104 protein-coding genes, 1 tRNA gene, 1 pseudogene and 1 riboswitch (2 of these 107 only partly in view) are annotated in these 112,429 nt (G+C 69.8%); of the genes and pseudogenes, 66 read left to right on the top strand and 40 right to left on the bottom strand.

All coding sequences use genetic code 11. The annotated features are described in order from the left end of the window. On the top strand, positions 1–1,402 hold the 3' portion of the coding sequence (locus SSMG_RS36165; RefSeq protein WP_037716010.1) for a GAF domain-containing protein. The gene continues 419 nt to the left of window position 1, outside the view; only the last 1,402 of its 1,821 coding nucleotides appear in the window; its start codon lies beyond the left edge, outside the window; the stop codon is at positions 1,400–1,402. Here the strand turns inward: SSMG_RS36165 and SSMG_RS36160 are convergent. After that, positions 1,387–1,956, bottom strand: a complete 570-nt coding sequence (locus tag SSMG_RS36160; protein WP_009084403.1) for a TetR/AcrR family transcriptional regulator — start codon at positions 1,954–1,956, stop codon at positions 1,387–1,389. The genes SSMG_RS36165 and SSMG_RS36160 overlap by 16 nt on opposite strands. Before the next feature lie 88 nt (positions 1,957–2,044). Here SSMG_RS36160 and SSMG_RS36155 point away from each other — a divergent pair, with 88 nt between their 5' ends. Beyond that, complete coding sequence (locus SSMG_RS36155; RefSeq protein ID WP_037716008.1) at positions 2,045–2,920, top strand: aldo/keto reductase; 876 nt, start codon at positions 2,045–2,047, stop codon at positions 2,918–2,920. 2 nt (positions 2,921–2,922) lie between these two features. On the opposite strand, the gene SSMG_RS36150 is transcribed toward SSMG_RS36155, so the two are convergent. Continuing rightward, entirely contained in the window at positions 2,923–3,801 is an 879-nt protein-coding gene (locus SSMG_RS36150; RefSeq protein ID WP_009084399.1) for a sigma-70 family RNA polymerase sigma factor, read from the bottom strand. Between the two features lie 71 nt (positions 3,802–3,872). Here SSMG_RS36150 and SSMG_RS36145 point away from each other — a divergent pair, with 71 nt between their 5' ends. Further along, the gene (locus SSMG_RS36145) at positions 3,873–4,325 is read left to right on the top strand and encodes a carboxymuconolactone decarboxylase family protein (RefSeq protein ID WP_009084398.1); all 453 of its coding nucleotides are present in this window, start codon (positions 3,873–3,875) and stop codon (positions 4,323–4,325) included. 220 nt (positions 4,326–4,545) lie between these two features. Here SSMG_RS36145 and SSMG_RS36140 read toward each other — a convergent pair whose 3' ends face one another. From SSMG_RS36140 to SSMG_RS36110, 7 genes are all read right to left on the bottom strand, one after another. Beyond that, a complete protein-coding gene (locus SSMG_RS36140) occupies positions 4,546–5,622 on the bottom strand; it encodes a HoxN/HupN/NixA family nickel/cobalt transporter (RefSeq protein WP_050788359.1) in 1,077 nt (358 codons plus the stop codon). A gap of 91 nt (positions 5,623–5,713) precedes the next feature. After that, on the bottom strand, positions 5,714–6,640 hold the full coding sequence (locus tag SSMG_RS36135) for an N-acetylmuramic acid 6-phosphate etherase (RefSeq protein WP_009084394.1): 927 nt from the start codon (positions 6,638–6,640) through the stop codon (positions 5,714–5,716). Positions 6,641–6,659: 19 nt separating this feature from the next. Then, a complete protein-coding gene (locus SSMG_RS36130; protein ID WP_009084392.1) occupies positions 6,660–7,661 on the bottom strand; it encodes a MurR/RpiR family transcriptional regulator in 1,002 nt (333 codons plus the stop codon). 211 nt (positions 7,662–7,872) lie between these two features. Beyond that, the gene (locus tag SSMG_RS36125; protein ID WP_037716005.1) at positions 7,873–9,627 is read right to left on the bottom strand and encodes a serine hydrolase domain-containing protein; all 1,755 of its coding nucleotides are present in this window, start codon (positions 9,625–9,627) and stop codon (positions 7,873–7,875) included. Positions 9,628–9,638: 11 nt separating this feature from the next. After that, the gene (locus tag SSMG_RS36120; RefSeq protein WP_286157000.1) at positions 9,639–10,802 is read right to left on the bottom strand and encodes a DUF1343 domain-containing protein; all 1,164 of its coding nucleotides are present in this window, start codon (positions 10,800–10,802) and stop codon (positions 9,639–9,641) included. A 113-nt stretch (positions 10,803–10,915) separates the two neighbouring features. Continuing rightward, positions 10,916–12,748, bottom strand: coding sequence for a glycoside hydrolase family 3 protein (locus SSMG_RS36115; protein ID WP_286156999.1), 1,833 nt, complete (start codon positions 12,746–12,748; stop codon positions 10,916–10,918). Positions 12,749–13,349: 601 nt separating this feature from the next. Then, positions 13,350–14,171: an HAD family phosphatase gene (locus SSMG_RS36110; protein ID WP_009084385.1), complete on the bottom strand. Its 822-nt coding sequence runs from the start codon at positions 14,169–14,171 to the stop codon at positions 13,350–13,352. Positions 14,172–14,864: 693 nt separating this feature from the next. On the opposite strand from SSMG_RS36110, the gene ssd reads away from it, so the two are divergent. The 8 genes from ssd to SSMG_RS36070 all read left to right on the top strand — a co-directional run bounded on the left by ssd (position 14,865) and on the right by SSMG_RS36070 (position 21,308). Continuing rightward, entirely contained in the window at positions 14,865–15,923 is a 1,059-nt protein-coding gene (ssd, locus tag SSMG_RS36105) for a septum site-determining protein Ssd (protein ID WP_009084383.1), read from the top strand. After that, positions 15,924–17,063, top strand: coding sequence for a TadA family conjugal transfer-associated ATPase (locus SSMG_RS44060; RefSeq protein WP_009084381.1), 1,140 nt, complete (start codon positions 15,924–15,926; stop codon positions 17,061–17,063). It abuts the gene before it with no gap. A 74-nt stretch (positions 17,064–17,137) separates the two neighbouring features. Beyond that, positions 17,138–17,884: a type II secretion system F family protein gene (locus SSMG_RS36090; protein ID WP_037715994.1), complete on the top strand. Its 747-nt coding sequence runs from the start codon at positions 17,138–17,140 to the stop codon at positions 17,882–17,884. After that, complete coding sequence (locus SSMG_RS47420) at positions 17,881–18,576, top strand: type II secretion system F family protein (protein ID WP_009084376.1); 696 nt, start codon at positions 17,881–17,883, stop codon at positions 18,574–18,576. Before SSMG_RS36090 ends, SSMG_RS47420 begins: the two co-directional genes overlap by 4 nt. A 30-nt stretch (positions 18,577–18,606) precedes the next feature. Further along, positions 18,607–18,771 carry a DUF4244 domain-containing protein gene (locus SSMG_RS44055; protein ID WP_078561018.1) on the top strand — a complete coding sequence of 55 codons (165 nt, stop codon included), beginning with the start codon at positions 18,607–18,609 and terminating at the stop codon, positions 18,769–18,771. After that, positions 18,771–19,109: a TadE family type IV pilus minor pilin gene (locus SSMG_RS36080; RefSeq protein ID WP_037715991.1), complete on the top strand. Its 339-nt coding sequence runs from the start codon at positions 18,771–18,773 to the stop codon at positions 19,107–19,109. Before SSMG_RS44055 ends, SSMG_RS36080 begins: the two co-directional genes overlap by 1 nt. Further along, positions 19,106–19,468: an Rv3654c family TadE-like protein gene (locus SSMG_RS36075; protein WP_009084372.1), complete on the top strand. Its 363-nt coding sequence runs from the start codon at positions 19,106–19,108 to the stop codon at positions 19,466–19,468. The genes SSMG_RS36080 and SSMG_RS36075 overlap by 4 nt, the downstream gene beginning before the upstream one ends. 1,219 nt (positions 19,469–20,687) lie before the next feature. Next, positions 20,688–21,308, top strand: coding sequence for a bifunctional DNA primase/polymerase (locus SSMG_RS36070; protein WP_009084369.1), 621 nt, complete (start codon positions 20,688–20,690; stop codon positions 21,306–21,308). Positions 21,309–21,354: 46 nt separating this feature from the next. Here SSMG_RS36070 and SSMG_RS47415 read toward each other — a convergent pair whose 3' ends face one another. Continuing rightward, complete coding sequence (locus tag SSMG_RS47415) at positions 21,355–24,459, bottom strand: DEAD/DEAH box helicase (protein ID WP_050788358.1); 3,105 nt, start codon at positions 24,457–24,459, stop codon at positions 21,355–21,357. 276 nt (positions 24,460–24,735) lie between these two features. Between SSMG_RS47415 and SSMG_RS36060 the strand changes: the two genes are divergently transcribed. Together SSMG_RS36060 and SSMG_RS36055 are read left to right on the top strand one after the other, a co-directional pair. Beyond that, on the top strand, positions 24,736–27,021 hold the full coding sequence (locus SSMG_RS36060; protein ID WP_037715989.1) for a sodium-translocating pyrophosphatase: 2,286 nt from the start codon (positions 24,736–24,738) through the stop codon (positions 27,019–27,021). Between the two features lie 136 nt (positions 27,022–27,157). Next, positions 27,158–27,745, top strand: a complete 588-nt coding sequence (locus tag SSMG_RS36055; RefSeq protein WP_037718570.1) for a hypothetical protein — start codon at positions 27,158–27,160, stop codon at positions 27,743–27,745. On the opposite strand, the gene SSMG_RS36050 is transcribed toward SSMG_RS36055, so the two are convergent. Then, the gene (locus SSMG_RS36050) at positions 27,712–28,500 is read right to left on the bottom strand and encodes a nucleotidyltransferase domain-containing protein (protein ID WP_009084362.1); all 789 of its coding nucleotides are present in this window, start codon (positions 28,498–28,500) and stop codon (positions 27,712–27,714) included. The two genes, SSMG_RS36055 and SSMG_RS36050, sit on opposite strands and share 34 nt — an antisense overlap. Before the next feature lie 94 nt (positions 28,501–28,594). On the opposite strand from SSMG_RS36050, the gene SSMG_RS36045 reads away from it, so the two are divergent. Further along, positions 28,595–29,296: a hypothetical protein gene (locus SSMG_RS36045; protein ID WP_009084360.1), complete on the top strand. Its 702-nt coding sequence runs from the start codon at positions 28,595–28,597 to the stop codon at positions 29,294–29,296. Between the two features lie 64 nt (positions 29,297–29,360). On the opposite strand, the gene SSMG_RS36040 is transcribed toward SSMG_RS36045, so the two are convergent. Then, positions 29,361–30,176 carry a serine protease gene (locus SSMG_RS36040; RefSeq protein WP_037715987.1) on the bottom strand — a complete coding sequence of 272 codons (816 nt, stop codon included), beginning with the start codon at positions 30,174–30,176 and terminating at the stop codon, positions 29,361–29,363. 327 nt (positions 30,177–30,503) lie between these two features. Between SSMG_RS36040 and topA the strand changes: the two genes are divergently transcribed. From topA to SSMG_RS36010, 6 genes are all read left to right on the top strand, one after another. After that, positions 30,504–33,377 (top strand): type I DNA topoisomerase, encoded by a 2,874-nt coding sequence (gene topA, locus SSMG_RS36035; protein ID WP_009084356.1) that lies wholly within the window; start codon positions 30,504–30,506, stop codon positions 33,375–33,377. 61 nt (positions 33,378–33,438) lie between these two features. Then, entirely contained in the window at positions 33,439–34,587 is a 1,149-nt protein-coding gene (locus SSMG_RS36030; RefSeq protein WP_050788357.1) for an MFS transporter, read from the top strand. 78 nt (positions 34,588–34,665) lie between these two features. Beyond that, positions 34,666–35,502, top strand: a complete 837-nt coding sequence (locus SSMG_RS36025) for an ESX secretion-associated protein EspG (protein WP_199786081.1) — start codon at positions 34,666–34,668, stop codon at positions 35,500–35,502. An 827-nt stretch (positions 35,503–36,329) separates the two neighbouring features. After that, the gene (locus SSMG_RS36020; protein ID WP_199786080.1) at positions 36,330–36,911 is read left to right on the top strand and encodes a hypothetical protein; all 582 of its coding nucleotides are present in this window, start codon (positions 36,330–36,332) and stop codon (positions 36,909–36,911) included. Positions 36,912–37,059: 148 nt separating this feature from the next. Then, complete coding sequence (locus SSMG_RS36015; RefSeq protein ID WP_009084349.1) at positions 37,060–39,210, top strand: dTMP kinase; 2,151 nt, start codon at positions 37,060–37,062, stop codon at positions 39,208–39,210. Beyond that, complete coding sequence (locus SSMG_RS36010; RefSeq protein WP_009084348.1) at positions 39,207–40,406, top strand: DNA polymerase III subunit delta'; 1,200 nt, start codon at positions 39,207–39,209, stop codon at positions 40,404–40,406. Before SSMG_RS36015 ends, SSMG_RS36010 begins: the two co-directional genes overlap by 4 nt. Positions 40,407–40,480: 74 nt before the next feature. On the opposite strand, the gene SSMG_RS36005 is transcribed toward SSMG_RS36010, so the two are convergent. Then, a complete protein-coding gene (locus SSMG_RS36005) occupies positions 40,481–42,169 on the bottom strand; it encodes a hypothetical protein (RefSeq protein ID WP_009084346.1) in 1,689 nt (562 codons plus the stop codon). A gap of 127 nt (positions 42,170–42,296) precedes the next feature. Here SSMG_RS36005 and SSMG_RS36000 point away from each other — a divergent pair. Beyond that, positions 42,297–42,370 (top strand) — tRNA-Thr (locus SSMG_RS36000). A 100-nt stretch (positions 42,371–42,470) separates the two neighbouring features. On the opposite strand, the gene SSMG_RS35995 is transcribed toward SSMG_RS36000, so the two are convergent. Together SSMG_RS35995 and SSMG_RS35990 are read right to left on the bottom strand one after the other, a co-directional pair. Beyond that, complete coding sequence (locus SSMG_RS35995; protein ID WP_009084344.1) at positions 42,471–43,337, bottom strand: hypothetical protein; 867 nt, start codon at positions 43,335–43,337, stop codon at positions 42,471–42,473. 92 nt (positions 43,338–43,429) lie between these two features. Then, positions 43,430–43,897 carry an SRPBCC domain-containing protein gene (locus SSMG_RS35990; RefSeq protein WP_009084342.1) on the bottom strand — a complete coding sequence of 156 codons (468 nt, stop codon included), beginning with the start codon at positions 43,895–43,897 and terminating at the stop codon, positions 43,430–43,432. A gap of 110 nt (positions 43,898–44,007) precedes the next feature. Between SSMG_RS35990 and SSMG_RS35985 the strand changes: the two genes are divergently transcribed. The 3 genes from SSMG_RS35985 (at position 44,008) to SSMG_RS35975 (ending at position 45,317) form a co-directional block, all read left to right on the top strand. After that, entirely contained in the window at positions 44,008–44,439 is a 432-nt protein-coding gene (locus SSMG_RS35985; protein ID WP_037715980.1) for an SRPBCC domain-containing protein, read from the top strand. Further along, positions 44,429–44,764: a helix-turn-helix transcriptional regulator gene (locus SSMG_RS35980; protein WP_009084337.1), complete on the top strand. Its 336-nt coding sequence runs from the start codon at positions 44,429–44,431 to the stop codon at positions 44,762–44,764. Before SSMG_RS35985 ends, SSMG_RS35980 begins: the two co-directional genes overlap by 11 nt. Before the next feature lie 103 nt (positions 44,765–44,867). Then, complete coding sequence (locus SSMG_RS35975) at positions 44,868–45,317, top strand: hypothetical protein (RefSeq protein ID WP_009084335.1); 450 nt, start codon at positions 44,868–44,870, stop codon at positions 45,315–45,317. Positions 45,318–45,365: 48 nt separating this feature from the next. On the opposite strand, the gene SSMG_RS35970 is transcribed toward SSMG_RS35975, so the two are convergent. Next, on the bottom strand, positions 45,366–45,824 hold the full coding sequence (locus tag SSMG_RS35970) for a GreA/GreB family elongation factor (RefSeq protein ID WP_037715978.1): 459 nt from the start codon (positions 45,822–45,824) through the stop codon (positions 45,366–45,368). A 122-nt stretch (positions 45,825–45,946) separates the two neighbouring features. Here SSMG_RS35970 and SSMG_RS35965 point away from each other — a divergent pair, with 122 nt between their 5' ends. From SSMG_RS35965 to glyA, 3 genes are all read left to right on the top strand, one after another. Beyond that, a complete protein-coding gene (locus SSMG_RS35965; protein ID WP_037715976.1) occupies positions 45,947–46,534 on the top strand; it encodes a TetR/AcrR family transcriptional regulator in 588 nt (195 codons plus the stop codon). A gap of 19 nt (positions 46,535–46,553) precedes the next feature. Beyond that, on the top strand, positions 46,554–47,072 hold the full coding sequence (locus SSMG_RS35960) for a gamma carbonic anhydrase family protein (RefSeq protein WP_009084329.1): 519 nt from the start codon (positions 46,554–46,556) through the stop codon (positions 47,070–47,072). Between the two features lie 157 nt (positions 47,073–47,229). Beyond that, positions 47,230–48,489: a serine hydroxymethyltransferase gene (gene glyA, locus SSMG_RS35955; RefSeq protein WP_009084327.1), complete on the top strand. Its 1,260-nt coding sequence runs from the start codon at positions 47,230–47,232 to the stop codon at positions 48,487–48,489. Positions 48,490–48,510: 21 nt separating this feature from the next. Here glyA and SSMG_RS35950 read toward each other — a convergent pair whose 3' ends face one another. Both SSMG_RS35950 and SSMG_RS35945 read right to left on the bottom strand, forming a co-directional pair. After that, complete coding sequence (locus SSMG_RS35950) at positions 48,511–49,677, bottom strand: RNA polymerase sigma factor (RefSeq protein ID WP_009084322.1); 1,167 nt, start codon at positions 49,675–49,677, stop codon at positions 48,511–48,513. Then, complete coding sequence (locus SSMG_RS35945; RefSeq protein WP_009084320.1) at positions 49,674–50,081, bottom strand: YciI family protein; 408 nt, start codon at positions 50,079–50,081, stop codon at positions 49,674–49,676. The genes SSMG_RS35950 and SSMG_RS35945 overlap by 4 nt, the downstream gene beginning before the upstream one ends. A gap of 218 nt (positions 50,082–50,299) precedes the next feature. Between SSMG_RS35945 and SSMG_RS35940 the strand changes: the two genes are divergently transcribed. Next, positions 50,300–51,949, top strand: a complete 1,650-nt coding sequence (locus SSMG_RS35940) for an MDR family MFS transporter (RefSeq protein WP_009084319.1) — start codon at positions 50,300–50,302, stop codon at positions 51,947–51,949. 56 nt (positions 51,950–52,005) lie between these two features. Here the strand turns inward: SSMG_RS35940 and SSMG_RS35935 are convergent, their stop codons facing one another. Continuing rightward, complete coding sequence (locus SSMG_RS35935; RefSeq protein ID WP_009084318.1) at positions 52,006–52,524, bottom strand: inorganic diphosphatase; 519 nt, start codon at positions 52,522–52,524, stop codon at positions 52,006–52,008. A 172-nt stretch (positions 52,525–52,696) separates the two neighbouring features. Here SSMG_RS35935 and dacB point away from each other — a divergent pair, with 172 nt between their 5' ends. From dacB to folK, 11 genes and pseudogenes are all read left to right on the top strand, one after another. Beyond that, positions 52,697–55,453, top strand: coding sequence for a D-alanyl-D-alanine carboxypeptidase/D-alanyl-D-alanine-endopeptidase (gene dacB / locus SSMG_RS42750; protein WP_037715973.1), 2,757 nt, complete (start codon positions 52,697–52,699; stop codon positions 55,451–55,453). A gap of 77 nt (positions 55,454–55,530) precedes the next feature. Continuing rightward, positions 55,531–56,580: a zinc-dependent metalloprotease gene (locus SSMG_RS35925; RefSeq protein ID WP_009084314.1), complete on the top strand. Its 1,050-nt coding sequence runs from the start codon at positions 55,531–55,533 to the stop codon at positions 56,578–56,580. After that, a complete protein-coding gene (gene tilS / locus SSMG_RS44050; protein ID WP_009084312.1) occupies positions 56,502–57,548 on the top strand; it encodes a tRNA lysidine(34) synthetase TilS in 1,047 nt (348 codons plus the stop codon). The genes SSMG_RS35925 and tilS overlap by 79 nt, the downstream gene beginning before the upstream one ends. Positions 57,549–57,551: 3 nt before the next feature. Further along, on the top strand, positions 57,552–58,106 hold the full coding sequence (gene hpt, locus SSMG_RS35910) for a hypoxanthine phosphoribosyltransferase (RefSeq protein ID WP_037369179.1): 555 nt from the start codon (positions 57,552–57,554) through the stop codon (positions 58,104–58,106). A 171-nt stretch (positions 58,107–58,277) separates the two neighbouring features. After that, on the top strand, positions 58,278–58,646 hold the full coding sequence (locus tag SSMG_RS35905) for a hypothetical protein (protein ID WP_009084311.1): 369 nt from the start codon (positions 58,278–58,280) through the stop codon (positions 58,644–58,646). Between the two features lie 23 nt (positions 58,647–58,669). Then, positions 58,670–60,124, top strand: coding sequence for a hypothetical protein (locus tag SSMG_RS35900; protein ID WP_009084310.1), 1,455 nt, complete (start codon positions 58,670–58,672; stop codon positions 60,122–60,124). After that, positions 60,106–61,698 (top strand): annotated as a pseudogene (ftsH, locus tag SSMG_RS35895) (ATP-dependent zinc metalloprotease FtsH); the annotation flags it as partial. The gene SSMG_RS35900 and the pseudogene ftsH, both read left to right, overlap by 19 nt. Positions 61,699–62,134: 436 nt before the next feature. Beyond that, the gene (gene folE / locus SSMG_RS35890; RefSeq protein WP_009084306.1) at positions 62,135–62,749 is read left to right on the top strand and encodes a GTP cyclohydrolase I FolE; all 615 of its coding nucleotides are present in this window, start codon (positions 62,135–62,137) and stop codon (positions 62,747–62,749) included. Positions 62,750–62,775: 26 nt separating this feature from the next. Further along, a complete protein-coding gene (folP, locus tag SSMG_RS35885; RefSeq protein ID WP_050788356.1) occupies positions 62,776–63,582 on the top strand; it encodes a dihydropteroate synthase in 807 nt (268 codons plus the stop codon). Next, positions 63,575–63,934: a dihydroneopterin aldolase gene (gene folB, locus SSMG_RS35880; protein ID WP_009084302.1), complete on the top strand. Its 360-nt coding sequence runs from the start codon at positions 63,575–63,577 to the stop codon at positions 63,932–63,934. Before folP ends, folB begins: the two co-directional genes overlap by 8 nt. Next, positions 63,931–64,425 carry a 2-amino-4-hydroxy-6-hydroxymethyldihydropteridine diphosphokinase gene (folK, locus tag SSMG_RS35875; protein ID WP_009084300.1) on the top strand — a complete coding sequence of 165 codons (495 nt, stop codon included), beginning with the start codon at positions 63,931–63,933 and terminating at the stop codon, positions 64,423–64,425. The genes folB and folK overlap by 4 nt, the downstream gene beginning before the upstream one ends. Positions 64,426–64,457: 32 nt before the next feature. Here folK and SSMG_RS35870 read toward each other — a convergent pair whose 3' ends face one another. Then, a complete protein-coding gene (locus tag SSMG_RS35870; RefSeq protein WP_037715963.1) occupies positions 64,458–65,396 on the bottom strand; it encodes a MerR family transcriptional regulator in 939 nt (312 codons plus the stop codon). A gap of 70 nt (positions 65,397–65,466) precedes the next feature. On the opposite strand from SSMG_RS35870, the gene SSMG_RS35865 reads away from it, so the two are divergent. The 7 genes from SSMG_RS35865 to SSMG_RS35830 all read left to right on the top strand — a co-directional run bounded on the left by SSMG_RS35865 (position 65,467) and on the right by SSMG_RS35830 (position 73,006). Continuing rightward, the gene (locus tag SSMG_RS35865; protein ID WP_009084297.1) at positions 65,467–65,919 is read left to right on the top strand and encodes a DUF3180 domain-containing protein; all 453 of its coding nucleotides are present in this window, start codon (positions 65,467–65,469) and stop codon (positions 65,917–65,919) included. Between the two features lie 69 nt (positions 65,920–65,988). After that, the gene (locus SSMG_RS47845) at positions 65,989–67,869 is read left to right on the top strand and encodes a DUF6779 domain-containing protein (protein ID WP_009084295.1); all 1,881 of its coding nucleotides are present in this window, start codon (positions 65,989–65,991) and stop codon (positions 67,867–67,869) included. Positions 67,870–68,437: 568 nt separating this feature from the next. Further along, a complete protein-coding gene (locus SSMG_RS35850) occupies positions 68,438–69,613 on the top strand; it encodes a PrsW family intramembrane metalloprotease (RefSeq protein ID WP_009084293.1) in 1,176 nt (391 codons plus the stop codon). A gap of 258 nt (positions 69,614–69,871) precedes the next feature. Continuing rightward, a complete protein-coding gene (locus SSMG_RS35845) occupies positions 69,872–70,774 on the top strand; it encodes a Rossmann-like and DUF2520 domain-containing protein (protein WP_009084289.1) in 903 nt (300 codons plus the stop codon). Further along, positions 70,771–71,679 (top strand): pantoate--beta-alanine ligase, encoded by a 909-nt coding sequence (gene panC / locus SSMG_RS35840; RefSeq protein ID WP_009084288.1) that lies wholly within the window; start codon positions 70,771–70,773, stop codon positions 71,677–71,679. Before SSMG_RS35845 ends, panC begins: the two co-directional genes overlap by 4 nt. Positions 71,680–71,691: 12 nt before the next feature. Next, positions 71,692–72,186, top strand: a complete 495-nt coding sequence (gene panD / locus SSMG_RS35835; protein ID WP_009084286.1) for an aspartate 1-decarboxylase — start codon at positions 71,692–71,694, stop codon at positions 72,184–72,186. A 46-nt stretch (positions 72,187–72,232) separates the two neighbouring features. Further along, positions 72,233–73,006 (top strand): type III pantothenate kinase, encoded by a 774-nt coding sequence (locus SSMG_RS35830; RefSeq protein WP_037715956.1) that lies wholly within the window; start codon positions 72,233–72,235, stop codon positions 73,004–73,006. Here the strand turns inward: SSMG_RS35830 and SSMG_RS35825 are convergent. Then, the gene (locus SSMG_RS35825) at positions 73,003–73,734 is read right to left on the bottom strand and encodes an SDR family oxidoreductase (protein ID WP_037715954.1); all 732 of its coding nucleotides are present in this window, start codon (positions 73,732–73,734) and stop codon (positions 73,003–73,005) included. The genes SSMG_RS35830 and SSMG_RS35825 overlap by 4 nt on opposite strands. A 139-nt stretch (positions 73,735–73,873) precedes the next feature. Here SSMG_RS35825 and SSMG_RS35820 point away from each other — a divergent pair, with 139 nt between their 5' ends. Beyond that, a complete protein-coding gene (locus tag SSMG_RS35820; RefSeq protein WP_009084279.1) occupies positions 73,874–74,728 on the top strand; it encodes a sigma-70 family RNA polymerase sigma factor in 855 nt (284 codons plus the stop codon). Between the two features lie 3 nt (positions 74,729–74,731). Here SSMG_RS35820 and SSMG_RS35815 read toward each other — a convergent pair whose 3' ends face one another. Further along, positions 74,732–75,046, bottom strand: coding sequence for a multidrug efflux SMR transporter (locus tag SSMG_RS35815; protein WP_009084277.1), 315 nt, complete (start codon positions 75,044–75,046; stop codon positions 74,732–74,734). Between the two features lie 33 nt (positions 75,047–75,079). Beyond that, positions 75,080–75,142: riboswitch (guanidine-III (ykkC-III) riboswitch) on the bottom strand. A gap of 49 nt (positions 75,143–75,191) precedes the next feature. After that, a complete protein-coding gene (locus SSMG_RS35810) occupies positions 75,192–75,956 on the bottom strand; it encodes a class I SAM-dependent methyltransferase (protein ID WP_037715952.1) in 765 nt (254 codons plus the stop codon). An 82-nt stretch (positions 75,957–76,038) separates the two neighbouring features. On the opposite strand from SSMG_RS35810, the gene lysS reads away from it, so the two are divergent. Together lysS and SSMG_RS35800 are read left to right on the top strand one after the other, a co-directional pair. Then, the gene (gene lysS / locus SSMG_RS35805; protein WP_037718562.1) at positions 76,039–77,547 is read left to right on the top strand and encodes a lysine--tRNA ligase; all 1,509 of its coding nucleotides are present in this window, start codon (positions 76,039–76,041) and stop codon (positions 77,545–77,547) included. Positions 77,548–77,710: 163 nt separating this feature from the next. Then, positions 77,711–78,064 carry an Lsr2 family protein gene (locus SSMG_RS35800; protein WP_009084272.1) on the top strand — a complete coding sequence of 118 codons (354 nt, stop codon included), beginning with the start codon at positions 77,711–77,713 and terminating at the stop codon, positions 78,062–78,064. A gap of 123 nt (positions 78,065–78,187) precedes the next feature. On the opposite strand, the gene SSMG_RS35795 is transcribed toward SSMG_RS35800, so the two are convergent. After that, positions 78,188–79,084: a helix-turn-helix domain-containing protein gene (locus SSMG_RS35795; protein WP_009084267.1), complete on the bottom strand. Its 897-nt coding sequence runs from the start codon at positions 79,082–79,084 to the stop codon at positions 78,188–78,190. Here SSMG_RS35795 and SSMG_RS35790 point away from each other — a divergent pair. After that, the gene (locus SSMG_RS35790) at positions 79,083–79,652 is read left to right on the top strand and encodes a TIGR03086 family metal-binding protein (protein ID WP_009084270.1); all 570 of its coding nucleotides are present in this window, start codon (positions 79,083–79,085) and stop codon (positions 79,650–79,652) included. The genes SSMG_RS35795 and SSMG_RS35790 overlap by 2 nt on opposite strands. Before the next feature lie 19 nt (positions 79,653–79,671). Here the strand turns inward: SSMG_RS35790 and SSMG_RS35785 are convergent, their stop codons facing one another. Beyond that, positions 79,672–80,487: a (2Fe-2S)-binding protein gene (locus SSMG_RS35785; protein ID WP_037718558.1), complete on the bottom strand. Its 816-nt coding sequence runs from the start codon at positions 80,485–80,487 to the stop codon at positions 79,672–79,674. Positions 80,488–80,853: 366 nt separating this feature from the next. Here SSMG_RS35785 and SSMG_RS35780 point away from each other — a divergent pair, with 366 nt between their 5' ends. The 3 genes from SSMG_RS35780 to SSMG_RS35770 all read left to right on the top strand — a co-directional run bounded on the left by SSMG_RS35780 (position 80,854) and on the right by SSMG_RS35770 (position 86,307). After that, positions 80,854–83,403 carry an ATP-dependent Clp protease ATP-binding subunit gene (locus tag SSMG_RS35780; protein ID WP_009084262.1) on the top strand — a complete coding sequence of 850 codons (2,550 nt, stop codon included), beginning with the start codon at positions 80,854–80,856 and terminating at the stop codon, positions 83,401–83,403. A 64-nt stretch (positions 83,404–83,467) separates the two neighbouring features. Continuing rightward, positions 83,468–84,457 (top strand): hypothetical protein, encoded by a 990-nt coding sequence (locus tag SSMG_RS35775; protein ID WP_009084261.1) that lies wholly within the window; start codon positions 83,468–83,470, stop codon positions 84,455–84,457. Between the two features lie 86 nt (positions 84,458–84,543). Further along, complete coding sequence (locus SSMG_RS35770; protein ID WP_037715947.1) at positions 84,544–86,307, top strand: Hsp70 family protein; 1,764 nt, start codon at positions 84,544–84,546, stop codon at positions 86,305–86,307. Between the two features lies 1 nt (position 86,308). Here SSMG_RS35770 and pcp read toward each other — a convergent pair whose 3' ends face one another. After that, on the bottom strand, positions 86,309–86,914 hold the full coding sequence (gene pcp, locus SSMG_RS35765; RefSeq protein WP_037715945.1) for a pyroglutamyl-peptidase I: 606 nt from the start codon (positions 86,912–86,914) through the stop codon (positions 86,309–86,311). Continuing rightward, positions 86,911–88,356 carry a M1 family metallopeptidase gene (locus SSMG_RS35760; RefSeq protein ID WP_009084255.1) on the bottom strand — a complete coding sequence of 482 codons (1,446 nt, stop codon included), beginning with the start codon at positions 88,354–88,356 and terminating at the stop codon, positions 86,911–86,913. The genes pcp and SSMG_RS35760 overlap by 4 nt, the downstream gene beginning before the upstream one ends. Before the next feature lie 124 nt (positions 88,357–88,480). Between SSMG_RS35760 and SSMG_RS35755 the strand changes: the two genes are divergently transcribed. The 3 genes from SSMG_RS35755 to SSMG_RS35745 all read left to right on the top strand — a co-directional run bounded on the left by SSMG_RS35755 (position 88,481) and on the right by SSMG_RS35745 (position 93,146). Further along, positions 88,481–91,684, top strand: coding sequence for a BTAD domain-containing putative transcriptional regulator (locus tag SSMG_RS35755; RefSeq protein ID WP_009084254.1), 3,204 nt, complete (start codon positions 88,481–88,483; stop codon positions 91,682–91,684). Positions 91,685–91,753: 69 nt separating this feature from the next. Continuing rightward, positions 91,754–92,776, top strand: a complete 1,023-nt coding sequence (locus SSMG_RS35750; protein ID WP_037715943.1) for an amidohydrolase family protein — start codon at positions 91,754–91,756, stop codon at positions 92,774–92,776. A 49-nt stretch (positions 92,777–92,825) separates the two neighbouring features. After that, positions 92,826–93,146 (top strand): ankyrin repeat domain-containing protein, encoded by a 321-nt coding sequence (locus SSMG_RS35745; protein ID WP_009084251.1) that lies wholly within the window; start codon positions 92,826–92,828, stop codon positions 93,144–93,146. A 90-nt stretch (positions 93,147–93,236) separates the two neighbouring features. Here SSMG_RS35745 and SSMG_RS35740 read toward each other — a convergent pair whose 3' ends face one another. After that, positions 93,237–94,037 (bottom strand): ABC transporter permease, encoded by an 801-nt coding sequence (locus SSMG_RS35740; protein WP_009084250.1) that lies wholly within the window; start codon positions 94,035–94,037, stop codon positions 93,237–93,239. Further along, on the bottom strand, positions 94,034–95,011 hold the full coding sequence (locus SSMG_RS35735; RefSeq protein WP_037715941.1) for a daunorubicin resistance protein DrrA family ABC transporter ATP-binding protein: 978 nt from the start codon (positions 95,009–95,011) through the stop codon (positions 94,034–94,036). Before SSMG_RS35735 ends, SSMG_RS35740 begins: the two co-directional genes overlap by 4 nt. A 109-nt stretch (positions 95,012–95,120) precedes the next feature. On the opposite strand from SSMG_RS35735, the gene SSMG_RS46490 reads away from it, so the two are divergent. Continuing rightward, positions 95,121–96,074, top strand: a complete 954-nt coding sequence (locus tag SSMG_RS46490) for an endonuclease/exonuclease/phosphatase family protein (protein ID WP_009084246.1) — start codon at positions 95,121–95,123, stop codon at positions 96,072–96,074. After that, on the top strand, positions 96,071–96,505 hold the full coding sequence (locus SSMG_RS46485) for an acetyltransferase (RefSeq protein WP_009084244.1): 435 nt from the start codon (positions 96,071–96,073) through the stop codon (positions 96,503–96,505). The genes SSMG_RS46490 and SSMG_RS46485 overlap by 4 nt, the downstream gene beginning before the upstream one ends. Here the strand turns inward: SSMG_RS46485 and SSMG_RS35720 are convergent. Continuing rightward, complete coding sequence (locus tag SSMG_RS35720) at positions 96,492–97,295, bottom strand: Sir2 family NAD-dependent protein deacetylase (protein WP_009084242.1); 804 nt, start codon at positions 97,293–97,295, stop codon at positions 96,492–96,494. The two genes, SSMG_RS46485 and SSMG_RS35720, sit on opposite strands and share 14 nt — an antisense overlap. Next, positions 97,288–97,596: an antibiotic biosynthesis monooxygenase gene (locus tag SSMG_RS35715; RefSeq protein WP_009084240.1), complete on the bottom strand. Its 309-nt coding sequence runs from the start codon at positions 97,594–97,596 to the stop codon at positions 97,288–97,290. Before SSMG_RS35715 ends, SSMG_RS35720 begins: the two co-directional genes overlap by 8 nt. A gap of 230 nt (positions 97,597–97,826) precedes the next feature. Between SSMG_RS35715 and SSMG_RS46480 the strand changes: the two genes are divergently transcribed. Together SSMG_RS46480 and SSMG_RS35705 are read left to right on the top strand one after the other, a co-directional pair. Further along, positions 97,827–98,114, top strand: a complete 288-nt coding sequence (locus SSMG_RS46480) for a hypothetical protein (RefSeq protein ID WP_286156998.1) — start codon at positions 97,827–97,829, stop codon at positions 98,112–98,114. 24 nt (positions 98,115–98,138) lie between these two features. After that, entirely contained in the window at positions 98,139–98,798 is a 660-nt protein-coding gene (locus SSMG_RS35705) for an ATP-binding protein (protein ID WP_009084238.1), read from the top strand. On the opposite strand, the gene SSMG_RS35700 is transcribed toward SSMG_RS35705, so the two are convergent. Next, on the bottom strand, positions 98,774–100,198 hold the full coding sequence (locus tag SSMG_RS35700) for a M1 family metallopeptidase (RefSeq protein WP_009084237.1): 1,425 nt from the start codon (positions 100,196–100,198) through the stop codon (positions 98,774–98,776). The genes SSMG_RS35705 and SSMG_RS35700 overlap by 25 nt on opposite strands. A gap of 57 nt (positions 100,199–100,255) precedes the next feature. On the opposite strand from SSMG_RS35700, the gene SSMG_RS35695 reads away from it, so the two are divergent. Continuing rightward, positions 100,256–101,008 carry an alpha/beta fold hydrolase gene (locus SSMG_RS35695; protein WP_009084236.1) on the top strand — a complete coding sequence of 251 codons (753 nt, stop codon included), beginning with the start codon at positions 100,256–100,258 and terminating at the stop codon, positions 101,006–101,008. A 46-nt stretch (positions 101,009–101,054) separates the two neighbouring features. On the opposite strand, the gene SSMG_RS35690 is transcribed toward SSMG_RS35695, so the two are convergent. The 4 genes from SSMG_RS35690 to SSMG_RS35675 form a co-directional block, all read right to left on the bottom strand. Next, positions 101,055–102,008, bottom strand: a complete 954-nt coding sequence (locus tag SSMG_RS35690; protein ID WP_037715938.1) for a peptidoglycan recognition family protein — start codon at positions 102,006–102,008, stop codon at positions 101,055–101,057. A gap of 90 nt (positions 102,009–102,098) precedes the next feature. Continuing rightward, positions 102,099–102,974, bottom strand: a complete 876-nt coding sequence (locus SSMG_RS35685) for an A/G-specific adenine glycosylase (protein WP_009084234.1) — start codon at positions 102,972–102,974, stop codon at positions 102,099–102,101. Positions 102,975–102,997: 23 nt separating this feature from the next. Next, a complete protein-coding gene (locus tag SSMG_RS35680; RefSeq protein WP_009084233.1) occupies positions 102,998–103,489 on the bottom strand; it encodes a carbonic anhydrase in 492 nt (163 codons plus the stop codon). 163 nt (positions 103,490–103,652) lie between these two features. Beyond that, the gene (locus SSMG_RS35675; protein WP_199786412.1) at positions 103,653–104,690 is read right to left on the bottom strand and encodes a LacI family DNA-binding transcriptional regulator; all 1,038 of its coding nucleotides are present in this window, start codon (positions 104,688–104,690) and stop codon (positions 103,653–103,655) included. Between the two features lie 241 nt (positions 104,691–104,931). On the opposite strand from SSMG_RS35675, the gene SSMG_RS35670 reads away from it, so the two are divergent. Genes SSMG_RS35670 through SSMG_RS35660 form a run of 3 tightly spaced genes read left to right on the top strand, consistent with a single transcriptional unit; the run spans position 104,932 to position 107,570 of the window. Next, positions 104,932–105,846, top strand: a complete 915-nt coding sequence (locus SSMG_RS35670) for a metal ABC transporter solute-binding protein, Zn/Mn family (protein ID WP_037715936.1) — start codon at positions 104,932–104,934, stop codon at positions 105,844–105,846. Further along, the gene (locus SSMG_RS35665; protein WP_037715933.1) at positions 105,846–106,682 is read left to right on the top strand and encodes a metal ABC transporter ATP-binding protein; all 837 of its coding nucleotides are present in this window, start codon (positions 105,846–105,848) and stop codon (positions 106,680–106,682) included. Before SSMG_RS35670 ends, SSMG_RS35665 begins: the two co-directional genes overlap by 1 nt. A 12-nt stretch (positions 106,683–106,694) precedes the next feature. Further along, the gene (locus SSMG_RS35660) at positions 106,695–107,570 is read left to right on the top strand and encodes a metal ABC transporter permease (RefSeq protein WP_009084229.1); all 876 of its coding nucleotides are present in this window, start codon (positions 106,695–106,697) and stop codon (positions 107,568–107,570) included. A 30-nt stretch (positions 107,571–107,600) separates the two neighbouring features. On the opposite strand, the gene SSMG_RS35655 is transcribed toward SSMG_RS35660, so the two are convergent. Beyond that, positions 107,601–108,356, bottom strand: coding sequence for a DeoR/GlpR family DNA-binding transcription regulator (locus tag SSMG_RS35655; protein ID WP_009084228.1), 756 nt, complete (start codon positions 108,354–108,356; stop codon positions 107,601–107,603). Between the two features lie 46 nt (positions 108,357–108,402). Between SSMG_RS35655 and SSMG_RS35650 the strand changes: the two genes are divergently transcribed. Together SSMG_RS35650 and SSMG_RS45735 are read left to right on the top strand one after the other, a co-directional pair. Continuing rightward, complete coding sequence (locus SSMG_RS35650; protein ID WP_234392781.1) at positions 108,403–108,783, top strand: DUF4406 domain-containing protein; 381 nt, start codon at positions 108,403–108,405, stop codon at positions 108,781–108,783. Positions 108,784–108,787: 4 nt separating this feature from the next. Then, positions 108,788–108,928 (top strand): leucine zipper domain-containing protein, encoded by a 141-nt coding sequence (locus SSMG_RS45735; RefSeq protein WP_107487938.1) that lies wholly within the window; start codon positions 108,788–108,790, stop codon positions 108,926–108,928. A 253-nt stretch (positions 108,929–109,181) separates the two neighbouring features. On the opposite strand, the gene SSMG_RS35645 is transcribed toward SSMG_RS45735, so the two are convergent. The 3 genes in view from SSMG_RS35645 to SSMG_RS35635 are tightly spaced (at most 53 nt apart) and all read right to left on the bottom strand, a layout consistent with a single transcriptional unit that may run on beyond the window. Next, positions 109,182–110,498, bottom strand: a complete 1,317-nt coding sequence (locus SSMG_RS35645) for a hypothetical protein (RefSeq protein ID WP_009084226.1) — start codon at positions 110,496–110,498, stop codon at positions 109,182–109,184. 53 nt (positions 110,499–110,551) lie between these two features. Continuing rightward, entirely contained in the window at positions 110,552–111,775 is a 1,224-nt protein-coding gene (locus SSMG_RS35640) for a DUF445 domain-containing protein (protein ID WP_009084225.1), read from the bottom strand. A gap of 47 nt (positions 111,776–111,822) precedes the next feature. Then, positions 111,823–112,429 carry the end of a DUF445 domain-containing protein gene (locus SSMG_RS35635; protein WP_037715929.1) on the bottom strand. Its footprint extends 608 nt past the window's final position, so 607 of the gene's 1,215 nt are visible here — the last part of the coding sequence; its start codon lies beyond the right edge, outside the window; its stop codon occupies positions 111,823–111,825.

The raw sequence follows: 112,429 nt of genomic DNA, 5'->3' as shown, positions 1-112,429 counted from the left end.
CGGGCTCGTGGCACAGACCGCGCGTCCGTACGCGACCGCGGACTATTTCGCGGACGAGCGGTTCCGGCACACGAACCCGATCGACGCGGGCGTCCGCGAGGAGGGCCTGAAGGCGATCCTCGGCGTGCCGTTGGCGATCGGCGGCAAGGTGCTCGGCGTGCTTTACGCGTCCGACCGTTCGTCGCGGGCGTTCTCGACGGCGGAGGTCGCGCTGCTTTCGTCGCTGGCCGCGCACGCCGCGATCGCGTTGGACACTGCGCATCTGCTGGAGGAAACACGTACGGCCGCCGCGGAACTGAATGCGGCCAACGCGACGATGCGGCGGGCCGACGACGCCCACGACCGGCTGATGGACCTCGTGCTCGGCGGTGCGGATTTGCCCGCGGTGGCGGCGGAAGTAGCCGGAGTTCTGCGCGGCTCGATCGCCGTGCACGACGAGGAAGGCGGGCTGCTGGCTGGTACCGCGGTGCCGTTCGACGCGTCTGCGGTCGCTTCTTCTCATGCCAATGGCCGTGCGGTGTCCACAAAGGACGTTTGGGTCTGCGCGGTGCGGGCGGGGCGCGAATTGCTCGGCAGCCTGACGCTCTCCGGACGGCCGGAGCTGGCCGGGGACGACCGACGGCTGTTCGAGCGGGCCGCGGTTGTCACGGCGTTGTTGTTGCTGCTGCGTCGTTCCGTCGCGCAAGCCGAGGATCAAGTGCGCGGGGAATTGCTGACCGACCTGCTCACCGCGCCGACCCGAAATCCGGGTTCGTTGGTGGCTCGCGCGCGACGGCTGGGCGTCGATTTGTCCTCGCCGCACACGGTTCTGGTCGCGCACGCTTCCGGCATTTCTCGCCGCGGGCTCGCTGCCGCCTGCGCGCGATACGGCGATTTGGTCGGGGTCCACGCGGAGCAAGTCGTCGCGCTCGCCCCGGATCAGCCTGCCGCGGCCCGGATCGCGGCCGAGCTGAAGTCCGTTGTGGACTGTCCGGTGACGGTCGGCGCGGCTGGTCCGGCGAGCGGTCCGGAAGCGTTGGCGCAGGCGTACACCGAAGCTGTTCGATGCGTGAACACTCTGCTCGCTCTGGGCCGCGAGGGCGACGGCGCGGCGATGGCCGACCTCGGCTTCCTCGGCGTGCTGCTCGGTCGGCATTCCGACCTGTCCGGCTACGTCCGGGCGACGCTCGGCCCGGTCCTCGACTACGACGCCCGCCGCGGCACCGACCTCGTCGGCACGCTGCGCGCGTACTACGCGGCTGGCGGGAATTTGGCGCGGGCAAAGGAAACCCTGCACGTCCACGTCAACACGGTGGCGCAGCGGATGGAGCGCCTCGCCGTGCTGCTGGGCGAGGATTGGCGCGAACCGGAACGCTCGTTGGAGATCCAGCTCGCGCTGCGGGTGCATCAGCTCGGCGGCTGACAGACCCCGGCGTGGATCAGGTCGAGCATCCGGTCCAGCTGCTCCGGCCCGTCCGGCAGGGTCGGCATGCTGCACGCACCGACCACTGTCACCACCACGTCCTGCGCGCGAACGTCCGCCCGAAGCGTGCCGTCTGCTGCGCCCGCGTCCAAGATCAGCTGAACGGCCTCGGTCAGTTCGGCGCGGACCTGCGTCATATCGACGGTGCCCGCTTCGATGATCGCGCGCAGCGTGTCGGCCATGTCGTGCTTCGTGCTCGCGTACTCGGCGAAGCGAGCCATCCACCGACGCAGCGCGCGAAGCGGCTTCTCGGTCTCGAGCAGCTTCGGCGCACTCGCGACCACCTGTGCCAGTTCGTCGCGGTACAACGCCTCGACCAGTGCTTCGCGGGTAGGGAAGTGGCGGTAGAGCGTGCCGATGCCGACACCCGCTTCGCGCGCGACGTGCTCCAGGGTGACGGGCTCGTCGCCTTCGCCGAACGCTTTGCGGGCAGCAGCGAGCAGGCGCAGACGGTTGCGTTCAGCGTCCGCGCGCGGTTTCTTGGCGCTCGACAAAGCGGAGGACCCTCCGGTTCTGCTACGGTGGTGATACGGAGGCGCCTCCGCATCAACCTTCACTATGCCACGGCAGGAGTCTTTCCTCATGACGGCAACCACAGCTCCAGGCGGCACCGCGAAGCTCGGCGGCCACGAGGTCGCGCGGATCGGCTACGGCGTGATGCAACTCGGCCGCCCCGGAACCGACCGCGCTGACCAGGTGAAACTGCTGCGCAGCGCCGCGGAAGCGGGCGTGAACCACCTGGACACCGCGCAGTTCTACAGCGATGGCCGGTGCAACGACCTGATCCGCGAAGCGTTCTCGCCTTATCCGGACGACCTGGTCGTGGTGACCAAGGTCGGCGCCGAGGAAGGACCGCAAGGGCTCCGGCTCGCGCAGCACCCGGCGCAGCTCCGGGCGCAGGTCGAGGCCAACCTCGCCTCCCTCGGCGTCGAACGGCTCGACGTGGTCAACCTGCGGCGCGCGGACGCCGGACCCGGCCTGATCGCGGAAGGTGACCAGCTCGTCGACATCGACGACCAGCTCGCCGAACTGATTTCCCTGCGCGACGCGGGAAAGATCGGCGCACTCGGGCTCAGCAACGTGTCCGCCGACCAGCTCCGGCACGCGCTCGAAATCGGGATCGTCTGCGTGCAGAACTCCTACAACGTGCTCGCGCGCGCCACCGAACCGGTGCTGGAGCTGTGCCGGGAACGCGGGATCGCGTGGGTGCCGTACTTCCCGCTGGGCTCCGCGTTCGAGCTGGGCCAGGACGTGACCGGCAACGCGGTCGTCACCGGCGTCGCGGCCGAACTCGGCTGCACCCCGGCGCAGGTCGCGCTGGCCTGGCTGCTGCAACGCTACGCGGGCACGTTGCTGATCGCGGGCACGGCGACCCCGGCGCATCTCGCCGAAAACCTCGCCGCCGGCCAGGTGCGGCTGCCCGCCGAAGCGGCAGCCGCCCTGGACCGGCTCGGCTGAGGTCAGAAGTTCAGCGCCGCGATCCGCTCGACGTCGGCGAGGATGTTGATCTCCGTGATCAACCCGTCGGCCACGGTGAACGACAGCACCGAAACGGCCTTCCCGTCGCGCCGGGCGATGATGCCCGGGCCGCCGTTGACGGTCGCGTACTGCGAAACCAGGCCGGCCGGGCGGAACTGCGACGCGCTGCCCGCGACCTCGGCCGCGCCGCGCACGACCTTCGAACCGAGTCCGCCGGTGTCGACGCGCAGCAGCGCGTCCGGGTGCAGGAGCGCGACCAGCCCCTCGAAGTTGCCGCCGCGGGCGGCGGTGAGCCAGGCGTCCGCGATCTTGCGCTGCTGGGTTCGATCCGCCGGACCGGCCGGGGTCACGCCCTGCACGCGCCGGCGCGCCCGGCTCGCCAGCTGCCGGACCGCGGCGGTGTTCTTGTCGAGCATGGTCGCGATCTCGTCGAAAGGCACGGCGAACATGTCGTGCAGGACGAAGGCGAGCCGTTCCGCCGGGTCGAGCGCCTCCAGCACCACCAGCAGCGCGAGCCCCACCGAGTCCGCGAGGACCTCTTGCTCCGCCGGGTCGACGCCGTCCCCGGTCTCCACGATCGGGTCCGGCACCCGGATGTCCAGCGGATCCTCGCGCCGGGTCGCGCGCGAACGCAGCATGTTGAGGCATTGCCGCGACACGATCGTCGTCAGCCAGCTGCCGGTGTTGCGGATGTCCTCGCCCGAGGACCGCGTCACCCGCAGCCAGGTCTCCTGAACGGCGTCGTCGGCCTCGGCGAACGAACCGAGCATCCGGTACGCCACCGCCCGCAACCTGGGCCGATGCTCCTCGAACTGAGCCGCCCAAAAATTCTCGTCCTGTTTTTCGTCCCGCACTGTCACATCTTCTCCCTCGGCCGGGTCCTACTGACGAGACCCGCCGAACGAGGCGGACGTGACAGGAGGAGATCACCATGCAGGCTCGGATGACCCACCCGATCAAGGTGCAGCCGGACGCGATGAAGGCGCTGATGGCGCTGAGCAAGGCCACGAACGACAGCACCGTGCCCGCGACCACGCACCACCTGATCCACCTGCGGGTCAGCCAGATCAACGGCTGCAGCGTGTGCGTCGACATGCACGCGCGGGAGATGAAGGAGGCGGGCGAGAAGGACGAGCGGATCTGGGCCGTCGGCGCGTGGCGCGAATCGCCGTACTTCACCGACGCCGAGCGCGCCGCGCTGGACCTGGCCGAACACGTGACCCGCCTGGCCGACCGCACGGACCCGGTCCCGGACGAGGTCTGGGACGCCGCCGCGGACGTCTACGACGAGAAGGAGCTTTCGTCGCTCCTGCTGTCGATCGCGGGCATCAACGTGTGGAACCGGCTCAACGCCGCGATCCGCCAGCCGGTCGGTTCGTTCTGACGCTGGGGTACTGGGGGTACTGCCGGGGTGGCGGCGAGGGGATCCGCCGCCGCTTCCGGCAGCCTCACATCCTCGCGGGCAACTGGTCCCGGCGGACGGAGCGTGGGTTTTTGTAGAGGGTCGCGACGAGCACCGCGAACATGAGCGCGCCCAGTGATTCCGGCAACGCGATCCGCACCACCTCTGCGAGGGCGACTTCGACGGGATGCTCCCTCCAGCGTCAATCGGCGGTTCCCAGCCGCGCGGCCCACTTCTCCTCTATTCTCCCGAATTTCCAGATCGCGAACGCGGCCAACCAGGTGACGACGAACAGTCCGACGATCGCGAAGCCCACGTAGTCCAGGTCCACCGAGGCGATCGCGGCGAGCGGGCCGGACGTGATGCCCAGCTTCTCGGCGAGCAGCGTGACCAGCTCGATGGTCCCGATCCCGAGCGCGACCGCCACGGAAAGCGCGGTGACCGTGAGGTTGTAATAAATCTTCCGGATCGGCCGCGAAAACGCCCAGCCGTATGCGTAGTTCATCAGCACCCCGTCCGCGGCGTCGAACAGGCTCATCCCGGCCGCGAACAGGGTTGGCAGCACGAGAATCGCGTACCAGGGCAAGGAAAACGCGGCGGCACCCGCGGCGAGCACGAGCAGTCCGATTTCCGTCGCGGTGTCGAAGCCGAGTCCGAAAAGGACACCCACCGGGTAGATGTGCCACGGCTTCCGCACCGCTTTGGTGGCTCCGCGCAACAGCCGGTTCATCAGGCCGCGGTTGTCGAGATGGCGTTCCAGCTCGGCCTCGTCCAGTTCGCCGCGGCGCATCCGGGCGAACACGCGCGCGATCCCGACGAGCACGACCAGATTCATGATCGCGATCAGGTACAGGAAAATTCCGGAGACCGACGTGCCGATCAGGCCGGTCGTCTCGTGCAGTGCGGAACCGTCGTCCTCCAGTTGCCCGGCGATCGCGCGGACGCCCATCGACAGCAGCAGGCACAGCGCGAAGACGATCGTCGAATGCCCGAGCGAGAACCAGAACCCGACTGACAGCGGACGCTGCCCGTCGGCCATCAGCTTGCGCGTGGTGTTGTCGATGGCGGCGATGTGGTCGGCGTCGAACGCGTGCCGCATGCCGAGCGTGAACGCGGTGACGCCGAGGCCGATGCCGAACGTGCCGCCCGCGCCGAGCGCGTAGTGCCGCGGCGCGACGACCAGCACCAGCAAACCCCAGCCGACGAGGTTCAGCAGCAGGATCACGGCCGCCATGCCGCCGATCGACCATCGGTCGCCGCGAGTCAGCCGCTGCGTCATCGCCGTCCTCTCGCTCACCGAAAAGCCGTGAAGGGCTCCTTCAGGGAATCAGATTCCCTCAAGGAGCCCTTCACGGACAATCCAGTAAGCCTCAGCCAGCGCGCAGGTGCAGCGAGTCGAGCGCCTTGCGCACGTGCCCGCCTGCCGCGGACAGCGCCTCGGCGGAACGCGTGACGTCGCTGCCGGACAACAGGTGTACGAGCGCGACCTTGAGGTCGCCGCCCGCTTCGGTGAGCGCGTCCGAGCAGTCGGCCATCGTCATGCCGGTGGCTTCCTGCAGGATCCGGATGGTGCGGCCGCGCAGCTTCGCGTTCGTCGCGCGCATGCTCACCATCAGGTTCGAATACGTCTTGCCCAGCTTGATCATCGTCGCGCTGGAGAACGCGGTGAGGATCAGCTTCTGGGCCGTGCCCGCCTTCATCCGGGTCGAACCCGCGATGGCCTCGGGACCGGTGGCGACGGCGATCAGGACGTCGACGCCTGCCGGTTGCGCGGCGCGCGGGTTCGCCGAAACGAGCCCGGTGTGCGCGCCGATCCGGTTGGCCTCGGCGAGCGCGCCGAGCACGTACGGAGTGCGCCCGGAGGCGGCGAGACCGAGCACGAAGTCGCCCGGCTGCACCGACCGGGCGATCTCCGCCGCGCCGGCGTCCGCGTCATCCTCAGCGTTCTCGACGGCCTGCCGCAACGCCTTCTCGCCGCCCGCGTGGTGGGCGATGAACCAGTCGCCGGGCACGTTGAACGTCGGCACGAGCTCGGCCGCGTCCAGCGTCGCGAGGCGGCCCGAGGTGCCCGCGCCGACGTAATGCACGCGCCCCCCGCCGCGCAGCGCCTCGACCGCGTAGTCGACCGCGCGGGCCAGCTGCGGCAGCACCGCGGCCACCGCGTCCGGCACCCGGCGGTCCTCGGCGTTGATCGCGCCGAGGATCCCCATGGTGGACATCAGGTCGATGTCCACCGTGCGCGGGTTTCGTTGTTCGGTGGGCGAATCGACGTGCACCGTCTGGCAGGGGACGGACATCAGATCCTCGCTTCTTGGTTCACTTGCCGGTTTCCCGCGGACGACGACGACCGTCGGGTCTGACCCCGAGCCGGTGCGAGCCGACCGCGTCCCGCGTGGCGTCCAGCGCGCTGACCGACGCCTCCATGTGGCGCTGCGCGACCCCGATGAAGAGGCAGTCGATCACGGTCAGCTGGGCGATCCGGCTCGCGGTCGCGCCGGACCGGAAGGTCGTTTCGCGGGCCGCGGTGGTGAGGACGTGGTCGGCGACCTCGGTGATCGGCGAACGCGGGAAGTTCGTGACCGCGACGGTCACCGCCCCGTGCTCGCGCGCGACCCGCAGCGCCTCGACGGTGTCCGTGGTCGCGCCGGTGTGCGAGACGCCGATCGCGACGTCGCCCGGCTTCAGCACGGCGGCCGAGGTCAGCATGATGTGCGTGTCCGACCAGGAGAAGCTGACGCGGCCGATCCGGTGCAGCTTCTGCTGCAGGTCAGCGGCGACGAAAGCGCTTGCGCCCACGCCGTACACGTCGACCCGGCCGGCTTCGGCGACGAGGTCGATCACGCTCTGCAGCTGGGCGACGTCGAGCTGGTCCGCGGTCTCTTCGACGGCGCGCGCGTCGGCGAAACTGACCTTGCCGATGACGGACGCCAGGTCGTCGCCGGGGCCGATCTCGCCGCCGAGGTTGCGCGAGGTGCGCGCCTCGGTGCGGGCGGTGTCCGCGGCGAGCGCGATGCGCAGCTGCGGGTAGCCGCCGACGCCGACCGCCTTGCAGAAACGCGTGACGGTGGTCTCGGAGGTGTTCGCGGCGAGCGCGACCTCGGTGATGCTGCGGCGCGCGACCGCGGCCGGGTCTTCCAGGACAACCTTCGCTACCCGCTGCTCGGCCCGGGCGAGTCCGGGCAGCAGCGAGCGAATGCGGACCAGGGGGCTCGCATCCGCGTCGCGCGCCGTCGCCTGACCTGCGAGGTGCTCGGAGGGTGCGCTGCTGATTACGGATCCCGCATCATCCGCCGTCGGAAAGTTACTAACCGTTGGCATTTGCGACAAGGCTACCCACATCCTTCGGCAGAACCACAACCCGTCCGTGTCTGCGGACTTCGGTTTGCGATTAATCGTTGTCAAGAAAGTCGCCAACCGAGTCCACGGCGTTAACGACCTCAAGCTAACGACTTGGCAACTAAGTGTGTCTAGCGAAGGAGTCTTGTTCCACTGAGTGGGGCCACGAAGGTGGCAATGCGCGGCGGGGTGCTTACCGAGCGCTCAATTTCCACCCCGAAGAGGCCAGCTCTCCCGGGTTTCGCTCACCATCGAGAACGACGTGGCCGCGTTGGGTGACTTTCACACTATCGAGGGAAACTCCCCGTCCCGTGTAGTTCGGATCGGTGCTGTAACGCCACCGGAGCGACGTCGCCGCGGCCGCGGGCACCTCCGCGGACACCCACCACCAGGAACGGTGCCCGTGTCCGCCCAGCGCGAGCGTCTTGTCGCCGGGTGCACCCGGGCCACGGGCCTGAAGCGGAACAGGTTGCCAATTAACCCCGTCGGTGCTCGATTCGAGCTGCAACGGGTCGCTCGGGCCTTCTGTATCGACGAAAGCGGCGAAAGACACGCGCAGTGGCGCACCGGCTGGAAGCGGTTGTGTGCTGAGAGTAGCCACACTGTTGTTTCCGAGGCCCGCGTACCAGGCGTCGGGACCTTCGACCGGCCGGACCGCCATCGCCTTCGCGAGCGAAGTCGCCCAGACCTGGCGCGCGGGGTTGATGGAACCCCAGGTGCGCGTGGGGTGCACGCGGTTGGTGAGCAGCAACGCGAACGACCGCGATTCGGGATCGATGACCAGCGTGGTGCCGGTGAAGCCGGTGTGGCCCGCGCTGATCGGCGACGCGAGCGCGCCCATGTACCAGGGCTGGTCCAGCTCGAAGCCGAGCCCGTGCTCGTCGCCGGGGAAACGCTGGTTGTAGTTCGTCAGCATCTTCGTGACGGTGTCCGGGCGAAGGATCCGATGCCCGCGGTAGCTGCCGCCGTTGAGGATCGTCTGGGCGAGCACCGCCATGTCGCCGGCCGTGGAGAACACCCCGGCGTGCCCGGCGACGCCGCCGAGCGACCAGGCGTTCTCGTCATGCACCTGTCCGCGCACGAGCCCGCGCGGCGGGGTCGTCTCGTACTCGGTCGCGGCGACCCGGTTCAGCTTCGACGCGGGCGGGTTGTAGCCGGTGTCGACCATGCCGAGCGGCGCGGTGATGCGGTCGTGCACCACCTGGTCCAGCGGCTTGCCGGACAGCTTCTCGATCAGGAAGCCGAGGGTGAGCATGTTGAGGTCGGAGTACAGATACGTGCTGCCCGGCGCGTTCTTGAGCGGGCTGTCGAGCACTGCTTTGCGCCGCGACGGGATGTCCGGGTAGCCCTGCCAGAGCGACGGTGACGGGTCGGCGTCGAAGCCGGACGTGTGCGTGAGCAGCTGCAGCACAGTGACGTCCTGCTTGCCGTTGACGCCGAACTCCGGCAGGTAGCGCACGACCGGCGCGTTGACGTCCAGCTTGCCCTGCTCGGTCAGCTGCAGCGCGGCGATCGAGGTGAAGAGCTTCGAGATCGACGCCATGTCGAAGATGGTGTCGTTGCGCATCGGGACCTGCTGGTCCGGCGGCAGTTCGGTGCCCTTGGCGTCGGCGTACCGCAGCGCGCCGCCGACGGCGTACCGGTCCACGACCACGCCGTCGTGCGCGAGCAGGCCGACCGCGCCGGAGAAGTGCGGATGCCCGCTGGCGTCCGGCTGGGTCCAGCTCTTCAGGAACTGTTCGGCGTCGCGGATCGGCTGCGGATCGAGGTTGACCTCGCGCGGGCTGCTGTCGCGCAGCGTCGTGCTCGCCGGTGCGAACCCGTGCTGCGGACGGTCGAAACGCCCGGCGAAGCCGCCGTGTCGGTTGTCGATCGTGGCTGCTCCCGCGGTCGTCGTGGCCGCGACCAGGACGGCCAACGTCGCGACGAGCACTTTCCTAGCACGCATGGCGGCTCTCCTCAGCGATAGATCAGGTGGGGACGCCGTCTGCGGGCGAAGTCGGCGAGTTCGGCGCGCCACGCGCCGGTGATCTCGTCGACCCCGGCGCCGGCGTCGACCATGGTGCGCAGCCGCGCGGATCCGGACAGCTTGTCGATCATGAGGTCCGGCCGCCAGCCGAATTTGCCCGGCGCGACGCGCTTGGCCGTCACGAACATCGAGACGGTGGTGCTGATGGCGTCGAAGGCCCGCGGGTCGGTCACGGTGACCTGTACGCCGCCGCAAGGCTCGTTGACGAACTTGCCGAAGGTGGGCACGAAGTAGATCTCGCGGAACGCCGCGCCCGGCAGGTGGAGCTTCTCGAGTTCCTCGCGCCAACGCCAGTCGAGGCCGGGCGCGCCGATGATTTCGAACGGCCGTGTGGTGCCGCGTCCTTCGGAGAACACGGTGCCCTCGAACATGCCTGTGCCCGGGTACACGAGCGCTGTGTCCGGCGTCGGCATGTTCGGGCTTGGCAGGACCCAGCGGAGACCGGTGTCGGCGAAGAAGCTGTCGCGTCGCCAGCCGCGTACCTGGACGACGTCGAGCTTCTCCAGCTTCACGCCTTCGCCGGGGAGGAACTCGGCGGCGAAGAACCGCGCCAGTTCGCCGACAGTCATGCCGTGCTGCTGCGCGATCGGCTTCAGCCCGACGCCGGACGAGAACTTCGGGTCGAGCACTGGGCCGGACAGTCGCTCGCCGATGGGGTTTGGCCGGTCTAGGACGACGAAGGCCGCGTTGACCTTCGCTGCGGCGACCATCGCCGTGTACAGCGACCAGATGTAGGTGTAAAAGCGCGCGCCGACGTCTGCGATGTCGAAGACGACAGTGTCCAATCCGGCCTTCTGGAACAGCGAAGCGAGCTTCGTCGCGTTAGCGCCGTACGCGTCGTACACCGGGATGCCGGTGCGTGGGTCGGTGTAATCGCCTTCGGAGCCACCGGCTTGCGCGCTGCCGCGAAAGCCGTGCTCGGGCCCGAAGGCCGCGACGGGACGTACGCCCGCCGCGACCATCGAGTCGACAATGTGGTCCCCGTTGGCGAGCACGCCCGTCGGGTTGGACAGCACTCCGAGCTTGCGTCCGGCGAGCGGACGCCAGCCCTGCGCGGCGAGTTGTTCGGCACCGGTGAGTACTCGGTGTGCCAACTCGGGTTGTGCTGCTTCGGGCGCTGCCTGTGCTGCTTGTGCCGCAGCTGAGCCGCTCGCCACTACCGGGACTGCGAGCGCCGGAACGGCCAGAAACTTCCTGCGATTGAGAGTCACCAGGTCAGCCCGTGTCCGAAGGGGTACTTGACGGTGTGCACGTCCGCCCCGGCCGGGACGTCGACCGGCAGCTTCCCGCTGGGCTTCGTCTCGCCGAGCACGACCCTCGCCAGCGCTTCGAGCGACGGCGTGATGTAGCCGTAGGTGGCGAGCCAGGTCGGCACCGGGTTCGCGTACCCGGCGTCGTACGGGATCTGCGCGGCGACCGCGACCACCGGTTTGCCGCTGTCCATCAAGGCCTGAAGAAGCTTGCCCTGCAAGGGGAAACCGCCCAGGTTGTTGGTCAGGACCACGACGACGTCGTTCTGCTTCGCGGCAGCCGCGGCCTGGGCGATCTGCGCGTCGGTCGGCGTCTGCCCGGTGGCCAGCGCGGTCGCCTTGGTGCCGTGCGCGGTGAAGCGGTCGGCAAGCGTTTGCGTCGTGGTCACGCCCCAGCCGGTGACCAGCACGTTCGACGGCTTCTGCTTGAGCGGCAGCACGCCGGCGTCGTTGGCGATCGCGGTGATCGACCGGTCGGCGATGCCCTGTGCGGTGGCCAGGTGGTCCGGCGTGCCGACCTTCTTCATGACCTGCGAGGGATTGGTGAACGGCGAGTACAGGATTCCGCGCTTCAGCTTGAGCTTCAGCACCCGCAGCACGCTCTGGTCGATCCGCTGCATCGGCAGGTCGCCGGACTTCACCGCGGCGAGCACGGAGTTGATCGCGACGTCCAGGTGCACCGGCATGAGCAGCTGGTCCACGCCCGCTTTCAAGGCGAGGACCGGGATTTCGGCGTCGCTGTGCAGCTCCCGCACACCCTGCATCTCGAGCGAATCGGTGATCACGACGCCGTTGTAGCCGAGTTCGCCGCGCAGCTTGCCGGTGATGATCGGCTTCGACAGGGTCGCCGGCTCGCCGGACGGGTCGAGGCTCGGGAACTGGATGTGCGCGCTCATGATCGAGTCGATGCCGGCGGCGATCGCGGCCTTGAACGGCGGCACGTCGATCGCCCGCCACTGTTCTTCGGTGCGGTTGATCTTCGGCAGCCCGGTGTGGCTGTCGGTGGCGGCGTCGCCGTGGCCGGGGAAATGCTTCGCGGTGGACGAGACGGTCTGGTTCGCCGGGCCGGAGTCCTGGTAGCCCTTGACCTCCGCGGTCACGAAACTGCTGGCCAGGTCAGGTCGTCCAGAGAACGAACGGACGCCGATGACCGGGTTGGCCGGGTTGGAGTTGACGTCCGCGTCCGGCGCGTAGTCCTGGTTGATGCCGACCGCGCGCAGTTCGTGGCCCAGGATCGTCGCGGCCTTGGTCGCGCTGCCGGTGTCGCGGCCGGCGGCGATGGCCATCGAGTTCGGGAATTCGGTGGCCGGCGCGCCCATCCGCGTGACCGTGCCGCCCTCCTGGTCGGTGCCGATCTGCAGCGGGATGTGCGCGCCGCTGGAGATCGCCGCGCGCTGCAAGCCGTTGGACAGCTTCGCGACCTGCACCGGGTCGTCGAAGTTGTCGCGGCTGGCGTTGTTGAAGTAGATGACCCCGCCGAGGTGGTACTTCTGCACGGCCTGTGCCGCGGTGTCGACGCCGAAATCGGTCTGGTTCTTCGGGTTGACCTCGTCCGCGGACTTGCCGTTCACCCACGTGACGAACAGCTGCCCCACTTTTTCTTCCAGGCTCATGCCGCGCAGCGCCCGCGCGGCCGCGGCGTCGAGCTGCGCGGCCGTCGGCTGAGGCGTCTGCTGCGGGTGTTTCGGCGCGGCGAACGCCGAGGAACTCAACCCCCCGACGGCGAGCACCCCCGCGAGGGGAACGGCGAACACCTGCATCCTCCGCGTGCGCGCGAGTCGGTTCGTCACGAATTGCCTCCCAGTGTCGCGTGCCGCCGCGGGTACGGACGCGAATCGTGAAGCGTCCACCGGGCAGCACCGGTATCGGGAAGCTACTCACCGCGACACGGGGTTGTCCATCGGCCGAGCGCAGGAACGAGAGGGTTCACCTGGGAGGACGGCAGGCGCGGAGGCGTTCGAGACCGGCTCGGCGCGGCGTGCCGGTGCCGCTGGCCGGACATAACACTGGCGGCGCCCGTCAGCCGAGGCCAACGGGCGCCGCCAGTCGGCGCGGACATCTCGGGCGACCAAGCGTGCAACTCTGGTCGTACCTTCATGGACTCGGCGTCCGGCGTCCCGGTACGCAGTCCCTAGACGACGAGCCTCCCGCGGCGTGCTGCGCGTGGGTACCCGGAGTCCGCGCACGGAGGTTGCTCGGGGTGACAGAGGCTTCTCTTCTACCTCTGTCCTGGCCGAATCAACGTCCGCACCTACTTTCTACGCCGTGAGCGCGGTCACTTCAAGTGCGCGTACGGGTGCACCGGTACAGAGGCTCGATCCGGTGACAGCACCACCCTCAGCAACGGACCTAGCTGCGGAAACCGGAGTTTTGGTACCGCCGTGCGGGTGCTCAGTCGCCGTCGCCCCGAGACCGGCGGCGCCGGCTCAGGCTGTACCAGGTCGCGCCCGCCGCCACGGCTCCCACGCCGAGCGCGACCATGCCCGCGGACTTCGCCGGGATCCGCGTGCGCAGCGACATCGGCCGCTCGAACGCGAGGACCGGCCAGCCGTGCTCCTCCGCGGTACGGCGCAGCAGCTTGTCCGGGTTCACCGCGTGCGGGTGACCCACCACCTCCAGCAGGGGGATGTCGGTGCTGGAATCGGTGTAGGCGAAGCAGTCTGCGAGGTCGTAGCCGTGCTCGGCGGCCTGCTGCTTCGCGGCGACGGCCTTGTTCTCGCCGTAGCAATAGAAATCGACCTCGCCGGAGTAGCGGCCGTCGACGATCTCCATGCGAGTGGCGACGCAGCGGGTCGCGCCGAGCATCTCCGCGACCGGAGCGGCCACCTCTTCGCCGGTCGCGGACAGCACGATCACGTCGTGTCCGTCGGCGAGGTGCTGTGCGATGAGGTCGGTTGCTTCCACGTAAACGAGCGGATCGACTACGTCGTGCAAGGTTTCGCGCACGATCGCGGAAACCTGCGCGACATCCCAGCCCGCGCACAACGCGGAAACCTCGGCCCGCATCCGCTCGGTCTTGTCCGCGTCCGCGCCGGCGAGCGAGAAAACCAGTTGCGCGTAAGCACTTCGCAGCGCCGCGCGGCGGTTGATCAGCCCTTCGCGCAGCAACGGCTTGCTGAACGCGAGCGCGCTGGACGAGGCGATGATCGTCTTGTCGAGGTCGAAGAAGGCGGCTACGCGCCGGGGTGCTTCTTCGCTGCGGGGTTCGGCCACGTGATCAGGATAGGCGCACCGCGCGGTGTTGTTGGCAGCACACCGGGCGCGGCGACGGCCGGAAAATCGATGACATCGGCTCGCTTACGGCCTCGAGTGCCGTTATCGAATCGTATGTGTCACCCACACAGCCAACTCATAGCTAACGGAGTTACAGTGAACGGACCCGGTCGTGAACCGGGCTGGTTCAGTCCGACCCCCCGGGGCTGAACCCCTGGCGGCCCTCGTCCCTCCCCCCTGGCGAGGGCCGCCTTCTATTCTCCCGGTTTCCGGCTTCGGCGAACAATTTTCAGGTCTCCCCCGAAAATCCTCGCGCTGGCGGCGTTCCTCGCTCTGACCTGGGCAGTCTCGGTCGTTCAGCGCGCGTCTTACGAGCAAGATCAATTAACCGCGCGCTTACCTTTGCGGTGTTTTCTCCGGTCGCGGCACCTGTTACTCGGCTCAGTGCGGCAAATTCACTTCTTTCCACTTGATTTTCCGGAGTTTCTCCGCAGCAATCGTTTTCTCGGTCGAATACGCGGGGCCGTGCATTGTCCGGTGCGGACCGACACTCCGCGGTTGCTGTATCGATTTCGCACCCCGAGTTGTCCACAACCCCCGAGTTATCCACATGACGGAAAAACGGGCATTGCCGCGGGCCCTGGCGGCGGGCGACGGTGGAAGTCCGGCCCACGAGACCCAGGGGAGGGGCACATGGCCACCGCACAACCGCTCGTCGTCTCCGGCGAAGGCACCGTGTTCGAAGAGATCCGCCGCGTCGCCGCGGTAGTCGGCTGCGAGTTCGACCACGCACCAGACCTCGCCGCCGCACGCGGACGATGGACCCGAGCCCCGCTCGTGGTGCTGGACGAGGACATCGCTGTCGACAGTCCGCCAATGCCAGCCCGCGACAGCGTCGTGCTCGTCTGCAAAGGCGCGCCAGACTTGGACACCTGGCGCCGCGCGGCCGCTCTCGGCGCTCGCCGAGTCTTCAGCCTGCCCGACGACGAGGCGGGTCTGACCGGCGCGTTCGCCGATGTCACCGACGCCCCAGCCGAATCACCCGGTCCAGTAATCGCTTTCGTAGGCGGCCGAGGCGGCTCCGGCGCCTCCGTGCTGGCCGCCGCAGTCGCTGTCGAAGCCGCTCGCACCGGTTCCGCGCTATTAGTCGATTGCGACCCGCTAGGCGGCGGATTGGACCTCCCGCTGGGCCTAGAGCACACGAAAGGCCTGCGCTGGCCGGAAGTTCGGGTGTCCGGCCGCGTCTCCGTCCCGTCCCTGATCGCCTCCCTTCCCAGCCGCGGCAACCTCCCGGTGCTGTCCTGCGGCCGTTCCGGGGACGGCCCGACCCCTCGCGCGTTGTCCGCCGTAGTCGCCGCGGGCAGCCGCGCCGGCCGCACCGTCGTCTGCGATTTGCCCCGCCATTTCAGCGAGGGCACGCTTGCCGTCGCTTCGGCCGCCGACCTGGTCGTGCTCGTCGTTCCCGTCGAATTCCGGGCTTGCATGGCAGCGAAACAGGTCCTGAACCACCTCCGCCCGCACACCGAGCGTTTCGCAGTCGTCGCAAGTGGACACCGCGCCGACGGCATCTCGGCCTCGCAAACCGCAGGCATGCTGGGCCCGCCCTTGATCGCTGACGTGTCCCCGGAACGCCGGGTAGCCATCACCCTGGAATCCGGCGAGTTCGACCTGCCCCCGAAAGGCGCACTGGCCACCGCTGCTCGCGCGGTACTGGCGAACCTGCGTCCCCTCCCGACCGCGCAGGCGGCGTAGATGACCGCCGACCTCGTAGAACGAGTCCGCCACCGCCTGGCCGGCGAAAGCCGCGGCACCGACCCGATCGCCTTAGCCGAAGCCGTCCGCGCCGAAGCAGGCGGAGCCCTGAGCCACGACGCGGTACTAGCCGCGGTCCGCCAAGCCCGAGACGAATTCGTAGGCGCGGGCCCGCTAGCCCCATTGCTGGAGGACGACACGATCACCGACGTCCTGGTCACCGCCCCCGACCAGATATGGACTGATGGTCCCACCGGCCTTACCCGTACGCCGATCCGTTTCCCAAGTGAGGACGCCGTCCGCCGCCTAGCGCAACGCCTGGCTCTAGCCGCAGGCCGCCGCCTGGACGACGCCCAGCCTTACGTAGACGGCTGGCTTCCCGTGCGCCAAGGCCGAATCCGCGTCCACGCCGTGCTGCCGCCCATCGCAGCCAACGGCACCTGCCTGTCCCTGCGCGTCCTGCGCCCGGTGACACACGACCTGTCCGCGCTCCACGCCCACGGCTCCATCGACCCGACCGCCCTGAGCATTCTCGAAGCAATCCTCAAGCACCGCTTGGCCTTCCTCATCACCGGCGGCACCGGAGCCGGAAAGACGACGCTGCTCAGCGCCTTGCTGAGCGAGGTAGCACCAACCGAACGCATCGTCTGTGTCGAAGACGCAGGCGAACTACGGCCGACCCACCCACAGTTCGTCAGCCTCGTCGCCCGCCCTGCCAACGTCGAAGGCGCCGGTGCCGTAGAACTCCCGGAACTGGTCCGTCAGGCCTTGCGGATGCGCCCAGACCGCCTCGTCGTAGGCGAAGTCCGCGGCGCAGAAGTGTGCTCCCTGCTGAACGCCATGAACACCGGCCATGACGGCGGTGCCTGCACCCTGCACGCGAACTCGCCCGCAGAAGCCCCCGCGCGCCTAGAAGCCCTAGCCGCCCTAGGCGGTCTGCCACGGGACGCGCTGCACAGTCAGTTGGCCGCGGCCGTCCGCGTAATCCTCCACATGCGCCGAACCACCACCGGTCGCCGCCTCGCAGAGGTCGCAGTACTCCAGCGATACCACGGAGAAGTAAAGACCCACCCGGTCTGGCGTGACGGGCACTGGACGAGCCGCCGTTCCCTCTTCACCGCCCTGACCACACCTGACTAGCCGTCCACGCTCCAGTTCTTACGCAGGAAGCGCGTCCAATCCCGCCTAACCGCGCCCAGCATCGAGGTGACCCGTTGATCTCCGCATGGCCGTTCCTCTGCGCAGGCACCGGAATCCTGTGCTGGCCAACCACCCCCAGCCGCCTCCTTCCGGCCCCGCGCCTCCGCTTCCGCGTCCCGCCCCGCCAGTCCCTCTGGCTGGCCCCCGCCGTCCTCGCTCTGCCGCTGGGCGGAATCGGCGCCGCGATAGCCACCGCCCTGCTCACCGTCGCCGTCCGTCAGGAATGGCGCAGCAGAAGGGAAACCACTGAAACGCTGATCCGTGCCGAACGCACCGCGACCGTCCTCCGCACGATGGTCTCGGAACTCCGCGCCGGTGCTCACCCGGTAACCGCCGCCGAGGCGGCCGCAGACGCCGTCCCCGAACTGGCCGGAGAACTCCACAACCTGGCCACCGCCGCCCGCCTGGACGGAACCCTGGAATCATCCGCACTTCCCGCGGTCGCCCAATCCTGGAACCTCGCCCGCCGACACGGCCTGCCCATCGCCGACGCCCTCGAAGCCGCCCGCCGAGACGTCGACGCCGAAGTCGCCTTCATCCGCCGTCTGCACGCCAAAATGGCCGGCCCGCGCATGAGCGCGATAGTCCTGACCGTGCTGCCCGTCGGCTGCCTGGCCATGGGCCAGCTCATCGGAGCCAACCCGCTCGCCGTGCTCACCGAAACCCTGATCGGACAAGCATTCCTGGTCGCCGGCGCGGCCCTGCTCTGGGCGGGCACCGCGTGGTCCAGAGCCCTGACCAACCGCAGAGCCGCCCCATGACCGCCTTGAGCTTCGCCCTCATGGCCACCGCACTACTGCTCTGGCCGACCACCGCTCCGCCCCGACAGCTGGCCCGCCCCAAACGCCCACGCCGCACCCCACGGCCAGAGATCTGGCACCCCGCCGCCGCGGTCGTCGTGGGCCTGTCCACCACCGTCCTCACTGGAATACCAGTAGGACTAGCCGCGGGCGCAGGATCCTGGTGGCTCCTACGTCGATCCCGCCACCCCAAAAACCCAGACGACGTCTCGGAACGCCTCCGCTCCGCGTCCACCCTGGACCTGCTCGCCGCCTGCCTACGCGCCGGAATGCCAGTCCCGACCGCCTTGGCAGCCGTAGCCCCCGGCGCCCCACCGGACACCGAAAACGCCCTGCACGCAACAGCAAACCTGCTAGCCCTGGGTTCCGACGCCGCTCCGGCGTGGGCCCCGCTCCGCGCCCGGCCAGGCTTCGCCGAACTGGCAGTGGCAGCCACCCGAACCGCGCGGTCCGGGGCAGCCCTCGCCTCGACCGCGGACGACCTGGCCCGCCGCGTCCGCGACGGACTGGGCGTCGAAGCCGAAGAACGCGCCGAACGTGCCGGAGTAGCCCTGGCCATGCCGGTCGGGCTGTGCTTCCTGCCCGCGTTCTTCGCCCTCGGCGTGCTGCCGGTAGTGCTCGGCCTGGCCGGGCGAATCGGCGGCCTGCTGTGAACCCGTACCCGACAGAAAGGGAAACCGACCATGTGGTTCTTGCCCGGAGACGAGGGCACCACCACCGCCGAATACGCCATCGGCACGGTAGCCGCGGCAGCCTTCGCCGTGGCGCTCTACGTGCTGCTCAGCGGAGACTCAGTCTCCGCGACGCTGGCCGGCCTGGTGCACAAAGCCCTGACGGTGGCCACCTGATGGCCAGCCGTCGCCGGGACGGCGGATTCGTCACGGTAGAAGCCGCGCTGTCTCTGGGCGCGCTGACCGCCGTGCTGGCGATGCTGCTCGCGGGCACCAGCGCGATCGCCGGACATCTCCGGTGCCTGGACGCCGCCCGCGAAGCCGCCCGTCTCACCGCAGCCGGGCAATCGGGCGCCGCCGACGCAGTGGTCCAAACCATTGCCCCGCGCGGCGCACACCTCACGATCCACCGCACCGGCGACGGCCTCACCGCCGAAGTAACCACCGACGTCCTGTCCGCCCTCCACCTCAGCGCGACCGCCTACGCCATCCTCGAACCAGGCCTGACCCCATGACCCAAGAACAACCAGCCGACGCCGGCGTAGCCACCATCTGGACGGCCCTAGCCGCGACCGCCCTGATCGCCGTAACAGTCCTGGTGTGGTGGCTAGCCGCGGCGATCACCGCCCGCCACCGCACCGAAGCCGCCGCCGACCTGGGCGCACTGGCCGCAGCAGCCCACGCCGCCGCCGGACCGACCACCGCCTGCGCCCGAGCCAAGGAGGTAGCCGACCACGAACGCACAGAGCTGACCAGCTGCCGCTGGCACAACCGCGACGCTTTCATCGAAGTCCGCGCCACGACCACCCCGGTCCCCGGCCTGCCCGCCCCCACCGCAAAATCCCGCGCCGGTCCGGTCGACCTGCCTCCCTGACAAGCCCGGCCCTTGCGCTGCCGGTGCTAGCCCCAATGTCCGCGCCCAGCGGCGGCAGTTGCCCGCCCGGTCGGGCAGCGGTGCCGGGGACCGGCAGCCGGGTGCAGCCCACGGGTACTGGCCCCAATGTCCACGCCCGGCGGCGACAGTTGCCCGCCCGGTCGGGCAGCGGTGCCGGGGACCGGCAGCCGGGTGCAGCCCACGGGTACTGGCCCCAATGTCCGCGCCCGGCGGTGGCAGCTGGCCGACCGGTCGGGCAGCGGTGCCGGGGACCGGCAGCCGGGTGCAGCCCACGGGTACTGGCCCCGAGGTCTGCGCTCGGCGGCGATGCGCGGGCCAGTGGGGAAGTCGCGCTCTGCGGCTGTCGCTGGTTCCCGCACGCGGCCCTCGGTGCCGCCAGGTGGCTGTGTTCGGCGGCGGTGACGCCCGGCCTGGTCGGGCCGCCGTTGGTCAGCGACTGGCCTCTGGCTCGCTGCGGTACTGGTGTCTGTGCTCGGCAGCGATGCGACCCGGTCGGCCGTGCTCCGCGGCTGCCCGCTGGCTCCTCCGCGGATGCTTGCGTCCGTCACAGTGGCGTTCCTCCGCGGCCGGTCCCTGGCCGCTTGGGTACGTGACCGCTCCAACTGGCCGGATTTGCCCCACCCGGCCCGTCGGTGCCGAGGACGCCCCTCGGTCGGATCTGCCCCAATGCCCGCCCCGATCGAAGGGAGTTGCAACCTGCCAACCGCCCCCACCCATCCCTCCCGCCCCGTCTCCGCACGTCGCCGCAAGCGGCATTCCGGACCCCCGTCGGAACCGCTCATCGGCGACGAGCCGGACAGGTGACCAGTCGCCGGAACCCCCGGCTCGTCCGGACCTTTCCGGTACCGGCGATGAGTGGCGAAGGACACGAGCAGCGGTCGCTGGCGCACGCTGAACGGTCGAATCCCCAGGTCAACGACCGGTCCAAGGGTATGCCTCAGTACCCGTGCGATAGGGCGGGAAAGTGTCGAATCCCGTGGTCGGCCCGTTCTCGCGGGCCGGACGGCGGGGTCAGCGGCCGGTGATCGGCACCTCGTTATCGGCCGGACAGTGGGCTACTGGGCGTTCATCGCTCGGTAACGGCCGGTTGTCGCGCGGAGTCTTCCCGGCAATGTGCAACTTGCCGTTTAGTGAGACATGCGCCACCACGGCCCCGACCCGGACGGCGCGAACACCGGACCTCGAAGGCAGGAAAGCAATGTTGGACGCGAATTGGCCGGACAGCTGGCGGAACGCCTTCCGCATCGAACTGCGTGCGGAGGCGATCGGCCTCGCTTGGCGCGGCTGGCCGGTGCTTCCGGGGGCGACCCCGGAGCCGATCACCGCGGAGGGGGACGACCTGACCTGGCGCCGGCCGGTGCCGGTGCGCGACGACTGGCGTGAGCTGGTCGGTTCGCACGCCCACGAGGTCGCCAGCTGGTTCAGCGACCGCACGCACAGCCTGCTCGTCGCGACCGGCACCGTGCTCGACGCGGTCGAGGTGGACCAGGAACTGGGCAAGCGCGCCGCGCGGCTGCTGCGTTCCATCGGGCACCCGGCCCCGATCGTCGCGATGCCGAACGGCCGGTGGCTGTTCCTCACCTCGCCCTCCGAGCACCTTCCCGCCGAACTCGCCGAGCAGATTTCCGTGCAGTGGCACGGCAAGGACAGCTACATCCCGCTGCCCCCGTCGCCGTTCCAGCACGGTGTCGTGCACTGGCGCGTGAAGCCGGAGGTGTGCGGCTGGCAGCTGCCGCCCGCCGCCGAGGTGCAGGACGTGCTGGTCCGCGCCCTCGCCGACGAGCACGCCCCGATGCTGGTCGAGAGCACCGCCGCCTGATTCCGGTTCCACCCCGGCAGGCAGCGCGCGACAACCGAAGAAAGTTTCACGCTCCACCGTGGCCGCACTGTTCCCCGTGCTGACGCAACGCCCCGAGCACGGCTCCCAGTACGGCCACCGCCCCTGCCTTGTCCAGCGGATCGTTGCCGTTCCCGCACTTCGGCGACTGGACGCAGGACGGGCAGCCCGTCGGGCACTCGCAGGAGACGATCGCCTCCCGCGTAGCGGCCAGCCACGGGACAATCGCGGCATAACCGCGGTCGGCAAATCCCGCACCCCCGGGATGCCCATCGTGCACGAACACCGTCGCCTCCCCGGTGTCCTCGTGCCACGCGGTAGACACCCCGCCGATGTCCCACCGGTCGCACGTAGCGAACAGCGGTAGCAGGCCGATCGCCGCGTGCTCGGCGGCATGCAGGGCACCGGGGACGCGCGCCGGAATCAACCCGGCGCCCCCCGGTGCCCTGCCAGCACCCCCGGTCCCCACCGGCCCCACCGCACCACCGACCTCGACCCCGGCGCCGCGCCCCCGCCCCGCCGCCGGATCGCCCGAAGCCTCGCCGGTCACCCCGACAACCGACGAGGCGCCCCCGGTCCCCACCGGTTCTCCAGCCGCACCACTGTCCGCCGGCCCCGCAACGGCCCCGCCAGTTCCCCCGCTGGCTGGGGCCACACTCCCGGTCCCCACCGGTTCACCACGCGACTGGCCGCGCGCCGACGCCGCTCCCGCTCGACCACGAACCCCGGCGGCCGGTGCCGTGTCGGCGGGTTCGGCGAGTTCGCCATCTGATTGGCTGCCCACCGATTCCGCACCCGCTCGACTACGAACTCCGGCGGCCGGCGGCGTGTCGGCGGACCCTCCGAGTTCGCCACCTGATCGGCTGCCCACCGAATTCGCGTTCGCTTGGCCGGGGTTCGTGGCAGCTGGTGGCGTGTCGGCGGGCCCGGCGAGTTCGCCACCTGTTTGGCTGCGCGTCGAATTCGCGTCCGCTCGACCACGAACCCCGGCGGCCGGTGGCGCGTCGGCGGGTTCGGCGAGTTCGCCACCTGCTTGGCTGCTCACCGATTCCGCGCCCGCTCGGCCCGGCTCCCCGGCGGCCGGAGACGCGATTTCGACTCCGACCGATCCGACAACGGTTGACTCAGCACTGGTTTCACCGGTGCCGCCAGCGGTCAGTGACGTGGTTCCGGCGACCGCGCCTGCCGAGCCCCCAACCGGAGACTCCAGCAGTTCATCCGAAACCGTGTACCAGACAGCCCTCGTGTGGAGGCTCTGTTCTGGCAGGTCAAGCGGCGTATGGTCCAGCACCTCGCCCGACGGGCGCCGTCGCAGATACCCCACCACCTGCGACGTCACCGCCACCTCGCCCAGGCATACCGTCACCCCGCCGTGGCGGCATTGTTCTTCCGTTGACAGCACCGAAATGTCGACGATCTCGCGCGGCGAAGTCGTCCAGTCCGGGTCCTCCGCGTGCACCAGCGCCAGGCCCGTCTCCAAGTCCAGCTCATCGACCACATACGACGACCCCTGATGCAAATACACCGCACCGGGATGCACGGAGTAGCAAGCCGAACCGGGATCGACGGTGCCCAGCATCCGGCCCGAGTCCGCTTCCACCACCGCGATCTGGTCGCCGCCTGAGCCGCGGATGCCGACGTCCGCGTGCGGGCGGTCGCGCGACGTCCAGTACCAACCGCTCGACCGGCGGCGCAGCAGCTTCTCCGCCGCCAGATCCGCCAGCACCGCTCGGGCCGCCTCGCCGCCGAAGGTTTCCAATTCCGGTTCGGTCAACGGCAACTCCGCGACGGCGCACGCGAGCTGCGGGCCCAGCACGTACGGGTTCGTCGGGTCCAGGACCGCCGTTTCCACCGGGCGTTCCAGCAACGCGGCCGGATGGTGCACCAGGTAGGTGTCGAGCGGATCGTCCCGGGCGACGAACACCACCAGCGCCTCGTCGCCCGAACGGCCGGCGCGGCCGGATTGCTGCCAGAACGACGCGAGCGTGCCGGGGTAGCCAGCCAGGACCACGGCGTCCAGGCCGGCGATGTCGACGCCCAGCTCCAACGCGTTCGTGGTCGCGACGCCGAGCAGCCGACCCGAAAGCAGGGCTTGCTCCAGGGCACGCCGCTCCTCCGGGAGATAACCGGATCGGTACGCCGCAACGGTATCCGCCAACCGAGGGTCCACTTCGGACAGAAGGCGGCGCGCCCCCAGCGCGGTCAGTTCGGCTCCGCGGCGGGAACGGACGAAAGCCAGCGACCGAGCGCCTTCGATGACCAATTCGGTGAGAATCCGCGCGGTCTCGACACCGGCCGGACGGCGGACGGGCGCGCCGTTCTCGCCGGTCAGCTCGTCGAGCAGCGGCGGCTCCCACAGCGCGACCGTGCGCGCGCCGCGCGGGGAAGCGTCGTCGGTGATCGCGGTGCACTCCACGCCGGTGAGCCGGGTGGCGAAGGAAGCGGGGGACGCGGTGGTCGCCGAAGCCAGCACGAACACCGGGGAAGCGCCGTAGTGCTCCGCCACCCGGCGCAGGCGGCGCAGCAACAGCGCGACGTGCGAGCCGAACACGCCGCGATAGCTGTGGCATTCGTCGACCACGACGTACCGCAACCGGCGGAAGAACTGCGTCCATCGGGAGTGCGCCGAAAGGATGCCGCGGTGCAGCATGTCGGGGTTGCTGAACACCCAGTTCGCGTGCGCGCGGACCCAGTCGCGCTCTGTCATCGGGGTGTCTCCGTCGAAGGCGCCCGCGCGTACGCCCGCGATGTCCAAAGAGGACACCGCACGCAGCTGATCAGCGCCGAGCGCCTTCGTCGGCGAGAGGTACAGCGCGGTCGCCCGCTCGTTCGCGGCCAGCGCGCTGAGCACCGGCAGCTGGTACGCCAGCGACTTCCCCGACGCGGTCCCGGTGGACACCACGACGTGCGTCCCCGCCTGAGCCAGCGAAGCCGCCTCGACCTGGTGCCGCCACGGTTTTTCGACCCCGGACGCGCGGAACGCGGCCACCACCGACGGCTCCACCCACTCCGGCCACGGCTCGTGCCGGGCCGCGCGTTCCGGCAGCCGGGACACGTGCGTCACCGGATTCTCGTGCGCCGGGATCCCCGCCGTGACCCGGTCCAGCAGCCTCCGTCCTCGCTCTCCCACCACGTGCCGAAGCTTCGCACAGGGCACCGACAAAACCGGGCCGAGATCGATCCAGTGAGCAATCACACAAGGTTACCGAACGTGCTCTCGCCGGGACGCATTGCGGACGGGCGGAGCACTACCAATACACTCCCTCGATCCACACCCACTGTGGCGAGAGTCATGTGAGACGTGCATTGCTCGCACGGCTAGCGTGTCCTTCGGCACAGATCCCCGCCAGTGCAGGCGCGCCGGGTACGACGGGCCCGCGCTGGCCAGACGGCGTTCCCAGGAGGACGAATGTCCCGGCAGTTCCTCGCGGAGGGCGGTATCACGCTCTCCGGGGGTGGCTACACCATCGTCGGTGTGGTCGCCGTGGTCGCCCTTGTCGCACTGGCCATCGGTTACGTCCTGCTCAAGGAGGTGCTGGCCGCGGGCCAGGGCACCGCCAAGATGCAGGACATCGCCAAGGCAGTGCAGGAAGGTGCGGCCGCATACCTGAAGCGGCAGCGCAACACCCTCGCCATCTTCGGCGTGATCGTGTTCCTGCTCCTGTTCGCGCTTCCCGCGGACGACTGGCGCGAACGGATCGGCCGGTCGATCTTCTTCCTCGTCGGGGCGGCGTTCTCGTTCACCATCGGCTACCTCGGCATGTGGCTGGCCACGCAGGCGAACCTGCGCGTGGCGGCCGCGTCGCGCGAGGAGGGCGGTCGCGAGAAGGCGATGCGCGTGGCGTTCCGCACCGGCGGCGTGGTCGGCATGATCACCGTCGGGCTCGGCCTCTTCGGCGCGGCGCTCGTGGTGCTCGTCTACACCGGCCAGGCACCGAAGGTGTTGGAGGGCTTCGGTTTCGGCGCGGCGCTGATCGCCATGTTCATGCGAGTCGGCGGTGGCATCTTCACGAAGGCCGCCGACGTCGGCGCCGACCTGGTCGGCAAGGTGGAACAGGGTATCCCCGAGGACGACCCGCGCAACGCCGCGACGATCGCCGACAACGTCGGCGACAACGTGGGCGACTGCGCTGGCATGGCCGCGGACCTTTTCGAGTCCTACGCGGTGATGCTCGTCGCCGCGCTGATCCTCGGCAGCTCCGCGTTCGGCGCGTCCGGCCTGATCTTCCCGCTGATCGTGCCCGCCATCGGCGTGATCACCGCGGTGATCGGCGTCTACATCACGAAGGCGCGCGCGGGCGAGGGCGGCCTCGTCACGATCAACCGCTCGTTCTACATCTCCGCGGTCATTTCCGCGGTGCTGTCGGCGGTCGCCGCGTTCGTGTACCTGCCGAGCAGCTTCGCCGACTTCGGCGAGGGCTTCTCGCACAACACCGGCAACCCGGCGGTGATCGCGACGGTTTCGGTGATCATCGGCATCGTGCTCGCCGCGCTGATCCTGCGCATTACCGGCTACTACACTGGCACCGAGCACAAGCCGGTCCAGGACGTCGGCAAGACGTCGGAAACCGGTGCGGCGACGGTGATCCTGTCCGGCATCTCGGTCGGGTTCGAGTCCGCCGTGTACACCGCGCTGGTGATCGGCGCGGCCGTGTTCGGCGCGTACCTGCTCGGCGGCGGTGTCGCGCTGTTCGCGGTGGCGCTGGCCGGCACTGGCCTGCTGACCACGGTCGGCGTCATCGTCGCGATGGACACTTTCGGCCCGGTCTCGGACAACGCGCAGGGCATCGCCGAGATGTCCGGCGACGTCGACGAGAAGGCCGCGCAGATCCTCACCGAACTGGACGCGGTCGGCAACACCACCAAGGCGATCACCAAGGGCATCGCGATCGCCACCGCGGTGCTGGCGGCGACGGCGCTGTTCGGCTCCTATTCGGACGCGATCGCGAAGACCGTGGCCGAACGCGGCGAGGGCGCGGTCACCGCGGTCAGCTCGTTCGTCAACCAGGTCGTCAGCCCGAACACGCTGGTCGGCGTGATCGTCGGCGCGGCGGTCGTGTTCCTCTTCTCCGGTCTCGCGGTCAACGCGGTTTCGCGTGCCGCCGGCGCGGTGGTGTACGAGGTGCGCCGCCAGTTCCGCGACATCCCCGGGATCATGGAGGGCACCACGCGGCCCGAGTACGGCCGGGTCGTCGACATCGTCACCCGCGATTCGCTGCGGGAGCTGGCGACGCCGGGTCTGCTGGCCGTGTTCGCGCCGATCGCGGTCGGTTTCGGGCTCGGCACCGGCGCGCTCGCCGGGTACCTGGCGGGCGCGATCGCGACCGGCACGCTGATGGCGATCTTCCTCGCCAACTCCGGTGGCGCCTGGGACAACGCCAAGAAGCTCGTCGAGGACGGCAACCACGGCGGCAAGGGTTCCGACGCGCACGAGGCGACGATCATCGGCGACACCGTCGGCGACCCGTTCAAGGACACCGCCGGTCCCGCGATCAACCCGCTGATCAAGGTCATGAACCTGGTCTCGGTGCTGATCGCGCCCGCGGTGGTCACGCTGACGCTCGGCGGCGGCGCGGACACGACGTGGCGGATCGTGATCGCGGTCGTCGCGGTCGCGGTGATCGTCGCGGCGATCGTAGTGTCCAAGCGGCGCGGCAGCGTCATGTCGGAGACTCCGGCGGAGGCGAAAGCCTGACGCATTGCTCCATTCGGGCCCGGTACGCCTTCGCGTGCCGGGCCCGTTCGCGTCCGCGGCCCGGGGCGAGTTGCGGACTACTGGCGGGTCGGTACCGTGCGGAGGACACGGATTTCGACGGACAGGAGTGGTGCGGGTGCGGCCGCGGTGGACCGGTTTAGCCGCGCTGGCAACGGGAATCGGCTTGGGGCTCACGGGCTGCGGGCAGGCGCCGCCGCCGGGCGAGCAGGTCGTCTCCGGCGGGCACGCGGAGGCGGCGGCCCAATCCGATCCGGCCGCGAAATGGGCCGACGGGTACTGCGGGGCGGTCACGCATCTGGTTCGTGCGCTGGCGAATCTGCCCTCGATCGACCCGAGTTCGTCAGCGCAGGCCACCCGTACCTCGAGCGATCTCCTGGCGTCGGTCGCCACCGGCATCGACCAGACCGTCTCCGGTTTGCACCGCGTCGGTCCCGCGCCGCTGCCGGGCGGCGAACCGGCGCGCACGGCTTTGCTCGGCCAGTTCACTTCGGTGCGGCACCAGGCGGACGAGGTGCGCGGCAAGCTCGACGCGGCCAGCACTCCCGACCAGGTCAAGGCGGCGCTGGACGACGCCCAATCGGCGATCGACGAGATTTCCCGGCTCGACGTCCTCAAGGGCCTGGACGCGACGCCAGCCCTGTCCGCGGCGGGGAAACGCGCGGCAGGCTGTCAGCAGTTGGTGGTCCCGCCTGCGCCACGCTGATCCGGATCGAGTGCCCGGCGAAGGGCGACGGCTCGTTCCGCATCGTGGTGTTCCACCGCGGCCAGGTAATGCTGAAGCAGCGCCTGCCGGGAGCGTTCGAGTTCAGGCAAGCTGACCGACGTCGCCCGGCCGTCTCGCAACGTCTCCAGCACCGGTTCGGGCAGCCGGTCGACTTCGCGGCCGTGCCAAGGATTCAGGCCGTGCCGCAGGCATTCCAGCGTGATGATCTGGGCGCGCAGGTCGTCGAGCATCAGGACGGCTTGCCACGTCCGGCCGCGGGCGATCGCCGAACGGGCGTGCAACGCGTACAGCCAGGCCATGCCGATCACGTGCGCGCTGCCCGGTTCCGCGGCGCGGGTCGGTTCGTTGGCTTGGCCGAAAACGAGCCGGAAGCCGTTTTCGGTGGCCCGGAACAGATCTCGCGGCCAGAACGACAAGTCGACCTGGAGCGAGGAATCGAGAAGGAAGACCCGGTAGCGAACTCCCTCGCGCGAGGTCACGTCGAGGGTGTCGGCGACTCCGTATTTCTTGTCGAGCGAGCGGGTCCAGCGTGCGACGACCGCGGGCTCGTCCGCGTCCTCCGCGAGCTGGAGGACGAGATCGACGTCCGACCACCGGTCCTCGGCGCCGCGCGCGGCCGATCCGACCAGCGCGGCGCCGACGATGTCCGTGTCCTGCCGCGCCAAGGCGAGCAGTTCGTCCCGGATCTGGACGCGCTCGGCGACCTCGAACATTTCCGCTCCCCGGGTCGACATCTACCGGTATAACTATACCGACAACGCTGAGTGCTCGGCAAAAACCTCGGCGTGACGCTCGCCTTCAATCGAACTTGTGTTCTATCATCGCGGCGTGGATCGGACGATCTCGCTGTTCTCGGCGGAGGCGACCGGCCCGGGCCTGCCCGACCTGGCCGGGCTGTTGTGCTGCCAAGGGCAGATCACCGGGTTCGGCCGCACGGCGGCGCGGCTGTCGGTGCTGGTCGACGAGCCGTGGCGGGCTCGCGTGCTGGCGCGGGAATGCCGTAGCCGGGGCGCGGACGCGCAGGTCGCGGTGGCCGAATGCGGCAGTCCGCAGGTGCGCACGTCGTTCCGGGTCGACCTGCTCGGTCTCGCCGAACAATGGCTCCGGCCGGGACACACCGGTCCGACGGAGGACGACTCGGGCAAGGCGGTGCCCGGCGGTTTCCGGCTGAGCGGCGCGATGCTGCGGATGTGGGCGCTGGCGGCCGGCCGGCCCGAACCGGGCGGTTACCTGCTGGGCGTCGATCCGCTGGCCCCAGGGACGCACGAGGAACTGCTGACCGTGCTCGCGCCGCTGGGCGTCCACGCGCGGTTGCTCGGGCCGAAGGCGGAGCAGCCCGCGGTGCGCGTGAGCGGGCGGCGGAAGCTGGCCGGTCTGCTGGAGCTGATCGGCGAACCTCCGGCCGGGGCGGAGGCGGTGTGGCCAGAACTGCCGCCGGCCGGTGAGCGCCGCGAACGGACGCCGGGCGAGCCGCGCCGAGGCGCTCCGGCGGAGAGCCCTTCACAGTATTTACTGGAGGCCGTGGGGTAGGCGCGCAATAAAAAGGTCCCCCATCGCTCAGCGGAGCGACGAGGGACCTTTCCGAGCAGGTGTCTTACGGTTTCGGCAGGGTGCAGCCCTGCTGGTTGAGGTCGATCTCGTTGGCGGGGGTCAGACAGGCGGGAATACCGTAGGTCTCCTGGCCGTACTTGTAGTTCGGCCGCACGGTCACGTTGCCGGCCTCGTCGACCTCGCACGGGTTGTTCAGCGTGCAGCTCTCGCCGTTGTCGTTGGACGTGTTGTTCACGCCGATGACCTTGCCGGTGTCGCGGTCGACGACCGGCGAACCGGACGTGCCGCCGATGGTCGCGCAGCCCGGGACGTACCGGATCGAGTCCTTCCAGACCCAGTTGTTCTCGTGCAGTTCGTGCACGAACCCGTCGATCGAGCAGGAGTAGATCTGCTTCCAGTACCCGGACACCACGTCGATCGGCGTGCCCGCCTGCGGATGCGTGTTCACCAGTTCGAGCGGCGGCACGCTGTACTTCTGCTGGATGTCGGCGTAGGTGTCGCTCAGCTGGTACAGCGAGATGTCGGTGTCGGTCATCGTCGCGTAGACGACCTTGGTCGCGGTCACGGTGCCCACCGAGCTCTGCCCGTCCGGCGACAGCAGGTCGAACGAGCGGTTCGAGGCCTGCCCGACGATCACCTGTCCCGGATCGGGCATGCCTTCCTCGAGGCAGTGCCCGTTCGACAGGACCAGGGCGGGCGCGTCCATCGGCGTGGCGGCCGGTTTCACGACCGAACCGGAACAGTTGGACAGCGCCACGGCACCGGTGAACGTGGTGGTCGCCGCACTTGCTTCGGGGGCGGTGACCAGCGCGAATGTCGCCGTGACGGCGATCGCGACGCCAACCAGTCGGCGGATCATGGTGGGTTCCTTTCGGCTGGGGGGAGGAATAAGTGAACCGTCGCCATCCGGGGACCCGCCACCGTCTAACGGAGGGTATCGGCTGGCTGACCGGTTACCCTGCACGGCACGTGTCCGACATCACGTGCTAGGTGTGGAGGAGAAACATCGCCGAGGTCAGCGGCGATCCGACGGGCAGGGACCCGGCGGCTCGTCAGGGCACCTCGGCGCTGCGCGGACACCGGGGACGTGCACACTGACAGGTCGAGACGCGGGCGCAGTACCCCTCTGGTGCAGGGGGGAGAGCGCCGCTGCGGCGGCGCGGAGATGAGTGGAGAGCAGGGCAGCGTGGCAGGAACACGGACCAAGAAGAGCGGCACCGGGGGCAACGGTGCCGATCGACGGCGGCTGGTGATCGTCGAGTCGCCAACCAAGGCCCGCAAGATCGCCCCCTATCTCGGCGGCAACTACGTCGTCGAGTCCTCCGTCGGGCACATCCGGGACCTGCCCCGCGGCGCCGCCGACGTCCCCGCGCAGTACAAGGGCGAATCGTGGGCCCGGCTCGGCGTCGACATCGACAACGACTTCAAACCGCTCTACATCGTCACCCCGGACAAGAAGTCCAAGGTCACCGAGCTGAAGGGGCTGCTGAAGGACGTCGACGAGCTCTACCTCGCGACGGACCCCGACCGCGAGGGCGAGGCCATCGCCTGGCACCTGCTGGAGACCCTGAAGCCCAAGGTCCCGGTGCGCCGGATGGTCTTCCACGAGGTCACCGAGCAGGCCATCCAGGCCGCCGCCGCGGCCACCCGCGAGCTGGACGCCGACCTCGTCGACGCGCAGGAGACCCGCCGCATCCTCGACCGGCTTTACGGCTATGAGGTCTCGCCGGTGCTGTGGAAGAAGGTCATGCCGAAGCTCTCGGCGGGCCGCGTGCAGTCCGTCGCGACGCGGATCGTCGTGGAGCGCGAGCGCGAGCGGATGCGCTTCACCTCGGCGTCGTACTGGGACATCTCGGCGACCATGGACGCCGGCGAGGACGCTTCGCCGCGTACGTTCCCCGCGCGCCTCGTCGCGGTCGACGGCTCGCGCCTGGCGACGGGTCGCGACTTCGACTCCAACGGGCAGCTCAAGGGCAACGCCGCGGACATCCGCGTGCTCGGCGAATCGGACGCGCGGGCGCTGGCCCAGGCGTTGAGCGAGCGCGACTTCAAGGTCGCGAGCGTCGAGGAGAAGCCGTACACGCGCAAGCCGTACGCGCCGTTCATGACGTCCACGCTGCAGCAGGAAGCTGGCCGCAAGCTGCGCTTCACTTCCGAGCGCACGATGCGGATCGCGCAGAAGCTGTACGAGAACGGTTACATCACTTATATGCGTACCGACTCCACGACGCTGTCGGAGTCGGCGATCACGGCCGCGCGCAACCAGGCGACGCAGCTGTACGGCAAGGAATACGTCTCGCCGTCGCCGCGCCAGTACACGCGCAAGGTGAAGAACGCGCAGGAAGCGCACGAGGCGATCCGTCCGTCGGGCGAGGTCTTCCGTACGCCGGGCCAGGTCGCGAAAGAGCTGGACACCGACGAGTTCCGGCTCTACGAGATGATCTGGCAGCGCACGATCGCGTCGCAGATGGCGGACGCGAAGGGCACCACGATGTCGGTGCGCATCGTCGGCACCGCCGCGACCGGCGAGGAATGCACCTTCGCCGCTTCGGGCCGCACGATCACCTTCGCCGGCTTCTTGAAGGCGTACGTCGAGGCAGTCGACACCGAGGCCGGCGGCGAGGCCGACGACAAGCAGAGCCGGCTCCCGGTCCTGGCCAAGGACCAGGCCCTCACCGCGCCCGAGCTGTCCGCGGACGGCCACTCCACGTCGCCGCCCGCGCGCTACTCCGAGCCGAGCCTGGTCAGCAAGCTGGAAGAGCTGGGCATCGGCCGCCCGTCGACGTACGCGTCGATCATCAAGACCATCCAGGACCGCGGCTACGTGTGGAAGAAGGGTTCCGCGCTGGTGCCCTCGTGGGTCGCGTTCGCCGTGGTCGGGCTGATGGAGCGGCATTTCGAGCGGCTGGTGGACTACAACTTCACCGCCGGTCTCGAGGACGAGCTGGACCGCATCGCCAACGGCGACGAGCACCGCGTCGAATGGCTGTCGAAGTTCTACTTCGGCGGCGACTTCGGCGTCGAGGGCTCGGTCGGCCGCCTCGGCGGGCTGAAGAAGCTGGTCGACGGCAGTGTCGAGGGCATCGACGCGCGCGAGATCAACTCGATCCCGATGTTCAGCGACGCCGAAGGGCACCAGGTCGTGGTGCGCGTCGGCCGCTACGGGCCGTACCTGGAGCGCGAGGTCAACGGGGAGTCGCAGCGCGCGAACCTGCCCGAGGACCTGCCGCCGGACGAGCTGTCGCCGGAGATCGCGGAGAAGCTCTTCGCGACGCCGCAGGAAGGCCGCGTGCTGGGCACCGACCCGGTCAGCGGACACGAGATCGTGGCGAAGGAAGGCCGCTTCGGCCCGTACGTCACGGAGCTGCTTCCTGAGCCGGAGCTGCCCGAGGACGCCACCGCGGCGCAGAAGAAGGCCGCGAAGGCGAAGCTGCCGAAGCCGCGTACGGGGTCGCTGTTCAAGTCGATGTCGATCGAGACGATCACGCTCGACGACGCGCTGAAGCTGCTCTCGCTGCCGCGCGTCGTGGGCAAGGACCCGGAGTCGGGCGACGAGATCACCGCGCAGAACGGGCGCTACGGGCCGTACCTGAAGAAGGGCACGGACTCGCGGTCGATCCAGACCGAGGACCAGCTGTTCTCGATCACGCTGGAAGAGGCACTGAAGATCTATTCGGAGCCGAAGCAGCGCGGCCGGTCGGCCACCGCGCGTCCGCCGCTGAAGGAACTCGGCGACGACCCGGTGTCGGGCAAGCCGATGGTGGTCAAGGACGGCCGCTTCGGCCCGTACGTGACCGACGGCGAGTACAACGCGACGCTGCGGAAGTCCGACAGCATCGAGGAACTCACCGCGGAGCGCGCGGCCGAGCTTTTGGCGGAGAAGCGCGCGAAGGGTCCGGCACCGAAGAAGCGGACCACGACGCGTAAGGCGCCGGCGAAGTCCACTGCGGCGAAGTCGACCACGACCAAGTCGACAGCGGCGAAGTCGACGGCGGCGAAGTCGACGACTGCGAAGAAGGCTCCGGCGAAGCGCAGCAGCACCGCGACGAAGTCGAAGTAACGAGAATCCGAAGGGCCACCTGGAAAACTCCGGGTGGCCCTTTCTCGTGTCAGGGGGACGGATGGGGGAGACGCAGCGCGCTCGTGCCGCGGTTTCCGTGGTTTTCGCGGTATGCGGCGCGGCTTTCGCTTCGTGGGCGGCCCGAGTTCCGGCGGTACAAGGAAAACTCGGCCTCAGCGCCGGAGAACTCGGGATCGGGCTGTTCGGGCTCGCCGCCGGTTCGGTGGTGGCCTTGCTGGCCGCGGGACCGCTGATCACGAAGATCGGCAGCCGGCGCGGGGTTCTTTGCGGGGCCACGGTGCTGTGCGGCGGATTGCCGCTTGTCGCGTTCGCGCCGGATCTGCCGTTGTTCGTCGCCGCGCTCGTGGTGCTCGGGGTGGGCAACAGCCTGCTGGACGTCTCGATGAACGCGCACGCCGCGCGCGTCGAAGAGGCCTACGGGCGGCCGATTTTCGCTGGCTTCCACGCGTTCTGGAACATCGGCGGATTGGCCGGGTCGGGCGTCGCGGCGCTGATGGAGGTCTGGCGGGTGCCGATCGAAGCGCACTTCACCGGTGCTGGCGTGGTGCTGCTGGTGCTCGGGATTTTCGCCGCTTCGCAGTTCTTGCCCGGGGCGGACCGTGGTCAGGGCGAGGCGGCGTTTGCGTTGCCCAGCAAGGCATTGATCCCGTTGGGCGTGATCGCGTTCTGCGGTTTCGTCGCGGAAGGCACGGTGAACGACTGGAGCGCGGTCTACCTCCGGGAGGTCACCGCAGCGAGTGCGGCCGTCGCGTCGCTGGGCTACTTCGCGTTCTCGATCACGATGATCGCGGTGCGGACGGTGGCGGACCGGGTCGTCGAGCGCGTCGGCGCGGTGTTGTTCATGCGGGTCGCGACCGGGGTGACGGTCGTGGGGTTCCTGCTGGTGGTCGTGGTTCCGGTGCCGGCGGTCGCGGTGGTCGGGTTCGCCGTCGTCGGGCTCGGGGTGTCCGGGATGGTGCCGCTCGCGTGGAGCGCGGCCGGGCGCAAACAGCCGGAAGCGCCGGGCCGGGCGATCGCGGCTGTCGCGGCGTGCGGGTACCTCGGGTTTCTTGCCGGTCCGGTGCTGGTCAGCGGGCTGAGCGGCGGGATCGGCCTGCACTGGACGCTCGCCGTGGTCGGCGCGCTCGTGGTGACGGTCGGTTTCCTCGCGCCCACGATGCGTGTCGGCGATCCGGTGTCGCGGCGTTGACCGACCGCTCGCCGCACGGATGGGTTGATTCGAACAAAAGTTCGAGAAATTGTCGGTACCAGGGTGTTCAATGACGGGGTGAGCAGTTCAGCACCCGTCGTCTTCGACGTCATCGACGAGGTCATCGGACCGCTGCGGGCCGAGATGCCGCAGCGGCCTTCGGTGATGGAGTTCTACGACCCGCATTTCGAGGTGCCGCCCGTGCTGGCCGAGGAGGAGCCCGCCGGCGCGGCGTCGGGACTGAGCCTCGCCGAGGAGGTCCGGCAGTCGTTCGGGCCGATGCTCGGCGCCGGGCTGGCCGAGGAGGTGGAGCAGTACACGCGGTTCGTCGCCGGGATGGCCGCGCTCGGCCTCGCCGCCGACGGCGAGGTGACCGCCGAAGCGGTCGAGCTGTACCGAGTGCTGCGCGGCGGGTTCATCCGGGGAGTGGTCACCGGGGTGTTCCCGGCGAGCGAGGAGCCGTGGGAGGTGCGGTTCTTCGGCGACGAGGACTTCACCACGGTGATGAGCAAACTGGGCCGCCGGGCGCGGCTGCGGTCCGGAATGCTCAGCGCCCTGCCCGGCTGGGTGTTCGACGGCCTGCCGGACCGCCCGCCCGGTCCGGGCCCCGCGGTGCGCATCGAAACGGACGACAGCGGCCTGATCCCGCGGGAGGCGTGGGGAGACCTGGACGTCATCCGGCAGGCGGTCGCCCGCCCGCGGCAGGGAACGGTGCTGGTCGACCTGGCGGTGCGGGACGCGGTGCTGGCGGAATACCCGCACGGCGCGTTCGGGCTGGTGGACAACGACCAGGGGAGATACCAGTTCCGAGCCGCCCCTCGCGGTTCGGGCGGGGGCTGGGTGGTGACGTGGTCTCCGGCTACCCGGGGGACCGCGGAGGCATGGATCGTGGAGGCGGTGCGCAGTCATGCTTGACCGGATGTGACCGGATGTGATCGCGGCACGGTCTGGTCGGGCTCGACTGGATGTGATCGCGGCCGGGCCTGGTCGGCCGAGCCGGGGACGGTCCGGGCGAGCCGCGCTGGTCCGGTCGGCTCGGTGCTCGGTGCTCGGTGCTCGGTGCTCGCGGCTCGGGACTCTGGGCGGCTGGGTCTGACTCAGTCGCGCTCGGCGGTTCTCGGGCGGGTCGGTCGGTTCGTCCACGCTGGCCGGTTCGGGCGACCGGCCCGTCCCGCCTGTCCGGCTGGCCGGCTGGCCGGCCGAGCCAGCCGAGAGAGCCGGGGCGGCCAGCTTTGCCGGGCGTGTTGATCTGCCCGCTCTGCCCGGCGTGCCGATCTGCCCGCTCTGCCGGGTGGTGCCGGGCGGCTGGGTCTGGCTCAGTCGCGCTCGGCGGCTCTCGGGTGGGTCGGTCGGTTCGTCCACGCTGGCCGGTTCGGCCAACCGGCCCATCCCGCCTATCCGGCCGAGCCAGCCGAGCGAGCCGGGTCAGGCCCGGTCTGCCCGGCATTGCCGATCTGCCCGCTCTGCCGGGTGGTGCCGGGCGGGGCAGGGCGGCGGCTCTGGGCGGCTGGGTCCGGCTCAGTCGCGCGCAACGGCTTTCAGGGTGGCGCGGTCGTTTCGTCGACACTGACTGGGCTCGGCAGGCCAGCCCGCCCGGCCGTCCGCCCGAGCTCACTGGCCCAGGTGAACTCGCCACCCCTCCGGCGCGGGCAGCAGTGGTTCTGCGGCCATTGGGTGGATGCGGGAACCGGTACTCTCGCCGACACTGGACTCGGCGGACATTCCGTAGTGAGGTGGTCACCATGAGCACGAGCGACGGGACTCCGTTTTTTCCCGCCTCCGGGCCAGACCGGGACGGGACGTTGGCCGGTGACGTCGGGGACGAGCGGTTCGCCGATCCGCTCGCCGGGTTCGAGATCTCCACGAGCCGCGCGCCGCGGCCGTTGCCGACTGCCAAGCCCGTTCAGCATGATCCCGAAGAGGTCAAGCGGATGGTCGAGGCCGCGCTGAAAGAGGAAGCCAAGAAGAAGGAAGTCGTCAAGACGCCGAATCCGATTCCGCCGTCCGAGCGGCCGGACCTGGTTCCTCTCGGGTTGCTCCCCCGGCAGCGGACGTGGCCGACCAAGGCTCCTCAGCTGCTGAAAAAGGTGCCCCGGCCGCGGCCGAAGCGGGTCACCGAGATCGCGGACGACGACATCGAGGAAGAGCTCGCCGGACGGCAGAGCCGGCGCGGGCTGCCCTCGATCGGCATGCCCAGTTTCGGCCGCCCTTCCAGCAGCACGGCGGGCGTCGTGCTCGCCGTGGTGTTGCTCATCGTGTTCGGAATTGTCGCGATCGAGCTGATCGCTAGCCTGGTGAGCAGTGTGAAGGGGCTGTTCGGCTGACGCCCGCTGACCTCGGATATCACGGGGCGTGCCCTCCTGCCGTCCGCGGCGGGACTACCCTGGCGGCTACACGGTCGGGGGATCCGCCGGGGTCGCCTGACTCCGCCGTGACAAGTGGGGTGGGCGTATCAGCGAGGGCGTACGGTCGGTGCCTGGCACCGGCCCGGGCGGATCGGGCGGGACGTCCACGATCCACCGGGCCCGCCGGGTGCTGGCGATCAAACCGTTTCGTCGGCTGTGGGGCGTCACGTATCTGTGCAGCGTCGCCGACTGGCTGAACCTGCTGAACCTCACCAGCCTGAGCACCAAACTCCTCGACAACTACTCCGCGCAGAACTACGCGTTCGTCGGCGTCATCGTCACCGCGCTGCTGCCCGGCCTGCTCTTCGCCCCGCTCGGCGGCTTGCTCGCGGACCGGTTCGACCGGCGCAAGATCATGGTCGTCTGCGACCTGCTGCGCTGCGGGTTCCTGCTTTCGATCGCCGTGGTCGGCGCGCCGTGGTGGCTGTTCGTGGCGAACTTCCTGGTCGGCTGCTGTTCGATCATGTGGATCCCGTCCAAGGACGCCGCGGTGCCGAACCTGCTGCGCCGCCCCGAGCAGGTCGAGACCGCCAACCAGCTCGGCATGGTGATGACCTACGGCCTCGCCGTCATCACCGCCGCCGGGGCGAACGCGCTGATCCTCGGCGCGAACTCCACGTTCCACCTCTTCCAGGGCCCCGGCGTCGACCTCTACATCGCCAAGGTCGTCGTCGTCATCACCGGCCTGCTGTACCTGATCAGCGGCATCCTCGTCGCCACCCGCATCCCTGAACTGTCCCTCCGCGACGTCCACTCCACGCCGCAGCAGAAGATCAAGCGGGCCGACGAGGAGAAGTTCGGCTTCGGCGCGATGATGCGCGACGGGCTCAAGTTCGTCCGCAGCACGCCGATCGTCCGCGGTCTGCTGATCGGCGCGTTCGGCGCGTTCGCGGCCGGCGGCGCGGTCATCGGCGCGGCCAAGCCGTACTCGTCGTCCCTGCTCGGCGGCGACGCGGCGTTCAACCTGCTGATGCTGGCCGTCTTCATCGGCCTGGCCCTCGGCATGGCGGTGGCCCCGAAGCTCGCGCACCGGCTGCCGCACGACCGGCTGTTCGGCATCTCGATCGTCCTCGCCGGGCTCGCGCTCGGCGTCGTCGCGTTGTCGCCGCACCTGGCGATCTCGGTGGGCGCGGTCGCCTTCGTCGGCGTCTGCGCCGGCACCGCGTTCCTCACCGGCGTGACGATCATCGGCTCCCGCGTCGAGGACGCGATCCGCGGCCGGATCAACGCGATCTACCAGGCGATGCTCAAGATCGTGCTGTTCGGCGCGACGGTGGTCACGCCGGTGCTGATCGGCCTGGTCCGCCAGCGCAACGTCACCCTGTTCGGCACGCCGATCATCGTCGACGGCACCCGTCCGGTCATTCTCGGCGGCGGGCTGCTCGCCGTGCTGCTCGGGATCATCGCCTACCGGCAGATGGACGAGCGGCGCACCGAGAAGATCTTCAGCGACCTGCGCAACGCGCTGCGCCGCAACCCGCGTCGCGTCAACGGCTTCCTGATCGCCATCGAGGGCACCACCGCCGTCAACACCGCCGAGCAGGCCGCGCGGCTCGCGCGCTGGCTCGGCACCGGCACTCGGCCGGTAGTGCTCACCGCCGACCCGGCGCTCGGCGAACAGCGCTTCCGCACGCTCGTTTCGGACGCCGCCCTCACCGGGGTGCGGGCGCAGGCGCTCGTCGCCGCGGCCGTGCGCGCCGAGCTGGTGGAACGCCAGATCCAGCCCGCGCTCGACGCCGGGTCAGTGGTCGTCATGGAGCGCTTTGTCGACTCCCCGCTCGCGTCGTTGTCCGCGGCGGGCGAGCTGGACCGCGACGAGCTGGAAGGCCTGGTCGACTGGGCCACCGGACGGCTCCGTCCGGACCTCACCGTGCTTCTCGACTCCGAGCATCCGGAAGACCCGCAGCCACCGCTGAAGGACCAGCTGTGGGTGCAGAAACTGCTCGCCGAGATGGCCGCCGCCGACCCGGACCGGTACGTCGTGGTCGACGCCGAAGGCTCGGACCGCGACGTCGCGGTCCGGGTCCGCAGCGCCGTCCAGTCGGTCTTCGTCGGCTCGCTCGCCGGCCTCGCCCCCGCGGAACCTGCGGAACCGGCGGAGGAGGAACCCGAAGACGCGGCCGCGGCGGACGTCGCCGAGGCGGCGGCAGCCGAAGCGGAAGCGACGCAGAACGGCGCGGACGCGCTGCCCGTAGTGTCCAAAGTGGAGGATCGGTGACCACTCCGATCGGCGTCTGGACTGAACTCGTCGGCCAGGAACCCGCCGTGGAAACTCTTTCCACCGCGGCGGCCGCGGCAGCCAAGATCGTTGCCGGAGAACCTGTCGCGCCTGCGGCGATGACGCACGCCTGGCTTCTCACCGGGCCGCCGGGGTCCGGCCGTTCGGTGGCCGCGCGCACGTTCGCCGCGGCCCTGCAGTGCAGCACCGGAACCGGTTGTGGCGCCTGTCCCGGCTGCCGCACGACGATGGCTGGCACCCACGCGGACGTGCGGCTGGTCGTCCCGGAAGGACTGTCCATTTCGGTCGCCGAGATGCGCGCGCTCGTGCAAGCGGCGGCGCGCCGGCCGACGACCGGCGAGTGGCAGGTCGTGATCATCGAGGACGCCGACCGGCTTACCGAAGGCGCGTCGAACGCCCTGCTCAAGGCCGTGGAAGAGCCGCCAGCGCGCACTGTCTTCCTGCTGTGCGCGCCGTCGGACCACCCCGAGGACGTCTCGGTCACCATCCGTTCGCGGTGCCGGCTGGTCCCGTTGCGCACCCCGCCCGCCGAGGCGATCGCGCAGGTGCTGATCTCCCGGGACGGCGTCGATCCCGAGCGCGCCCACTGGGCCGCGTCGGTGTGCAACGGCCACGTCGGCCGGGCGCGCCGCCTCGCCACCGACGAGGCCGCTCGGCAGCGCCGCGCCACCGTGCTGCGGATTCCGCTCGGGCTGCGTCGTCCGGACGACGTTTTCACCAGCGCCGACCAGCTGATCAGCGCGGCGGAAGCGGACGCGGGCGAGGAAAGCAAGGGCCGCGACGAACAGGAACGCTCCGAACTGCGCACCGCGATGGGCGGCGACGGCACCGGCAAGGGCGTCGCCGGAGCGAAGCGGGCCGCCGAGGCCGCGGTGAAGCAGCTGGAGAAGCGCCAGAAGTCCCGCGCGACGCGAACTCAGCGCGACACCCTCGACCTCGCCCTGGTCGACCTGGCGGGCTTCTACCGCGACGTCCTGGTGACGAGCACGCGTTCCGGTGCGACGCTGACGCATCCCGACCACGCCGAGCAGATCAACTCGGCCGCCGCTTCCTGGTCGCCGGAGTCGACGCTGCGCCGCCTGGAAGCGGTACTGGAGTGCCGCGAGGCCATCGGGCTCAACGTGAAGCCGCGGATCGCGGTGGAAGCCATGGTCACCACGCTTCGCCAAGGCTGACCCAGCTCAACGAGAAGCTCAACGGAAACGGCCCCCTCGCCAGTCAGCGAGGGGGCCGTTTCCGTCGTCTAGCTTCAGTCGCGCGGATGCGGCGACGGCTTGAACGGCGTGTCCGGGCCGCCGGTCGGCCGCTTCAGCACCAGTGCGGGACGCCGCCGGTTCGGGAACGCCGCGACCATCACGACGCCCATCAGCAGCATCGCGGTACCCGTCCAGAACAGCGGCACCGTGTCGTACGCGCCGTTCGTGTAGGCCAGGTGCTTCACCGGACCCGCCGGTGCGGCGCCACCCTGCGGCGGAGCCGGCGGGGGCGTCGTCGAACCGCACACGACGCCGCCGGTCGGGGCGTACGCGCGGGCGATCTGCTCGCCCAGCGACAGCTGCGCCAGTGACGACGGCAGGTTGTCGCCGGCCTGCTTCGGCAGCAGTTCCTTCAGCTTCTGCGTCGGCAGCACCTGGACGTCGAGCAGCCGCGCCGCCGCGCCGATCTGGTAGCCCTTGAACGGCGTGGTCGCCTCGGACTGCTTCTGGTCGAGGTTCGCGATGCTCAGCCGCAGCACGCCGAGATCGAGCACCTTCCCGGTGGTGTCGCCGAGCTGCTGCAGGCCCTGCGTCGCGGTGGCGACCAGGCCGCCGACGACCGGCACGTTCTTCACGCCGTCGCTGAACTGCTGGTTCAGCTGCGAGAGCGGCAGGCCGATCGGGATGTCCTTGGTCGGGTGCGCCGCGTCGAGCGTGTACAGCGTCTTGCCGCCGGCGGCGATGGTGATCACCGGAGCCTGGTAGTCCACCTTGGACGTATTCGCGTCGCCGGTGGAAGTGACGGTGAGCGTCGGCTGGCTGGCCACCTTCAGGTTCAGCTCGAGCGGGGTGCCCTTGAGGATGTTGATGTCCGCCGCCTGCAGCGTGGACCTCGACTGCACCGCCTTGTTCGGCGAACCCGGGATGTCGACGAGCTTGACCTGCGACCGCGACGACAGCGTGTTCGGCAGGCTCAGCAGCGAACCGGTGCCCGCGGCGGGCGTCTGGCCGCTGCCGGGCAGCAGGCCGCCGAGGCTCTGCAGGCCGGTCGTCGGATCGAAGCCCTTCGCGAGCTGGTCAGGAGACAAGTTCAGCCCGCCGCTGCCGAGGATCGGGACCTGCGGAAGCGTCGGGATGACGTTCAGCAGCGACAGGCTCGCGACGGACGTGCTGGCGTCGGCGATCGTGTCCACGCACGGGCCGAGCGATTCGCTCCAGCGGGCGTGCGCGGTGCCGTTGAGCAGCCCGACGTTCAGCAGCGGGTTCGACGGCGCGTTCAGGCCCCCGCTGATCTCCTTCGGGTTGTCCGGCAGCGCGGTCTGCACGAGGCTGCCCGGCGTCTGCGGAGCCTGGCCCCCGACGGCCAGCCCGAACGGAGACGACTGCGCGATCGACTTCTCGTAGGCCAGGTAGGCCTCCGAGTTCGCCGACGCGCTGGACAGGCCCATGCCCGCCTCGAGCGCGGACTGCTTCGGCAGGGTCTGGCCGAAGCCCGGAAGGATCGTGCTCGTGGTGACCGAGTTCGGCAGCAGCCGCAGGACGCCGAGCGCCGTGCCCGCGTCGCCCACCGCGTGCCCGAGCGGCTGCGGCCCGATGGGCGCCGACGCGGGCGGCTGCGAGGGATTGTTCGGCTGCGGGATCGGCGTCGTGGGAATCTCCTGCGCACCGGCCGGCGCGGCCAGGAGCAGGAGCAACGCGGCAGTTGCGGGTACCGCCAGCGCACGGGGCAGTCTTCGCTGCATGTGCCGGGTCCTCCAGTGGATCGCCGGGTCGGGGAGTGAGACCGAAGTCATAGGAGCCTAACGACGCGGCCCCCGCAAGGTGACGCACCACGCCTCCGCTACACTGATGACCGTCGCGCAGCGGCACGCCGCCTTAGCTCAGTCGGCCAGAGCGATTCACTCGTAATGAATAGGTCGGGGGTTCGATTCCCCCAGGCGGCTCCGCAGGCCAGGCCCCGTCCGAAGCGATTCGGACGGGGCCTGACTCGTTTCCGGGGCGGTCCGCGGAGCTTCCCCAGATTCACCCGTTAGGGGATCTCGGCTAGCCGCTCCGTTCGGCGAGCAGTTCCAGCCCGCCGGGCCCGAGCCGCAGGACCGACGGGACCAGTTCCGTGGTCTCGTAGCGCGAAGCGAGCACCTGCTCCCGGATGAGTTCCGCCGGGCGGGAACCCTCCCTGGCGACATACATCTCGTCCGGGCAGGGCAGGCCGACGATCAGGTCTCCCGTGCCGAGGTGCGGGGTCAGCTGGGAGTACAGATCAGGCAGCGCGAGCGCGGACGCCGCCAGCTGGTTCTCCCTGGCGAGCGAGACCAGCACGTCCTCGCCGGAACTGCGCACCTCGAACTTCAACCCGCGGGCCAGGCAGCCGAACCCGACGTCGAGAAGTTTCTCGAGCGGCGCGTCCATCTGCTCCTGCTCGTGCCGGGTGATGTGCTGCATCCCGATCTTGCCCTCGGGAGTCCGCGACACCACCGCGAGCGCGACCGACAGCTTGCCGGGCACGAGCGGGTGGTGCGGCAGCGCCTCGAGCAGTCCGGCGCGCGGCGAGGACGCGCTCCAGAGGATCGGCAGGATCTCCTCGGCGCCTTTCCGCTGCTCGGCTTCGGCCATTACCGCGCGGGCTTCGGCGAACGCGCGGTCCCATTCACCGGGAGCCGGCCGGGCGAAGCTGTAAGTGCATTCGGCCTTCCGGAAATTCTTGGCCATGAATTTCTGGTCGGCCGCGGAGGGCTGCCATTCGCTGTACACGGCCGAAACCGCGGACCTGCGCACCTTGTGCTGTTGCCGGACGCTGGCCCAGGCCTGCTCGACCGCGTCCTCGGCCTGGGTCGGCGCACTGGCCAGCACGGGTTCGGGGAGGCCGTTGATCCGGAAGACGACGAGGTTCTGGGAAACGTCATCGTTCATCGGGATTCTCGCAAGGAAAAGGATCTTCGCATGCCGCTTGCCTAGCACAACCGCGGGCGGGCGGACTCGCGATCGGCGAATTCGGACCGGAATTACGCGGCCGGATGTCCTTCCGGGGCCTCGGATTTCGGGATCGGCTTGCCGGCGCCGGTGGTGAGCAGCGCGTGCAGGCTGGTGTTGACGCAGCTCGTCCAGCCTCGCGAGCAATCGCGGTAGCAAGCGCTGTCCGGAGTCAGGCCGTGGTGGGTGAAGCGCAGCGTCGTACCGGCCGGGCCCGGCGTGATGTCGAAGGTCATCCGGGTGTCGTTCCACTCGTCGTGCTGGTCGATGAAGGCGAGGTACGCGTCTTCGACGTGCCAGGAGATCCGGCGGCCGGGCTCGAGTTCGGTGACCCGGATCCGGCTCGTCGGGATGCTCTTGTCGAGGAACGAGAACGCGTCGCCGACCTCCGTCGCGGTGCCGGTGATCGATTCGCTGAACCAGCCTCGGACGTCGGTGACCGCGGCGAAGACCTCCTCGGGGGTGCGGTCGACGGTCAGCTCGGTGGTGAAGGAGTTCATCGGTCTTCCTCTCGGCGCAGTGACGCAACTGAATGGTTGCGACATTATGGCAACCGACTGGTTGCGTCAAGAGGTGTGGTTGCCTAGGCTCAGCCCGGAAGGAGCACGGCATGGGGTTTCCCGACCGCATCGAGCGGACGGTCGAGCTGGCGCAGCCGCCCGCGTCGGTGTGGACCGCGCTGACCACGGCGGACGGCCTGCGCGCCTGGTTAGGCGACGAGGCCGAGATCGACCTGCGGCCGGGCGGGCTCGGGCGGGTCGCGTGGACGGGCGACCGCAGCGCCGAGATCCGGGTCGAGCGCGTCGAAGCGCCCGCGGTGTTCGGGTTCACCTGGCAGGTCGACGGGATGCCGGAGGACGATCCGCGGCGCACGTATGTCGAGTTCACCCTGCAGGAGCGGGGCGGCGGGACCCGGCTCACCGTCGTCGAATCCGGGTTCGCGCAGTTGCCGGACGGCCAGTATCCGGCGACTTATCGCTCGCACACCGAAGGCTGGGCGCGCGAACTGGACGAGCTGGCGGCCAGTCTCGATGCCGGCTGATTCCGAAGCGGTCGCCGAGCAGGTTTTCTCCGCGCTCGCCGATCCGACCCGGCGGGCGATCCTCGCCGAACTGGCCGCGCGGGGTCCGGCGACCGCGACCGACCTCGCGGCCCGGCTGCCGATCACGCGGCAGGCGATCGCCAAGCATCTCGGACTGCTGTCCGACGCCGGACTGGTCGCCGCGGAACCCGGCGAACGCCGCCGGGTGCGGTACCGGCTCGATTCCGCGCCGATGCGGGTCGCGCAGCAGTTCCTCGCCGCCCTCGCGCGGGACTGGGACGGTCCGCTCGCCGCGCTGCGGGCTCATCTCGACCGCGAAGAATGACCCGGGATTTCACTCAGATGAGTGACGGAGTCGGCCGACTGGCCACCGGCAAAGGGCCGGAAGAACGAGGGCGGCGCCCGCCAGTCCCCGTTGACTGGAAGCCATGAACAACAGCGTGCGGAACAAGGCGGTACTGACCACGACCGGGATCGCGGCTCTGGCCACGATCACGTCCTGCGGCATCGGCGCCTCGATCGAGGAGAAGTCGAACGGCCACGTGAAGGCGGTCTCCTACGACACCGGGAAACAGGGCAAGGCCAACGCGGACGCCCGGCTTCCGTCGTGGGTGCCCGACGACGCGAAGTCGGTCACCGAGCTGATCCGCACCACCGGTTCGGAACGGATCCTGCGCTACCAACCAGGTCCGTCGGATCTTCCCGCGCTGTGCAAGCCGGGAAAGGCCGAGGCGAAGGCTCCGACCCTCACCGCGGACTGGTGGCCGGCCGGCGAGCACAAGCGGATGGACAAGGACTGCGGCGGCTGGCACGTCGCGGTCGAGTCGGACGGCGTGTACGCGTACCAGGCCGAAACGGTGGCCAACGCGGACAAATAACAGTGGCCGCCCCGGAAACCCGGGGCGGCCACTGTCTGTCCTCTGTGGTCAGTTGGCGGGCGGCGTCAGCTTCAGCACCGTCGCGGTGGCTTGCCCGCGCGGGGTGCGGTAGCTGATTTCCTCGCCTGCTTTCGCGGTGGCCAGCGCGAGACCGAGCGGGCTGTCCGACGTGATCGCGTCGGCGTCCTCGCCGGGAAGGGTCACCACGGTGAACTCTTCCTCGTCACCGTCGGAAAAACGCAGCGAAACCCGCGTGCCGTCGGGAAGCAGCGAGCTGTCGTACGCGCCGTGCTCCAGCTTCGCGGTGACGTCGGCGATCTGCCGGTCCAGTCGCGCCGCTGCCTCGGCGCGGTCGATCACGTCCGCCTGGTCGGCGGCGTCCCCCGTGCGTTCCTGCTCGCCCGGCTGCGGCGACAGCGCCTCCCGTTGCGCGCGCAGGTCCGCGATTTCCTTCTCCAGCTGACGGCGCGCCGCCTCGCTGAGCCCCTTGTCCCCTGAGATCACCATGCCGGGCATTGTCCGCTGCGCGGACCGGGGTGGCCAATCCGGTTTTTCACCCGCCGGAAGACGTTGGGACGACTGGCCTAGGATTCAGGGCTGCCGTCCTGACAAACGTAACGAGGATCACCGTGACCGCCGTGCCCGGCCGCAGCACCCAGCTGTCGCCCAACCAGTTGCAGAAGCAGGAACTGATCGTCGAAGCGGCTCGCCAGGTCCTCGCCCGCGAAGGGCTCGCCGGCTGCACGGTACGCGCGATCGCCGAGGCCGGGCCGCTCACCAAGAGTGCGATCCATTACTACTTCGCCGACATCGACGTGCTCATCGACCGGGCGATGGCCGCGCACATCAACATTTTCGTCGCGGAACTGCGCAAGGTCGCGGACAAGCACTCCGACCCGCGCAAGCGGCTTTTCGCGGTGACCGAGGCCTACCTCGCCGAATTCGCCGACCATCCGCGCGGCGCGTTCCTCTGGTTCGAGTACTGGATCGCGGCCGGCCGCGCGCAGCATCCGCAGGCGATCGACGCCATGCTCACCTCGATCACCGAACTGCTCGTCGAACTCCTCGCCCCGCTCGACGTCGACGATCCGCGCGCCCGCGCCCGCTCGCTGCTGAGCTATCTGCTCGGCGCGGTGGTGCAGCAACGCGTCCGGCCGCGGTCGTCCGCGAGCCTCCGCGGCGACATCGAGGCGCTCTGCTTCGCCGGGTACCGCTGACGCCGCTTAGGCTCCCGGCATGCCTTTGTTCTCCTTGGACGGCGTCAGCCCGAAGGTTCACCCGGACGCCTGGATCGCCCCCACCGCCACCCTGATCGGCAACGTGACCGTCGAGAAGGACGCTTCGGTTTGGTACGGCGCGGTGATCCGCGCGGACTTCGGCCCGATCGTCATCCGCGAGGGCGCGAACATCCAGGACAACTCCGTGATCCACTCCGGACCCGAGATGACCGAGGTCGGCCGCAACGTGACCGTCGGGCACCAGTGCCTCGTGCACGACTGCACGGTCGGCGAACAGGCGTTGATCGGCAACGGTTCCACGGTGCTCGACCGCGCCGTGATCGGACCGCGCGCGTTCGTCGCCGCGGGCTCGACGGTCACGCCCGGCACCGAGGTCCCGGCGGAGACGATCGCGATGGGCAGCCCGGCGAAGAAGTTCGTGGAGCTGACCGATTCCGCGCGGGTGTGGGTCGAGCACAACGCGGCGGTCTACCAGGAACTCGCGCGGCGGCACCGGGGCGGCCTCGAGCAGGTCTGAGCCCGTTCCCGCGGAGCGGACGCGGGCTGGCGCGGTGCACTAAACTTCGTCCCGCAGCAGCGACTGGCGCATTCAAGAGGTGGAGCACCACCGGGGAGCGACGACGAGGCCGGCACCGCGCGCCTGGGTGCGGGCCACTGCAGAGCCGGAGCACGCCATGACACACCAGCCCGCCCTGTCCGCACTGTCCGCGGCGGATCCGCAGATCGCCGGCCTGGTCGAGGACGAGGCGAAACGCCAGCACGACAAGATCCGCCTGATCGCGTCCGAGAACTACGTTTCGCAGGCGGTGCTCGAAGCCACCGGCAGCGTGCTCACCAACAAGTACTCCGAGGGCTACGCCGGCAAGCGCTACTACGAGGGCCAGCAGTTCATCGACCAGGTCGAGCAGCTGGCGATCGAGCGCGCGAAGGCCGTCTTCGGCGTCGACCACGCGAACGTCCAGCCGTACTCCGGTTCCCCGGCCAACCTCGCGGTGTACCTGGCGTTCGCCAAACCGGGCGACACCGTGCTCGGCATGGCGCTGCCCGACGGCGGCCACCTCACGCACGGCTGGAGCGTGTCCGCGACCGGCAAGTGGTTCACGCCGGTCCGCTACGGCGTCCGCAAGGAAACCGGCCGCGTCGACCTCGACCAGGTCCGCGACCTCGCCCGCGAGCACCGGCCGAAGCTGATCTTCGCCGGCGGCACGGCCATCCCGCGCACCATCGACTTCCCGGCGTTCGCGGAGATCGCCCGCGAGGTCGACGCGGTGCTGGTCGCCGACATCGCGCACATCGCCGGCCTCATCGCGGGCGGCGCGCACCCGTCGCCGGTCGGCCACGCGCAGGTCATCACCACGACCACGCACAAGACGCTGCGCGGTCCGCGCGGCGCGATGATCCTCTCCGACGCCGAGCACGCCAAGGCCGTCGACAAGGCGGTGTTCCCGGGGCTGCAGGGCGGTCCGCACAACCACACGACGGCCGCCATCGCGGTCGCGCTGGGGGAGGCGCAGCAGCCGTCGTTCTCCGAGTACGCGCACACGATCGTCGCGAACGCCAAGGCGCTGGCCGAAGCGCTGGTCGAACGCGGGTACGACCTCGTCTCCGGCGGCACGGACAACCACCTGCTCCTGATCGACCTGACCAACAAGGCGGTGCCCGGCAAGCCCGCCGCGCAGGCGCTGGACCGCGCGGGCATCGAGCTGAACTACAACACCGTGCCGTTCGACCCGCGCAAGCCGTTCGACCCGTCCGGCATCCGGCTGGGCACGTCGGCGATCACCACGCGCGGGCTCAAGCCCGAGCACCAGGTGCAGGTCGCGGACTGGATCGACCGGACCGTGACCGCGCAGCAGGACGGCGCGCTGGACACGATCGCCGCGGAGATCCGCGAGTTCCTGCAGCCGTTCCCGATCCCGGGTTACCGCGAGTGAGGTCGTGAGTGGCGAAGCCGGTTAGAACCGGCTTCGCCACTCACGAGCTTTGAGCTGGGTATTGATCCGCGCCGCCTGCCGCGTCAAGTGCTCGCTCTCGGCCAGGTTCGGCGCTTTCTTCGCAGCTTCGCTGTACAGCCGCGCCGCCGTGCCGAGGTCCCCGTCGCGTTCGTGCAGATACGCGGCAACCGCGTCGTGCCGCGGCAGCTTGGAATCCAGTTCCGCCAGCGCCTTCAGCCCAGCCCGAGGCCCGTCCGCCTCGCCCACCGCCACCGCCCGGTTCAGCCGGACGATCGGGCTGTCGGTCAGCGCGAGAAGCTCGTCGTACCACTCGACGATCTGCACCCAGTCGGTTTCCTCCGCGGCGGGCGCGTCGGCGTGCAGCGCGGCGATCGCGGCTTGCGCCTGGTACTCGCCGAGCTGGTCGCGGGCGAGTGCCGCCTGAAGGATGTCGACGCCCTCCGCGATCAGCCGGGTGTCCCAGAGACTCCGGTCCTGTTCGGCGAGCGGCACGAGGCTGCCGTCCGGCTTCGTCCGCGCGGCCCGGCGGGCGTGGTGCAGCAGCATCAACGCGAGCAGACCGGCCACTTCCGGATGGTCGAATCCCGCGGCGAGCTGCCGGGTGAGCCGGATGGCTTCGGCGGCGAGGTCGAGTTCGCCGGAGTAGCCCTCGTTGAACACCAGATACAGCACGCGCAGCACGGTCGCGACGTCGCCGGGCGCGTCGAACCGCACGTCGGACACGGTTTTCTTCGCGCGGCTGATCCGTTGCGCCATCGTCGCTTCCGGCACCAGATACGCCTGCGCGATCTGCTTCGTGGTCAACCCGCCGACCGCGCGCAGCGTGAGCGCGACGGCCGACGACGGCGTCAAAGACGGGTGCGCGCACAGGAAGCAGAGCTGGAGCGAATCGTCCACCGCGGCCGCCGGACCGGGCGGCGGCTCGGCGTCCACCGCCACTTCCCGGCCCCGGCGCGCGGATTCCGACCGCGTGGCGTCGAGGAACCGGCGCCACGCGGCGGAGATGAGCCACGCCTTCGGGTCGCGCGGCGGATCGTCCCGCCACGCCTCCAGCGCGCGGATCAGCGCTTCCTGCACGGCATCCTCGGCCGACGCGAAATCCGCTCCGCGGCGGACGAGGATGCCGATCACCGCGGGCACGAGCTCCCGCAGCAACTCCTCGTTCATTCGGTCACCGAGGGCGTCACGCCGTAGCAGGGGCGCAGTTCGAGCCATTCGTGGATCGGCTTGCCGCCCGCGCCGGGGGCCGCGGACAGTTCCCCGGCCAGTTCGAGCGCGCGCTCGTAGCTGTCGACGTCGATGAGCATCCAGCCCGCGATGACGTCCTTGGTCTCGGCGAACGGGCCGTCGGTGACCGGCGGGCGGCCCTCGCCGTCGAAGCGGACCCACGTCCCTTCCGGGGACAGCGCCTGCTCGCTGACGAACTCGCCGGTCTCCACGAGCCGGTCCGCGAAGTCGCGCATGTACTGGATGTGGGCGGTGACCTCCTCGGGCGTCCACTGGTCCATCGGGACGTCGTTCACCGAAGCCGGCGCGCCGCGGTAGTGCTTGAGCAGCAGGTACTTGGCCATCGTGGTTCTCCTCCGTGCTGGTGGCGGCTCGGTGCCGTCACGTTCGCGCCAGGGACGGAGCCGGTCGCGCGTTCTCGACATCGCCCGGCGAGAGATTAGCGTCACACGATATTTGGTTGATGAATGCAAGCTTTTCGGGAACAGTTGTGGCGAGCAAGTAGTTGAGAGATACAAGCAACTAGTACGACAGCATCAATCAGGCACTGAGGGAGACCACCATGAGCGACACCGCCACTGCGGAAGGGGGCGCCACCACGAACGGACGGCTTTCACACCGGCAGATCCTCACGGTTCTGTCCGGACTGATGCTCGGCATGTTCCTGGCGGCCCTCGACCAGACCATCGTGTCCTCGGCGATGAAGACCATCGCCGACGAACTGCACGGGCAGAGCCTGCAGGCCTGGGCCACCACCGCCTACCTGATCACCGCGACGCTTTCCACGCCGCTGTACGGCAAACTGTCCGACCTCTTCGGCCGCAAGCCGATGTACCTGACCGCGATCTCGCTGTTCCTCGCCGGTTCGCTGGCGAGCGCGATGGCCGGGTCGATGTACGAACTGGCCGCGTTCCGCGCGTTCCAGGGCCTTGGCGCCGGCGGTCTGATGTCGCTCGCGCTGGCGATCATCACCGACATCACCTCGCCGCGGGAACGCAGCCGCTACCAGGGCTACTTCATGGCCGTGTTCGGCGTCTCGAGCGTCGCCGGCCCGGTCGTCGGCGGGTTCTTCGCCGGACTCGACTCGTTCGCCGGCCTGACCGGCTGGCGCTGGGTGTTCATGGTGAACGTGCCGATCGCGCTCGCCGCGCTGGTCGTCGTGAGCAAGGTGCTGAACCTCCCGCACACCCGCGTGGACCAGAAGGTCGACTTCCTCGGAGCCGGCGCGCTGACGCTGGGCCTCGTGCCGCTGCTGCTCGTCGCCGAACAGGGCCGCGAATGGGGATGGGGTTCGCCCGCGTCGCTGGCGATGTACCTGGTCGGCGCGCTCGGCGTGGCCCTGTTCGTCCTGCAGGAACGCCGGATGGGCGACGCCGCGCTGCTGCCGCTCCGGCTGTTCCGCAGCGGGGTGTTCCGGGTGTCGACGCTGGTCACCGTGATCCAGGGCATCGGGATGTTCGGCGCGATGATGTCGCTGCCGCTCTACCTGCAGATCGTCAAGGGCGCGACGCCGACCCAGGCCGGGCTGCAGATGCTGCCGCTGACCCTGGGCATCATGGTCGCGAGCCTCGGCAGCGGCCGGATCATCACCCGGACCGGCCGGTACAAGGGCTTCGCGGTCGCCGGACTCGGGCTGATGGCCGCGGCGGTGTACTCGTTCTCGATGATCGGCGTGGACACCGCGCTCGGCGTGGTCATGGCCATCGCGTTCGTGCTCGGACTCGGCCTCGGCTCGACCATGCAGACGCTGACCCTGGCCGCGACGAACGACGTCACGCCCCGCGACATCGGGGTCGCGACCTCGTCGGTGACCTTCTTCCGGCAGATCGGCGGCACGGCGGGCACCGCGGTGTTCCTGTCGATCCTGTTCAGCACGGTCGGCGACCGGATCGCGGCGGCGGTCCGCTCGGCGATGGCCTCCCCGGCCTACACTGCGGCGCTGGCGCAGCACCCGGAGTTCGCCCGGCAGCTGGCCGGCGGCGGGCTCGACGTGAACGACACCTCGTTCCTGTCGAAGCTCGACCCGGTGCTCGCCCGGCCGATCCTGGAAGGGTTCTCCAGCTCGATGAGCACGGTGTTCCTGATCGGCGGCGCGGTGCTGACCGTCGGGTTCGCGCTGGTCTGGCTGCTGCGGGAGAAGCCGCTGTCGGACAAGTCGGCCATGGAGCAGCGCGCCGAGCAGGAAGCGGGCGAACTGGCCCTCGCGGGCTGATCGGGCAGTAAAAAGGGCCGTCCACCTCTCCGGTGGACGGCCCTTTTTCGCGTGGCTCAGTGGTGCTCTTCGCCGTTGATCTCTTCCTTGGCGAGGCGGTCCTTCTCGCGCTCGTACGAGCGGGCGATCTCCGACTCGGCCTCGGCGCGGCTCACCCAGGACGAGCCCTCGACGCTCTTGCCCGGCTCGAGGTCCTTGTAGACCTCGAAGAAGTGCTGGATCTCGAGCTTGTGGAACTCGTTCAGGTGGTGGATGTCCCGCAGGTGCTCGAGACGCGGGTCGTTCGTCGGGACGGCGAGGACCTTGTCGTCCGGGCCCTTCTCGTCGGTCATCCGGAACATGCCGATCGCGCGGCAGCGGATCAGGCAGCCGGGGAACGTCGGCTCCTGGACGAGCACGAGCACGTCGAGCGGGTCGCCGTCCTGGCCGAGCGTGTCGTCGATGAAGCCGTAGTCGGCCGGGTACTGGGTCGCGGTGAACAGGGTCCGGTCGAGCTTGATCCGACCGGTCTTGTGATCGACCTCGTACTTGTTGCGCTCCCCCTTGGGGATTTCGATCGTGACGTCGAATTCCACGGCCGTCCTCGCTGCTTCTTCACTCTCGGTGTGCCACGCGCTCGTGGGCGGCAACCTCATGACCTCGTTGACGTCACTAGTGTGGACTACGCCCCGTCGGCGGGTCGCGCCGATGTCGGCCAGACGGCATGTGACCTTGGCCCCTCCGGGGGCGGGTGAGAAGGAGTGGTGGGTGCCGGAAAACGACCAGCCGAGGTGGCCCACGGGCGACGAGGACACCTCGTCCCAGGCGGACCGGGCGACCTCCCGCCTCCCCCTGCCCAAGCGCGACGCGGGGGCCACCGCGCAGCTTTCCGTGCCGAATGTCACACCGGGCGACGGGCCGGGATCGTGGTTCCGGCCGAACGTCCCGCCGGAGGAGGTCCCCGGGCTCAACGCGCCCTCGAACGCTCCCGTCCCGCCGCCGGAGCCGCCGCGGTCGAACCTCGCGGACCGGATGAGCGGCGCCTCGGTGCCCGCCCGGCCCGAGGAGCAGAAACCGCAGGCTCCGTGGGTGCCCGTGGAGGGTCCGACCCGGTTCGCGGCCGGGGTGCCGCGGCCGGACGGCGAGGAGACGGTGCAATCCTCGAAGGTCGCCAAGGATGCGGCGGAGGGTTCCGCCGAGCAGACGGTCCGGGCGCAGCCGAACGTCTCGCCCGGGCAGCAGGAGTCGTCGCCCGCTTGGCAGGCCGCGCGGAAGCCGGGGAACTCGCTGTTCGAGCCCGCCGGAGCGGAGGCTTCCGGCGAGGGGCAGGGGTGGAAGCCGTTCCAGTCCGGCCAGTCCGCCGGGTCTGCTCGGCCGGAGGAGAAGCAGGGGCAGCAGTTCGCCGCGTTCCGGGACGAAACGCCGGGGACGGGCGAGAACAACCAGGGTTGGGCCGCGTTCCGCCCGATCGTCGCGCGGGACGAGCAGGGGCAGGAGCCGCCCAAGGAGGGCTGGACCGCCTTCCGCAACGACTCCGGCGACGCTGCCAGCTCCGCTCAGCCGGGTCGTGGCGGCGAAGAGACGCAAGGGGCCAGCTCCGCTGGTCAGGCTCAGTCCGGCCGCGCCGAGGAGCAGAACCAGCCCGGCCTCCGCGGCGAATCGGCCTCGGTCGCCGGTTCCGCCGCCGCGCGGCTCAACCCCGACCAGCCCGGTCGTCCGGGCAACGACCCGCAGGCGGGTCAGTCCGACCGGCGAGACGAACCGCGGGCCGACCGGAACGAATCCGGTGCGGAGCCGTGGTCGCAGCAGATCGAAATCCCCGTCCGTCCCGCGCTGCCCGAACCCGCGCCCGGCACCGTCCCGCCCGCAGGCGGCCAGGTGCGGCCGATGCGGATCGATCCGTCCGGAGGCCAGTTCCCGGCGGAGGCGACCGTCGGGATCCCGCGCCCGGCCGAAGGCTTCCCCGTCGCGCCCGAGGGTCCCTCCGAGGCGACGATCGGCATCCCCCGGCCCGCGGACGGCTTCGCCGAACGCCCAGGTCCGGAGCAGATTCCGCCGCGCCCCGACGCGGAGCAGTCGCCTCCCGAGCCGCCTGCCAGCGCCGGGCCGGTCCCGGCCGCGGGCGACGCGCCGAAGAAGTCTCGCCGGAAGGCGCTGATCCTGGCGCTCGTCGTGCTGCTTTTGCTGGCTGCCGCGGGCGGTGCGTCCGCGGTGCCCGCCGTGTCCAACCGGCTCGGGCTGCCGTGGGCGCCGAACGCGCCGAAGGGCAGCGAACCGGACCCCGCCGACGCCAGCCTCGCGCTGCACGGCCCGGACACCTCCGGCCAGGGACCGTCCGCGAACGGCGTGGCCGCGAAGCTGTCCGGCCCCGCCGGTGCGGCCGCGCTCTCGCAGCTCAGCGGCAGTGTGATCGACCCGGCCAGCGGCACGGTGCTGTGGGACCACGCGTCGAACACCCCGCTGACCCCGGCGTCGACCACGAAGATCCTCACCGTCTCCGCGGCGCTGCTCGCGATGGAGCCGACGAAGCGGATCTCCACCAAGATCGTCCAGGGCGCGCAGCCGGGCACGGTGATCATCGTCGGCGGCGGCGACCCGTCGCTGACCGCGCTGCCGGTCGGCACCGATTCGCCGCTGTACCCCGGTGCGGCGCACGTCGACGACCTCGTCAACCAGGTCAAGAAGGCCGGCGGCGACGTCAAGAAGGTGCAGCTCGACGCGAGCGCCTTCAGCGGTCCGAACACCGCCCCGGGCTGGGAGCCGAGTGACGCGCCGTCGCTGTACGGCGCGCCGATCGTCCCGGCCATGACCGACGGCGGCCGCGGCAACCCGAAGGTCGACGAGACCATGCGCTCGGGCAACCCGGGAACCGCGCTCACCCAGCTCGTCGCGGACAAGCTCGGGGCGAGCCCGGCGGGCCCCGCCAAGGCCCCGGAAGGCGCGAAGGTGCTCGGCGAAGTCCAGTCGGCTCCGCTGCCGGACCTCGCGTACGCGCTGCTGCAGATCTCCGACAACGTGCTCGCCGACTCGCTCGGCCGCCAGGTCGCGATGGCCACCGGCGGGGAAGCGTCGTTCGCCGGAGCCTCCGCGGCGGTGAAGAAGGTGTTGGCGGACCACGGTTTCGACGTCAACGGCCTGCAGCTGTTCGACACGAGTGGACTGTCCAATCAGAACAAGGTGCCGGCCAGGCTGCTGGCGCAGGTGCTCGCCGCGGCGGCCGGTCCGGACGGCAAGGACCCGAACACGCCGAAGCTGCGTCCGCTGCTGGCCGGTCTGCCGGTCGCGGGCAGCCCGGAGGGCACTCTGCACGGCCGCTACCACTCCGGCGAAACCCAAGGGGGCAAGGGCTGGGTGCGCGCCAAGACCGGCACGCTCACCGGCGTCAACACCCTCGCCGGGTATGTGCTCGACAGCGACAACCGCGTGCTCGCCTTCGCGTTCATGTCCAACGGTTCGGAGAAGAACTCCGGGCAGGCGGCGCTCGACGTGCTGGCGACCGCGTTGCGCGGCTGCGGCTGCAAATAGCATGGCGCTGGGCCGACTCGCTGAACCCGCTCGGCTGAGCTGCCCACAATCCGCGGCCGGAAGGTAGCGTCGGAGGGGTGAGCCAGGAAACCGAGACCCGACGGCGGCCCATGGTCGACTGGGACCGGGCAGCCGCCACCGGCGCGCTGCTGGTGCGCGGCGGCCCGCAGGTCGCGCGCGGCGAGGCCGACCGCGCGGTGGTCGACCTGCGGGAGCTGACCGCCGAGGCGGAGGGGCACGTCCGCGAGCTGACCGGCCTCGGCCAGGACCTGCCGTTGCTGCCCGGCACCGTGGTCGACCGGCCCGGCTGGGTCCGGTCCGCGGCGTCCGGTCTCGGCGTGCTCACCGGCCGCGCGCTGCCCGCCGCGCAGGGCGGTCCGCTCGGCCCGATCCTGGCGTCCGGCGCGGGCGTGCAGACCGGCTTGCTGCTGGCGTTCCTGGCCTCCCGCGTGCTCGGCCAGTACGACCCGTTCGGCGGCCCGGAGAACAAGGGCGAGCTGCTGCTGGTCGCGCCGAACGTGGTGGCCGCCGAACGCGCGATGAAGGTGCCCTCGCACGATTTCCGGCTGTGGGTCTGCCTGCACGAGTGCACGCACCGGCTGCAGTTCACCGCCGTGCCGTGGCTGCGCGACTACTTCGCCGACGAGGTCGAACGGCTGGTGTCCGGGCTCGCGGAGAGCTCCGCCGAGGGGCTGGCCGAATTGGTCGGCAGGCTGCCCGACGCGCTGCGCAACCGCGGCAAGGGCGGCGGGATCGCGGAACTGCTGCAGTCGCCGAAGCAGCGTTCGGTGTTCGACCGGCTGCTGGCGTTGTCCACGCTGCTGGAAGGCCACGCGGACTACGTGATGGACGCGGTCGGCCCGCAGGTCGTGCCGAGCGTGGAACAGATTCGCGCCCGGTTCACCGCGCGTCGGCAGGGCGGCGGGCTGTTCGACCGGCTGCTGCGCGCGGTGCTCGGTCTCGACGCGAAGATCCGCCAGTACGAGGAAGGCGCGAAGTTCACGCGGCACGTGGTCGACGCGGTCGGCATGGACGGGTTCAACAAGGTGTGGCGCTCGCCGAACACGTTGCCGACCCGCGCCGAGATCGCCGACCCAGCGGCCTGGGTGCGGCGCCTGCACGGGTGAGCGCGCTCGCCGCGGTCCGGACAGCGGTCCGCGATTTCCTTGCGACAGTCGCTGTTCCCGGCGAAGTGTGCGTCGCGGTGTCGGGCGGCGCGGACTCTCTCGCGCTCGCTGAAGCGACGGCGTACGTCCTTCGGCACCGAGACGTCCGTACGCGAGCGCTTGTCGTCGATCATGGTCTTCAGGCCGATTCAGCCGCCGTAGCCAGTGAAGCAGCGACGGTCGTGAAGGGCCTTGGCGTTGACGCCGTGGAAGTGCATGCCGTACACGTCGTCGGCAAAGGCGGTCCCGAAGCAGCCGCGCGCGCCGCGAGGTACCACGCGCTGCGCGAAGCGTTGCCAAACGGCGAAGGGCTCGTACTGCTCGGCCACACGCAAGACGATCAAGCTGAGACAGTGCTGCTCGGTCTGGGCCGCGGCTCTGGACCGCGCTCGCTGGCTGGCATGCGCCCGCACGATCCGCCGTGGGGACGTCCGCTGCTCGGCATCACTCGCGCGCAAACCGTCGCGGCGTGCACAGAACTCGGCCTAGAGCCGTGGCAAGACCCGCACAACGCAGACCCGCGCTTCACCCGCGTACGGCTGCGTACGGAGGCACTGCCGCTCCTGGAGGACGTGCTGTCGGGTGGAGTAGCTCCAGCTTTAGCCCGTACGGCCGCACAACTGCGCGAGGACACCGAGGCGTTGGACACACTCGCCGCGCGCGTACACGAGCGCGCGGTCCGCGAAGACGACCTCGACGTAGCCGTGCTCGCCGCCGAGCCCGCTGCGCTGCGCAGACGGGTTCTCCGCAGGTGGCTGCTGGACTCCGGGGTCCGCGAACTGACCGACGCGCACCTGCGTTCGGTCGACGCGCTAGTGGCCCGTTGGCGGGGTCAGGGCGGGGTGTGGCTGCCGGGCAACTTGGAGGCTCGACGGCGGCGTGGCAGGCTCTCGCTTGCCGGACCCGAACCCACCACCCGAGGGGAATGACGCGTGTACGAGGGCGAGATCGCCTCCGTGCTCATCACCGAGCAGCAGATCAAGGACAAGATCGCGGAGCTGGCGGCGAAGATCGCCGCGGACCACCCGGAAAACGGCCAGGGCGACCTCCTCCTGGTCGGCGTCCTCAAGGGCGCCGTCATGTTCATGACCGACTTCGCGCGGGCGCTTCCGGTGCCGACGCAGCTGGAGTTCATGGCCGTGTCGTCCTACGGGTCTTCGACCTCGTCGTCGGGGGTGGTGCGGATCCTGAAGGACCTCGACCGCGACATCGCCGGGCGCGACGTGCTGATCGTCGAGGACATCGTCGACTCCGGGCTCACCCTGTCCTGGCTGCTGAAGAACCTGGCGAGCCGGAACCCGGCCTCGCTCGAGGTCGTCTCGCTGCTGCGCAAGCCGGAAGCCGTGAAGGTCGAGGTGCCGGTCAAGTACATCGGCTTCGACATCCCCAACGAGTTCGTCGTCGGCTACGGCCTCGACTACGCCGAGCGCTACCGCGACCTGCCCTACATCGGAACGCTCGACCCGCACGTCTACACGTCCGGATAGTCCGGACCAGCACGGTCGGCGGCAATCCTTCCGGATGCGGAACCCGGATGCCCGAAATCGCGTCATAGGGCTCGACCAGGTGCGTTAACCTATGCGAAGACCTATTGCCATGCGGACGAGTGACACCAGCCGACGGGCTGGTCCTCGCGCGGGGGAACGGAGAGAGGGCAGATGGGCAACAACAGCTCGGCGGATGCCGCGGCGTTCAAGAACGCCGCTGTCAACGGCCAGGTCGGAATCGACCCGGATGCCGCGCAGACCGTGCTGAAGAAGATCCGGACCGGGCGGGACGCGATCGAAGCTCTTCTGAACAGCGCGGGCACGCTCGCGCAGCCGCCGAAGCTCGGCGCGAACCCGGTCGGCAAGGCGATGGCGACCAAGTTCGTGCAGCGCGCCGACGGCGGCGGCGATTCCTACTCGTCCGCGCTGCAGAACCTGCTCAGCCAGTACCAGGCAGCGGAGGAAGGCATCGTCGCGGCGATGTCGCGCTACCACGAGTTCGACCAGTCCGCAGGCGACCCGTTCCGCACCAAGGCCTGACGTCCTAGGGGGATCACGCAGTCATGGCACCGAACACCAGCACCTCGGCCCCGGGCGGCTCCGTCCCGGACGGCTCGGGCTACAACACTTCCGGTTACGGCACGTCGTCCTCGGCCCCGGCGCCGGGCTCGACCGTGGCGATGGGCTCGAACCCCGCGGCCAGCGACATCGTCGCGTCGGCGCGCAGCAGCTCCGGCGGCTTCGAGATCGGCGGCGACCGCGCCATCGGCAACCCGCCGAACTGGCAGGCGCAGGAAAGCCACCAGCTCTACGTCGGCGCGACCACGGACAACGACCCGGGCACCGCCGAGTCCACCGGGCAGCACTGGGCCAAGCACGGCACCGAGCTGAAGCAGGCGTCCGACGACCTGTACAACGCGATCACCGAACTGGGCAACGTCTGGGTCGGCCAGGGTGCGGCGGGCGCGCAGGGCGCGCTCGTGGCGATCGCCAACTCGGGCACGCAGGCCTCGGACGCCGCGCACACGATGGCCGACCGGCTCGCCCGCCAGGCCGCCGCGGCCGCCGAGGTCAAGAAGATGCCCGCCCCGCGCGACTACGACCCGAAGCAGGCCATGGCGGCCGCGCTCGCGGGCGGTCCGGCCGCGCTGGCCGCGGACCAGAAGGCGCAGGCGGACGCGGCGAACGACGTCAAGGCGCAGCAGGTCGCGTTCTTCAACGCCTACACCCAGGCGATGAGCGAGGTCGACAGCTCCACCCCGAGCTTCGGCCCGGACTCGCTCGGCATGAAGCCGACGGCGACGCACTTCAACGGCAACTCGTTCAACAACGTCAACGACATCGGCCACACCGACGCTCCGGGCGCGCTCGGCTCCCCGGCCAGCTTCGGCACGGTGGGCGCGCACGGCGCGGTCGGCGGCGCGGGCGTGGCCGGACACGGCGCCCCGGCGCACGTTTCGGCCGACTCGGGCAAGTACGGCACCGCCGGCTTCGAGGGCGGCAGCGGGCTCGCCGCGGGTGCCGGCGTCGGCACCGGTTCCGGCGTCGGCGTCGGCTCGGCTCCGATCGCCTCCGCTCCCGCGAGCACGGGCGGCAGCGGGGTCGGCGCCGCGCTCGGCCTCGGCGCCATCGGCGCGGGAGCCGGGTTCGCCGGCGGCAAGCTCGGCGAGGGCAACCGCAGCGGTTCGCGCAAGGAGGAGGAAGGCAAGACCTCCGCGGCGGCCGAGCACCAGAGCGGGCAGAGCGCCGCGTCGGCGGCCCCGCAGCAGCAGGGCGTCGTCCCGGCGGGCGGCACCATCGGCCAGTCGCAGGGCATGAGCCCGATGGGCGGCATGGGCGGGGCGGGCGCGCACGGCGCCGGCGAAGAGGACGAGGAGCACACGCACGCTTCGTTCCTGCGCAGTTCCCCGGCGGTGCGACCGACGACATCTACAAAGAGCTTCTCGGCGCGAACGTCGACAACCAGGCGAACCATCCGATCAAGTTCACCACCAAGGTCACCCAGCAGAGCCTGCTGACCCAGATCCTGATCTTCGCGATCCCGCTGGCGCTGGTGCTCGGCCTCCTGATGTGGATGATGAACAACGCCCAGGGCGGCGGGAACCGCGTCCTGAACTTCGGCAAGTCGAAGGCGAAGCAGCTCAACAAGGACATGCCGAAGACGACCTTCGGCGACGTCGCGGGCGCGGACGAAGCGGTCGAAGAGCTGTACGAGATCAAGGACTTCCTGCAGAACCCGGCGCGCTACCAGGCGCTCGGCGCGAAGATCCCGAAGGGCGTGCTGCTCTACGGGCCGCCCGGTACTGGTAAGACGCTGCTCGCGCGTGCGGTCGCGGGCGAAGCGGGCGTGCCGTTCTACACGATCTCCGGTTCGGACTTCGTCGAGATGTTCGTCGGCGTCGGCGCTTCCCGGGTCCGCGACCTCTTCGAACAGGCGAAGCAGAACGCGCCGTGCATCATCTTCGTGGACGAGATCGACGCGGTCGGCCGCCAGCGCGGCGCCGGCCTCGGCGGCGGCCACGACGAGCGCGAGCAGACGCTGAACCAGCTGCTGGTCGAGATGGACGGCTTCGACGCCCGCGGCGGCATCATCCTGATCGCGGCCACCAACCGCCCGGACATCCTCGACCCGGCGCTGCTGCGCCCGGGCCGGTTCGACCGGCAGATCCCGGTGTCCGCGCCGGACCTGCTCGGCCGCAAGGCGATTCTCGAGGTGCACGCCAAGGGCAAGCCGATCGCGCAGGGCACTGACCTGACCGGGCTGGCCAAGCGCACCGTCGGCATGTCCGGTGCGGACCTGGCCAACGTGCTGAACGAGGCCGCGCTGCTCACCGCCCGCGAGAACGGGCACGTGATCACCGACGCCGCGCTCGAGGAATCGGTCGACCGCGTGGTCGGCGGTCCCGCGCGCAAGAGCCGGATCATCTCCGAGAAGGAGAAGAAGATCACCGCCTACCACGAGGGCGGGCACGCGCTCGCCGCGTGGGCGATGCCGGACATCGAACCGGTGTACAAGCTGACGATCCTGCCTCGCGGCCGCACCGGCGGGCACGCGCTGCTGGTGCCCGAGGACGACAAGCAGCTGATGACCCGGTCGGAGATGATCGGCCGGCTGGTGTTCGCGATGGGCGGCCGCACGGCCGAGGAGCTCGTGTTCCACGAGCCCACCACCGGAGCGTCGTCGGACATCGAGCAGGCGACGAAGATCGCCCGCGCGATGGTCACCGAATACGGCATGAGCGCGCGGCTGGGCGCGGTGAAGTACGGCCAGGAGCAGGGCGACCCGTTCCTCGGCCGGTCCGCGGGCCGCCAGGCCGACTACTCGCTCGAGGTGGCGCACGAGATCGACGAGGAGGTGCGCAAGCTCATCGAGACCGCGCACACCGAGGCGTGGCACGTGCTGAACACCTACCGCGACGTGCTCGACAACCTGGTCATGGAGCTGCTGGAGAAGGAAACGCTGCAGCGCAAGGACCTCGAGCGGATCTTCGCGACGGTCGAGAAGCGCCCGCACATCACCGTCTTCAACGAGTTCGGCGAGCGCACGCCGTCGGACAAGCCGCCGATCAAGACCCCGGGCGAGCTGGCGATGGAACGCGGCGAGCCGTGGCCCCCGCCCGCTCCGGAGAAGGAAAAGCCCGCTCTGCAGCCCGCTCCGACCCCGGTCGGCACGGCCCCGGGCGCGGGCGAACTGCCCGGCGGCCCGCCGTACCAGGCTCCGGACCCGAACGCGAACCCGTACGCCCCGCCGCCGAACGGCGGCCGTCCGGGCGGGCCGAACGGCCGCTGGGGCCAGCCGTATGGTGGTCAGCAGCAGCCGGGCGGTCCGGCAGGCGGCGGCTACCAGCCCGGTGGCCCGGGCGGTGCGCAGAGCGGGCCGCCGAACTACGGGGCGCCTCCGGGCTGGACCCCGGCGACGTCCCCGGGCGGCCAGCAGCCGTGGCGCCCCGCCGAAGACCGTCCGCGTGAGCAGGGCTGGTTCGCCGACGGCGCGAACGGCCAGCAGCCGGACGAGGGGCAGCATCGGCGTGACGTCGACGGATCAGACAAGCAGTAAAGACGGCATCCGCCCGGTCTTCGATCAGGACCGGGCGGAGCGCGCCGTTCGCGAGCTGCTGCTCGCCTGCGGCGAAGACCCGGATCGGGACGGTCTCCAGGACACCCCGGCCCGGGTCGCTCGCGCTTACCAGGAGATGTTCGCCGGCCTCTACACCGATCCGGACGAGGTGCTGGCGCGGACGTTCGACGAATCGCACGAGGAACTCGTGCTCGTCACGGACATCCCGATGTACTCCAACTGCGAACACCACCTCCTCCCCTTCCATGGCGTAGCCCACGTCGGCTACATCCCGAACGGCGAGGGCAAGGTCACCGGGCTGTCGAAGCTCGCCCGGCTGGTGGACCTCTACGCTCGCCGCCCGCAGGTGCAGGAGCGGCTCACCTCGCAGATCGCCGACGCGCTGGACCGGAAGCTGGAGCCGCGCGGCGTGATCGTGGTCATCGAGGCCGAGCATCTGTGCATGTCGGTGCGCGGAATCCGCAAACCGGGTTCGCGGACCACCACGTCGGCGGTGCGCGGGATGCTGCGGTCGTCGGCGACGTCGCGGGCCGAGGCGATCGAGCTGATCCGGGGGCGTCGGTGATCCCCCGGCCGGGGCGGTGCGCCGTGATGGGCGTGCTGAACGTGACACCGGATTCGTTCTCCGACGGCGGCCGCTACCTCGATCTCGACCAGGCGCTGGAGCACGCGCGCGAAATGTGGGCGCGCGGTGCGGACCTGATCGACGTCGGCGGCGAGTCGACGCGGCCGGGCGCCTCGCGGGTCGACGCGGAGACCGAGGCCGCGCGCGTCTTGCCGGTGATCCGCCAGCTGGCTTCCGAAGGCGTCGTGCTGTCCGTCGACACCACGCGGGCCGCGGTCGCGGAGGCGGCGGTGGCGGCTGGGGCGAAGGTGATCAACGACGTGTCCGGCGGGCTCGCCGATCCGGCGATGGGGCGGGTCGCGGCGGAAACCAAGGCTCCCTGGGTGCTGATGCACTGGCGCGGGCACAGCAAGGACATGAACGCGCTGGCCACGTACACCGACGTCGTCGCCGAAGTGCGCGGCGAGCTGCTGCAGCGGGTCGACGAGGCGATCGCGGCCGGGGTCGCCGAAAGCGAGATCGTGCTCGACCCCGGTCTCGGGTTCGCGAAGCACGCCGAGCACGACTGGGCGTTGCTGCACGGGCTGGATTCGTTGCTGCAGCTGGGTTTCCCGGTTTTGGTGGGCGCTTCGCGCAAACGCTTCCTCGGCCGGTTGCTGGCCGGGAAGGACGGCGTGCCGAGGCCGCCGGACGGACGCGAGGTCGCCACGGCGTCGATCTCGGCGCTGGCCGCGGCGGCGGGTGCTTGGGGCGTGCGGGTGCACGAGGTGGGGGCTTCACTGGACGCCGTGGCGGTGGCCGCGGCCTGGCAGCAAGGACGGGCCGATGGCTGACCGCATCACGCTCACGGGTCTGCGCGTGTTCGGCCGACATGGCGTCTTCGACCACGAGAAGCGCGACGGACAGGAATTCGGCGTCGACATCGTCGCGTGGCTCGACCTCGGGCCTGCCGCGGCGTCGGACGACCTGACCAAGACGCTGCACTACGGCGAGCTGGCCGAATTGGCGGCCGGGATCGTCGCCGGGGAGCCGTACGACCTGATCGAGAGCGTCGCCGGGAAGATCGCCGACGAGGTCATGCGCGACGACCGGCTGACCGCCGTCGAGGTCACCGTGCACAAGCCGTCCGCGCCGATTCCGCTGACCTTCGACGACGTCGCGGTCACCGTCCGGCGGGAGCGGTGAGCCGCGCGGTCCTGTCGCTGGGCTCCAACCTCGGCGACCGGCTCGGTTACCTGCGCAGCGCGGTCGACGCGGTGCGCCCGGCGCTCGTCGCGGTGTCCGGCGTGTACGAGACGAAAGCCTGGGGCGTCGAGGACCAGCCGGATTTCCTGAACGCGCTGTGCGTCGTCGACGACCCGGCGCGAGACCACTGGGCGTGGCTGCGCGCCGGGCAGGCGGCCGAACAGGCGGCGGGCCGGGTGCGCGAACTGCGCTGGGGCCCGCGCACGCTGGACGTCGACGTAGTGACAGTGCAGGGCGTCACGTCGGACGATCCGGAACTGCTGCTGCCGCATCCCGGGACCCCGGACCGGGCGAGCGTGCTGATCCCGTGGCTCGAGATCGACCCGGACGCCGAGGTTCCCGGGCGCGGCCGGGCCGCCGACCTGCTCGCCCGGCTGCCGGAGGCTGACCGGGCGGGCGTTGTCCTGCGGCCCGACCTGACCTTGTCGTGAGTGCTTAGGCCGGTGCTAACCGGTGCCGGCGCTCACGAGGCCCGCAGCGCCGCCAGCAGGAACTGCACTTCTTCCTGGCGGCTGGGGATCGCGGGCCAGCCGTTGATGGTCGCGAGCAGCTGCCAGTACCGCTCGGCGCGCGGATCCGCCCCGACGGCGATTCCGTCGGCCATCCGGTAACGGACCGCCGGGTCGGCCGGGTCCTGGTCGGGGCGGGCCGAAGCGGTCGCGACCGCGTCCGCCAGCGCCCGTCCCGCCGGGGAGTCCGGCGCGTGGCCCGCGTCGAGCGCGGACCGGGCGTCGGTCATCCAGGCGCCCCAGTTCTCCTGCTGGGCCTTCGTCGGCTGCTCGTATTCGCCCGCTTCCCGCGTGGCCGAATGCCGTTCGCTCATCGTGCGGACGGACTGCCGGAAGTCCGGGTCCTGCACGAGTTCGGCGAATTCGATCCAGGCCTCGAGCTGCTCCGGCGCCGGATCATCCGGAAGATCCGGTTTCGCCGATTGCATTCGCGCGTAGAACTCGGGGTCGACCTCGAGCCCGTCCATCATTTCGGCCCAGAACTCGTCGACCAGACGGCGGCGTTCCTCGTCCGGCATTTGGGCGATGCGATTCATCAGTTTCACTTCCTCCAGCTCGGAATCCCGTTTCAGCACCGCGCGCAATACCGCGCGGCGCAGCCGCAACCGCCGGATCTGCTCGTCGAGGGCGTCGACGTGGCTCGTCGCCAGGTCGCGCACCGTCGTCTCGCGCGCCAGTGCGCGGGACACGTCCGGCAGGCCGATGCCCAGCTCGCGCAGCGTCCGCACCAGCTCCAGCCGGGCGAGCGCGTGCGCGTCGTACAGCCGGTAGCCGGCGCCGGTCCGCTGCGTGGGCGGGAGCAGGCCCTCGTCGGAGTAGAACCGGATGGTCTTCACCGGCAGCCCGGTGCGCCGGGAGAGTTCGCCGATCGTGAAGACCGTGGTGGCAGGCATGTCAGGCATCGTGGAGTCTCCAGTCGCTGGAGAGTCAAGCGTGCCAGAACGGGCTCGGTACGGTGGAGTCATGCACTTCACGCGGTCCCGGGACCTGGTCGTGGCCGCGGTCCTCGGCCTCGCCGTGGTCTACGTGCTGTTCCAGGCCGCTTACGGCGACCTGCCGCGGCTGCCCTTGCTCGCCGGCGTGACCTTCGCGGTGCTCGCGGTCGCCGAGGCGGGGCTGGCGCTCTCGATCCGGTCGCGGATCAAGTCCGGCCGGGTGCACGGCAACGCGGTCGGGATCGCCAGGGCGGTGGCGCTGGCGAAGGCGTCGTCGCTGGCCGGGGCGTTTCTCGGCGGCGGCTGGCTGGCCGCGTTCCTCTACGCCTTCCCGCGACGTGACGAACTCGTCGCCGCGGTCTCCGACAGCAAGTCGGCGATCGTCGGGGCGGTGTCGTCGGCGCTGCTCGTAGCTGCCGGTTTGTGGCTCGAGCACTGCTGCCGGACGCCGCCGGAGGACCGAAGGACGACGACCGGTTAACGCTTCGAGGGCGCCGCTCGAAGTACCGACTAGGTCTCATTCGGATCACCAGAAGGTACGGTGTCAGGCATGACTGGCGTGGGTGACGACTCGCACGGCCGCCGCCCTGGCAGGCCGTGGCTTGTCGTCGGATTGCTCCTCGCCGTCGGCGCCACCCTCGCATTGGTGCTCAGCGACGACCTCCGGTACCTCCGGCTCGGGATCGTCGCGGCGCTCTGGGCTGCCCTGATCGGCGCCTTCCTGGCTGTCCGGGCCCGCAAGAACGCGGCGCACAGCGAGGACGCGGTCGCCGAGGCGCAGGCGGTATACGAACTCGAGCTGGAACGCGAGATCGCGGCCCGGCGGGAGTACGAACTCGAACTCGAAACGGAAGCGCGCGAGGCCGCGCAGGCACAATCGCGAGAAGAATTGGATGCGCTGCGTGCCGAAGTGGCTGCGCTCCGCGAAAGCCTGCAATCGCTGTTCGGCGGCGAAGTGCTGCTCGAACGCGTCGCGCTCACCGCGCAGGCGACCCGGATGCGCTCGCTGAACGACGACCAGCGGCTCGTTTCGGCCGGTTCCGAGTCGAAGAACGGGAATGGCAAGAAACCGGCTCAGCTGCTCGCTCCGAAGAAGCCGACGGTCGATGTTCCGGAGCGGCCGACCGAATTCATGGACCGGGTGCTCGACGCTGCTCCCGCGGAACGTCGGCGGGCACCGGCGAATGGGACCGCGAAGACCAATGGGACTTCCGGCGCGAACGGTTCGAGCAGTGCCGGATTGAACGGTTCCGGGCCGAATGGCGACCGGTCGACGCAATTGCGCACTCAGCAGATGCCGCGGCTCAAGCCGAAGCGGCCGGAACCGCCTGCCGAGCCGGAGCCGTTCGAGGACGAGGTCGAGGCCGACGGTCCCGCTCCGCGGGGCGGCCGGGATTCCCGGGCCAATCTGGCGGAGGCGTTCGTGCCCCGGAGCGAGCCGGGTCCGCACGAGGGGCGGGCGAGCGTGGCGGATGCTTTCGCCGCGCGTGAGCCGCGGAACGGGGCGGCGGAATCGCATGGCGGGCGGCCTGTGCGCGGGGGTGCGCCGGAGCCCAAGGTCGCGGCTCGTGGGGGTGCGCCGAAGCCGCGCGGGGAGCGGCCGCCGGAGCCGTATGAGAAGCCTCGCGGGGAGCGGGTGCCGGAGCCGTATGAGGCTGAGCGTCGTTCTGCCGGAGATTCTGGGGCGCATGTTGTTCCGGAGCCTTTTGAGCAGAAGAGTGCTGCGGCGCGCAATGTGACTGAGCCGTTGCCTCGGGAGGCTGAGCGGGTTCGGGAGGCGCGGGCTCCGCGGGCGCAGAAGGATGCGCCGCGGGTTGATGCGCAGCCGACTCGGACTGTTGCGCCGGTGAGTCAGCCGGAGCCGCCGGTTAAGCCCGTGAAGCCGGTTGCTCCGGTGGATTCGGTGAAGGAGGAACGGCCGGTGCCTCGGTTGGCGGCGCGGCCTGCTCCGCAGCGGGCGGAAGCTGTTGAGCGGACTGCGGTTTCCGCTCCGGTTGAACCTGCTCGGCATGCTGAGCCTGCTTCCGGCGAGGCGGGTTCGGAGAAGGAAGCCGCGGCGGAGGCGCCGGCTCGGGCGCCTTCTCGGTTGGAGCAGTTCTCTCGGTCGGATTTGTCGCCGTTGGCTGAGGACACGCCTACTGGGCGGCATGGGGCTCCGGGGTCGGACGCGGTCAATCCGACGTTGCCGGAGGCGGTGCGGAGTTCGGTCACCAGTGGGACTGGGGGGCGTCGGCGGCGGCCTGAGGCTGCTCCTGCTCCCTCGTCCGGGGGGCGGCGGAGGCGGCCGGAGGGGGAGCCTCCGGCTTGGGAGGCTCCTGCTGAGGAGGCGGCTTCCGGGCATCATGCTTCGGGGCGGTCGGTTACGGAATTGCTTGCGGCCAATGGGAAGACGGACGGGAGTCCTCGGCGGCGGCGTCGGGCTGAGGATTGAGGGTTCGGTCGGCTCGTCGCCCTGGCGGGCGACATTGCTGGTGATCTGGGTTGCGTGGGGCACCCCGATTTTTGATTGTGCTGACGGTTCGGGGGTGCTTGTCAAGGCGGGAAAGATGCCTTGACAAGCACCCCCGAACCGCAGGGCGGCTTTGTATCGGGGTTGGGGGAGGGGTGGGTGCCCCCGGTGGTTGGGTGCAGCGGCGGCGGTTTGTTGCGCGGCTTGGGGGTCGCTGCGTTGGGCGGAGCGGGGAGCGCCCCAATGTGGCATTGGGTGCATGTGACGCACCCAATGTGGCGTTCGGTGCGTCTGGCGCAACCAATGTGGCATTGGGGCGCATCTCGGCGGCGTCGGCGGGGAGCGGTCTGTGAAGGGCTCCTTGAGGGAATCTAATTCCCTCAAGGAGCCCTTCACGTCCGGCGAGAGGGTCGTGAGGGGAACCCTGAGGGACTCTGAGTTCGTGAGGGTGGCCCTCACGGACGGGGGGGCGAGCATCACATCGCGCGGAGGGCTGAACCGGGTACGTCCAACCGGCATCTTGTGGGGGGCCTGCGTATGGTGACCGCTCGTGAACGGCACCCTTTCCGCCACGCCGCCGGGTTCTGCGTCCACGGCCTCTCGTTCGCGGCATATCACCGTGCTCCTTCCGGTGCTCGGGTTGATCGTCGTGGCGTTGTGCGGGCTTTTTCTCTTCGGGCTCGCCACTGCGCGCGTGGGGTGGCTGGCGGTCGCGATCGGGGTGGTCGCGGCGTTGGTGCCGGTCGGTGTGGTGGTCGCGGGGCTGCTCTGGGTTGATCGGTGGGAGCCCGAGCCGGCCAAGTTGCTCTTGATCGCATTTGCTTGGGGCGCTTGCATTGCCACCGTCACCGCCTTGTTGATCAACACTGGGGCCGAGGCGTTCGGTGACCTGCTTCTCGGCGGGGGCAACGGCAGCAAGGTGAGCACGCTCGTCTCCGCGCCGCTGGTCGAGGAAGCCGCGAAGGGCGTCTTTGTCCTTTTGATCTTCTGGCGGCGCAACGAGGAGTTCGACGGGATCGTCGACGGGGTCGTCTACGCGGGCTTCGCGGCCGCTGGGTTCGCCTTTACCGAGAACATCTATTACTTCGGCCGCGCGTTCGCTGACCACGGCTTCGGCGACGGCGCCAACTCGGGGGTGCTCGCCGCTTTCCTCGTGCGGGGTGTGCTTTCGCCGTTCACGCATCCGTTGTTCACCGCGATGACCGGCATCGGGTTCGGGATCGCGGCTCGGTACGCGCAGCGGTGGGTTCGGATTCTCGCGCCGCTGGCCGGGTATCTCGCCGGGGTCTTCCTGCACGCGCTCTGGAACGCGGCGGCGACGCTCAACGGCGGGAAGTCGTTCCTCACGCTGTATTTCCTCGTCATTTTGCCGCTGCTGATCGCCGCGATCTACGTGATCGTGTTGCAGCGGCGGCGGGAGCAGCGGATTGTCGCCGCCGCGTTGCCGAAGATGGCGGCTGCGCGGTGGATCGCGCCGTCGGAGATCGAATTGCTCGCCAGTTTGCCTGGGCGGCGGCAATGGCGGAAGCAGGCGCGCAAGCAGTCCGGGCGGGCGGCGGCACGGGCGGTCGGGCGATATCAGGCGAGCGTGACCGAACTCGCATTCCTTCGGCGTACCCGGTTGCGCACCGAGCAGGACCGGCAGCGGCAGGAAGAGTTGCTGCAGGCACTGCGGCAAGCGCGCGCGGACGCGGTGCGATTGGCCAACAATCGCGACAGTCGGTGAACATTCCCCGTCCGGGGTAGCTCGACCGTGCCAAAAGTGGCGTCCCACCGGGGGATTCGGGCTCCTGCGGACCGCGAGAAGCCGAACGCCAATAAGGTACGGGCGCGATGGGGCGCCCGGGTGAAGCTGGTCACCCAGGCACCGCGATCCGGCCGGGTCGGGGCTACTCTCGCGCCGTCGTCTGGTACCCGCGACGAAAGAGCGGGACTGGAACGAACATGAGGAGTTTCGAGCCATGAGCGTCCACAGGCGCACGCCATGAACCGACCGGCCCGCCTTGCCGTGGGCGTCGTTTCCGCCGGCCGCGTGGGCAGTGTCCTCGGCGCGGCATTGGCCAGGGCAGGCCACACCGTAGTCGCCGCTTCGGGCCTGTCCGCGGCCTCGCTGAACCGCGCGGAACGGCTGCTGCCGGGTGTCCCCTTGCTGCCGCCCGACGAGGTCGTGCGCAGAGCCGATCTCGTTTTGCTCGCGTTGCCGGACGACGCGCTCGCCGGCACGGTCCGTGGTCTGGTCGCTACGAATTCGGTACGCGCGGGCCAGATCGTCGTGCACACCTCGGGCGCGCACGGCATCGACGTGCTGGCCCCGGTCGCGGAAGCCGGTGCGCTGCCGCTCGCGTTGCATCCGGTGCTCACCTTCACCGGCCGCGAGGAGGACCTGGAACGTCTTGTCGCGGCGAGCATCGGCGTCACCGCGGCGCCGGACGACGACGCGGCGTGGAACGTCGGCGAGGCGCTCGCCGTCGAGATGGGCGCCGAACCGGTGCGGGTGCCCGAATCCGCGCGGGCGCTGTACCACGCGGCGCTGGCGCACGGCGCTAATCACCTGATGACGCTGGTCGCCGACTGCACCGAAACCCTGCGCGACGCCGGAATCGGGCATCCGGAACGACTCGTCGCACCGCTGCTTTCGGCGGCATTGGACAATGTCCTTCGCCACGGGGACCGCGCCCTCACCGGACCGGTTCCGCGTGGTGATCTCGGCACCGTCCGCAAGCACCTCGACGTGCTCGCGGACCGGGCGCCGCAGATCGCCCCGGCCTACCGGGCGCTGGCCCGGCGCACGGCGCAGCGGTCTCGCGCCGCCGGCCTGCTCGATCCCGCGGCCGCGGGCGAACTGACCGATCTTCTCGCCGACCCCGCCGAAGGACAGACCCCGTGACGACACCGAAATTCCAGCGCGGAACGCTCAACACGTTCCAGCCGCCCGAGCACGTCAGCAAGGTGAGCCAGGCGCTGCGCAGTGTGGGCCGGAAGGTCGCGCTCGTGCCCACCATGGGCGCGCTGCACGACGGCCACCGCGAACTGCTGCGCCGCGCGAAGCGGCTGCCGAACACCGTCGTCGCCGCGTCGATCTTCGTGAACCCCTTGCAGTTCGGCGAGGGCGAGGACTTCGAGGCGTACCCGCGCCAGCTCGAAGCCGACTTGGCGACCTTGGCCGAGGCGGGCGTCGAACTGGCCTTCACGCCGAAGGCCTCGGACCTGTACGCGGACAACGCGATGATCACCGTGAACCCCGGCCCGCTCGGCGACGAACTCGAGGGAGCCGTCCGGCCCGGGCATTTCTCCGGGGTGCTGACGGTCGTCGCGAAGCTGTTCAACCTGCTGCGCCCGGATTACGCGTTCTTCGGGGAGAAGGACTACCAGCAGCTGGTGCTGATCAAGCGGATGGTGGCGGACCTGAACATCGACACCCGCGTCATCGGGGTGCCGACGGTCCGGGAGCGGGACGGTCTCGCGCTGTCCTCGCGCAACGTCTACCTGACGCCGGAACAACGGGAAGACGCCGTGGTGCTGTCGGCCGCTTTGTCGGCCGGGGCGCACGTCGGGCGGGACGGGGCGGACGCCGTGCTGGAAATGGCGCGGAAGACGCTCGCGGCCCGTCCCCAGGTGGAAGTGGATTATCTGGAATTGAGGGGAACCGATTTGGGGCCGGCGCCCGTCGACGGAGAGGCGCGGTTGCTGGTCGCTGCCCGGGTGGGGAGTACCCGGTTGATCGACAACGCGGGAGTGCTGCTCGGAAAAGCCGTGGAACATCCGAGCGGGGATCCGGACGCAGGGGAATAGGGAGAGTCCACGATGTATCGCACGATGCTGAAATCGAAGATCCACCGGGCCACGGTGACCCAGGCCGACCTGCACTACGTGGGCTCGGTCACGGTCGACGAGGACCTCATGGAGGCCGCCGACCTGCTCGAGGGCGAGCAGGTGTCCATTGTGGACGTCACGAACGGCGCGCGGCTGGAAACCTACGTCATCACCGGCGAGCGCGGCAGCGGCGTGCTCGGCATCAACGGGGCCGCCGCGCATCTGGTGCACCCGGGCGACCTGGTCATCCTGATCGCGTACGGGCAGATGGACGATGCGGAGGCGCGCGCGTACCGGCCGCGAGTGATCTTTGTGGACGATTACAACCGGATCGTCGAGCGCGGGCACGACCCCGCGCACGCGCCGGACGGATCGGGTCTGCTGAGCGGCACGGTCACGCTGCCCGAAGAGGACACGATGACCTTCCCGGTGGCCGAAACCGCGGACGCGCGCCGGCTCGACGCGTTGCTGCACGCCGAAAACTGACCTGTCGCGGATGCCTCGTGCGCGAGCCGCAGTAAGGAAGACCTCGTTGCTGCTCACTGTCGACGTCGGCAACACCAATATCGTGCTCGGGCTGTACGACGGCACCGAATTGGTCAGTGACTGGCGGATGCGCACCGACGCGCGGATGACCGCCGACGAACTCGCGCTCACCGTGCGCGGCCTGCTCGGCCCGCACGCCGACGCGGTCACCGGGATCAGCGCACTGTCCACAGTGCCCGCGGTGCTGCGCGAATTGCGGGTGATGCTCGGCCGCTATTACGCGCGGGTGCCGAAGGTCGTCGTCGAGCCCGGCGTGCGCACCGGGGTCGCGCTGCTGGTGGACAATCCGAAGGAAGTCGGCGCGGACCGGCTCGTGAACACCCTTGCCGCGCACCATTTGCACGCCACCGCGTGCGTGGTGGTCGATTTCGGCACCTCCACGAACGTCGACGCGATCTCGGCCCGGGGCGAATTCCTCGGCGGGGCGTTCGCCCCGGGCATCGAGATCTCGGTGGACGCGCTCGCCGCCCGCGCGGCCGCGCTGCGCAAGGTGGAACTCGTCCCGCCGCGTTCGGTGATCGGCAAGAACACCGTGGAATGCCTGCAGTCCGGCATTCTGTACGGGTTCGCCGGCCAGGTCGACGGGCTCGTCCGGCGGATCGTGCGCGAATTGCAGCAGGACAGCTCGGATCCGGTCACGGTGATCGCCACCGGCGGGCTCGCCCCCTTGGTGCTGGGCGAATCCGAGACGATCAAGGAGCACGTGCCGGACCTGACGCTGCTCGGCCTGCGGCTGGTGTACGAACGGAATGTGCGTTAGAACTGCTCGGCCAGATAATCCTCGAAAGTGCGGACGCCGGTGTCCGCGTCGAGGTTGAGGTTGCCGTCGGCGCGATAGACCTTTCCGGCCGCGCCGGGAATGCGCAGCGGCATTTTCGGCCGTCGCCGCCCGCTTGCCCGCAAATACTTGTCGACCAGCTCGCCCATGCGGTACACGGTCGGCCCGGCCAGATCCCGCACCCGCCCGGCCGGGTCGCTGAGTGCCAGGCGCGCGATCCGCTCGGCCACTTCCCGGACGTCGACCGGCTGGAAATTGACCGCGGGCACCGGCACGATCGGCAGTTTCGCCACCGCCCGCACGGCATTGAGGCAGAACCCGTGGAACTGAGCCGCCCGCAGGATGGTCGAGGGCACGTCCGACGCGGCGACGAGTTTTTCGGCCTCGTGCTTGCGGCGGAAATAACCCAGCGGCACCGCGTCCGCGGCGATCACCGAAATGAAAACCAGGTGACCGGTGCCAGCGCGTTCGGCGGCGCGGACCAGATTCGCGGTCGCCACGTCGTCGCCCTTCGGACCGCCCGCCAGGTGCACGATGACGTCGGCACCGTCGACCGCGGGGGCCAGGCCTTCGCCGGTCATCAGGTCGCAGGCGAACCGGCCGGGGCCGTTCGCGTTCCGGCTGAGGACGCGCACCTTCGCGTCGCCGAGAGCGGGAACGACCAGCTTGCCGAGAGTTCCGGTGCCGCCGGTGACCAAGATCGTCGTCATGGCATTTCCTTCCGGGTACAGTGCCGCGGGTCGGGCACTGGGGGTGTCCTACTGGGATGAACCCGGTCGTGGCAGGAATGTGACAGCGCGGCCTCGGCCGCTCCGTCGAGGGTGGTGGTGGGGCGGGGAGGGGTGACAGGTGAGCGACAGAGACTTGCTCGCGGCCCAATTCGAGGAAGAGCGGCCGCGGCTTCGCGGGGTCGCTTACCGCATGCTCGGGTCGCTCGCCGAAGCAGACGACGCGGTGCAGGAAGCCTGGTTGCGCGCGGACGGCGCGGACATTTCCGAGGTGCGGAATTTGCCTGCTTGGCTCACCACAGTGGTGGCGCGGGTGTGCCTGAATCTGTTGCGCACGCGCGAACGCCGCCGGGAGGATTCGCTGGATGCGTTCCCGCTCGATCGCGGCGACGACGGCGCGGACCTCGCCGAAGAAGCCCAGCTGGCCGATTCCGTCGGCCTGGCGATGCTGGTCGTGCTCGACGTCCTGGGCCCGGCCGAGCGGATCGCGTTCGTGCTGCACGACATGTTCGCCGTGCCGTTCGAGGACATCGCGCAGATTCTCGACCGCAGCCCGGCGGCGGTCCGGCAGTTGGCCAGCCGGGCCCGCCGCCGGGTGCGCGGCGGCGAAGCCGTACCAGCGGACGCGAGCAAACGGCGCGGCGCTGTCGAGGCGTACCTGGCCGCTGCTCGGGAGGGAGACTTCGCGGGACTGTTGAAGGTGCTCGATCCCGACGTCGTGCTGCACTCGGACACCGGCGCGGCACCGGTGGTGCTACGCGGCGTCCGAGCGGTCAGCAAGGGCGCGTTGCTCGCTTCGGAACTCGCGCGCAGCACGCAGGTCGCGGTGGTCGACGGCGTTCCCGGCCTGGTGCTCGCCCCGCGCGGCCGGCTGGCCGTGGTCCTCAAGTTCGTTTTCGACGGCGACCTGATCGCCGGGATCGACGTGATTTCCGCGCCGGAGCGGCTGCGCGGGCTGGAGATCTCGCTCGGGTGAAGGTCAGTGGAACAGTTTCAGCCCGACGACCCCGGCGACAATCAGCACGAGACAGGTGATCCGGCCGACGGTGAGCGGATCGTTCATCGCGACGATCCCGTACGCCGCCGTCCCGACCGCGCCGATGCCGACCCACACCGCGTATCCGGTGCCGAGCGGAATTTCGCGCAAGGAATACGCGAGACCGGACATGCTGAGCAGCAGCGCGCCGCCGAACAGCACGCTCGGCCAGAGCCTGCTGAACCCTTTCGACGCGCCGAGCGCCGCGGCCCACACGGTTTCGAGAAATCCGGAAACAACGAGAACGAGCCAGGCCATGATCGACAACCTTTCGCAGTGACGGATACGTTCACTGCGCCGTCTTGTCGTCACCGGGTACGACGCGCTCGTCCGGGGCGGGAGCACCGCCGCTTCCGAAATTAGCACTCCGGAGCAGGCACGAGGTGGTGATTTCGGTCGCCGCTCAGCCGCGGCGGGCCTGCAGAACCGTCGTGACCAGTGGATAGTCGAATTCGCCCGCACCCGTCTCCGGAACGGATTCCAGGTACGCCCTGGCGCGCGCGAGCTGCTGCTCGCGGTCCGGTGCGGACGCGACGAGCAGATGCGAATGGGTCGCCACGGTCGCCAGCAGCGAATCGATCGAGCGCCGGTGCGGATGGGCGAACCGGTCCTGTTCGAACGGGCCGAAGCCGTCCGCGCGCAGCGTTTGCTCCGAATCGGCGAACCCGCGGCTGACGCCGGTGCGGATCAGCCGGGAGAATTCGCGCACCCACGGCACGGATTCGTCGTCGTGATTCCACAGCGCCACCACCACGCCACCCGGCCGCAGGACCCGGCGGATCTGCGCGAACGCCGGGGCCAGCTCGAACCAGTGCAGGGCCTGTCCGACGAACACCGCGTCCGCGGATTCGTCCGGCAGCGGGATGTCCTCGGCCTTCCCGAGCAGCGCGGGAACGTCCGGGAGCCGCCGGGACAGTTCGGCGAGCATGCCCGGATCGGGTTCCACCGCCGTCACCGAACGGCCGAGCGCGACCAGTCCCTCGGTGAGTTTTCCGGTGCCCGCCGCGAGGTCCAGCACGTCGCGTACCGGTCGGTTTGCTCCGGACATGCCCCATTCGAGTGCCGTCCGGGGATAGTCCGGCCGGTGCCGGGCGTAGGCGCTCGCCTGGCCGCCGAACGAAGAAGCCCGCCGGGCACGCAGTTCCGCATCACTGCCGGGATCGCTCACGGGTAACCACCCTAATACCGTGAGTGCCCCGGAAGGGGAATCCGGTTGACGCGGTTCACCAGCGGCTTCGTACGCTATGGCCATGACCGAATTCCCCGCGTCCGACGCACTGCCCGATGACGACCTGCCCGAACAGATGCGGGTGCGCCGGGACAAGCGCGACCGGATAATCGCGGAGGGCGCCGATCCTTACCCGGTAGAGGTTCCGCGTACGCACACTCTCGCGCAGATCCGTGCCGAACATTCCGGTCTCGAAGCCGACACCAGCACCGGCCAGTCGGTCGGCGTCACCGGTCGGGTCATGTTTCTCCGCAATACGGGCAAACTGTGTTTCGCCACTCTTCGTGAGGGCGACGGCACGGAACTGCAGGCGATGCTGAGTCTCGCGCAGGTCGGGCCGGAGTCTCTCGCCGCGTGGAAGTCCGATGTCGATCTCGGCGACCACGTATTCGTGCACGGCGAGGTGATCACCTCGAAGCGCGGCGAGCTTTCCGTGCTGGCCGACAGCTGGCAGATCGCGGCGAAGGCGTTGCGCCCGCTGCCGGTGGCGTTCAAGGAGCTGGCCGAGGAAACGCGAATCCGGCAGCGTTATGTCGATCTGATTATGCGCCCGCGCGCCCGCGACGTGGTGCGCACGCGCTCGGGCGTGATGCGTTCGCTGCGCGAGTCGTTCCACCGCCGGGGATTCACCGAGGTCGAGACGCCGATGCTGCAGACGCTGCACGGCGGAGCCGCGGCCCGGCCGTTCGTCACGCATTCCAACGCCTTCGACCTCGAGCTGTTCCTGCGCATCGCGCCGGAGCTGTACCTCAAGCGCTGCGTGGTCGGCGGGATCGAGAAGGTTTTCGAGATCAACCGGAACTTCCGCAACGAGGGCAGCGACTCCTCGCACTCGCCGGAGTTCGCGATGCTCGAGTACTACGAGGCCTACGCCACTTACGACACGAATGCCGTGATGACCCGCGAACTCATCCAGGAGGCCGCGGAGAACGTGCTGGGCACCCAGGTCGTCACTCTCGCCGACGGAACCGAGTACGACCTTTCCGGCGAATGGACGACGCTCGGGATGTACGAGTCGCTGTCGGAAGCGCTCGGCGAGGAAGTGACGCCGGATACGCCCGCGGAAGCACTGCACAAGATCGCCGCGGCGCGCGAGATCGAGGTGGATCCCAAGCTAGCGCACGGCAAACTCGTCGAGGAACTGTGGGAACATCTCGTCGGCGACGGACTGCACGCCCCCACATTTGTCCGGGATTTCCCGCTCGAGACGTCTCCGCTCACGCGGCAGCACCGCAGCCGTCCCGGCGTGGCCGAGAAGTGGGACCTGTACGTGCGCGGATTCGAACTCGCCACCGGATACTCCGAACTGGTGGATCCGGTCGTGGAACGGCAGCGGCTCACCGAACAGGCGCGGCTCGCCGCGGCCGGGGATAGCGAGGCGATGCGCCTCGACGAGGATTTCCTGCGCGCGCTCGAGTACGGAATGCCGCCGAGCGGCGGGGTCGGAATGGGGATCGACCGGCTGCTCATGGCACTGACCGGGCTCGGTATCCGGGAGACGATCCTCTTCCCGCTCGTCCGGCCCGAATAGCTCGCCGCCTCGTCGCACGGTCGAGATTTTCTCAATGCGGATTTGCCTACGGCGGGGCAAGCGGGTATTAATATGGGTGTCAAAGACTTCTGTAGCTCGGGGCTTGCCCCGAAACCAGATCATGTAGCCAGATCATTCGGGCAAGCCCCGCAGGAGGAATCAGATGGCACAGAAGGTGCTGGTCTCTCTGGTCGACGACCTCGACGGCAGTGAGGCGGAAGAGACCGTTGAGTTCGGTTTGGACGGTGTGAGCTACCAGATCGACCTGTCGGGCGAAAACGCCGAGGAGTTGCGCGACGCACTCGCGCAGTATGTCGAGCACGCGCGCCGCGCGGGCGGCCGCAAGCGCGCGCCGCTGCGTCCGGTCGCCGGCGGCAAGTCCCCGGCCCGCCCGGCCGCGGTCGACCGCGAGCAGAACCAGGCGATTCGCGCGTGGGCCCGCAAGAACGGTTTCCAGGTTTCCGACCGGGGGCGCATCCCGTCGGAGGTCGTCGAGGCTTACCACAAGAAGAACTGACCGGGCATTTCCGGAACTCGCGGATGCGGTCCTCCGGTTAGCGAACCGGGAGCGCCGCGCCTTCGCGGACTGCACGCCAAACGGCCGTCGGGAACATTCCCGGCGGCCGTTTGGCGTTCCGCTTTAGTTTCCCGGCTTTGCGCCGTCCGGCGCGGCGGACATCAGCTGGCGAGCCGAACGCGCGTACTCCGCGGGAGGGGCTCCGGTCACCGCGCGGAAATCGCGGATGAAGTGAGGTTGGTCGCTATAGCCCAGCCGAGTCGCCAGATCCGCGTAATCCGGCGGGATCGGTGCGGCGAGCAACCGCGCGGCTTCGTTGAGGCGGTAAATCCGGATCGCCCACTTCGGCGTTGTTCCGACGTGCTCGGCGAACAACCGCTGCACCGCCCTGATCGACAGTCCGAGTGCCGCCGCCAGTTCCGAGACCCGGGTGATCCCGGGATCCGCGGCGATTGTTTCCACCGCCTCCGCCGCCGCGCGGGTCTCCCGGGGAATGGGGCGGCGGGATGCGATCAGCAAGTTGTCGATTGCAGTGATCATTTCCTCGTCGGTCCGCGCATTCCGGATGAATTTTTCCGTGCGCGCGGCCGTCGGCCCGAAGATCTCGGCGACGCCGGCCGAGCGGTCGGCGAGCGTGCGCACCGGGGCGCCGAGGAACGGGCGGAAACATCCGGGCCGGATCCTGGCCCCGATCCCGTGCACGCGTCCGCTGAGCCGGTGCGTGAAAAGCTGGTGTGCCGGACCGTAAACCCCGCACGCGCCGGGGAAGAACGTCACGTGCACCGACAGATTCGGCAGCACGTGCTGGTCGTGGGGTTCGGTCAGGTTCCAGCGCAGGACCCAGTGGTGTTCCACGAAATCGCGCAGTTCCGGGGCGGGCGGATACCGGGTCAGCGTGAACTTGGTGCGAGCCGTCCGCTCGTTCAGGATGCCGCTCGGGATCCGCCGCATGGCTGAAAACAGTAGTGCGTCGCGTAATTTCAAGACGGCCGCCGCGAACGGTGGTTGGCTCGGGCGCATGTCGAATCACTCCGGACTGCTCGCCCCGGCCGCCGCCGAACTGCGGCGCGTCGCGGCTGCCGCCCCGTCGCTGACCGCCCCCACGGCGTGCGCCGACTACGACGTTCGCGGCCTTCTCAACCACCTTCTCTACTGGGGCCCGTGGCTCGCCGCCGCGATCCGGCACGAGCCTTACGAACCGCCCGCGCCGAGCGAAGCCGAGGCGTCCCTCGTCGGGGACGACTGGCCGAAGGCGCTGGAAGCGATGACCGACGACGTGCTCGCCGCGCTCGCCCCGCCGGAGGCGTGGACCGGCACCGTCACCTTCGGCGCGTCCGAACTGCCCGCCGCGGTCGTCGGGGACATGGTGCTCGGCGAACTCGTCGTGCACGCCTGGGATCTCACGCGGGCGAGCGGCACCGAGCTGAACTGTCCGGACGAAGCCGCCGAAGTCGTCCTCGCGTTCGCGGCGGGGATGGGCGAGGAGGCCCGCAAGGGCGGCGTGTTCGGTCCGGAGGTCGCGGTGCCGGAAACCGCGCCGGTGCTGCATCGGGCGCTGGGCGCGACGGGCCGGGATCCGTACGCCTGAAATTTTCACTCGATGGAGATCAACGGGGACAGACGCGCGGACAGCTCTCGCATTCCGCCTCGCCGGGCAGGAGATAGGAGAAGCAGCAGCTTTCCCGACGGCGCTCCCAAACCCGGTGGCCGTCCTCGTTGACTGCCATCCGCAAGGTGGACGCCGAGGTCAGCGGGCGGTATTGCGCGTCGAGCACCAGCGCGGCATCCGCGACGCCAGCGCCTTCGGCCTCGGCTGTCCCGCCTTGCTTGCCGACCCGCCACAGAGCGCCGTCCAGCGCGTCTGTAGCGCCCGCCCAGAGCGTGCGGCGACCGAGGCGGGTGCCTGGGGCGTAGGCGCGGACGAAGCGAGCAGCGTGGCCGACAAACTGCGCGCGCAGCACCGCGGCCAGCGCGCGTTCGTCGCGCACGACGGTGGCCTCCGGACGGACGCTGCCCGGGTCGGTGGGCAGGCAGTAGAAGGCGTCGCCGAGCACGGCCATGCCCTCGGGATGCGGCCGGTCCGGGCCGAGGCCGAACGCGAGCTGCTCCGGCTTCAGCGACGGCACGCGGCGCTCGTGGTGCAGCAGAAGCGCGCCGACGTACGCGGGGACGTGCAGGTACCAAGACATCACGTAGCTGGCCGCGGTGCGCGCGGGAGCCGCGCCGTGCTGGTCGAGGAGCCAGTCGGTCAGCCGGGAGCGCCATTCGGCGAACCGCTCGGGCTGTTCGAGGAGGTCAGCGCAACGGAACCAGCCCTCGGGGACATCGCGGCGCAGGTCGTACCGGGCACTGGCGCGCAGCAGCGAGGACGCGAGACCGTCGCCGATCTCGCGGGCGTCGTCGCGCGAGCGCTGCGGGTTCACCGGTCCCACCCCCGTCTGTACGCGTTAGGTGTGCCTAACCTTACATATGGCGCGAGATTGCGCCAATCGGGTGGCCAAGGGGTGAGACCACCCGGACGCGCGGGGGTGTTCGCGCTGAGCGGACAGGGGGGCCGGGGCGGAATCCTGATCCGGTCCCGTACGTTCGAGAGGGAGTAAAGGTGCAGCGCAACCGGATGAGAAGCGGTGACCGACCGGGTCGCCGTCCGGGTGCGCAGGGGCCGCTGGAAGCCGTAGTGGTACGCAAGCGCGACCGCTTGGCTACTAGAGTGGTCTCACGGTGCTGTCCGCCGCGGACGCGATCCGCGGAGGTTACGGGCCGCCGACGCAGCAGTCGAGGGAGTGCGCATGTTTGAGAGGTTCACCGACCGCGCGAGGCGGGTGGTCGTCCTGGCCCAGGAAGAGGCCCGGATGCTCAACCACAACTACATCGGCACCGAGCACATCCTTTTGGGTCTGATCCACGAGGGTGAGGGTGTCGCCGCCAAGGCGCTGGAGTCGCTGGGCATCGCCCTCGAGGGCGTGCGCCAGCAGGTCGAGGAGATCATCGGCCAGGGTCAGCAGGCGCCGAGCGGGCACATCCCGTTCACGCCGCGGGCGAAGAAGGTGCTGGAGCTGTCGCTGCGCGAGGCGCTGCAGCTGGGCCACAACTACATCGGCACGGAGCACATCCTGCTGGGCCTGATCCGCGAGGGCGAGGGCGTGGCGGCGCAGGTGCTGGTGAAGCTGGGCGCGGACCTGAACCGGGTGCGCCAGCAGGTGCTGCAGCTGCTGTCGGGCTACCAGACCGGGGAGAAGTCCACCGAGAGCGGTTCGGGCCGGGGCGAGGGCACGCCGTCGTCGTCGCTGGTGCTCGACCAGTTCGGCCGCAACATGACCGTGCTGGCCCGCGAGGGCAAGCTGGACCCGGTCATCGGGCGCGGCAAGGAGATCGAGCGGGTCATGCAGGTGCTGTCCCGCCGGACGAAGAACAACCCGGTGCTGATCGGCGAGCCGGGCGTCGGCAAGACCGCCGTCGTCGAGGGCCTGGCGCAGAGCATCGTCAAGGGCGAGGTGCCCGAGACGCTCAAGGACAAGCAGCTCTACACCCTGGACCTGGGTTCGCTGGTCGCCGGTTCGCGCTACCGGGGCGATTTCGAAGAGCGCCTGAAGAAGGTGCTCAAGGAGATCAAGACCCGCGGCGACATCATCCTGTTCATCGACGAGCTGCACACGCTGGTGGGCGCGGGCGCGGCCGAGGGCGCGATCGACGCGGCGTCGATCCTGAAGCCGATGCTGGCGCGGGGCGAGCTGCAGACGATCGGCGCGACCACGCTCGAGGAGTACCGCAAGTACATCGAGAAGGACGCGGCGCTGGAGCGCCGGTTCCAGCCGATCCAGGTGGGCGAGCCGTCGCTGGAGCACACGATCGAGATCCTGAAGGGGCTGCGCGACCGGTACGAGGCGCACCACCGGGTCTCGATCACGGATTCGGCGCTGGTCGCGGCGGCGACGCTGGCCGACCGCTACATCAACGACCGGTTCCTGCCGGACAAGGCGATCGACCTGATCGACGAGGCCGGGGCGCGGATGCGGATCCGCCGGATGACCGCTCCGCCGGACCTGCGCGAGTTCGACGAGAAGATCGCCGACGTGCGCCGGGACAAGGAGTCCGCGATCGACGCGCAGGACTTCGAGCGGGCCGCGCGGCTGCGCGACGAGGAGAAGCAGCTCCTCGGCCAGAAGGGCGAGCGGGAGAAGCAGTGGAAGGACGGCGACCTCGACGTCGTCGCCGAGGTGGACGACGAGCAGATCGCGGAGGTGCTGGCGAACTGGACCGGCATCCCGGTGTTCAAGCTCACCGAGGAGGAGACCACCCGGCTGCTGCGCATGGAGGACGAGCTCCACAAGCGCATCATCGGCCAGGAGGACGCGGTCAAGGCCGTCTCGCAGGCGATCCGCCGGACGCGGGCGGGCCTGAAGGACCCGAAGCGCCCGTCGGGGTCGTTCATCTTCGCCGGCCCGTCGGGTGTCGGTAAGACGGAGCTGTCGAAGGCGCTGGCGTCGTTCCTGTTCGGCGAGGACGACGCGCTGATCCAGATCGACATGGGCGAGTTCCACGACCGCTACACCGCCTCGCGGCTGTTCGGCGCCCCTCCGGGCTACGTCGGCTACGAGGAGGGCGGGCAGCTGACCGAGAAGGTGCGGCGCAAGCCGTTCTCGGTGGTGCTGTTCGACGAGATCGAGAAGGCGCACCAGGAGATCTACAACACGCTCCTGCAGGTGCTGGAGGACGGTCGCCTGACCGACGGGCAGGGCCGGACGGTCGACTTCAAGAACACCGTGCTGATCTTCACCTCGAACCTGGGGACCTCGGACATCTCGAAGTCCGTGAGCCTCGGCTTCTCCTCCGGAGCGGATTCGACGAACCGCTACGAGAAGATGAAGCAGAAGGTCAACGAGGAAATGAAGAAGCATTTCCGCCCGGAGTTCCTGAACCGGATCGACGACATCATCGTGTTCCACCAGCTCAACCAGGAACAGATCATCCAGATGGTGGATCTGATGATCGGCCGGGTCGAGACGCAGCTCAAGGCCAAGGACATGGAGATCGAGCTGACCGAGAAGGCGAAGGCGCTGCTGGCCAAGCGCGGCTTCGACCCGGTCCTCGGCGCCCGGCCGCTGCGCCGCACGATCCAGCGCGAGATCGAGGACCAGCTGTCGGAGAAGATCCTGTTCGGCGAGGTCGAGCCGGGTCAGATCATCGTGGTCGACGTCGAGGGCTGGAGCGGCAACCCGGAGGACCGCGACGACGAGGCGCACTTCACCTTCCGCGGGGAGAAGCGTCCGTCCTCGGTTCCCGACGCTCCGCCGGTGAGCATCGGCGCCGCCGAGAACGGCGAATCCGAGAACGAGTGAGTTAGGCAAGGAAAAGGGCGGCTCCCAGGTTTGGGGGGCCGCCCTTTTCTCTATTGTCGTCCTTATGGGGTCTCCTTCGAGAATTTCGCGGCACGCCGCGGCGAGCACCGCGCTTTCGTTGCTGAGCGACCGTCAGCTCACCGAGCGGCTGAAGTCGGCTGAGGTGGTCTCCGAAGGCATCGGCGGCACCGGCGTGCGGCTGGACGTCGACGGGGTTCCGGTCTTCGCGAAGCGAGTGCCGTTAACCGCGCTGGAGCTTCAGCATCCCCATTCCACCGCCAATCTCTATGGCCTGCCTGCCTTTTGCCATTACGGCCTCGGCTCGCCGGAGGGCTCGGCGTGGCGGGAACTGGCGCTGCACGTCATGGCGAACGGCTGGGTCCTCAGTGGTTCGTGCGAGAACTTCCCTTTGCTGCACCACTGGCGGATCCTGCCGGTCCCGTCGGGCCGCGTGCCAGACCGCCCGCTGGAGGAGGACGTCGAGTACTGGGGCGGTTCCGCCGCGGTCCGCCGGCGGCTCACGGAATTGCGGGATTCGGCGGCGAGCGTGGTTTTGTTTTGCGAGTATTTCCCGACCAATGTGCATCGGTGGCTGCCTGGTCGGCTGGATCAGGTCGAGCGCCTTGCGTCGGAGGTCGCCGACACGCTCTCGTTCCTTCGCGCGCAGGGTGTCCTGCACTTCGACAACCACTTCGAGAACTTCCTGACCGACGGGGACCGGTTCGTCCTGACGGATTTCGGCCTGTCGTTCGCGCGCCGGTTCGACCTGACCGAGGAGGAGCGGGCGTTCGCGGAGCTGAACGCGGAGCACGACCGGGCTTACGGCTCGATGTATTTGGTGAACTGGCTGGTCACCGAGGTGTGCGGAACGCGGGACCGAGAAAGCCGCCTGGCCGCGGTCCGCCGTGCGGCGGCCGGGGAGCTTCCGTTGCCCGCGCCGGTGGCCGGTCTGGTGGCCCGGCATGCCGCGGTGGCGGTGGAGATGAACGACTTCTACGGGCGGTTGCTGGAGGACCGGGAGACGCCCTTTCCGGCGGCGGTTTTCGCGGGGTAGAGCGCGGTCAGCTCCGCTGCCACCGCGGCTCGCGAGCGCTGACGCTCGTGAGACGATGCGGTGGGGTTTTTGGGGAGGGGAACTGCGTGGACGTTCTGTCGATCGACTTCGGTACTTCCAGCACGGTCGGCGTCTTGGCGGCCTTCGGGCGCGGCCCGCGGGCTATTGAGGTCGACGGGTCGGTCACCATGTCCTCCGCGGTGTATGCCGAGGAGGACGGGCGGCTCGTCGTCGGGCAGGACGCGGAGCGGCGGGCCCGGCTGGATCCCAGCCGGTTCGAGCCGTATCCCAAGCGGCGGATCGACGACGGCGAACTGCTGCTCGGGGATCGGGTCGTGCCGGTGGTCGACGCCTTCGCCGCGGTCTTGCGGCGGATGGGCGAGGAAGCCGAACGGCAGCTGTCCGGGGTTCCGGGCGAGGTGCGGCTGTCGCATCCGGCGGGATGGGGCGCGCAGCGGCAGCAGACGCTTCGGGCGGCGGCGGGCAAGGCCGGGTTCGGGCAGGTGCGGTTGGTGCCGGAGCCGGTCGCGGCGGCGGCGCATTACGCGACTCTGCGCGAGCAGGGCGCGCCCAGCGGGCCGATCGCGGTGTACGACCTCGGGGCGGGCACGTTCGACTGCGCGGTCGTCGGCGCGGGCACCGCGGTGCTGGCGGAGGACGGGTTGCCGGATCTCGGCAGCCTCGACATCGACCAAGCTCTGCTAGTCCACATCGGACGGTCCGTGTCGCACGCGGATCCGGCGCAGTGGCAACGGCTTCTGCGTCCGCAGACGACCAGCGACCGGCGGATGCAGCGGGTATTGCTCCAAGACGTCCGCGATGCCAAGGAAAGTCTTTCCCGGCACGCGCACACTGAAGTGCCGATGCCGGATCCGTTCGGCGACGTGCTCGTCACCCGGGCCGAATTGGAAGCGCTGGTCCGGCCGAATTTGTTGCGCAGCACGGAAATGCTCGCGGCGACGATCGCGCGGGCCGGGCTGACGCCGGATCGGCTCGGCGGCGTGTATCTGGTCGGCGGGCCCAGCCGGATGCCGTTGCTGGCCTCGCTCGTCGGGTCGAAGCTGGGCGTGGTGCCGACTACCGAGGACCAGCCGGAGACGGCGGTCGCGTTCGGGTTGCATCACGTGGACGAGCGGCCAGCAGCACCGGTGCCCGCACCGCAGGCGCCGGCGTCCTGGCCGCCGGTCCAGCAACAGCCCGTTCTGGTTCAGCGGCCACCGGCACCGATGCCGCCGCCCGGATGGCAGCAGCCGCAGAAGAAGAAGTCCCGCAAGCCCATCGTCATCGGCGCGATCGCTCTGACCGTGCTCGTCGTCGCCGGAATCGTGACCGCCGTCCTCGCCACCCGCGGCGACGACAAAGCCGCGGCGAATCAACCGGTCACTCCGCCGAACAACACCACCACCTGCGCCGATTCGAAGCCAGCGCTCCCCGGCGAAAACGGCCTCACGAAGTGCATGCGCCGCCTGTCCGGTCCGAGCATCCAAACCCGCGCAACCTGCTCTGACGACCCAGAATTGGCGAAGGCCCTCGGCGCGGTGCGCACCGCACTGTGCCGGTTCCCGGACAAGACCACCGTTGCGTTCCACGAAGGGCTCACGCTCGCCCAGGTCGAGCCGAGCGCGCGCAAGGACATGACCGGCCGCGTCGAAACCGACACCTGGCGCACCCGCACCGGGCTGAGCGGCCGGTACGTCGCCGGGATCGGGCCGAAGCTGGGGCTGCTGATCTACCAGGCCGACGGCATTCCCGTGGTCGGCACGGTGATGGACACCAGCCCTTCGCACACGAGCCGCCGGCCGCAGGACCTGGTGCAGTTCTTCGAGCAGACCGTCCAGCCCGGCGAATAACTCAGTTCAGCGTGCCGGCCGAGGTCGCCACATCCTCGGGCACGGTCAGCGCGGTGTCCGCCACGATCTCGAGCGCTCGCGCGGTCGAGTCCACCGGCAGCCGGGCTTCCTCCGGCACGTGCACGAAACCGCCGCGCAGCCCGGGAAACTCCGTCGCGATCAGGTGCATCAGGCCGTAGAAGACCTGGTTGCACACGTACGTCCCCGCGGTGTACGACACGGCCGCGGGCAGCCCCGCCGACTCGATCGCCGCCACCGCGGCTTTCACCGGCAGCGTGGTGAAGTACGCGGACGGCCCGCCCTCGACCACCGGCACGTCGATCGGCTGCGCGCCCGCGTTGTCCGGGATCCGGGCGTCGATCAGGTTGATCGCCACCCGCTCCGGCGTGACGTGCTCGCGTCCGCCCGCCAGCCCGGCGCAGACGACCACTTCCGGCCGGTGCGCCAAGATCGCCGCGCGCAGCGCCGGCAGCGCCGCGGCGAACTCGCACGGCAGCTCGACCGCCACCGTGTCCGTCCGCCGCGCCGCTGCCAGCGAGGCTGCCTGCCAAGAAGGATTCGTCGCCGCTCCGTCGAACGGCGCGAACCCGGTCAGCAGAATTGTCACTTGGCGGCCGGCTTCAAGTCGCCCGGGTAGAGGTACTCGTCGGACGGCTTGCCGTTGCCGTAGATCCACGCGTCGAAGAAGCCCTGCAGGTCCATGCCGGACACCTTCTCACAGTACTTCTGGAAGTCCTGCATGCTCGCGTTTCCGTCGTGGTGCACGGAGTTCCAGGTCTTCAGCACCTGGTCGAACGCGTCCTGCCCCAGGTACTTGCTGAGCGCGTGCAGCATGACCGGGCCCTTGGAGTACACGTAGGTGAACTCGTGGCCGGGACCCATGTCGTACAGCTTGCCGTCCCAGAACGCGTCGCTGGCCGACGCGACCGTGTTCAGGTACTTGGCGTCGAGGTCCGTGCCGTTCTTCTGCGCCCACAGCCAGGTCGCGTAGGACGCGAAGCATTCGTTGAGGCAGACGTCCTTCCAGTGGTCGACCGCGACCGTGTCGCCCCACCACTGGTGCGCGTTCTCGTGCACGATCGTGCCGATGTTGCCCGCGCGGCCGGAGTAGATCGGCCGGCTCATCGTCTCGAGCGAGAAGCCGATCGGCTCGGTCAGGTAGATGCCGCCCGCGGCGTCCACCGGGTACTTGCCGAACTTCGATTCGAGGAAGTCGAGGACCTCGGGCAGTTGCGCGTCGGCCTGCTTCGTGGCGTCGGTGGTGCCCGGCGCGTACGCGCTGACGATCGGGGTGCCGTCCGCGCGCTGGCGCTTGTTGAAGGTCCACTTGTCGATCGCGACCGTGGTCATGTACGGCGCGGTCGGCGTCTCCTCGGCCCAGACGTGCGTGGTGCCCGCCCGCGTCCGGTACTTGGCGACCTCGCGGCCGTTGGCGATCACGCCCCATTCGCTGGGCACGGTGATCGACAGCCGGAACCTCGCCTTGTTGCGCGGGGTGTCGTTGACCGGGTACCAGGTGGTGGCCGACTTCGGCTCGCCCGCCGCGAACGCGCCGCCGGACTTCGTGAACTGCCAGCCGTTCTTGCCGAGGTTCGGGTCGTCGATCGCCACCGGAACGCCGTGGTAGGCGACCTCGGCGGTGAACGGCAGGCCCTTCCACAGCGGCATCTTCGGCGTGATCACGAGTTCGTGGTCGCCGGTGCGGGTGAACTTCGCGGGCGCGCCGTTGACCCGGACCGCGTCGACGGTGAGGCCGCGCAGGTCGAGGTCGAACGAGCTGAGCGACTGGGTCGCCTTCGCGTGGACCGTCTGGAGACCGGCGAGCTGGTGGGTGTCGGGAGCGTAGTTGACCCGGAGGTCGTAGTCGGAAACCTCGTACCCGCCGTTGCCGTCTTGCGGGTAGTAGCTGTCCCCGGCGCCGTCCGAGCCGGGGGTCGGCTTGTCCCAGCCGCCCTGTCCGGCGGACGCGATCCCGGTGCCGAGCGTCAATGCGGTGAGGGTGGCTGCGACGGTCACTGCCGGGCGACGCCAGCGGTGCAGTGCTCTCATGGGCGCTCCTGTGTCTGCGGGTGAATCCTCCGCAACGTAGCGCCGGGAAGCCGGGCGGTAACCGCTTGGCGGCAGATTGTCCCGAAAGTCCACACTTCCGTCGGGCTCCGACACGAGCCGGGCGATGTCTGGAAAGCTGGACCTCATGCGCGTAGCGCTGCTGGGCCCGCTGCGAGCGGAGGGGAAGGACGGCACGCCGATCGACATCGGCGGAGCCCGCCTTCGCATGCTCCTTTCCCGGCTCGCGCTCGACGCCGGCCGCGCGGTTCCCGCCGAGGCGCTGATCGACGGGCTGTGGGGCGCGGAACCCCCGGCGGACGCGGCGAACGCGCTCCAATCGCTGGTCTCGCGGCTGCGTCGGGTGCTGCGGCCCGCGGGGGCCGAGCTGGAGTCGGGCAACGGCGGGTACCGGCTCGCGGTGCCCCCGGAGGCGGTGGATCTCCACCGGTTCGAGCGGTTGTCCGCCGAGGGGCGCCGGGAACTTGCCGCTGGCCGGGACGGTACCGCCGCCGAATCGCTCGCTGCCGCGCTCGCGTTGTGGCGCGGGCCGGCGCTCGCGGACGTGCTGGACGCGCCGTTCGCGGCCGCGCCGGCGACGCTGCTGGAGGAGCGGCGCACGGAGACCGCCGAGGACTGGTTCGAAGCCGAGCTGCGGCTGGGCCGGCACGCGGACGTGCTCGCGGACCTTACCGCCGCGGCGCAGGCGCATCCGCTGCGGGAACGGTTGGCTGGCTTGCGAATTCGGGCGCTTTCCGCCGCGGGAAGGCAGGCTGACGCACTCGCCGCGTACTCCGCGATCCGGGCGACGCTGGCCGACGAGCTGGGCGTCGACCCGTCGGCGGAGCTGCAGGAAGTGCATTTGCGTGCGTTGCGCGGCGAGTACACGCCGGTCGCCGCGGTGGCTGACCGGTTGCCGCAGCGGCTGACCAGCTTCATCGGCCGGACCGACGAGCTGAAGCTGCTGGCCGAACTGCTCGAAGGAGCCCGGCTGGTCACGCTCGTCGGCCCGGGCGGGGCGGGCAAGACCCGGCTCGCGACGGAAGCGGCTTCGCGGCATCCGGCACACTCGCGCGGCCTCGTGTGGTTTGTGCCGCTGGCGGGGGTGCGGGACGCCGAGGACGTGTTGTCGGCCTTGCTCAACGCGCTGGAGGTGCGCGACCTCCGGACGACGGAGACCGAGGCGCGGCGTCGGCAGGTCGATCCGTTCGAGCACGCGGTGGAGGCGCTTTGCGGCGCGGAAGCGTTGCTGGTGCTGGACAACTGCGAACACGTCGTGGACACCGCCGCCGAGCTGGCCGAAAACCTGCTGCGCCGGCTGCCCGCGTTGCGCGTGCTGGCCACGAGCCGGGAGCCGTTGGCGATCACCGGGGAAACGCTGTGCCCGCTCGGTCCGCTGCCGGTGCCGGACGAGACCGCGCCGCCCTCGGACGTCGGCACGCTCGATTCCGTCCGGCTGTTCCTCGACCGCGCGATGGCGGTGCGCCCGGGATTCCGGCTCGACGAGTCCACAGTGGACTCGGTGCGGCAGATCTGCCGCCGGCTCGACGGAATGCCGCTCGCGCTCGAACTGGCCGCCGCGCGGTTGCGGTCGATGACCGCACAGCAGATCGCCGAACGCCTGGACGACCGGTTCCGGTTGCTCACCTCCGGCAGCCGGACGGCGTTGCCGCGGCAGCGCACGCTGCGCGCGGTGGTGGAGTGGAGCTGGGATCTGCTGAGCGACGCGGAGGTCCGGCTCGCGCGCAGGCTCGCGGTGTTCGCGGCGAGTTTTTCCGAGGAGGCGGTGGAAAACGTCTGCGCGGACGACGAACTGCCCGCGGAAGACATCGTGTACGTGCTGGGTTCGCTGGTCGAGAAGTCCATTGTGGACGTGGTGGGCCTGCGCTACCGCCTGCTGGAAACCCTGCGTGCGTACGCGTCCGAGCGGCTCGCCGAATCCGGTGAGCAGGAGCGGATGCGGGTGGCGATGGTCGCCTATTACGCGGAACTGGCGCACCGCAACGAGCCCTTGCTGCGCGGACGGGATCAGCTGCGGGCGATCGACGTCTACGAGCACGACAGCGACAACTTCACCTCCGCGCTGCGGGCGGCGATCGAGTCGGGAGCCGCGGAATCGGCGGCCCGGCTGCTGTTCGGGTTGTTCTGGTATCTCAACATCGTCGGCCAGAACGAGCGGGCCGCGCAGTTCGTCGACGAGGTGCTCGAACTGGGCGCGCAGCTGCCGCCCGACCTCGCGGCGAGCCTGCGGTTGAGCCAGGTGCTGATGCTGGCCATGTCCGGTCCGCAGGTCGAGGCGGACGTTCCCGAACTGGTCGACGAATGCGTACGGACCGGTGCGGCGGAACGGAATCCGTGGCTGTGGGTGGGATTGCCGATAGTGGCTTACCTCAACGGCGAACGCGAGCTGGCGAAGCGCGAGATCCGCCGTGCGGTCGAACGGGACGACCTGTGGAGCCGCGCCGCCGGACACTGGGCGGAGAGCTTCGTCCTCGGCGACATGGGCGACCTCGAGGGCGCGGAGCGGGCGCGAGAACTCGCGCACCAGGGTTTCGCCGAGGTCGGCGACCGCTGGGGCCTCGGCATGACGCACGGTTTCCGGGCCGCGGCGCTGTCGCAATCCGGCGACCACGAGGCGGCGATCGCCGGGTACACCGAGGGTTTGCGGCTCGTGATGGAGCTGCGGTCCAGGGACGACATCGTGCAGCAGTGGTGGCGGCTGGCGGTGGAACGGTCGCGCGCCGGCGACCAGGAGGGCGCCTGGCGGGACATGGAGGCCGCGGAACGCTACGCGTCTTCCGGCGGCAACAACGGATTGCGCCTGATCCTGTTGCTCGGCCGCGCCGAGCTGCTGATCCGCGAGCGCAACATCGCGCAGGCGCGCGAGGTGTTCCGGGAAATGAAGTCGGCACGGGCGGACTGGCCGACGCCGGAGGGTTTCGAAGCGGAATGGCTCGCCGCGATCGAGGCCGGGCTGCTGCTCGCGGAAGGCCGCCCGGACGAGGCGGAGCCGGCGGTGTTCGAGGTGATCGAGCAGACGGCCGGGCGCTTCGACATGCCGGACCTCGCTGGCATGGTCGAGTTGCTGGCGCGGATCCGGTACCAGCAGGGGCGGCTGGAGGAGTCCGCGCGGATGCTGGCGCTGAGCGCGGTGGTGCGTGGGCGGTTCGACCTGGGGAGCCCGGAGGTCCGGGAGCTGATCGCCAACCTGACCCGGGACCTGGGCGCGGAACGGTACGAGGCGCTCGTGGCCGAGACCTCGCGGCTGGACCGGGCCGAGGCGATCGGGGCGGTCCGGGCGGAGCGGTCCTGTGTTATCGGTGATAACTGAATCTTGCTTCCACTGATGTTTTCAGTGATACGCTCTCGTGGGTATCACTGGAAACGTCGAGGAGCTGTCATGCGTATCGTCGCCCTGGAAGAACACGTGATCCTGCCTGTCCTGCGCGACGCGTGGGCGAAGGCGGGGCTTCAGCCGCACGGTTATCCCGAGGGCCACCCGGTCACTCGAAAGCTTCTCGACGTCGGCGACGAACGCCTCGCCGACATGGACGAGCAGGGCATCGACGTCGCGGTGCTGTCTCTCACCACTCCCGGTGTGCAGAACCTGCCGGCTGCCGACGCCGTGCCAGTCGCGCGCGAAGCCAACGACGCACTCGCCGAGATCGTCGCCGCGAATCCCACGCGGTATCAAGCCTTCGCCACCCTCCCGACGTCCTCGCCCGAAGCCGCGGCCGAGGAACTGGAACGCGCGGTGGGCCTGGGCTTCCGCGGCGCGATGCTGTACGGGCGCACCGGCGAGAAACTGGCCGACGCACCGGAATTCGACGACCTCTACGCCACCGCCGCAAGACTGCGCGCCCCGCTGCATTTCCACCCCCAAGCGCCGGTGCGGGCGGTACAGGACGTGTACTACTCGGGCCTGCCCAACGGCGTCGGCGCGGCTCTGGCGACCGCCGGACTCGGCTGGTACTACGACCTCGGCGTGCAATACCTGCGGATGATCTTCTCCGGCGTCTTCGACCGGCATCCCGAACTGCAGGTGATCGCCGGACACTGGGGCGAGGTGGTCCTGTTCTACCTGGACCACGTCGGCGTCTTGGGCGGGATGGCCGGACTGCGGCAACCGCTGGCCGACTACTTCCGGCAGAACTTCTGGATCGCGGGCAGCGGCACGGTCAGCGAACGGTACCTGCGCTGGACGGCGGAGGTGGTCGGGACCGGGCGGATGCTGTACTCGACCGACTATCCCTACACCTTCGGCACGCGGCCGGGCGGATTCCCTTACCTGGACACGAGCGGCGGGGTCGCGCGGTCGTTTCTGGAGCAGGTGCCGTTCAGCGAGGAAGAGAAGGCCGCGATCGGGTCCGGCAACTGGGAGCGGCTGACCGGCCATCTCGCGACAGGTCGTCAGCCGCGCTGACAGCTGGCGATAACCTGCGGCGTCCCGCATAGCGCGAAGGAGCCCAGGCGTGTGGTCAGCAGCTCACCAAGCAGTCGAACTTGAAGACCTGCCACGCTTGCGGGCGCTCCTCGACGCCGGTCACGACGTCGAGGACGACATCGGCGACGGCTGGACTCTGCTGCGGCACGCCATCGACGCCGAAGTCGACGGCCACATCCAAAGCGGCGAGCCATTGCACGTCGACGTCACCGCCTTTCTCCTCGCGCGCGGTGCCGACCCGAGCCGTCGCCACGAGGGCGTTTCGGCCGTCGAGGAAGCGGACAGCCGAGGACATTGGCTGGCCGCCGACCTCATGCGTGCCTGGCTCGAACGGGGCCGGAAGCCGTAAGCCCAGATGAGAAAGGGAGTGTCTGTGCCCGGCTGTGGAACCCGGACACAGACACTCCCCGCAGCGTCCACACCCCCGTGAAGGACGCCCTCAGACCCGCTTGCGGTAGGCCCACGTCGCGAGCGGGAAGAACACCACGACCGCACCGGCCATCCACGCCAGTGCGCCCAGCAGGGAACCGCCGTAGGCGCCGCCGTTCAGGAGGCCGCGCATCACGTCGGACAGCAGGCTCACCGGGCTGATGTCGGCCCAGGCCTTGAGCCAGCCCGGCATCGTGGCGGTCGGGAGGAACACGTTGCTGCCGAACGTCAGCGGCATGATGAAGACGAACATCAGGCCCTGCGCCGCGCCCGGGGACTTCATCAGCATCCCCACGAACACCGAACCCCAGCAGAAGCACAGGCCGAACGCGACCGCCAGCAGGATCGCGAGGACGAACTCCCCGGGACCGGTCTGCACCCGGAAACCCATCACGGTCGCCACGGTCAGCAGTACTGCGAGGCACACCACGTACCGCACGAGGTCGGCCAGCACCGCGCCGATCAGCGGGGCCGAACGGGCGATCGGCATGGCGCGGAAGCGGTCGAAGACGCCCTTGGTGATGTCGGTGTTGAGCTGCGTGCCGACCGTCAGCGACGCCTGCAGCACGTTCATCACGATCAGGCCCGGCACGAACGACTGCAGGTAGTTCTCGATCGAACCGCCCAGCGCGTTGCCGAACAGGTAGGTGAACATCAGCAGGAAGATGATCGGCATCAGCGTGACGTCGGCCAGCTGTTCCGGATTCTTGCGGATCTTCAGGATTCCGCGCCAGGCCAGCGAAAACGCGTGCTTCGCGCCCTGGACGGGACTGATGTGCCGGGGCGGGGCCACGGCGGTGGCGGCGGTCATGACCGGCTCCCTTCGAGTTCGCGCTCCGGCGTCTTCTCCTCGGCCGCGTGCCCGGTCAGCGCCAGGAACACCTCGTCGAGGCTGGGCAGCCGCAGCGCCAGTTCGTCGGAGGTGATGCCTGCCGTGTCGAGGCGGCGCACCAGCGTGGACAGCAGCACCGGGTCGGACACCGGCGCGGTCAGCAGTCCGGTGGCGTTGTCGCGGACCGGGCGGACGCCGGTGAGTTCGGCCAGGATGCGGTCGACCTCGTCGAGGTCGCTCAGCGACGTCGGCCGCACCTGCAGCGTCTGCCCGCCGACCCGGCGCTTCAGCTCGTCGGCCCGGCCGTCGGCGACCACGTGGCCGTGGTCGAACACGGTGATCCGGTCGGCCAGCTGGTCGGCCTCCTCCAGGTACTGCGTGGTGAGCAGCACCGTCGCGCCGTCGGCGACGAGGCTGCGGACGACGGCCCACACCTCGTTGCGCGCGTGCGGGTCGAGTCCGGTGGTCGGCTCGTCCAGGTACAGCACGGCGGGGCGGCCGACGAGGCTCGCCGCCAGGTCGAGCCTGCGCCGCATGCCGCCGGAGTACGTGCGGATCGGCCGCTTGGCCGCGTCGGTCAACTCGAACCGCTCCAGCAATTCCGCCGCCCGCGCCCGGGCGTCGGCCCGGGACAGGTTCAGCAGCTTGCCGATCAGCACCAGGTTCTCGGTGCCGCTCAGGTCCTCGTCCACCGACGCGTACTGCCCGGTGAGCCCGATCAGCCCGCGCACCCGGACCGGGTCGCGGACCACGTCGTACCCCCCGACCGTGGCCCGGCCCGCGTCGGGTCTCAGCAGGGTCGCCAGGATGCGGACCGCGGTCGTCTTGCCCGCGCCGTTCGGCCCGAGCACCCCGACCACCTTCCCGAACGGAACCTCCAGGTCCACCCCGTCCAGCGCCTTCGTCTCCCCGAAATGCTTGACCAGGCCCTCGGCCTGGATCGCGTGCGACATGATGCCTCCTCCTGTGTCGCTCCAGCACACTGTGGACGGTGCCGCTGGCAAGCCGCGCACACGGCGCTGACACGGACCTGTCAGCGGCTGCCCGGCATACTCTTCGATCATGGTGATGGAGGCGCGGACGCGAACCCGGCTGGTCACGGGCCTGCTCGTGCTGGTCGGACTGCCGCTGCTGACGGTGACGGTGCTGCGCACGATCGGCTGGGACGGCAGCGGCTGGTACCTGACCGCGTTGCTGGCGCTGACGCCGTACGTCGTCATCTACGGCGTCCTGCTCGCCGCACTCGCGCTGGTGCTGCGGCGCTGGTGGGTCGGCGGTGTCGCGCTCGCGATGTCCGCGCTGCTGGCGGTGTACGTCGCGCCGCGCGTGATGTCCGACGACCAGCCCGCGGCGCAGGGGAAGACGGTGCGCGTCCTGGCGGCCAACCTGTACCTGGGCCAGGCCGACCCGGCGGCGCTCGTGCGGCTGGTCCGGGAGCAGCGGATCGACGTGCTGAACCTGCTGGAGATGACGCCGGCGGCGATGTCCGGGCTGGAGAAGGCCGGGCTGTTCCAGACGCTGCCGTACCGCGTGCTGCATCCGGCGTCCGGGGTGGACGGTTCCGGCATCGTGTCGCGGTATCCGTTGACCGAAGAGGACTACACCGGCGATTCGGCCCAGAAACAGCCCGGCGCGGCCGCGGATCTCGGCGGCGGCACGACGTTGGAGCTCGTGGCGGCGCATCCGCGTTCGCCGGACTCCGGGTACTACCAGTGGGAACAGGAGATGCGGGACCTGTCGCGCGCGATCGGCGAGCACGGCCTGCGTGTGGTGGCCGGCGATTTCAACGCGACCCTCGACCACGCCGCGCTGCGGACGGTGCTGTCCCGCGGATACGTCGACGCGGCGGAGGCTCGCGGCGCCGGCCTGGTCCCGACCTGGTCGACGTCGGCCGTTCCGCTCGTGCCGCTGGACCACGTGCTGGTGGACCGCCGGGTCGCGATCCGGGATTACCGGGCGTTCGACGTGCCCGGAAGCGATCACCGGGCGGTTTACGCGGAGGTGCAACTGCCGTGACGACCCTGCGGCCCAGCAGCGGGGAAGCCGAATACCCGCGGCTGCTGGAGGTCTGGCGCAGCGCCGTCGAGGCGACGCACCATTTCCTGACCCCGGCGGACGTCGAGTACTACGCCACGCGCGTCCCGCACTACTTCCCGGAAGTGGACCTGACCGTGGCGGAGGTCGACGGAATCGCCGCGGGTTTCTCGGGGATCGCCGACGGAAAGCTGGAAATGCTGTTCGTGCACGACGATTTCCGCGGTCGCGGAGTCGGATCGGCGTTGCTGCGTGCGGCGCTGGACCGGTTCCCGAAGCTCACCCTGGACGTGAACGAGCAGAACCCGCAGGCAGTCGGTTTCTATCTGCACCACGGGTTCGTGGTGGCGGGCAGGCAGGAGACCGATTCGGACGGCCGTCCGTTCCCGTTGCTGGCACTCAAGCGAGCTTGACCAGCGTCTCCAGCGCGCCGGCGGCGATCGAAATCCCGCGCCCATGCCGGATTTGCGGTTCGCGCGGGTTGATCCGGATCAGCGCACCCGTCGCCGCGCTGGCGAGTTCGGAGTACCGCCGTACCGTCGGAACCGCTTGCCCGGCACCGAGTTCGACCACCACCAGGTCGCGATGCGCACGTCGCCAGGCCGTCAGCTCGTCCAGCTGTTCCTGACTGCGATCCGGCACCCAGTCGAAATCCCCGAACATCAGGATGTTGGGCCGGGCCAGGCTGCCGCACCGCGGACACGACGGCAGCGGCGGCCGGGCGCGCATCGTCGCCTCGTCCAGGTCGACCGCGATGCCCTCCGCCGGCCAGATCTCCCGCGAGCATCCCGCCAGGCACTGCAGATGATGGATCGACCCGTGCGCCTCGGCGACGTGCGGAAATCCCGCCGCCTGGAACTGTCCGTCCACATTGGACGTGAAAACGCGCACACCGCCCGGGGTGGCAAGCCCCCATTCGAGCAGCAGGCTGAACCCCCGGTGCGGGACCGTTTTCCGGTACAGGTCGAGCCGATGCCCGTAGAACCCCCAGGCCAGCTCCGGATCCGAGGCGAAATGCTGAGGGTCGGCCAGCTCCTCGAACCGCAGCCCGAGCCCGGCGTACGGCGGATACGCCCGCCAAAACCCTTCCCCGCCACGGAAATCGGGCAGGCCGGAGTCGACGCCCATCCCGGCGCCGGCGCACACGAGCAGCGCGCCGGCGCCGCGGATCAGCTCGGCGGCGCGGGCGAGTTCGTCACTCACCCGGCTTCGATGCCTGGACGACCTCGAACTCCAGCAGATTCGCGCCGCTCGCCACCGGCTTCTGGCGCTCGCCGGCGTGCGCCTCGCGCGCCGGGCCCTTCGCCCAGGCCTGGTAGTGCTCCTCGGTTTCCCACTTCGTGTACACGAAGTAGCGCGTCTCGCCCGCGACCGGGCGGAGCAACTCGAAGCCGAGGAACCCCTCCTGGTTGTCGACGGAGTGCAGCCGCGCGGCGAATCGCTTCTCCAACTCCGGGCCGGCGCCTTCGGGGACCTCGATTGCGTTGATCTTGACCACTGCCATGGGTCCAGCGTACTAACGGCTGGCCCTGTTTCGCGGTTCGTGCCACTGTGTTTGATTGCACCGACTTCGTCGGCGCGTGCGGGATCGCCTTCAAGTCGGCGTCTGACGGAGCTGCGCACCCGGCCCGGGGGGCCGTGCACGCATCTCCGTCAGACGCCGACGCGATCCCGCGTTTGGGTTACGTCAGGTGGGCGCGGGGCTGGTCCGGCGGGCACGAGGACCTGGTCGGCATGCTGGTCACAGCCAAACAGCACGGCCACTACGAGCTGGGCGCGGTGGACTACGCGACGGTCGCGATCGGCCCGGACGAGGCGGCGGACGTCGTCCAGCTCGGGTTGGTCGGCACGACCGCGCCGGACGGTTCCCCGGTGCTGGTCGGCGTGCGCGGCTCGGCCCCGCAATACGGCCAAGCGAACTGCCGCCTCGAAGTGATCGCTGTGTTTGATGGCGCCGGCTCCGCCGTCGCGGGCGCGATCGCCTTCAAGTCGGCGATCCCGCGTTTGGATTGCGTCGGGTAGGCACGGCGCGCGACCGGTCAGCATTTGAAGCGCGGCCTGCTGCTGCACGGCCCGCCCGGAACCGGGAAAACGCACACCGTGCGATACCTGATGGGTCAGCTCCCGAACTGCACAGTCGTGATCCTCACCGGCGTCGCCATGCGGTTCATCTCGCAAGCCGCTTCGCTGGCGCGCCGGTTGCAGCCGAGCGTCGTGGTGCTGGAGGACGTCGACCTGATCGCCGAGGACCGCGCCCTCGCGCACGGTCCCACGCCGCTGTTGTTCAGCCTGCTCGACGCGATGGACGGCGTCGGCGGCGACGCGGATGTCACCTTCCTGCTGACCACCAACCGGGCGAGCAGTCTGGAGAAAGCGCTGGCAGACCGGCCCGGCCGGGTCGACTTGGCGGTCGAGGTGCCGTTGCCGGACGCGGCGGGCCGGGAAGCGTTGCTGCGGCTGTACTCGCGTGACCTGGAGCTGACAGCCGACCTGACCCCGGTGGTCGAGGCGACGGAAGGCGTCACCGCGTCGTTCATGAAGGAACTGCTCCGCCGGGCGTCGCTGCGCGCGCTGGCGCTTCGGCCCGACGAACCAGTGCGGGTCGGCGACCCCGAACTGAGCGCGGCCCTAGCCGAAATGAACGACTCGCGCAGCAGCCTGACCAGGTCGTTGCTCGGCAGTCACGGCCGCAGCGTGCCCGGGTAGAGGTCGGCGTCCGACGGCAGCTTCGAGCTGTGGAACCAGTCGTTGAGGAAGCCGCTCAAATCGCGTCCGGCGACCTTCGACACGAGCTTCTCGAAGTCCGCCCACGTCGCGTTGCCGTTGCGATGCTGGCTCACCCACTCGTGCAGCACCTTCTCGAACCCCGGCTCGCCCATTTCCCGGCGCAGCGCGTGCACGGCGAGGATGCCCTTGTCGTACGCGCCCTCGAACAGGTGCTCCGGCCCCATGTCGACGAGCTTCTGGCCCCAGAAATCCGTGCTGCCCCTGGTGATTTCGACGGCCGCGCGGTAGCGGTCGTCCAGGTTCTGGCCCTCGCGCTCGCCCCACATCCACTGCGCGTACGACGCGAAGCATTCGTTCAGGCAGATGTCCGCCCACGAGTTGAGCGACACCGAATCGCCGAACCACTGGTGCGCGTTCTCGTGCACCAGAGTCAGGATTTCCGCCCATTTCGCATAAGTGGGACGGGTTTGCGTTTCCAGGGAGAAATGGATGTTCTCGTCGAGGTAGATCCCGCCCGCCGCGCTCTGCGGATATTTGCCGAACTTGCTCTCCAAAAACGAGAGCACCTCGGGCAGCCGGTCGCCGGTGGCCTCGCGGGCTTCGGCACCCGGCGCGTAGCCGGAAACGACCGGCGTGCCGTCCGGGAGCGTGGACCGCTGCACGGTGAACCTGTCGATCGCGATCGTGGTCAGGTAACTGGCCACCGGGTTCGGATCGGTCCACGTCGTGGTGGTTTTGCCGTCTTTGCCGCTCGTGCCCTGCTCCCGGCCGTTGGACAGCACCGTCCATCCGGCGGGCACGTGCGCGGTCAGCGTGAAGGTCGCCTTGTCGCGCGGGGTTTCGTTGACCGGGTACCAGAACGACGCCGCGTGCGGTTCGCCGACCAGGTACGCGCCGCCGTCCTCGGAGCGGGCCCAGCCGTTCTCCGACCCGCCGTCGTGCGGGGTGTTCGCCGGTACGCCCGAATAGCGCACGCGCGTCCGGAACGTCGAACCCGAGCGCAGCGGTTCGGCCGGAGTCACGACCAGTTTGTTCTTCTCCCGGCTGTACTTCGCCAGTTTCCCGTCGATCTCCACTCCGGAGACGTCGAGCCCGCGCAGGTCGAGGTCGAAGCGGCTGAGGTCCTGGGTGGCTTTCGCGGAGACCGTGGTGTCGCCGTCGAGGCGGCCGCTCGGCGGGTCGTAGCTGACGTCGACGTGGTAGTCGAGCGCGTCGTATCCGCCGTTGCCGTCCTCCGGGAAGTACGGGTCGCCCGCGCTGCTCGCGCCCGGCGCCGGATGCATCGGGGGCGGCGGCGGAGCAGCGGGCTCGGCGGGGCTGCACGCGGACAGCGCAAGCACGCCGGCGAGGGCGAGGACGGCGGTTCGGCGGCTGCGCATTCCTTCACCCTAGGGGCAGGTTTGTGATGAAGTAGCGCCAGAAACCCAGGAGGACTAATGCGACCAGGCCTGATCGACTTCGGCGGCGACGAACGCCCCGGCGTGTCGATCCTCCTGCTGCACGGGCTGATGGGCCGCGCTCGCACGTGGTGGCCGGTCGCGCAATGGCTCAAGCGGTACGGCCGGGTGCGCGCCCTCGACGCCCGCGGGCACGGCCGCGCGCCGCACAGCGGACCGTGGACGACCGAGCAGTTCGCCGAGGACATCGCGGACGTGCTGGCCGAGCTCGGTCCCTCCGTGCTGATCGGGCATTCGATGGGCGGACTGCACGCGTGGGCCACCGCGGCGAAATACCCGGAGCTGGTACGCGCGGTGGTCAGCGAGGATTTCGCGCCGGACCAGCGCGGACGCACCGTCGAGACCTGGCGCGGCTACTTCGAGAGCTGGCCGGTGCCGTTCGAATCGCTGGCCCACGTGCGCGAGTTCTTCGGCGCCGCGGGCGACTACTTCACCGAATGCGTCGAGGAACGCGAGGACGGCTACCACCTGATCGCCGACCTGGAGCACCTGTACGAGATCGCCGCCGAATGGGGGCGCCGGGACTACTGGTCCATTGTGGACGGCATCCGCTGTCCGCTGCTGCTGGTCGAGGGCGAGCACACCGCGATGCCCGCCGGTCAGCAAGCCGAGGTCGCGGCGCGCGTGCCCGGCGCGAAACACCTGGTCGTGCCCGGTTCGGCGCATTTGCCGCACGCCGAGGCGCCGGAGACCTACCGCGGTGCGGTGGAGGCGTTCCTGTCCGGCCTGTGACGCCCCACGTGTCCCGCCCTCGCTGGCACACGTGAGGCGTCCCCGGTCAGCGGGCCAGCTCGGTGCGCCACGCGGCGGTCGAGCGGTCCGCCGGCACGATCAGCGGCCAGACGTCCGAGCCGAGGTAGGCGGATTCGTCGCCGGCCCGGGCCGCGGTGCAGCTGTCGCGGGAAAGCCCGTGCGCCGCGGCCAGCGCGGACACCGCGTCCGCGGTCGCCTTGCCGAATACGCCGTCGGTCGGCACGCCGAAACCGGCGGCGCGCAGGAAGCGTTGCGCGGTCCGCACCTGCGGGCCGGTGTCCCCCGGCTTGAGCAGCGGCCACTCCGGCGCGTCGAGCCGGGCGACGGACAGGCCGAGCTGCTGCCCGACCGCGGTGCGCAGCTCCGGGAGCCGGTTGTAGAGCACCTGGCCGCAGCACTCGGTCGAGTTGAAATCGCGGTGGCCCTTGATGAACTCGGGCGTGATGCCGTATTGGTGCGCGATGTAGGCGACCAGCTGCACGAGCGAGTTCCACAGCGCGACCGGCACGTCGACCGTGCTGTAGAGGCCCTCGTTCTCGATGCCGATGCATTCGCTGTTGTGGTTGGCGACGTTCGCGCCCTGCACGTGCTGCTTCCCGCCGCGCAGGATTTCCAGGCTGCGGTGCCGCCCCTCGGTGACGAAGCCGCCGCGGCTGTTCGTGAACTGCTGGCCGGTGTCGATCCAGCCGCGGGTGTCCATGTGGAAGTTCTGGATGTCCCGCGAGATCTGCAGCGCGTGCGCCAGCGAGTAGTCGGTGTTGTTGCCGGGGTCGACGGTGTGGTGCACCACGATGTACGTCGGCTTGTGGTTCTCCACCACGATCGTGCCCGAGGGCGGACGGGCGTTCCACTCGGCCGTCGAATGGATGACCGGCGTGGTCACCGCGGCCGCGGATTTCGCTCCTGCGAAGCCCAAAGCGCCCGCGGCGGTGACGGTGAGGCCGCCCTTCAGGACGGCACGACGCGTTGCTTCCCCCATGCGGAACTCCTCAGCCCGGAAGTGCGACGGGGGAAAGCTAACCCGGCGCCCCGGAGGGGACAACTTTTTGCCGACTTTCGTAGTAGTGCGTCAGTGTTCCCCGGGAAGCGCGAACAGCCCGTCGCGGGTTTGCTCCAGCAGACCGTCCACGAGCAGCGAATCCAGGCACCGGTCGCGCTGGCCGGCTTCGTGCCACACGACATCCAGCCGCGCCTTCTCGACCGGCCCCTCGGCACCGCGCAGGACGTCCAGCAACAGCCCGCGCACCTGCCGGTCGGTGCCGGCGAACTTCTGCACCGGCTTGGCCGGACCGGCGTATTCGGGACGGCCGTTGAGCTGCCACGCGCATTCGGCGTAAATCGGGCAGTCCGCGCACTTCGGCGACCGCGCGGTGCAGATCAGCGCGCCCAGCTCCATCAAGGCTGCGGACAGCTTCGCCGCAGGCGCGTCTTCGGCGGGAAGCAACGCTTCGACGTCCGCCATGTCGCGGGTATTCGACGCCGGACCAGCGTCCCCCGCGCCATGTACGGCGCGCGCGACCACCCGTCGGACGTTCGTGTCCACCACCGGCGCGCGCTTGCCGTACGCGAACGCCGCCACCGCGCGCGCCGTGTACGCGCCGATGCCGGGCAACGCGAGCAGCGTGTCCACATCGGACGGAACGACGTCGCCGTGCTCCTGAGCGATGACGGTGGCGGCGGCGTGCAGCCGAAGCGCGCGACGCGGGTAGCCGAGCTTGCCCCACGCGCGCACGACCTCGCCGGTGGTCTCCGCGGCGAGCGCCGACGGCACCGGCCAGCGAGCCATCCACTCCAGCCAGATCGGCTGGACGCGCGAGACCGGCGTCTGCTGCAACATGATTTCGCTGACCAGCACGCCCCACGCCGAGCAATCGGGCTCCCGCCACGGCAGGTCCCGGCCGACGTCGGCGAACCACTCGATCAGCACATCGGTGTCTAGGGCCACCCCACCATTGAATACGAAAGCTCTTACTTGACCTCGGTCAGGCTCCCGGCCTTCACGTCGTAGACGAATCCGCGCACGTTGTCGGTGTGCAGGAGGAAGTCGCTGCGCCGGGCGCGCTCCACCGAGGTGCGGACGCTGTCCTCGACCTTGCGGAACGCCTCGACCGCCCAGGTCGGCCGCAGCCCGGTGGCGGACTCCAGTTCGTCCTTGAACTCCTCGTCGGTGACCGTGGAAAGGCCGCAGTCGGTGTGCTGCACGATCAGCACCTCGCGAGTGCCGAGTTTGCGCTGGCTGAGCGCGAGCGACCGGATCATGTCGTCGGTCACCACGCCGCCCGCGTTGCGCAGGACGTGTGCCTCGCCCTGCAGCAGGCCGAAGATCTCGAACACGCGGATCCGGGCGTCCATGCAGGTCAGGATCGACACCTGCAGCGACGGCTTGGGGGAGGACCGGTCGCCCGGAACGATGTGGCCGATTTCCTGATTGCGCTTGAGCAGCACGTCGATGGAGGTCATGGGGCACCTTTCGGCCTGCGCTTCCCCGCGGGACACGGGCGGCTGGCGTCCATGGAACCCGCCGCGACCCGCCCGCACAACGCGGTGGGCGGGAAATCACGGCAAAGGCTGGGGTGTCTTGTGCGTGGTTATGCCGGTTCTCACCGGCATCGCCGCGCACGACTCAGCCGCCGAACCAGGGCTCCTCGACCGTCCGCGGCGGCGCCGACGTGCGGCCGACCCGCAGTTCGGTCGGCAGCGTGATGACCTTCGGCCCGACCCGCTCGGCCGAGCTGAGCAGCAGCCGTCCGGCCACCTTGCCCTTCTCCAGCACCGGCTGATGCACCGTGGTGAGCCCGGAGCGCTCCGCCTCGGCGATGCCGTCGAAACCGGTCACTGTGAGGTCGAGCGGCACCCGCAGCCCGCGGCGCGCGGCCTCGGCCAGCGCGCCGAGCGCGAGAATGTCCGACGTGCAGACCAGGGCGGTGACCTGCGGATACGCGTCCAGCAGCTGACGTGCGGCCGAGGCGCCGTCGTCCACCGTGTGGTCGAAACGCTCGACGACCGGCACGGTCGCCCAGTCGACGCCCGCCGAGGAGAACGCGGTCGCCAGCGCCTCCAGCCGGGTGCGCTGCACGTGGAAATGCGCGCCGCTCTGGCGTTCGGCGGTCACGAAGTCGTCGTTGCGCTCGCGGCCGAGCCGCATGCAGAGAACGCCGATCTGCCGGTGGCCGAGCGCCACGAGATGGTCCGCGAGCTGCGTCACGGCGGCCGCGTCGTCCGGACCGACGCGGTCCACGCCCTCGATCCGTGGCTGGTCGATGATTACCGTCGGCACCGGCCGTTCCAGGACGGCCGCGAGATGCGGATCGTCGTCCGGCACGGAGTACACGACGAACCCGTCCACGCCCGCGCGGTGCACCGCGGCGAGGTCCTCGCGGCCGGGGCTGGCCGGCACGAGATGCAGGCCGACGCCCGCGTCCTCGCAGGCCAGCGCGAGCCCTTCGAGCACGCCGACGGCGGCCGGGTCGCGGAAGGCGTAGGAGAGGTTCTCGGTCAGCAGCAGCCCGACCGCGCCCGCCTTGCGGGTGCGCAGCGAGCGCGCGACCGGGTCCGGGCCGGGGTAGCCGAGCCGCCGCGCGGTCTCGAGCACCCTGCGGCGCAGTTCGGGGGAGAGCTGGTCCGGGCGGTTGTAGGCGTTGGACACGGTGGTCCTGGACACCCCGAGCTCCGCCGCGAGCGACGCCAATGTCGCCTGCCTCCGGGTGCGAATAGGACGGCCCATCCGCAAACCGTAACGGTTCAGATCGTTTTCCAGAAGCGACACCCCTGTGGTGAGCGTCTCGATCCGCTCGGTGATCAAGAGCGGGTGCGGCCACCCGGTGGAGTGAGGCTCGCCGTTCGGATGGGGTAAAGTGAATCTGACAACGGTTTCCATTAGCAGTTCGACTCAGGAGTGCCCGATGACTTCCCGCCGCACCACGAGCGTCCTCGCCGCCGCGTCGGCCTTGGCTGTGTTCGCGCTCGGCGCGTGCTCCAGCACGTCGTCCTCGTCCGGTTCCGGGGCGGGAGGGGGCGCGGGCGACCAGGTGAAGGTCGTCGCGTCCACCGATGTCTGGGGCAGCGTCGTGTCCGCCGTCGGAGGCGACAAAGTGCAGGTCACGTCGATCATCCACGATCCGTCGGCCGACCCGCACTCGTACGAATCGACCGCCGACGACGCGCTCGCCGCCAAGAAGGCGCAGCTGACGCTGGGCAACGGCGGCGGGTACGACGAGTTCTTCACCAAGCTTTCGGGTGAGGCGGCTTCGGCGAAGAAGCTGGTCGCGTACGACATCGCCAAGCCGGGCGAGGAGAACGAGCACGTCTGGTACGACCTGCCGGGCGTGGAGAAGGTCGCCGACCAGGTCGCGGCCGCGCTCGGCGAGATCCAGCCCGCGTCGAAGCAGAAGTTCGACGACAACGCCAAGACCTTCAAGGCCCAGCTCGACGGCCTGATCAAGAAGGCGGCCGCGCTGGGGACCGCGCACCCGGACACGAAGGTCGTCGTCACCGAACCGGTCGCGCACTACCTGCTCAAGACCGCGAACATCGCCGACGCCACCCCGAAGGCGTTCTCCGACGCGATCGAGAACGAGACCGACGTGCCCGCCGCCGCGGTTTCCGAGTTCACCAAGCTGATCAAGGAGAAGCAGGTGAAGGCGCTGGTCAACAACGTGCAGACGGTCACCCCGCTGACCAAGCAGGCGGTCGCCGACGCGAAGGCGTCCGGGGTCGCGGTGGTCGACGTATCCGAGACGCTCCCGGCGAACGTCACGGGCTACATTGACTGGATGACCAAGGATGTGGACTCGCTGTCGGGGGCTCTGAACAGCTGATGTCCGTCCAGCTTCCGGAAACCGGCCCCGCGGTCCGCGTGCGCGGGGCCGGGCTCGCCTTCGGCGACCGCACCCTCTGGTCCGGTTTGGACCTGGACGTCGAGCCGGGCGAATTCCTCGCTGTCCTCGGCCCGAACGGGTCCGGCAAGAGCAGCTTCCTCAAGGCGCTGCTGGGCATGCAGTCGCTGTCGGCGGGCACGGTGGAAATCGCGGGCGGACGTCCGGGAGGCGCGAACCGCAAGGTCGGCTACATCCCGCAGCAGCGCGCGATCGACGACGCGCTCACGCTGCGCGGCATCGACCTGGTCGGCCTTGGCCTCGACGGCCACCGCTGGGGCCCCGGCCTCGCCGGAATGCGCGAGCGGAAACGCCGCGTGGCGTCGGTGATCGACTCGGTCGGCGGCACGCGTTACGCGAGGCAGCCGGTCGGCCGGCTTTCCGGCGGCGAGCAGCAACGGCTGCGGGTGGCGCAGGCGCTGGTCGGCGACCCGACGGTGTTGCTGTGCGACGAACCGCTGCTGTCGCTCGACCTGGCGCACCAGCGCGCGGTCAGCGAACTGATCGACGCGCGCCGGCGTGCGGCCGGGACCGCGGTGCTGTTCGTGACGCACGAGATCAATCCGGTCCTGCAGTTCGTCGACCGCGTGCTGTACCTGGTGAACGGCCAGTTCCGGATCGGCAAGCCGGACGAGGTGATGACCTCGGAGACGCTGTCGGACCTGTACGGGACGAAGATCGAGGTGCTGCGCGTCGGCGGGCAGATCCACATCGCCGGTGCGCAGAGCGCGCTGTGCGAGGACCAACCGCACCACCACGAGCAGGAAGCAGTGGGCTGAGCCTTGGACGGCATGTTCGACTTCGCCAAGACGTGGGAGCTGATCGCGGAACTGGACAGCGTCCGCATCGCCCTGATCGCGGCCGCGGTGCTCGGCTTGCTGGCCGGCGTGCTCGGCCCGCTGATCGTGATGCGCCGCATGTCCTTCGCTGTGCACGGCACGTCCGAACTGGCCTTCACCGGAGCGGCCGGTGCGCTGCTGCTGGGCGTCGGAGTGGAATACGGCGCACTCGCCGGCGCCGTTGCCGCCGCGCTGCTGCTGGGAATCCTGGGAATCCGCGACGCCGACCGCGATTCGGTGATCGGCGTGATCCTGTCCTTCGGGCTGGGCATGGGCGTCCTGCTGCTGTCGTTCTACAAAGGACGGTCAGCCAACAAATTCGGCATTTTGACCGGCCAGATCATCACGGTGGACAGCACGAACCTGACCGCCTTGGCGATCTCCGCCGCGGTGGTCCTGGCGGTGCTGGCACTGATTTATCGCCCGCTGCTGTTCGCCAGCGTCGACCGCGCGGTGGCCGAGGCGCGCGGGGTTCCGGTCAAGTCGTTGACGGTGCTGTTTTCCCTGCTGGTCGGGGTCGCGACGGCGCTGAGCGTGCAGGTGGTCGGGTCACTGCTGGTGGTCGCCCTGATGGTGACGCCCGCCGCGGCCGCCGCCCGGGTCACGGCGAGCCCACTGCGCGCGACGGTGCTGTCGGTGGTCTTCGCGGAAGTCGCCGCACTGGGCGGAATCGTGCTGTCGCTGGCCCCGGGATTGCCGGTGAGCGCGTTCGTGACTTCGATTTCGTTCTTGATTTATCTGGTGTGCCGCGTGATCGCGTGGGTCCGCGACCGTCGGCGCGGGGTGCGGACGAGCCCGGCGGAAGTGGCTGCGGTTCCGGTCGGCTAGTTGTTGCCGGCCATGGCGTTGTTGAGGCGGTCAGTCGGCGTGGATGAGGTTGACGCCGGCCTTGGTCAGTTCCTGTGAGGTCGCGTCGTTCTCCGGCGTGTCGGTGATGACGCCGGCGACGGCGTCGAGCGGGAGGACGGGGTAGCGGGAGGCAGTGCCGATCTTCTCGTCGCTGCCGAGGACGTACGTTTCCGCGGCGCGGGACGCGAGGGCGCGTTTCATCGCGGCTTCTTCGGCATCGCCGGTGGTCAGGCCCGCGGTGGCGTGGATGCCGGTCACGCCGAGGAAGAACAGGTCCGCGCTGATCCGGTTCGCGGCTTCGACCGCGGCGGCCCCGCAGGCGACGGCGGAGTGCTTGAACAGTTGCCCGCCGATCAGGAAGACCTCGGCCTCGTGGTCCAGGAGGGCGGCGGCGATGGTGGGGCTGTGGGTGATGATCGTGCCGCGGAACCTCTTCGGGAGCGCGTCGGCCACCGCGAGCGTCGTGGTTCCGCCGTCCAGGATCACGGTGGCTCCCGGCTCGATCAGCGCGACGGCCGCCGCGGCGACCCGCCGCTTGCTCTCCGGCGCGACGGACGCTCGCGCGGCGTAATCGGCCACGGCCGGCGATGCGGGGAGCGCGCCGCCGTAGACGCGGACGGCCAGGCCTTGGGCGTCGAGTTCGCGCAGGTCCCGGCGGATGCTGTCCTCGGACAGGCCCAGTTCGGCGGCGATCTCCTTCGCGACGATGCGCCCCTCGGTGCGCAGTCGTTCGAGGAGCAGGTCTTTGCGTGCCGCAGCGAGCATCGCAATCCTTCCTGTTGTTGCACGTTTCTGCTGTATTGTGCCGGGTATGAGCAAGCCTATGCTGATTCTGATCGCCGGCCCCTACGCATCCGGGACGGGCGGCGACCCCGAGCTGATGGCGCGGAACCTCAAGCGCCTGGAGGAAGCCGCCTGGCCCGTCTTCCAAGCCGGCCACGTGCCCATGATCGGCGAGTGGGTCGCCCTGCCCGTGCTGAAAAGCGCCGGAGCCAGCGGGCCGGCCGACCCGCTGGCCGCCGAGGTGATGTACCCGACCGCCGAGCGGCTGCTCCAGCACTGCGACGCCGTGCTGCGCCTTCCCGGCGACTCCCGCGGCGCGGACCAGGACGTCGCGATCGCACAGGGCCGCGGCCTCCCGGTGTACTACTCGCTCAACGAGATCCCGAACGCAGCCACGTCAGCCCGGTGACCGGATGGCGACGGCCGAGACGGGCATCGACCGCGCGACCGCCGCTGAGCGGGTGAACCGCTACAAGCAATTCGGCGATCTCGGGCTCGTCGACCGCTCCTCCGCGCCTGCACACCAGCCGACGGCTGCGCCAGGGGGTTCGTGAAGCGGATCGAAGCGATGCGGCGCGAACACAAACGGTCAGCCTCGCATTCGAGCTCCACCAGGACGGTACCCCGGTCAGCCGCCGCACGATCACGCCGCTATTGGCGCAACTCGGCCTCAGCCGGCGGAAGTTCATCGATCCGAACGGCGAGACGAACCGGGAGCCGCAGAAGAGTTCCTCTATGCCCGCACGTAGCTCTTAGAGCAGGTTCGGCGACGCCGTCACGTGTCAGCAACGTCCTGACCTCATACAGCTAGCGGATCGGATGCTGCGCCAGCGCCGTCTTCACCGCCGAGATGAACCCTTCGTCGGTAAACGGCACCAGCCCGCCAGCGACATTCCGCTCCACCGCCTGCAGCACCACCACGTGCGAGTTCACGAACAGATCCACCGCCTGCGACTGCGGCGTCTTGTCCGTCGAATACGCCAAATACGTGAGATTCGTGAACGCCGCCTCCAGGTACCGCGACGACGCCAGGCTGAACGAGTCGCCGTAGACCAGCGTCGGCTGGTCGACCGTGCCGACGATCGGCGCGGTCGAGCGGTGCACTGGCTGGTCGATGCTGCCGACGAATTCGCCCGCGCGGTCGGTGACGCCGTCCGGGCGCAGGTCGTAGCGGGTGTTCGACTTGACGCCGGTCTGGCCGAGCAGCAGCGGCAGGTCCGCGACCGCGTCGTATTGGCCGTCCGGGGCGCTCTTCCAGGTGGCCGTCGCGCCCGGTTTGATCGTCTCGGCGAGGGCGCGGGTCAGGACGAGACCGCCTTCGTCGCGCCAGTGCGTGTCGTTGGGGGCGTAGATCGGGTGGCCGACGCGGGCCGCTTCCGCCGCCAGCTGCGGGCGCAGGTCCAGCGAGTGGCCTTCGGTGGTGATCTTGTACCAGTCGTTCGGCGAGGCGGCCTGCGAACATTCCTTGCCCGGGTAGCTCGCGGGCAGGAACTGCGGCACCATCGTCGTCTTGTCCGGCGTCACCACGAACACGAACTTGCGGCCGGACGCCTCGACCGCCGCGCGCAGTTCGTCGATCCGCTTCATCGTCGTGTCGATGTCCTGGGCCGGCGTGCACTTCGCCTCGGAGTCGTAGCCGTAGTACAGCCAGCCGTCCGAACCCTGCACCACCTTGCGGTATCCGGCCTGGCTCGAACCCGGTCCGCTCGGCACGGACGGGCCAGTGTTCGGCGCGCCCGGCTGCTGCAGCGGCGGGGCCGGGATCGGGCCGCTGCTCGACGCGGAACCCTGGTCGAGCGGTGCGGCCTCGCCGAAGACGCCCTCGCTGATCCCGTTCGCCGCGTTGATCGCGCCCGCCCGGAACGACAGCTGATCCGTCGCCCATTTGGGCAGGTTCGTGAAGAACCCGAACCCCTCGCCGAGGCTGGGGAAGCCGGCGAGCTTGTGGTTTTCGATCTCGCTCGGCCGGACCCCGACGACCCACAGCAGGGTCGGCGTCGCGAAGAACACCAGGGCGCTGACCAGCGCGGTCAGCTGCCGTTTGCCGTGCCGCGGGCGATGCAGCGCGTGCTCGCGGGGCAGGTAGGCCTCGTGGACTGCGGGCAGCTGCGGTGGCTCGGACACGGCACTGAGATTAGCCAGTTCGAGTGAGCCCGGCGCGAACAACCGCCGAAAAGTCAGCCGAGCATGAGGAGGACTTGCAATTCGCCGACGACGAACCCGATCACGCCGCCGACCGCGATCAGCGTCCATTCGTCCTGCCGGAACGCCGGCCGCAGCAATCCCTCGAACTCCAGCGGCGTCAGCGCGAGCATCCGCTGCTCCACGATCTTCGCGACGTCCATCGCCTCGGTCAGGTACCCCTCGGCGTAGCGCGCGGTCAACGGCAGTTCGGCCAGCGCCCGCTGCGCCGCGGCGTGCTTCATCTCCTGCAGCCGCTGCGTCCCGACGGCGAGCGCGACCACCGGTTTCGCGGCGCTGACCTGCGCGTCCACCGCGTGTCCGACCGCGCGTTCGACCATCGCCACGAGCCGGTCCGACTTCGGGCCGCGCAGCAGGGCGTCGAGCAGATTCGGGACGGTCAGCACCTCGTTGGCCACCAGTTCGCCGTACTGCCGGGCGACCTCGGCGCGCCGCCGCTGGAACTTGCCCTGCAGGATGACCCGGCCCAGCCGCACCGGTTCGCGCGGCAGGAAGATCATCTTGATCGCGAGCCAGTCGGTGAACAGCCCGATCGCGCCGCCGAAGATCGGCAGCACCAGCGGCTGGCGGGTCAGCGCCCACACCAGAACCTGGACCAGGCCGAGGACGAAGCCGAAGACGATCCCGGCGCGCGCGATGAACGTCATCTCCGGCCGGGACGTTTCGCGGATCAGCCGCACCAGCAGCGCGCGGTCGCGGGTGAGCCGCTCGACGGTCATGTGCCGGACGTCGAGGACCTCGTCCAGGTTGTCGCGGACCTCGTCCAGGAAGTCCCGCACCAGCTGCGGCGCGCTGGCCTGCACCTGTTTGATCAGCAGTTCCTGGGCGAGCGTGGGCAGGACCTCCCACAGCCGAGGATGATGCTGTTCGAGCACGTCGCGGGCGATGCCGTCGACCGCGCGCAGCAGCGGCTGCTCGAGTTCCCGGGTGATGATCGCCGGGTCGACGCGGGCGAAGACCTCCTTGATGTCGAGCAGGTTCGCGGTGAGCAGGTCGGTCGCGATCGCGGCCATCCGCCCGCCGTGCTTCGGCACCACGCCCTGCCACCCGAGGAACGGCCGGATGCCGATGAATTCGAGCGGGCGGAACATCATCTCGATCGCGACGCGTTTGGTGACGTAGCCGATCAGCGCGGCGACGAACGGCATGGAGACATACACCGGCCAGTGCCGCGCGAGATCGTCCAGCACCGCGTCCACCGGGCCTCCCTCCCCGTTCCGGAAGGAAACCGTATCGCGCGCGCGTCCTAACCGAGGAGCAGCAACGCCTGCAGCTCCCCGACGAGCCCGCCGATCACCGCGCCGACCGCGATCAGCTTCCATTCGTCCTGCCGGAACGCGGGCCGCAGCAGCTGCTCGAATTCGAGCGGGCTGAGCCGGCGCATCCGGTCCACGATCGTGTTGCGGACGTCGAGCGCGTTGATCGCGTACGTCTCCGCGTGCCGGATGGTGTCCGGCACCCGCTCGGCGGCTTTCGCGGCGGCGGCCTGCTTCATCTCCTGGAAGCGTTTCGTGCCCACCGCGATCGCGACGAACGGCTTCACGACGCTCGCCTGCGCGTCGATCGTCTTCTGCACCTCGCGGGTGATCATCGAGAACAGCCGGTCCGATTTGGGCCCGCGCAGCACGGCTTCGAGCAGATTCGGCACGGTGATGATCTCGCGCGCGATCATGTCGCCGTAGTCGGCGGCCACCTCGTCGCGGCGCTTCTGGAACACGCCCTGCCAGTTGTAGAAGCCGAAGAACCGTTTCGGCTCACGCGGCAGGAAGATCATTTTGAGCGCGAGCCAGTCGGTCAGCCAGCCGATTCCGAGCCCGAACAGCGGCAGCACGATCGGCGACTTCGTCAGCGCC

The organism is Streptomyces sp. AA4 (assembly GCF_000158875.1).
Taxonomy (GTDB): domain Bacteria; phylum Actinomycetota; class Actinomycetes; order Mycobacteriales; family Pseudonocardiaceae; genus Amycolatopsis.
This window is presented reverse-complemented; position numbering and strand designations above follow the sequence as displayed.

What these genes read in the sequence shown, in the direction of transcription:
- ssd (WP_009084383.1), top strand. Translation starts at nt 14,865, where the DNA reads ATGGCCACCGCACAACCGCTCGTCGTCTCCGGCGAAGGCACCGTGTTC.
- SSMG_RS35790 (WP_009084270.1), top strand. Translation starts at nt 79,083, where the DNA reads ATGTCGAATCACTCCGGACTGCTCGCCCCGGCCGCCGCCGAACTGCGG.
- SSMG_RS35780 (WP_009084262.1), top strand. Translation starts at nt 80,854, where the DNA reads ATGTTTGAGAGGTTCACCGACCGCGCGAGGCGGGTGGTCGTCCTGGCC.
- SSMG_RS35655 (WP_009084228.1), bottom strand. Translation starts at nt 108,356, where the DNA reads ATGCTCGCTGCGGCACGCAAAGACCTGCTCCTCGAACGACTGCGCACC.
- SSMG_RS35735 (WP_037715941.1), bottom strand. Translation starts at nt 95,011, where the DNA reads ATGTCGCACGCGATCCAGGCCGAGGGCCTGGTCAAGCATTTCGGGGAG.
- SSMG_RS35825 (WP_037715954.1), bottom strand. Translation starts at nt 73,734, where the DNA reads ATGACGACGATCTTGGTCACCGGCGGCACCGGAACTCTCGGCAAGCTG.
- folB (WP_009084302.1), top strand. Translation starts at nt 63,575, where the DNA reads ATGGCTGACCGCATCACGCTCACGGGTCTGCGCGTGTTCGGCCGACAT.
- SSMG_RS35950 (WP_009084322.1), bottom strand. Translation starts at nt 49,677, where the DNA reads ATGAACGAGGAGTTGCTGCGGGAGCTCGTGCCCGCGGTGATCGGCATC.
- SSMG_RS35775 (WP_009084261.1), top strand. Translation starts at nt 83,468, where the DNA reads ATGGGGTCTCCTTCGAGAATTTCGCGGCACGCCGCGGCGAGCACCGCG.
- SSMG_RS36140 (WP_050788359.1), bottom strand. Translation starts at nt 5,622, where the DNA reads ATGACGCAGCGGCTGACTCGCGGCGACCGATGGTCGATCGGCGGCATG.
- SSMG_RS45735 (WP_107487938.1), top strand. Translation starts at nt 108,788, where the DNA reads ATGGCGACGGCCGAGACGGGCATCGACCGCGCGACCGCCGCTGAGCGG.
- SSMG_RS35945 (WP_009084320.1), bottom strand. Translation starts at nt 50,081, where the DNA reads ATGGCCAAGTACCTGCTGCTCAAGCACTACCGCGGCGCGCCGGCTTCG.
- SSMG_RS35700 (WP_009084237.1), bottom strand. Translation starts at nt 100,198, where the DNA reads ATGCGCAGCCGCCGAACCGCCGTCCTCGCCCTCGCCGGCGTGCTTGCG.
- SSMG_RS35715 (WP_009084240.1), bottom strand. Translation starts at nt 97,596, where the DNA reads ATGGCAGTGGTCAAGATCAACGCAATCGAGGTCCCCGAAGGCGCCGGC.
- SSMG_RS35750 (WP_037715943.1), top strand. Translation starts at nt 91,754, where the DNA reads ATGCGTATCGTCGCCCTGGAAGAACACGTGATCCTGCCTGTCCTGCGC.
- SSMG_RS36020 (WP_199786080.1), top strand. Translation starts at nt 36,330, where the DNA reads ATGAGCACGAGCGACGGGACTCCGTTTTTTCCCGCCTCCGGGCCAGAC.
- SSMG_RS44060 (WP_009084381.1), top strand. Translation starts at nt 15,924, where the DNA reads ATGACCGCCGACCTCGTAGAACGAGTCCGCCACCGCCTGGCCGGCGAA.
- SSMG_RS35660 (WP_009084229.1), top strand. Translation starts at nt 106,695, where the DNA reads ATGTTCGACTTCGCCAAGACGTGGGAGCTGATCGCGGAACTGGACAGC.
- SSMG_RS35845 (WP_009084289.1), top strand. Translation starts at nt 69,872, where the DNA reads ATGAACCGACCGGCCCGCCTTGCCGTGGGCGTCGTTTCCGCCGGCCGC.
- SSMG_RS35980 (WP_009084337.1), top strand. Translation starts at nt 44,429, where the DNA reads ATGCCGGCTGATTCCGAAGCGGTCGCCGAGCAGGTTTTCTCCGCGCTC.
- SSMG_RS35690 (WP_037715938.1), bottom strand. Translation starts at nt 102,008, where the DNA reads ATGGGGGAAGCAACGCGTCGTGCCGTCCTGAAGGGCGGCCTCACCGTC.
- SSMG_RS36030 (WP_050788357.1), top strand. Translation starts at nt 33,439, where the DNA reads ATGGGGGAGACGCAGCGCGCTCGTGCCGCGGTTTCCGTGGTTTTCGCG.
- SSMG_RS36080 (WP_037715991.1), top strand. Translation starts at nt 18,771, where the DNA reads ATGGCCAGCCGTCGCCGGGACGGCGGATTCGTCACGGTAGAAGCCGCG.
- SSMG_RS46480 (WP_286156998.1), top strand. Translation starts at nt 97,827, where the DNA reads ATGCTGGTCACAGCCAAACAGCACGGCCACTACGAGCTGGGCGCGGTG.
- SSMG_RS36075 (WP_009084372.1), top strand. Translation starts at nt 19,106, where the DNA reads ATGACCCAAGAACAACCAGCCGACGCCGGCGTAGCCACCATCTGGACG.
- glyA (WP_009084327.1), top strand. Translation starts at nt 47,230, where the DNA reads ATGACACACCAGCCCGCCCTGTCCGCACTGTCCGCGGCGGATCCGCAG.
- SSMG_RS35680 (WP_009084233.1), bottom strand. Translation starts at nt 103,489, where the DNA reads ATGACCTCCATCGACGTGCTGCTCAAGCGCAATCAGGAAATCGGCCAC.
- SSMG_RS35665 (WP_037715933.1), top strand. Translation starts at nt 105,846, where the DNA reads ATGTCCGTCCAGCTTCCGGAAACCGGCCCCGCGGTCCGCGTGCGCGGG.
- SSMG_RS35650 (WP_234392781.1), top strand. Translation starts at nt 108,403, where the DNA reads ATGAGCAAGCCTATGCTGATTCTGATCGCCGGCCCCTACGCATCCGGG.
- SSMG_RS35960 (WP_009084329.1), top strand. Translation starts at nt 46,554, where the DNA reads ATGCCTTTGTTCTCCTTGGACGGCGTCAGCCCGAAGGTTCACCCGGAC.
- SSMG_RS35900 (WP_009084310.1), top strand. Translation starts at nt 58,670, where the DNA reads ATGGCACCGAACACCAGCACCTCGGCCCCGGGCGGCTCCGTCCCGGAC.
- SSMG_RS36070 (WP_009084369.1), top strand. Translation starts at nt 20,688, where the DNA reads ATGTTGGACGCGAATTGGCCGGACAGCTGGCGGAACGCCTTCCGCATC.
- SSMG_RS44055 (WP_078561018.1), top strand. Translation starts at nt 18,607, where the DNA reads ATGTGGTTCTTGCCCGGAGACGAGGGCACCACCACCGCCGAATACGCC.
- SSMG_RS36145 (WP_009084398.1), top strand. Translation starts at nt 3,873, where the DNA reads ATGCAGGCTCGGATGACCCACCCGATCAAGGTGCAGCCGGACGCGATG.
- SSMG_RS36040 (WP_037715987.1), bottom strand. Translation starts at nt 30,176, where the DNA reads ATGATCCGCCGACTGGTTGGCGTCGCGATCGCCGTCACGGCGACATTC.
- SSMG_RS35800 (WP_009084272.1), top strand. Translation starts at nt 77,711, where the DNA reads ATGGCACAGAAGGTGCTGGTCTCTCTGGTCGACGACCTCGACGGCAGT.
- SSMG_RS36135 (WP_009084394.1), bottom strand. Translation starts at nt 6,640, where the DNA reads ATGTCCGTCCCCTGCCAGACGGTGCACGTCGATTCGCCCACCGAACAA.
- folP (WP_050788356.1), top strand. Translation starts at nt 62,776, where the DNA reads ATGGGCGTGCTGAACGTGACACCGGATTCGTTCTCCGACGGCGGCCGC.
- SSMG_RS36060 (WP_037715989.1), top strand. Translation starts at nt 24,736, where the DNA reads ATGTCCCGGCAGTTCCTCGCGGAGGGCGGTATCACGCTCTCCGGGGGT.
- SSMG_RS35975 (WP_009084335.1), top strand. Translation starts at nt 44,868, where the DNA reads ATGAACAACAGCGTGCGGAACAAGGCGGTACTGACCACGACCGGGATC.
- SSMG_RS35990 (WP_009084342.1), bottom strand. Translation starts at nt 43,897, where the DNA reads ATGAACTCCTTCACCACCGAGCTGACCGTCGACCGCACCCCCGAGGAG.
- SSMG_RS47845 (WP_009084295.1), top strand. Translation starts at nt 65,989, where the DNA reads ATGACTGGCGTGGGTGACGACTCGCACGGCCGCCGCCCTGGCAGGCCG.
- SSMG_RS36130 (WP_009084392.1), bottom strand. Translation starts at nt 7,661, where the DNA reads ATGCCAACGGTTAGTAACTTTCCGACGGCGGATGATGCGGGATCCGTA.
- SSMG_RS35865 (WP_009084297.1), top strand. Translation starts at nt 65,467, where the DNA reads ATGCACTTCACGCGGTCCCGGGACCTGGTCGTGGCCGCGGTCCTCGGC.
- SSMG_RS35905 (WP_009084311.1), top strand. Translation starts at nt 58,278, where the DNA reads ATGGGCAACAACAGCTCGGCGGATGCCGCGGCGTTCAAGAACGCCGCT.
- panD (WP_009084286.1), top strand. Translation starts at nt 71,692, where the DNA reads ATGTATCGCACGATGCTGAAATCGAAGATCCACCGGGCCACGGTGACC.
- SSMG_RS36005 (WP_009084346.1), bottom strand. Translation starts at nt 42,169, where the DNA reads ATGCAGCGAAGACTGCCCCGTGCGCTGGCGGTACCCGCAACTGCCGCG.
- SSMG_RS36125 (WP_037716005.1), bottom strand. Translation starts at nt 9,627, where the DNA reads ATGCGTGCTAGGAAAGTGCTCGTCGCGACGTTGGCCGTCCTGGTCGCG.
- SSMG_RS35995 (WP_009084344.1), bottom strand. Translation starts at nt 43,337, where the DNA reads ATGAACGATGACGTTTCCCAGAACCTCGTCGTCTTCCGGATCAACGGC.
- SSMG_RS36155 (WP_037716008.1), top strand. Translation starts at nt 2,045, where the DNA reads ATGACGGCAACCACAGCTCCAGGCGGCACCGCGAAGCTCGGCGGCCAC.
- SSMG_RS46490 (WP_009084246.1), top strand. Translation starts at nt 95,121, where the DNA reads ATGGTGATGGAGGCGCGGACGCGAACCCGGCTGGTCACGGGCCTGCTC.
- SSMG_RS35670 (WP_037715936.1), top strand. Translation starts at nt 104,932, where the DNA reads ATGACTTCCCGCCGCACCACGAGCGTCCTCGCCGCCGCGTCGGCCTTG.
- SSMG_RS36050 (WP_009084362.1), bottom strand. Translation starts at nt 28,500, where the DNA reads ATGTCGACCCGGGGAGCGGAAATGTTCGAGGTCGCCGAGCGCGTCCAG.
- SSMG_RS35755 (WP_009084254.1), top strand. Translation starts at nt 88,481, where the DNA reads ATGTCTGGAAAGCTGGACCTCATGCGCGTAGCGCTGCTGGGCCCGCTG.
- SSMG_RS35970 (WP_037715978.1), bottom strand. Translation starts at nt 45,824, where the DNA reads ATGGTGATCTCAGGGGACAAGGGGCTCAGCGAGGCGGCGCGCCGTCAG.
- SSMG_RS35760 (WP_009084255.1), bottom strand. Translation starts at nt 88,356, where the DNA reads ATGAGAGCACTGCACCGCTGGCGTCGCCCGGCAGTGACCGTCGCAGCC.
- SSMG_RS35740 (WP_009084250.1), bottom strand. Translation starts at nt 94,037, where the DNA reads ATGACCGCCGCCACCGCCGTGGCCCCGCCCCGGCACATCAGTCCCGTC.
- SSMG_RS35985 (WP_037715980.1), top strand. Translation starts at nt 44,008, where the DNA reads ATGGGGTTTCCCGACCGCATCGAGCGGACGGTCGAGCTGGCGCAGCCG.
- SSMG_RS35695 (WP_009084236.1), top strand. Translation starts at nt 100,256, where the DNA reads ATGCGACCAGGCCTGATCGACTTCGGCGGCGACGAACGCCCCGGCGTG.
- SSMG_RS47420 (WP_009084376.1), top strand. Translation starts at nt 17,881, where the DNA reads ATGACCGCCTTGAGCTTCGCCCTCATGGCCACCGCACTACTGCTCTGG.
- SSMG_RS35940 (WP_009084319.1), top strand. Translation starts at nt 50,300, where the DNA reads ATGAGCGACACCGCCACTGCGGAAGGGGGCGCCACCACGAACGGACGG.
- SSMG_RS35815 (WP_009084277.1), bottom strand. Translation starts at nt 75,046, where the DNA reads ATGGCCTGGCTCGTTCTCGTTGTTTCCGGATTTCTCGAAACCGTGTGG.
- SSMG_RS35870 (WP_037715963.1), bottom strand. Translation starts at nt 65,396, where the DNA reads ATGCCTGCCACCACGGTCTTCACGATCGGCGAACTCTCCCGGCGCACC.
- lysS (WP_037718562.1), top strand. Translation starts at nt 76,039, where the DNA reads ATGACCGAATTCCCCGCGTCCGACGCACTGCCCGATGACGACCTGCCC.
- SSMG_RS35795 (WP_009084267.1), bottom strand. Translation starts at nt 79,084, where the DNA reads ATGCGCCCGAGCCAACCACCGTTCGCGGCGGCCGTCTTGAAATTACGC.